Source organism: Streptomyces sp. NPDC086554, assembly GCF_040686095.1.
Classification (GTDB): Bacteria; Actinomycetota; Actinomycetes; order Streptomycetales; family Streptomycetaceae; genus Streptomyces.
Window position 1 is genome coordinate 1 of record NZ_JBFBJK010000027.1, and the last position, 115,343, is coordinate 115,343.

General features: G+C 68.9%; 88 protein-coding genes and 5 pseudogenes (1 of these 93 running past the window's edge). 22 read left to right on the plus strand and 71 right to left on the minus strand.

Annotation, left to right across the window (positions count from 1 at the left end; translation table 11 throughout):
- Nucleotides 1-1,091, minus strand: a 1,091-nt coding sequence (locus AB0O76_RS34690) for a type I polyketide synthase (protein WP_365499730.1), incomplete at its 3' end; no start/stop codon positions are given.
- 49 nt (nt 1,092-1,140) lie between these two features.
- Nucleotides 1,141-1,977, minus strand: coding sequence for an alpha/beta hydrolase (locus AB0O76_RS34695; protein ID WP_365499733.1), 837 nt, complete (start codon nt 1,975-1,977; stop codon nt 1,141-1,143).
- Nucleotides 1,978-2,278: 301 nt separating this feature from the next.
- Between AB0O76_RS34695 and AB0O76_RS34700 the strand changes: the two genes are divergently transcribed.
- Genes AB0O76_RS34700 through AB0O76_RS34735 form a run of 8 tightly spaced genes read left to right on the plus strand, consistent with a single transcriptional unit; the run spans nt 2,279 to nt 9,377 of the window.
- Nucleotides 2,279-2,530: an acyl carrier protein gene (locus AB0O76_RS34700; protein WP_365499736.1), complete on the plus strand. Its 252-nt coding sequence runs from the start codon at nt 2,279-2,281 to the stop codon at nt 2,528-2,530.
- Nucleotides 2,527-3,390, plus strand: a complete 864-nt coding sequence (locus AB0O76_RS34705) for a cyclopropane-fatty-acyl-phospholipid synthase family protein (RefSeq protein WP_365499739.1) — start codon at nt 2,527-2,529, stop codon at nt 3,388-3,390. The genes AB0O76_RS34700 and AB0O76_RS34705 overlap by 4 nt, the downstream gene beginning before the upstream one ends.
- 43 nt (nt 3,391-3,433) lie before the next feature.
- The gene (locus AB0O76_RS34710) at nt 3,434-4,756 is read left to right on the plus strand and encodes an FAD-binding oxidoreductase (protein ID WP_365499741.1); all 1,323 of its coding nucleotides are present in this window, start codon (nt 3,434-3,436) and stop codon (nt 4,754-4,756) included.
- Entirely contained in the window at nt 4,753-5,760 is a 1,008-nt protein-coding gene (locus AB0O76_RS34715; RefSeq protein ID WP_365499744.1) for an SDR family oxidoreductase, read from the plus strand. The genes AB0O76_RS34710 and AB0O76_RS34715 overlap by 4 nt, the downstream gene beginning before the upstream one ends.
- A gap of 50 nt (nt 5,761-5,810) precedes the next feature.
- The gene (locus AB0O76_RS34720; RefSeq protein ID WP_365499747.1) at nt 5,811-6,725 is read left to right on the plus strand and encodes an SDR family NAD(P)-dependent oxidoreductase; all 915 of its coding nucleotides are present in this window, start codon (nt 5,811-5,813) and stop codon (nt 6,723-6,725) included.
- Nucleotides 6,726-6,751: 26 nt separating this feature from the next.
- Nucleotides 6,752-7,543, plus strand: coding sequence for a 4'-phosphopantetheinyl transferase superfamily protein (locus tag AB0O76_RS34725; protein ID WP_365499750.1), 792 nt, complete (start codon nt 6,752-6,754; stop codon nt 7,541-7,543).
- Nucleotides 7,543-8,376, plus strand: coding sequence for an alpha/beta fold hydrolase (locus AB0O76_RS34730; protein WP_365499753.1), 834 nt, complete (start codon nt 7,543-7,545; stop codon nt 8,374-8,376). Before AB0O76_RS34725 ends, AB0O76_RS34730 begins: the two co-directional genes overlap by 1 nt.
- A gap of 44 nt (nt 8,377-8,420) precedes the next feature.
- Entirely contained in the window at nt 8,421-9,377 is a 957-nt protein-coding gene (locus AB0O76_RS34735; RefSeq protein WP_365499988.1) for a beta-ketoacyl-ACP synthase 3, read from the plus strand.
- Between the two features lie 27 nt (nt 9,378-9,404).
- Here the strand turns inward: AB0O76_RS34735 and AB0O76_RS34740 are convergent, their stop codons facing one another.
- Nucleotides 9,405-10,253, minus strand: a complete 849-nt coding sequence (locus AB0O76_RS34740; RefSeq protein WP_365499756.1) for a response regulator transcription factor — start codon at nt 10,251-10,253, stop codon at nt 9,405-9,407.
- Between the two features lie 624 nt (nt 10,254-10,877).
- Nucleotides 10,878-11,040, minus strand: a pseudogene (locus AB0O76_RS34745) (IS630 family transposase); the annotation flags it as partial.
- Between the two features lie 435 nt (nt 11,041-11,475).
- Between AB0O76_RS34745 and AB0O76_RS34750 the strand changes: the two are divergent.
- A complete protein-coding gene (locus AB0O76_RS34750) occupies nt 11,476-13,059 on the plus strand; it encodes a DUF6851 domain-containing protein (RefSeq protein WP_365499759.1) in 1,584 nt (527 codons plus the stop codon).
- Nucleotides 13,060-13,158: 99 nt separating this feature from the next.
- Here AB0O76_RS34750 and AB0O76_RS34755 read toward each other — a convergent pair whose 3' ends face one another.
- The 3 genes from AB0O76_RS34755 to AB0O76_RS34765 form a co-directional block, all read right to left on the minus strand.
- Nucleotides 13,159-14,760, minus strand: coding sequence for an FAD-dependent monooxygenase (locus AB0O76_RS34755; RefSeq protein ID WP_365499762.1), 1,602 nt, complete (start codon nt 14,758-14,760; stop codon nt 13,159-13,161).
- A 63-nt stretch (nt 14,761-14,823) separates the two neighbouring features.
- Nucleotides 14,824-16,512 carry a Na+:solute symporter gene (locus AB0O76_RS34760; protein ID WP_365499765.1) on the minus strand — a complete coding sequence of 563 codons (1,689 nt, stop codon included), beginning with the start codon at nt 16,510-16,512 and terminating at the stop codon, nt 14,824-14,826.
- Entirely contained in the window at nt 16,509-16,844 is a 336-nt protein-coding gene (locus AB0O76_RS34765) for a DUF485 domain-containing protein (RefSeq protein ID WP_365499768.1), read from the minus strand. The genes AB0O76_RS34760 and AB0O76_RS34765 overlap by 4 nt, the downstream gene beginning before the upstream one ends.
- A gap of 201 nt (nt 16,845-17,045) precedes the next feature.
- Between AB0O76_RS34765 and AB0O76_RS34770 the strand changes: the two genes are divergently transcribed.
- The gene (locus AB0O76_RS34770; protein ID WP_365499771.1) at nt 17,046-17,786 is read left to right on the plus strand and encodes a DUF6081 family protein; all 741 of its coding nucleotides are present in this window, start codon (nt 17,046-17,048) and stop codon (nt 17,784-17,786) included.
- 2 nt (nt 17,787-17,788) lie between these two features.
- Here the strand turns inward: AB0O76_RS34770 and AB0O76_RS34775 are convergent, their stop codons facing one another.
- The 9 genes from AB0O76_RS34775 to AB0O76_RS34815 form a co-directional block, all read right to left on the minus strand.
- The gene (locus AB0O76_RS34775; protein ID WP_365499774.1) at nt 17,789-18,490 is read right to left on the minus strand and encodes an SDR family oxidoreductase; all 702 of its coding nucleotides are present in this window, start codon (nt 18,488-18,490) and stop codon (nt 17,789-17,791) included.
- Nucleotides 18,491-18,543: 53 nt separating this feature from the next.
- The gene (locus AB0O76_RS34780; protein WP_365499777.1) at nt 18,544-19,182 is read right to left on the minus strand and encodes an isochorismatase family protein; all 639 of its coding nucleotides are present in this window, start codon (nt 19,180-19,182) and stop codon (nt 18,544-18,546) included.
- A gap of 48 nt (nt 19,183-19,230) precedes the next feature.
- A complete protein-coding gene (locus AB0O76_RS34785; protein WP_365499780.1) occupies nt 19,231-20,016 on the minus strand; it encodes a 2,3-dihydro-2,3-dihydroxybenzoate dehydrogenase in 786 nt (261 codons plus the stop codon).
- Nucleotides 20,016-21,206 (minus strand): FAD-dependent monooxygenase, encoded by a 1,191-nt coding sequence (locus AB0O76_RS34790; protein WP_365499782.1) that lies wholly within the window; start codon nt 21,204-21,206, stop codon nt 20,016-20,018. The genes AB0O76_RS34785 and AB0O76_RS34790 overlap by 1 nt, the downstream gene beginning before the upstream one ends.
- Nucleotides 21,207-21,221: 15 nt before the next feature.
- Nucleotides 21,222-22,538, minus strand: coding sequence for an AMP-binding protein (locus tag AB0O76_RS34795; protein ID WP_365499785.1), 1,317 nt, complete (start codon nt 22,536-22,538; stop codon nt 21,222-21,224).
- A complete protein-coding gene (locus AB0O76_RS34800; RefSeq protein ID WP_365499787.1) occupies nt 22,535-23,296 on the minus strand; it encodes an amidohydrolase family protein in 762 nt (253 codons plus the stop codon). Before AB0O76_RS34800 ends, AB0O76_RS34795 begins: the two co-directional genes overlap by 4 nt.
- Nucleotides 23,297-23,346: 50 nt before the next feature.
- Complete coding sequence (locus tag AB0O76_RS34805) at nt 23,347-24,450, minus strand: 3-dehydroquinate synthase II (RefSeq protein ID WP_365499790.1); 1,104 nt, start codon at nt 24,448-24,450, stop codon at nt 23,347-23,349.
- A gap of 73 nt (nt 24,451-24,523) precedes the next feature.
- Entirely contained in the window at nt 24,524-25,351 is an 828-nt protein-coding gene (locus AB0O76_RS34810) for a 2-amino-3,7-dideoxy-D-threo-hept-6-ulosonate synthase (protein WP_365499793.1), read from the minus strand.
- Between the two features lie 22 nt (nt 25,352-25,373).
- On the minus strand, nt 25,374-26,657 hold the full coding sequence (locus tag AB0O76_RS34815; RefSeq protein ID WP_365499796.1) for an aspartate kinase: 1,284 nt from the start codon (nt 26,655-26,657) through the stop codon (nt 25,374-25,376).
- A gap of 209 nt (nt 26,658-26,866) precedes the next feature.
- Between AB0O76_RS34815 and AB0O76_RS34820 the strand changes: the two genes are divergently transcribed.
- The 4 genes from AB0O76_RS34820 to AB0O76_RS34835 all read left to right on the plus strand — a co-directional run bounded on the left by AB0O76_RS34820 (nt 26,867) and on the right by AB0O76_RS34835 (nt 31,168).
- The gene (locus AB0O76_RS34820) at nt 26,867-28,837 is read left to right on the plus strand and encodes an anthranilate synthase family protein (protein ID WP_365499799.1); all 1,971 of its coding nucleotides are present in this window, start codon (nt 26,867-26,869) and stop codon (nt 28,835-28,837) included.
- A 115-nt stretch (nt 28,838-28,952) separates the two neighbouring features.
- Nucleotides 28,953-29,291 (plus strand): DoxX family protein, encoded by a 339-nt coding sequence (locus tag AB0O76_RS34825; RefSeq protein WP_365499802.1) that lies wholly within the window; start codon nt 28,953-28,955, stop codon nt 29,289-29,291.
- Between the two features lie 87 nt (nt 29,292-29,378).
- Nucleotides 29,379-30,512, plus strand: a complete 1,134-nt coding sequence (locus tag AB0O76_RS34830; RefSeq protein ID WP_365499805.1) for a histidine kinase — start codon at nt 29,379-29,381, stop codon at nt 30,510-30,512.
- Entirely contained in the window at nt 30,509-31,168 is a 660-nt protein-coding gene (locus tag AB0O76_RS34835) for a response regulator transcription factor (RefSeq protein ID WP_365499808.1), read from the plus strand. The genes AB0O76_RS34830 and AB0O76_RS34835 overlap by 4 nt, the downstream gene beginning before the upstream one ends.
- 3 nt (nt 31,169-31,171) lie before the next feature.
- Here AB0O76_RS34835 and AB0O76_RS34840 read toward each other — a convergent pair whose 3' ends face one another.
- The 8 genes from AB0O76_RS34840 to AB0O76_RS34875 all read right to left on the minus strand — a co-directional run bounded on the left by AB0O76_RS34840 (nt 31,172) and on the right by AB0O76_RS34875 (nt 39,786).
- The gene (locus AB0O76_RS34840) at nt 31,172-32,044 is read right to left on the minus strand and encodes an aromatic prenyltransferase (protein WP_365499811.1); all 873 of its coding nucleotides are present in this window, start codon (nt 32,042-32,044) and stop codon (nt 31,172-31,174) included.
- Nucleotides 32,045-32,128: 84 nt separating this feature from the next.
- Nucleotides 32,129-33,304: a hydroxymethylglutaryl-CoA synthase gene (locus AB0O76_RS34845; protein WP_365499814.1), complete on the minus strand. Its 1,176-nt coding sequence runs from the start codon at nt 33,302-33,304 to the stop codon at nt 32,129-32,131.
- Nucleotides 33,304-34,368 (minus strand): hydroxymethylglutaryl-CoA reductase, encoded by a 1,065-nt coding sequence (locus tag AB0O76_RS34850; RefSeq protein ID WP_365499817.1) that lies wholly within the window; start codon nt 34,366-34,368, stop codon nt 33,304-33,306. The genes AB0O76_RS34845 and AB0O76_RS34850 overlap by 1 nt, the downstream gene beginning before the upstream one ends.
- Entirely contained in the window at nt 34,365-35,456 is a 1,092-nt protein-coding gene (gene fni / locus AB0O76_RS34855; protein WP_365499820.1) for a type 2 isopentenyl-diphosphate Delta-isomerase, read from the minus strand. Before fni ends, AB0O76_RS34850 begins: the two co-directional genes overlap by 4 nt.
- Nucleotides 35,453-36,619, minus strand: a complete 1,167-nt coding sequence (locus AB0O76_RS34860) for a phosphomevalonate kinase (protein WP_365499823.1) — start codon at nt 36,617-36,619, stop codon at nt 35,453-35,455. Before AB0O76_RS34860 ends, fni begins: the two co-directional genes overlap by 4 nt.
- Before the next feature lie 11 nt (nt 36,620-36,630).
- Nucleotides 36,631-37,680: a diphosphomevalonate decarboxylase gene (mvaD, locus tag AB0O76_RS34865; protein ID WP_365499826.1), complete on the minus strand. Its 1,050-nt coding sequence runs from the start codon at nt 37,678-37,680 to the stop codon at nt 36,631-36,633.
- Entirely contained in the window at nt 37,670-38,698 is a 1,029-nt protein-coding gene (gene mvk, locus AB0O76_RS34870) for a mevalonate kinase (RefSeq protein ID WP_365499829.1), read from the minus strand. Before mvk ends, mvaD begins: the two co-directional genes overlap by 11 nt.
- A complete protein-coding gene (locus AB0O76_RS34875) occupies nt 38,698-39,786 on the minus strand; it encodes a polyprenyl synthetase family protein (RefSeq protein WP_365499832.1) in 1,089 nt (362 codons plus the stop codon). Before AB0O76_RS34875 ends, mvk begins: the two co-directional genes overlap by 1 nt.
- A 391-nt stretch (nt 39,787-40,177) precedes the next feature.
- On the opposite strand from AB0O76_RS34875, the gene AB0O76_RS34880 reads away from it, so the two are divergent.
- On the plus strand, nt 40,178-42,595 hold the full coding sequence (locus AB0O76_RS34880; RefSeq protein ID WP_365499835.1) for a BREX system ATP-binding domain-containing protein: 2,418 nt from the start codon (nt 40,178-40,180) through the stop codon (nt 42,593-42,595).
- A 78-nt stretch (nt 42,596-42,673) separates the two neighbouring features.
- On the opposite strand, the gene AB0O76_RS34885 is transcribed toward AB0O76_RS34880, so the two are convergent.
- Complete coding sequence (locus AB0O76_RS34885) at nt 42,674-44,737, minus strand: LuxR C-terminal-related transcriptional regulator (protein ID WP_365499838.1); 2,064 nt, start codon at nt 44,735-44,737, stop codon at nt 42,674-42,676.
- 422 nt (nt 44,738-45,159) lie between these two features.
- Nucleotides 45,160-47,337 (minus strand): MMPL family transporter, encoded by a 2,178-nt coding sequence (locus tag AB0O76_RS34890; protein WP_365499841.1) that lies wholly within the window; start codon nt 47,335-47,337, stop codon nt 45,160-45,162.
- A gap of 177 nt (nt 47,338-47,514) precedes the next feature.
- On the opposite strand from AB0O76_RS34890, the pseudogene AB0O76_RS34895 reads away from it, so the two are divergent.
- Together AB0O76_RS34895 and AB0O76_RS34900 are read left to right on the plus strand one after the other, a co-directional pair.
- Nucleotides 47,515-48,637, plus strand: a pseudogene (locus AB0O76_RS34895) (APC family permease); the annotation flags it as partial.
- Between the two features lie 1,254 nt (nt 48,638-49,891).
- Nucleotides 49,892-53,065, plus strand: a complete 3,174-nt coding sequence (locus AB0O76_RS34900) for a DEAD/DEAH box helicase family protein (protein WP_365499844.1) — start codon at nt 49,892-49,894, stop codon at nt 53,063-53,065.
- A gap of 408 nt (nt 53,066-53,473) precedes the next feature.
- On the opposite strand, the gene AB0O76_RS34905 is transcribed toward AB0O76_RS34900, so the two are convergent.
- Both AB0O76_RS34905 and AB0O76_RS34910 read right to left on the minus strand, forming a co-directional pair.
- Nucleotides 53,474-54,787, minus strand: a complete 1,314-nt coding sequence (locus AB0O76_RS34905) for a cytochrome P450 (protein ID WP_365499847.1) — start codon at nt 54,785-54,787, stop codon at nt 53,474-53,476.
- Between the two features lie 227 nt (nt 54,788-55,014).
- Nucleotides 55,015-55,947 carry an endo-beta-N-acetylglucosaminidase H gene (locus AB0O76_RS34910; protein ID WP_365499850.1) on the minus strand — a complete coding sequence of 311 codons (933 nt, stop codon included), beginning with the start codon at nt 55,945-55,947 and terminating at the stop codon, nt 55,015-55,017.
- Between the two features lie 220 nt (nt 55,948-56,167).
- Here AB0O76_RS34910 and AB0O76_RS34915 point away from each other — a divergent pair, with 220 nt between their 5' ends.
- Nucleotides 56,168-56,923 (plus strand): flavodoxin family protein, encoded by a 756-nt coding sequence (locus AB0O76_RS34915; protein ID WP_365499853.1) that lies wholly within the window; start codon nt 56,168-56,170, stop codon nt 56,921-56,923.
- Here the strand turns inward: AB0O76_RS34915 and AB0O76_RS34920 are convergent.
- The 12 genes and pseudogenes from AB0O76_RS34920 to AB0O76_RS34975 all read right to left on the minus strand — a co-directional run bounded on the left by AB0O76_RS34920 (nt 56,914) and on the right by AB0O76_RS34975 (nt 71,061).
- Nucleotides 56,914-58,119 carry an MFS transporter gene (locus tag AB0O76_RS34920; RefSeq protein WP_365499856.1) on the minus strand — a complete coding sequence of 402 codons (1,206 nt, stop codon included), beginning with the start codon at nt 58,117-58,119 and terminating at the stop codon, nt 56,914-56,916. The two genes, AB0O76_RS34915 and AB0O76_RS34920, sit on opposite strands and share 10 nt — an antisense overlap.
- Before the next feature lie 66 nt (nt 58,120-58,185).
- Entirely contained in the window at nt 58,186-58,602 is a 417-nt protein-coding gene (locus AB0O76_RS34925; protein ID WP_365499991.1) for a MerR family transcriptional regulator, read from the minus strand.
- A 9-nt stretch (nt 58,603-58,611) separates the two neighbouring features.
- Nucleotides 58,612-59,583 carry a glycoside hydrolase family 6 protein gene (locus tag AB0O76_RS34930; protein ID WP_365499860.1) on the minus strand — a complete coding sequence of 324 codons (972 nt, stop codon included), beginning with the start codon at nt 59,581-59,583 and terminating at the stop codon, nt 58,612-58,614.
- A gap of 179 nt (nt 59,584-59,762) precedes the next feature.
- Nucleotides 59,763-60,871 (minus strand): annotated as a pseudogene (locus tag AB0O76_RS34935) (endo-1,4-beta-xylanase); the annotation flags it as partial.
- A gap of 141 nt (nt 60,872-61,012) precedes the next feature.
- On the minus strand, nt 61,013-61,915 hold the full coding sequence (locus AB0O76_RS34940) for an alpha/beta hydrolase (RefSeq protein ID WP_365499863.1): 903 nt from the start codon (nt 61,913-61,915) through the stop codon (nt 61,013-61,015).
- Between the two features lie 33 nt (nt 61,916-61,948).
- A complete protein-coding gene (locus tag AB0O76_RS34945; RefSeq protein WP_365499866.1) occupies nt 61,949-63,043 on the minus strand; it encodes a non-reducing end alpha-L-arabinofuranosidase family hydrolase in 1,095 nt (364 codons plus the stop codon).
- 205 nt (nt 63,044-63,248) lie between these two features.
- Entirely contained in the window at nt 63,249-64,310 is a 1,062-nt protein-coding gene (locus tag AB0O76_RS34950) for an endo-1,4-beta-xylanase (RefSeq protein WP_365499869.1), read from the minus strand.
- Between the two features lie 121 nt (nt 64,311-64,431).
- Nucleotides 64,432-66,663 carry a glycoside hydrolase family 3 N-terminal domain-containing protein gene (locus tag AB0O76_RS34955; RefSeq protein ID WP_365499872.1) on the minus strand — a complete coding sequence of 744 codons (2,232 nt, stop codon included), beginning with the start codon at nt 66,661-66,663 and terminating at the stop codon, nt 64,432-64,434.
- A gap of 48 nt (nt 66,664-66,711) precedes the next feature.
- The gene (locus tag AB0O76_RS34960) at nt 66,712-67,548 is read right to left on the minus strand and encodes a carbohydrate ABC transporter permease (protein ID WP_365499875.1); all 837 of its coding nucleotides are present in this window, start codon (nt 67,546-67,548) and stop codon (nt 66,712-66,714) included.
- Nucleotides 67,545-68,534: a sugar ABC transporter permease gene (locus tag AB0O76_RS34965; RefSeq protein WP_365499994.1), complete on the minus strand. Its 990-nt coding sequence runs from the start codon at nt 68,532-68,534 to the stop codon at nt 67,545-67,547. Before AB0O76_RS34965 ends, AB0O76_RS34960 begins: the two co-directional genes overlap by 4 nt.
- A 5-nt stretch (nt 68,535-68,539) precedes the next feature.
- Nucleotides 68,540-69,874 (minus strand): extracellular solute-binding protein, encoded by a 1,335-nt coding sequence (locus AB0O76_RS34970; protein WP_365499878.1) that lies wholly within the window; start codon nt 69,872-69,874, stop codon nt 68,540-68,542.
- 125 nt (nt 69,875-69,999) lie between these two features.
- Entirely contained in the window at nt 70,000-71,061 is a 1,062-nt protein-coding gene (locus tag AB0O76_RS34975; protein ID WP_365499881.1) for a LacI family DNA-binding transcriptional regulator, read from the minus strand.
- Nucleotides 71,062-71,409: 348 nt separating this feature from the next.
- On the opposite strand from AB0O76_RS34975, the gene AB0O76_RS34980 reads away from it, so the two are divergent.
- Nucleotides 71,410-72,069, plus strand: coding sequence for a phosphatase PAP2 family protein (locus AB0O76_RS34980; protein WP_365499996.1), 660 nt, complete (start codon nt 71,410-71,412; stop codon nt 72,067-72,069).
- Nucleotides 72,070-72,096: 27 nt separating this feature from the next.
- Here the strand turns inward: AB0O76_RS34980 and AB0O76_RS34985 are convergent, their stop codons facing one another.
- From AB0O76_RS34985 to AB0O76_RS35085, 21 genes are all read right to left on the minus strand, one after another.
- Nucleotides 72,097-73,425 carry a glutamate-1-semialdehyde 2,1-aminomutase gene (locus AB0O76_RS34985; protein WP_365499884.1) on the minus strand — a complete coding sequence of 443 codons (1,329 nt, stop codon included), beginning with the start codon at nt 73,423-73,425 and terminating at the stop codon, nt 72,097-72,099.
- Nucleotides 73,426-73,448: 23 nt separating this feature from the next.
- Nucleotides 73,449-73,994: a dTDP-4-dehydrorhamnose 3,5-epimerase gene (gene rfbC / locus AB0O76_RS34990; RefSeq protein ID WP_365499887.1), complete on the minus strand. Its 546-nt coding sequence runs from the start codon at nt 73,992-73,994 to the stop codon at nt 73,449-73,451.
- Nucleotides 73,991-75,202 (minus strand): polysaccharide pyruvyl transferase family protein, encoded by a 1,212-nt coding sequence (locus AB0O76_RS34995; protein ID WP_365499890.1) that lies wholly within the window; start codon nt 75,200-75,202, stop codon nt 73,991-73,993. The genes rfbC and AB0O76_RS34995 overlap by 4 nt, the downstream gene beginning before the upstream one ends.
- Nucleotides 75,199-76,152 (minus strand): glycosyltransferase family 2 protein, encoded by a 954-nt coding sequence (locus AB0O76_RS35000; protein ID WP_365499893.1) that lies wholly within the window; start codon nt 76,150-76,152, stop codon nt 75,199-75,201. The genes AB0O76_RS34995 and AB0O76_RS35000 overlap by 4 nt, the downstream gene beginning before the upstream one ends.
- The gene (locus tag AB0O76_RS35005; protein ID WP_365499896.1) at nt 76,149-77,456 is read right to left on the minus strand and encodes a hypothetical protein; all 1,308 of its coding nucleotides are present in this window, start codon (nt 77,454-77,456) and stop codon (nt 76,149-76,151) included. The genes AB0O76_RS35000 and AB0O76_RS35005 overlap by 4 nt, the downstream gene beginning before the upstream one ends.
- Before the next feature lie 5 nt (nt 77,457-77,461).
- The gene (locus AB0O76_RS35010; protein WP_365499899.1) at nt 77,462-78,736 is read right to left on the minus strand and encodes a DUF4910 domain-containing protein; all 1,275 of its coding nucleotides are present in this window, start codon (nt 78,734-78,736) and stop codon (nt 77,462-77,464) included.
- On the minus strand, nt 78,733-79,758 hold the full coding sequence (locus tag AB0O76_RS35015; protein WP_365499902.1) for an SDR family oxidoreductase: 1,026 nt from the start codon (nt 79,756-79,758) through the stop codon (nt 78,733-78,735). Before AB0O76_RS35015 ends, AB0O76_RS35010 begins: the two co-directional genes overlap by 4 nt.
- 3 nt (nt 79,759-79,761) lie before the next feature.
- A complete protein-coding gene (locus AB0O76_RS35020; protein WP_365499905.1) occupies nt 79,762-80,439 on the minus strand; it encodes a PIG-L deacetylase family protein in 678 nt (225 codons plus the stop codon).
- Nucleotides 80,436-81,230 (minus strand): glucose-1-phosphate cytidylyltransferase, encoded by a 795-nt coding sequence (locus AB0O76_RS35025; RefSeq protein ID WP_365499908.1) that lies wholly within the window; start codon nt 81,228-81,230, stop codon nt 80,436-80,438. Before AB0O76_RS35025 ends, AB0O76_RS35020 begins: the two co-directional genes overlap by 4 nt.
- An 11-nt stretch (nt 81,231-81,241) precedes the next feature.
- The gene (locus AB0O76_RS35030) at nt 81,242-82,486 is read right to left on the minus strand and encodes a class I SAM-dependent methyltransferase (protein WP_365499911.1); all 1,245 of its coding nucleotides are present in this window, start codon (nt 82,484-82,486) and stop codon (nt 81,242-81,244) included.
- Nucleotides 82,487-83,728, minus strand: a complete 1,242-nt coding sequence (locus AB0O76_RS35035) for a glycosyltransferase (protein ID WP_365499999.1) — start codon at nt 83,726-83,728, stop codon at nt 82,487-82,489.
- Between the two features lie 8 nt (nt 83,729-83,736).
- Entirely contained in the window at nt 83,737-85,047 is a 1,311-nt protein-coding gene (locus tag AB0O76_RS35040) for an O-antigen ligase domain-containing protein (RefSeq protein WP_365499914.1), read from the minus strand.
- Between the two features lies 1 nt (nt 85,048).
- On the minus strand, nt 85,049-86,587 hold the full coding sequence (locus AB0O76_RS35045; RefSeq protein ID WP_365499917.1) for a right-handed parallel beta-helix repeat-containing protein: 1,539 nt from the start codon (nt 86,585-86,587) through the stop codon (nt 85,049-85,051).
- Nucleotides 86,588-86,596: 9 nt separating this feature from the next.
- A complete protein-coding gene (locus tag AB0O76_RS35050; protein WP_365499920.1) occupies nt 86,597-88,591 on the minus strand; it encodes an alginate lyase family protein in 1,995 nt (664 codons plus the stop codon).
- Nucleotides 88,588-90,774, minus strand: a complete 2,187-nt coding sequence (locus tag AB0O76_RS35055) for a bi-domain-containing oxidoreductase (RefSeq protein ID WP_365499923.1) — start codon at nt 90,772-90,774, stop codon at nt 88,588-88,590. Before AB0O76_RS35055 ends, AB0O76_RS35050 begins: the two co-directional genes overlap by 4 nt.
- Before the next feature lie 17 nt (nt 90,775-90,791).
- Nucleotides 90,792-92,726: an asparagine synthase (glutamine-hydrolyzing) gene (gene asnB / locus AB0O76_RS35060; RefSeq protein WP_365499926.1), complete on the minus strand. Its 1,935-nt coding sequence runs from the start codon at nt 92,724-92,726 to the stop codon at nt 90,792-90,794.
- Between the two features lie 3 nt (nt 92,727-92,729).
- Complete coding sequence (locus AB0O76_RS35065; protein WP_365499929.1) at nt 92,730-94,262, minus strand: Wzz/FepE/Etk N-terminal domain-containing protein; 1,533 nt, start codon at nt 94,260-94,262, stop codon at nt 92,730-92,732.
- Nucleotides 94,259-95,629, minus strand: a complete 1,371-nt coding sequence (locus AB0O76_RS35070) for a Wzz/FepE/Etk N-terminal domain-containing protein (protein WP_365499932.1) — start codon at nt 95,627-95,629, stop codon at nt 94,259-94,261. Before AB0O76_RS35070 ends, AB0O76_RS35065 begins: the two co-directional genes overlap by 4 nt.
- Nucleotides 95,626-96,933 (minus strand): glycosyltransferase family 4 protein, encoded by a 1,308-nt coding sequence (locus AB0O76_RS35075; protein WP_365499935.1) that lies wholly within the window; start codon nt 96,931-96,933, stop codon nt 95,626-95,628. The genes AB0O76_RS35070 and AB0O76_RS35075 overlap by 4 nt, the downstream gene beginning before the upstream one ends.
- The gene (locus AB0O76_RS35080; RefSeq protein WP_365499938.1) at nt 96,923-98,248 is read right to left on the minus strand and encodes a nucleotide sugar dehydrogenase; all 1,326 of its coding nucleotides are present in this window, start codon (nt 98,246-98,248) and stop codon (nt 96,923-96,925) included. Before AB0O76_RS35080 ends, AB0O76_RS35075 begins: the two co-directional genes overlap by 11 nt.
- Before the next feature lie 82 nt (nt 98,249-98,330).
- Complete coding sequence (locus AB0O76_RS35085) at nt 98,331-99,809, minus strand: sugar transferase (RefSeq protein ID WP_365499941.1); 1,479 nt, start codon at nt 99,807-99,809, stop codon at nt 98,331-98,333.
- Nucleotides 99,810-100,382: 573 nt separating this feature from the next.
- On the opposite strand from AB0O76_RS35085, the gene AB0O76_RS35090 reads away from it, so the two are divergent.
- The gene (locus AB0O76_RS35090) at nt 100,383-100,892 is read left to right on the plus strand and encodes an AAA family ATPase (protein ID WP_365500002.1); all 510 of its coding nucleotides are present in this window, start codon (nt 100,383-100,385) and stop codon (nt 100,890-100,892) included.
- On the opposite strand, the pseudogene AB0O76_RS35095 reads toward AB0O76_RS35090, so the two are convergent.
- Together AB0O76_RS35095 and AB0O76_RS35100 are read right to left on the minus strand one after the other, a co-directional pair.
- Nucleotides 100,873-101,208, minus strand: a pseudogene (locus AB0O76_RS35095) (dihydrofolate reductase family protein); the annotation flags it as partial. The gene AB0O76_RS35090 and the pseudogene AB0O76_RS35095 overlap by 20 nt on opposite strands.
- A gap of 7 nt (nt 101,209-101,215) precedes the next feature.
- Nucleotides 101,216-101,776 (minus strand): hypothetical protein, encoded by a 561-nt coding sequence (locus tag AB0O76_RS35100; RefSeq protein WP_365499944.1) that lies wholly within the window; start codon nt 101,774-101,776, stop codon nt 101,216-101,218.
- A gap of 253 nt (nt 101,777-102,029) precedes the next feature.
- Between AB0O76_RS35100 and AB0O76_RS35105 the strand changes: the two genes are divergently transcribed.
- Nucleotides 102,030-102,614 (plus strand): DUF6461 domain-containing protein, encoded by a 585-nt coding sequence (locus AB0O76_RS35105; protein WP_365499947.1) that lies wholly within the window; start codon nt 102,030-102,032, stop codon nt 102,612-102,614.
- Nucleotides 102,615-102,686: 72 nt separating this feature from the next.
- Here AB0O76_RS35105 and AB0O76_RS35110 read toward each other — a convergent pair whose 3' ends face one another.
- From AB0O76_RS35110 to AB0O76_RS35145, 8 genes are all read right to left on the minus strand, one after another.
- The gene (locus AB0O76_RS35110) at nt 102,687-104,099 is read right to left on the minus strand and encodes a hypothetical protein (RefSeq protein WP_365499950.1); all 1,413 of its coding nucleotides are present in this window, start codon (nt 104,097-104,099) and stop codon (nt 102,687-102,689) included.
- A gap of 66 nt (nt 104,100-104,165) precedes the next feature.
- Nucleotides 104,166-104,975 (minus strand): xanthine dehydrogenase accessory protein XdhC, encoded by an 810-nt coding sequence (gene xdhC / locus AB0O76_RS35115; protein WP_365499953.1) that lies wholly within the window; start codon nt 104,973-104,975, stop codon nt 104,166-104,168.
- 1 nt (nt 104,976) lies between these two features.
- On the minus strand, nt 104,977-107,403 hold the full coding sequence (gene xdhB, locus AB0O76_RS35120) for a xanthine dehydrogenase molybdopterin binding subunit (protein ID WP_365499956.1): 2,427 nt from the start codon (nt 107,401-107,403) through the stop codon (nt 104,977-104,979).
- Nucleotides 107,400-108,881 carry an FAD binding domain-containing protein gene (locus AB0O76_RS35125; protein ID WP_365499959.1) on the minus strand — a complete coding sequence of 494 codons (1,482 nt, stop codon included), beginning with the start codon at nt 108,879-108,881 and terminating at the stop codon, nt 107,400-107,402. Before AB0O76_RS35125 ends, xdhB begins: the two co-directional genes overlap by 4 nt.
- 351 nt (nt 108,882-109,232) lie before the next feature.
- Nucleotides 109,233-110,210: a helix-turn-helix domain-containing protein gene (locus AB0O76_RS35130; protein ID WP_365499961.1), complete on the minus strand. Its 978-nt coding sequence runs from the start codon at nt 110,208-110,210 to the stop codon at nt 109,233-109,235.
- Nucleotides 110,211-110,231: 21 nt separating this feature from the next.
- Entirely contained in the window at nt 110,232-110,876 is a 645-nt protein-coding gene (locus AB0O76_RS35135; RefSeq protein ID WP_365499964.1) for a M15 family metallopeptidase, read from the minus strand.
- 140 nt (nt 110,877-111,016) lie between these two features.
- Nucleotides 111,017-111,685 carry a CHAP domain-containing protein gene (locus tag AB0O76_RS35140; protein ID WP_365499967.1) on the minus strand — a complete coding sequence of 223 codons (669 nt, stop codon included), beginning with the start codon at nt 111,683-111,685 and terminating at the stop codon, nt 111,017-111,019.
- A gap of 122 nt (nt 111,686-111,807) precedes the next feature.
- Complete coding sequence (locus AB0O76_RS35145; protein WP_365499970.1) at nt 111,808-114,912, minus strand: BTAD domain-containing putative transcriptional regulator; 3,105 nt, start codon at nt 114,910-114,912, stop codon at nt 111,808-111,810.
- A gap of 389 nt (nt 114,913-115,301) precedes the next feature.
- On the opposite strand from AB0O76_RS35145, the pseudogene AB0O76_RS35150 reads away from it, so the two are divergent.
- A pseudogene (locus AB0O76_RS35150) lies at nt 115,302-115,343 on the plus strand (amidohydrolase family protein) (its annotated part continues 237 nt past the right edge of the window); the annotation flags it as partial.

Sequence of the window (115,343 nt, forward strand, 5' to 3'; positions counted from 1 at the left end):
ACCCCCTCGGCCCACCCCGTGCCATCAGCCGCCGCCGCATACGCCCGGCAACGACCATCCGACGACAACGCCCGCTGCCGGGCGAACTCGGTGAAGATGCGCGGTGTGGCCATGACCGTCACGCCGCCGGCCAGCGCCAGCGTGCACTCCCCCGACCGCAGCGCCCGCACCGCCAGGTCCACCGCCACCAACGACGACGAACACGCCGTGTCCACCGTCAGGGCAGGGCCCGACATGTCGAAGGCGTAGGCCACGCGTCCCGACAGGACGCTGCCCGCCGAGCCGATGGCGCAGTAGCCCTCCAGGTCCGTGGGCCCAGAGCTTGCCAGCTGCTCGTAGTCCTGGCCGGCCGCCCCGATGAACACGCCGGTCTGCGAGCCCCGCAGTCGGGCCGGGTCGAGGCCCGCGTGCTCCAGGGTCTCCCACACCGTCTGCAACAGCAGCCGCTGCTGCGGATCCATCGCCAGCGCCTCGATACGACCGATCCCGAAGAACTCCGCGTCGAACTGATCGACACCGTCCAGGAAACCACCCTCACGGGCATACGCCGTTCCCGGCCGGTCGGGGTCCGGATCGTACAGACCCTCCAGATCCCAGCCCCGGTCCGACGGGAAGCCCGACACCACATCCCGCCCCGAAGCCACCACGTCCCACAGATCCGAGGCGCAGGACACACCGCCCGGATACCGGCAGCCCATGCCCACGACCGCGATCGGATCGTGGTCGTCGGTGGCGGACGCGGTCGGAGCATCGTCCGCCACCGGTTCGGCCGCGGTCGGCCGGGGGAAGCCGAGTCGGTCCAACAGTTGGTCCGCGACGGCCGCGGGCGTCGGATGATCGAAGAGCAGGGTGAGGGGGAGTTGCAGGCCGGTCGCTTTGCCCAGGCGGCCGGTGAGTTCCACGGCGGCCATCGAGTTGTATCCGTAGTCGCTGTAGGCGACGTTGGGGTCGATGTCCTGGGCGCTGGTGCCGAGCAGGTCCGCCGTCTGCTCACGGACCAGGTCGAGCACGGCAGCGTACCGGTCGGAATCGGGGGTGCCCGCCAGTCGCGAGACCAGGGGGTGTTCGTTCCGCGCTGCCGGACCGGCCATGTCTGACTCCACTTTCTCTCCTCACCGCTGCGGCTTCAGGGCCTGTTCGCTAGTTCTTCAGGACGAACGACCTGATGTGCTCGCTGAGTTGGTCGGGCTGGTCCTCGGGGATGAGGGTGTAGCTGTCCGCGATCTCCACGTGCTCGCTGCGGGGCAGCAGCTCTGCGAGCTTGCGCCCGTGCTCGGGCGGCATGACCTTGTCCTCGGCGGCCCACACCACCAGCGCCGGGCGGTCGAACTCCCGCAGTTTCTCGGCCCAGTTCATCAAGTCCTCGCGCGGCGGCACGCCCAGGATGTACTTGCGCAGGTCGCGACGGATCTCCGGGGACTTCCACAGCTGCGAGAGCCAGCCGTCCATCACGTCGTGGGGCACCGGCCGCTTGCTCATCCAGCCCCAGGTCATCGGCGCGCGCCGCATGGGCTTCAACTTCAGTGTCTGAAAGGCGAAGTTGAGGCCGCCGGGCATCTTGGCCGACATGACCAGGTTCTTTCCCGGCACGCCGGGCGGGAAGTTGTCGAACGCCTCGCAGGAGGTGATGACAAGGCGCCCGATCCGCTGGTCCCGGCCCTGGGCGACCAGTGACAGCGGGCCGCCCCAGTCGTTGATGGCAAGCGTGACGTCCCGCAGGTCGAGCTGCTCGAGGAATTCGGCCACAAGCCCCGCCACGCCCGCGACCGACAGGTCGGCGCCCTCCTTCATCGGTCGGCGGTGCCCGCCGAGCGGAAGGGTCGGAACGATACAGCGGAAGTCTTCGCGCAGCTTCGCCACGACATGACGCCACAACGTGCCGTCCATGGCGACGCCATGGATGAGCACAAGGATCGGCTTGTCGCCGCCAGTGTCCTCGTACGAGACGGTTCCTGCCGAAAGCTGAATCTCAGCCATGCTTGAAACTCCCGGGAGTTGTCGCTTCTCTAGCAGCGGCCGCACTTCCCTCGTGCGGGGGTACATGCTTCACGGCCGCTGCCGCTTCCCGAGCAATCTATCCGCGATTTACCAAAGACGTGACGTTCTCCTGACATTGTCAGGACGTCTCGTCGGCATGGCTCGTGAAGTTGACAGTTCATGACCTCGACTTGATGCCTCCCCTGTTGCACAAGTCCGTATGGCAGAAAGAGACTCGCCGGACGTCAGTCATACGCAGACGTCAGCCATATGCGGACGTCAGCCAGAGAGAGGCGACCCCGTGATCACAGTCGAAGAAGTATGCAGCCGCATCTCGAAGAAGCTCGGCAGCCGGGCTGATTCCTACAAGCTCGATGCCGACACTTCCTTTGACGCGGTCGGCCTTTCGAGCCTTCAGATAGCCGACATCGTCTACTCCATCGAGGACGACCTCGACGTCGAATTCGACGAGAGCAAGGCCGCGAACGTGAAGACGGTCGGCGATCTGGTGAAGCTCGCCGAAGAGGCGAAGGAACAGAGCGTTCAGGCGTGACCGCCGGATATCAGGGTGCCACCGCGGAATCCATCCGGCACCACTATGACGTCTCCAACGACTTCTTCGCCCTCTGGCTCGACCGGAACCGCACCTACACGTGCGCGCTCTGGGGCGAGGGCGACACTCTCGAGTCCGCACAGCAGCGCAAGCTCGACTTCCTGGCCGAGGGCGCCAAAGCCACCGGCGCCAAGCGCGTACTGGATGTCGGCTGCGGCTGGGGCAGCCTCCTCAAGAACCTCGTCGAGCGGCACGAGGTGGGGCACGCGGTCGGCCTGACGCTCAGCGACAGCCAGGCCGAACGGGTCCGTGAGCTGGATCTTCCGCGCTCCGAGGTGCGGGTCGAGAACTGGCGCGACCACAAGCCCGAGGAGCCCTACGACGCCATCATCTCCATCGGCGCCTTCGAGCACTTCGCCCGCATGGGTCTTTCGCGGGACGAACGTGTCGCGGCGTACCGGGAGTTCTTCGAGCACTGCAGGCGGTGGCTCCCCACGGGCGGCAGGCTCGCCCTGCAGACCATCACCAAGGGGAACAACAACCGTATGAACAAGGAGACCGTGCGCGATCTCATGTTCATCATCGACCACATCTTCCCCGAGTCCGAGATCCCGGCGCTTTCCGAGGCGATCGAGGGCAGCGAGAAGCGGTTCGAAGTGGTCAGTCTGCGCAATGACCCGGACCATTACAGCCGGACCTGCCAGGAATGGCTGGACCGTCTTCGGAAGAACCGTGCGGCCGCCGTGGAATCCGCGGGAGAGGCCAACACGGCGAACTACGAAAGGTACCTGAACGCCTCCGTGGGGCACTTCCGGAACCGCCATCTGGGTCTTTCGAGGATCATCTTCGAGGCCGTGTGATGGGCCGGCCCACACAGCGAGGAACATGCCAAGGAGCGCCCCTTTGAACGGGTTCAAGCATGTCGTCTACTGGCACGACACCGAAGAGGTCGATGCCGGGCCCCCGCTACGGGAATCAATCGAATGCGACGTGTGCATCGTCGGCGGCGGCTTCACCGGCCTGTGGACGGCACACTTCCTCAAGCTGGCCGAGCCGGCGCTCGACATCCGCATCGTCGAGGCCAGGCATTCCGGGTTCGGGGCCTCCGGCCGCGCCGACGGTTTCGTCACGCCGACCATCGGCAAGGACATCCAGGCGCTGGTCCAGCAGTTCGGCGCGCAGCGGGCGCTCAAGGCATCGCAGGCGGTGGGCCGTTCGATCCTGGAGATCGGCCGGTTCGCCCGTAAGAACAAGGTCGATGCCCAGTACGAGGCCACCGACTACCTGATGGTCGCCACCGATCAGGCGCAGCTCAAGCGACTGCGGCACGACCGGGAACTGGCCGAGCGGATGGGGGCAGCGCAGCCCGAGATCCTGTCCGCCGCGCCGTCCCGGGAGATCGTGGGCTCGCCCGCGATCGTCGGCAGCATGCGTACGGGTGGGGCGCTGGTCAACCCGTTCCGCCTTGCGCGCGGCATCACGCGCGTGGTCAGGGACCAGGGCGTGACGATCTACGACAACTCCCCCTGCCTGCAGGTGGAACCGGGAGCGCGGCCCACCGTCGTCACCGCCGGCGGGCGCATCAAGGCGGACAAGGTGGTCCTTGCCACCAACGTCCACATGGATGCCTTCAAGGAGTTCCGCCGGAAGGTCATCCCGGTCTGGACGTACGCGATGGTGAGCGAGCCGCTCACCGACCGGCAGCTGTCCCGGGTGAACTGGGAGGGCCGGGAGGGTCTTGTCGAGGCCAAGTCCCTGTTGACGTGCGCGCGTTTCACGCACGACAACCGCATCATGTTCGCGGGCGGCCCGGTGCCCTACTACTTCGGCCGGGACAAGCGGCAGCGGAACATGAACCGGCGCGAGGTGTATCGCGAGATCCACCAGGAGTTCCTGCGGTTCTTCCCCATGTGGCGGGACGTCGAGTTCAGCTATGCCTATGGCGGTGCCATCGACGTCGTACGCGACTTCGCACCGCACTTCGGCAGCATCGACGGCAACATCCTGTACGGCTACGGCTATTGCGGGAACGGGATCGCCGCCACGCACACCGGCGGCAAGGTCCTCAGGGACCTGATCCTGGGCAAGGACTCGGATTACTCCCAGCTCCTGTTCGTCGACGACGAACGGCGCAAGCCGCCCGCCTCGTTCCCGCCGGAACCTTTCCTGTACGCCGGTGCCCGCGCGACGGCCCGGTTCATGGACTGGAAGGACAGCAGATCATGAACACCCGTCCTACGGTGCTGCTCACCGGTGCGTCCGGGGTGGTCGGCCGGTCGATTCTGCAGGAGGCCGGCGACGGCGTCCGCATAGTGGCCGCGTCCCACAGCTCTCCGGTGACCGAGGCCGCCGCCACCCAGGTCCAGTGCGATCTGACGGCGCATCACTTCGGGCTCGACGAGGACGCGTACGCGGCCCTCGCCGATGAGGTCGACGTCGTGATCCACTCGGCGGGGCTGACCGAGTGGGGGCTGCCCGAGGCCAGCTACCAGCCGGTCAACGTCGAGGGCACGCGCCGGGTGATCGAGTTCGCCCGGCAGGCAGGAGCGGTCGTCCACTTCATCAGCACGGCCTTCGTCGCCGCCCTGATGGACAACGCGCCCCGGCCGCTGGGCGAGGACAACGTGTGCCGGAACTACATCGCGTCCAAGCTGAAGGCCGAGCAGCTCCTGCGCGACAGCGGCCTTCCGCACGTGATGTACCGACCCACGAACCTGATCGGTGACTCCGTCACCGGCTGGACCACGCGTGGGCAGATCGTGCAGCTGATGTCCGACTGGATCGGCCGGGGCAAGGCACCGTTCCTGGCCGTGCACGACGGCATCCGGATGGACTTCGTACCGCACGACCTGCTGTCGAAGGCCGTCCTTGGTGCCATCGAACAGGGCGACGACGAGGGCGAGTTCTGGGTCACGCTCGGCTCCGAGGCCATGGGTCTCACGGCCTGCCTCGACGTCATGGTCAAGCACGCGGCCTCGCGGGGCCGCACGCTCGAGCATCCGCCCGTGGTGGACGCCGACACCCTCGACCCCGAGGCGATCGCCCGGACGTCGCCGATGTCGCGTTCCTACCTCTCCGTGCTGCGGGACACGAGCGAGGTCACCCGGTGCAGCGGCGGGGTACTGCCCACCTCCATGCCCGAGTTGCGCCGGCGCTACGGCATTGCCCAGATCGATGACTCGGCCGCCTATCTGACGAGCCTGGAGTACGCCGCGGCGCACTTGAGTTAGGGCCTGTCGGCATTGCTGTCACCGCGGTCTCTACCGACGTACGGAAGGAAATGATGGACGTGAATGGCTGGCTGCCCCCGGATCTCGGCGAGACGGTGGCCGTGGTCACCGGGGCCAGCCGAGGCGTGGGCCGTGGAATCGCGCTCGCGCTCGGCGAATCGGGGGCGACCGTCTATGTGACCGGGCGCAGCACCCGTGACGGCGAGCGCACCGAAGGGCTTCCCGGCACGGTGGAGGACACCGCGGACGAGGTCACGAAGCGTGGCGGCAAGGGCATCGCGGTGCACTGCGACCACCGGCTCCCCGCGGACAACCAGGCACTCGCCGAGCGCATCGAGGCGGACCACGGCGGCCTTGACCTGCTCGTCAACAACGCGTGGGCCGGGTACGAGCGGATGACCGAGGTCCGCTTCGACGCACCGTACTGGGAGCAGCCGACGTGGCGTTATGAGTTGTTCGAGGCGTCGCTGCGCGCCCAGTACGAGGTCACGCGCCGGCTGACCCCGCTCTTGCTGTCCCGGGGGCGCGGCCTGATCGTGGGCATCAGCTTCACGGACGGGGACATCTACCTCGGCCAGGTCGGCTACGACGTCTTCAAGTCGGCGGCCGACCGCATGTGCCGCGGCTTCGCGTCGGACCTGCGGAGGAAGGATGTCGCGGCCGTCTCGCTGCACCCGGGGTTCGTGCGCACGGAGCGGGTCGAGGCCGACTGGGACGCCATGGGCAGCGGCCCCGCCGCCGTGGTCCATTCACCGGAGTACGTCGGCCGTGCCGTCGCCTTCCTTTCGGCCGACCCCGACGTGAAGGCACGTTCCGGAACCGTTCTCAGCGCCGGTGATCTGGCGGAGGAGTTCGACTTCGACGACGTGGACGGCAAGCGCCCCCCGGCGTTCCGCCTGGAGGGCCGGATGTCCCTCGCGACCCGGATGTACCGCTTGAACCGAGCGACCGGCGCCGGGCGCTGACGATGGCGGGCCAGCGAGCGTCCTGCGTGGGCACGGAACCTCTCCCGCCCTCCCCCTTCGGCGCGGGAGAGGTTCATGTCCGGCTGTTGTGGATCCCCGGCTCCGAAGCCGCCGCCATGGCCATGGCGGCAGAGGTTCTCGACCCGGCGGAGCACCGCCGCGCCGCAGCCTTCCAGGACCCGCCGGCCCGCCGTCGCTACATCACCGCCCACGTGGGCCTGCGGGTTCTGCTGGGCAGCCTTGTGGGCCTCGCCCCGGAGCGCATCTCCTTCGTCCGTGAGCGCTGCGGTATGCCCAAGTGCACGGAAATCCATGGGCGTCCGGCCGTCGAAGGCCATGCGAAAGTGCACTTCTCGCACTCCCGTGCCGGAGACATGGCGCTGTACGCGGTGGCGGGGGCGCCCGTGGGGGTCGATGTGGAAACCCGGGAAGCGGCACCGTCGTTGACGGACGGCAGTGCCGCGACGAGCCGTTGGCTCGCGAAGCTGCACCAGGACGAGCGCCGGATCCTCACCGCACTCCCCTCCGCGCAGCGCACGGACGCGTTCATGAGCTGCTGGGTGCGCAAGGAGGCGTACTTCAAAGGGATCGGCACGGGACTGGCCGCGGGACTCGATTCCCGGTACGTCGGTTTCGCAGGGGATGCCGTCCGGCCCGTGGAGGCCGCCCCTCCCCCGCCCGAAGGGTGGCACCTCGTCGATGTGCCGGTGCCCGCCGGTTACCGGGCCTCCGTCGCCTTGCGCAGGACGGGCGGTACGGCGGAACGGGCAGAGGTCGGCTGCCGCCGGTTCAGCCTGCGGCAGGGGGAAGGAGGGTGATGCGTGGCGCGCGGATTCAAGAACCCGCACCGGGAAGCCCCCTGACGCTGCTCTGCCTGCCGTGTGCCGGCGGTGGCGCCTCCTCGTACGCACGCTGGCAGGACCGCCTCAGCGCCCATGGAGCACACGTCCGGGTACGCCCGGTGCAGTTGCCCGGCCGCGAGGAGCGGGCCCACGAGCCCCGGTTCACGGACCTCGACGCCCAGGTCATGGCGTTGGAGAGCGAACTCGGCGACGAACTCTCCCGTCCCCACATTCTTCTCGGCCACAGCATGGGAGCGTTCGTCGTGCACGCCCTTGCCCTGCGCCGACAGCAACAGGGCGCTTCCCTTCCCCGGGCGCTCGTCCTGCTCTCCCACCGGGCTCCGCACATCCCTCCCAACGGGATCCTCGTCCCGGACGCGGACGACGAGACGCTGGCCGAACGCCTCGCGGAACTGGGCGGGATTCCCTGGGAGCTGGCCCGCAGGAAACGGTTCAGGGCCCGGCTCATGCCGCTGGTCCGCGACGATCTGCGGCTGTGCTCCTCCACCACGCCCGAGGCCGCGATCGAGCCGCTCGACATGCCGCTGCATCTGTTCATAGGACGCCAGGACCATCTGGTGCCCGTCGGAGCGATGGCCGCGTGGTCACGCCACGGGGGCGCCGGAAGCGAGTTGCGCACCATGCCGGGCGGGCATTTCTTCGTCCGCACGCACGAGAGCGACCTGCTGAGTGAACTGGCGGCGGTGCTGCGCCGGTACACCGGCGAACGATCCGCGAGCGCCCATGAGTCCGCACGGGCCGACCTGAAACAACCGCTCGACGAAGCCGTTCTTGGAGGAGCAGAGTGAAACGGGAACTCGTCACGCCTCCGGGCGCACCCTTCTCGAGGATCATGGGCGTGGGCTCGTACCGCCCGCGCCGGATCGTCGACAACCACGAGGCCTGTCGTCTCATCGACTCCTCGGACACGTGGGTACGCTCCCGATCCGGGATCGTCACGCGCCGCTGGGCCGGTCCGGACGAGTCCCTGGGGGTCATGGCCGAGCAGGCCGCGCTCAAGGCCGTCGCGGCCGCGGGCCTCACCGCGGCCGACATCACCTGCGTCATCGCCGCCACCTTCACGCACCTCAAGCAGACGCCGGCCATCGCGACGGAGATCGCGCACCGGATCGACGCCCAGGACGCGGCGGCCTTCGACCTGTCCGCGGGCTGCGCCGGTTTCGTCCACGGCGTCGTGCTCGCCAACGACATCGTCCGCAGCCGGGGCGGGCACGTCCTGGTCGTGGGCGTGGAGCGGATGACCGACCTGCTGAACCTGCGTGACCGGTCCACTGCCTTCATCTTCGGAGACGGCGCGGGGGCCGTTGTGATCGGGCCGTCCACCACCCCCGGGTTCGGCCCGGTGGTCTGGGGCGCGGACGGCTCCCAGGCCGACGCGATCGAGCAGAGCATCCCGTGGGACGCCCTCAGGGACAGCGAGGGTGAGCACGAGTTCCCCTACCTGCGCCAGGAGGGCCAGCGGGTGTTCCGCTGGGCCGCCTACGAGATGGCCCGTGTCTCGAAGCGGGCACTCGAAGCGGCCGGAGTCCCGCCGGCCGACCTCGACGCGTTCATCCCTCATCAGGCGAACGTCCGCATCATCGACACGATCGCGCGGCAGATCGGCCTGCCGGACACCGTGACCGTCGCCAAGGACATCGTGACGGCCGGCAATACGTCGGGGGCCTCCATCCCGCTGGCCCTGGACGCGGTGCTCGCCTCGGGGGAGGCAGGGGCCGGAGGCCTCGCCCTGCTCGTCGGATACGGCGCGGGACTCTGCTACGCGGCAACCGTCGCCGTCCTTCCGTAGCGCGGTTGCCGCGTACACAGTGCGGAACTACATTTCGTCACCGGCGATGTCGCCGGAAGGAGCCGACCGTACCGCGGCTACGTATCCGCCCAGTTGGAATCCGACCCCGCGCACGGTCACTATCCAGCTGCGCGAGCCGAGTTTGCTGCGAATGCTGCTCACGTGAGTGTCGATGGTCCGACGGGACCAGACATCCCCCCACACCTCCTTCATGATCCGCTTCCGCGACATGACGACATCGGGATGCGATGCGAGGAGGTGCATCAGGTCGAACTCCTTGCGCGACAGGTCGATGGGACGGCCGTCGAGCCGGACCTGGCGTGCCGAAACATCGATCTCCAGAGGCCCGTGGGAGATGACCGAATCGGCACTCTGCGGAGGGTGGGCCTGGATGCGCCGCATAACGGCTTCGATACGAGCCATGAGTTCGCGAAACCCATAAGGCTTGACGAGATAGTCGTCGGCCCCGATTTGCAGACCGAGAACGCGGTCCAGTTCACTTCCACGGGCGGTCACGACGAGGATGGGAACATTACTGACCGCGCGGATTCTGCGACAGACCTCGAGGCCGTCGAGGTCGGGCAGATCAAGATCGATAAGAACTACGTCGGCGTTTTCGTAAGTGCTTAACGCGGCGACGGCCGTATCCACCGCTTGCGCCTCGTGCCCCTGCCGCAACAAGTCCTTCACCAAGGACTCGGCACACTCCGCGTCGCCGTCCACCACAAGCATGTTCCACTCGACGGCCGCCTGTACGTCACGGCCGACAAAGGTCATCAGGTGCTTTTCGGGGCGGTCCGTCGGATTCTGATCGTCTTGCTGGTTCTGAGTTACCGTCAGGTGCGGACGACGGCTGGTTCCTGCAGCGGCGTTCACATCTCCCCCTCGCTGAACGTGTAAGAGTGACCGTACCCGTTCAAGCAGGCCATTGGCTGAACTCTGCCTCTTGCCAAGGGACTTCGAAGCGTGATGGGCAGGTGCTGCCACCTGCCCATCACACCACCTACGAGACGGGCCGACCCGCCCATCGCCGGCGCGAGTAGCCCGCGCTACTCGATCGAGCAGTTGCTGAGCACCGCCGAACTGGAACTTGTTCAACAGGCAAACACCCCAAATTCAGGAACGCCGTTCCCCCTCATTCGCCCATGCCGCACCCAAGATCAAGTAAACCAAGAGGGCGAGCAGCATAGGGCTCCCTATCGCGATCCTGGCCCCCTGCCCCAGTCTTGCCATCCATGCCAACAAGGGCCAGAAGATGAGCCCGAGAAGCAGGAATCCACTGATGTAGACGCCTAGCCTTGTGATCCTGTTCATGTCATTTCGAGTCGTTATTGACGAGTTTCTTCACGTTGGTGGCGACGAGTGGGACCTTGGCGCGGCGGATGGGCTGCCGGGTCAGGATTCCGAACCAGATCCCGATCTGGTTGAGCCACGAGGGGCCGAATTCGTGGTGCCGTGCCGGACGTAGCCCGCGGAGCGCTTCTTGGCGACGGCGAACGCGACCGGCGACACCGGCTGAGTCCGTTCCAGTGCCCGGATCTGCGTCTTCTCGTCGATCGAGAGGTCCACAGCGCCGCCCGGCGGGGCGGAGTAGAGGCCGATCATGTCGGCCGGCCTTTTCCGCGAACGCCGGGTCCTTCGAAACCTTGAAGGTGCCCAGCCGGTCAGCTTCAGGCTCAGCCCGGCGAGGTCCTTGCACCGACGCCCCCTCAGCCGACCACAACACGATCCCGCCCCGCATGGCCATGTCCGCGGGCACGTGCCCGCTGTTCACCAACTCCCGCATCGTGGCCGCCTGTTCCGCGGAGAGCTCCATACGCAGAGACCCTGCCAGACAAGATCAAATAACTTTGACGGAAGCACGAGAAACTAGCTCTCTCCACATGCGAACACTCACCTACCAATTGCTAGGAGCCAGTGCACGTAAGGAAAAGCAACTCGCCTTCCCTCTGCATCATTTCTAAGGCGCATCGCCGCGAGCATCACTCCTTAGACTCCAGCGTGAGTAGTGTCTACTACTTGATCGAGCAGTAGCAGGAAACGCCCGAACTGGCAATACTCGGTGGCACGCGAGTGGCAGGGCCGACGGACTCGTTCCGTGCGCAGAGGTTACTCAGCCACGAAGGACCCTGATTTTCCGCTGGCGATCGCTTCAAGACGTGGAAGCTCGACCGAAAGGAAAATTCTCGTGACGAATTTGAGGCGGCTACGAAGTAAGCGCCTGGGGTACGCGGTGACCATTGCAACCGCGTTGACCCTGGTGGGGTCGCTGACCAGCGCGGCGCCTGCGCCCCAGCAGAAGGCGGCGGCAGGCATCGACCTCGACAACGGGAACGCGCTGATCGAAGTCGTCTACCCGAAGTTCCAACGAGTTTCGCGCGAACAGAGCTCCGGCCGTTCCGTGTCATTGACCGTCGATCATGCCATTCTGATTGAAATGCCATGGTTCGATGCCATAGCCCCCTACCACCCGACGGCGAAGGGTCTCTTCACCGACCTCGGCCGTCGGCCGAAGGACGAGCGCACTACGCGGAACAAGAACATCGCCGTCATCTATGCCGCCTTCACCTCGCTCAACGAGGTCCTCCCGCAATACAAGTCGCGATGGCTCGAGATGATGGCGTCGGCGGGTCTGGATCCCAACGACACCAAGGAGGACCCGACTACTCCGAGCGGCATCGGGATTCTCGCCGCCAAGGGCGCCATGAAGGCGAGAGTGAAGGACGGTTCCAACCGGGCAGGCGATGAAGGCGGCCGTAAGTACAATCAACTGCCCTATGCCGACTACACGGGCTACAAGCCGGTGAACAGTGCGCAGGAGCTCCGCGATCCGTCCCGCTGGCAGCCGAACGTGACCTCGACGAACAACGTCCTCCAGGCCCAGCAGTTCTCGACGCCCCAGTACGGCCGCGTCAAGCCCTTCTCGTACGACAGCCCCACCCGGTTCAAGGTCGCGCCCCCGGCCAAAAGCAACCACCACAATCGTAAGGCCTACAAGCGCCAGGCCGACGAGGTTCTCAAGGCATCGGCGAACCTGAACGACCGCCAGAAGATGACCGCTGAGCTCTTCAACGACAAGGTCATTACGTTCGGGCAGGTCGCTGGCACTCCTGTTGTCACCGGGGGCAAGTACGACACCGAGAAGATGGTGCAGTACATCACCACCTCCGACGTGGCCTTCGTCGATGCCACCATCGCCACCTGGCACTTCAAGCGCAAATACGACTCGGTGCGCCCGTTCAGCGCGATCCGTCACTTGTACGGGCACAAGGAGATGACGGCATGGGGCGGGCGCGGGAAGGGCACCGTCAACGACATCACCGGGAACGAGTGGCAGAGCTACCTGAACAGCAACGCCGCCGACTCCCCCGAGTACCCTTCGGTGACGTCCGCGCTGTGCCAGTCCTTCGCCCAGCAGGTACGGCGCTTCACCGGCACCGACAAGATCGGTATCTCCGTTCCCACCGCCAAGGGTTCCTCGCTGGTGGAACCGGGCGTCACGCCGGCCAGTGACATCACACTGGCCTGGAACAACTGGACCGACTTCGCCGAGGACTGCGGCAAGAGCAGGGTATGGGCCGGCGAGAACTTCCCGTCGGCGATCAAGGCCTCTCAGTCGTACGCGCCCGAGATCGGCGACCTCAGCTACGAGTTCGTCCAGCGCAAGCTGAAGGGCGACTGACCTTCAGCGCCACGCACACTGGCTGCCGACGAGGACTCCAGGTCCCCGTCGGCAGCCAGTTTTCGTCTGCGCCCGCTCGACCGAAGCCGCGGCGTCACCTCACCGAGCGCCTCGTACGTGTCGGATCACCGCAGCCGGGTTCGGGTCGGACCCGTCCCCGCGCCAGGCCACGTGATGGTCGGGCCTGAGAAGAACCAGGTCGCGTTCCCACATCTGCCGGGCGCCAGCGTCGCTCACCACGGCGTGGCTGACCGGCAGTCCTTGAGCGGCCGCCTCTTCGAGGAGCGCGTCGGCGCTGCCGTCTCCGGCGAAGTCGACGAGAGTGAAGGACGACGGGGCGAAGCGGTCGTAAATCGATGTCCCGTCCTCGATGAGAAGGCTGGGCGGGCGGGCTCCGGGCCAGGTCGTCGGCGTGTACTCCCGGGGGCTCCACGGGGGCTCGGGCGCGTCTTCGTGGCAGACGACGGGCGAGTCGTTGTAGCGGTAGCCCAGCTCGATGCCCGTGTACTCGTTCTCGCCCCGCTCATCCTCGAGGAAAGACGCGACGGCCTCTATCGAGCCTCCCTCGCGCAGGAGTTGCCCCGCCTGGAGGTGAATGCCCAGGTGCCGGTGTGACGTGTGCATGTTGCGCAGGCCCACGGGGTGGCGTTCGGTCTCGTAGCTGTCGAGCAGACCGGGGCCGCCGAAGCCCTTCACGAGGGCGGCGATCTTCCAGGCCGCGTCGATCGCATCGCCGATGCCCGTGTTCATTCCGTAGGCGCCAGTCGGGAACATGCGATGAGCGGAGTCGCCGGCAAGGAGGACCCGTCCGGCGCGGTAGCGGTCCGCAATCACGAAGCCGGGGCGCCAACGCGATGTCAGAAGCACCTTGTCGATCTTCAGGTCCACCTGCATCGTGTCGAGCAGGAAGGCCGCGGGATCGGCGGGAGGCGTGTCGAATTCGGCCGGATCCATGCCGTTGACGTGCACGGTCCAGGTGTCGACCTCATCCTGGGCGATGATGATGTACCTGAAGGCGAAGTAGTGCCAGAACGGTCCGTGCCGGTGCAGGGTCGTCAGGTCTCGGCTCTTGAAATGGACCATGAAGGCGCTGGGCAACCCGGTTACGCCGAAGCCCTCCTGGCCGATGCCCACCGCCTCGCGGACCTGACTCGACGCGCCGTCGCACCCGATCACGTACCGGGATCGAATCAGGACCGGAGCGTCGGTCATCACGTCTGCGAGGTGGCTCGTCACCACGTCGTCATCCTGGGTGAGGGAATCGAACCGAAGGCCGCAGCGCAGATCGATGAACTGGTTGCGCTGGCAGTGGGCCCGCAGGACCAGCTCAAGCTCGATCTGTGAGATCCGCTGGCCGGGCTCGGCGGGGCGGGTGCCGTCGTTGTGCTCGGCGATGCGTCGCCGCTCCTCGGCTACCGAGGGAAGCCCCCATGTGGTGATCGGCTCACCGGCGAGGCCGGTCGACCAGATCACGTCGGCCCGGTGCTCGGTTCCGACGCCGGCGGACCGCACGTCGTCAGCGAGGCCCAACTGCCGAAAGAATTCCATACTGCGGGAATTGACGTAGTCGAGCTTCGGATGAACTGACGTCTCGAAGTCCTGGTCGGCCAGAACGCAGTGAACACCCTGCCGGGCGAGCGCCAGAGCGGTGACCATGCCGACGGGGCCCGCGCCCACGATCAGTACGGGTGCCGGATCCACGATGTGTGCCTCCCCAAGGGTGTGGGGCGGTTCGACGACCGCCCCACACCATTCACGGTTTGTTCAGTGCGCTTCGCTGGGCGTCCGGCTCTCCGGATCGCGCTTCGCCTGACCGGGTATGCCCGCGCCTCCGATGGGCAGGGCGGTCTCCCGAGCGGGGATAGCGCCCGTCAGGGCACGTACCTGCACCTCGGCGAAGCCAGCGTCGTTGCGCTCCTTGCTGAGGAGCGTGCCGATGTAACCAAGGAGGAAGCCGACCGGCACTGAGATGAGTCCCGGTTCGATGTCGACGAAGTGGAAGTCGAGGTCGGCGAAGATGGCGTCGTCCTCGGCCGATACTCCATTGGAGAACACGACCATGAACAGGGTCACGGCGATTCCGCCGTAGACCGTCCACAGCAGCCCGGACGTGTTGAAGCGCCGCCAGAACAGCGCGTAGACGACCGCGGGCAGGACCGCGGCGCCCGCCACGTCGATCGACGTCGGAATGAAGATGTGGGTCCGCACCGGCAGCATCGCGACACCTCCGAGGACGGAGGCGATACCGATGACCGCCACGTTGCGCCGGATGGCCTTCAGTTCTGCGTCCGGGCCAAGTTGCCGTCCGCGCACCACGTTGATGTCCCTGGTGACGGATGTCACCGCGCTGATCAGCAGAGCCGCGAAGACTCCGACGATCGAAAGGACCGCGATCACAGCGAGCGTGCCGACCATCACCTGCCCTCCGAGGTCGTCCGCGAGCTTGGGCAGGCTGATGTCACGGTGGGGCTTGATGATGCCGATGTTGTCGCCGCCGAGCACCGCGACGGCGCCGAGACCGACGACGGACATGCACAGGAAGAATCCCACGACGATCATGGATGCCCAGCCGGCCGAGCGACGGGCGTCCTTCCCGCTGGTCACCGCGAAGTTGCGCATGAAGAGGAACGGGATCGCCGCGACTCCGACGACGATACAGAAGAGCTTCGACAGGTGGACCCACCGGTCGGAGCCCTCACCGAACAGGCGGCCGGGTCCCAGCAGGTCGTAACCGCCCTTGTGCGCAGCGGCGTTGGCCTCGGCCTGTTCGAGCAGGGTGATGGGGTTCATGTCGAACTTGGCGAGGACCATCGTGGTCAGCACGGCCACGACGGCGAAGGCCATGGCCGCCTTGAACAGCAGGATCCTGGTGACTCCGTGCATGCCTCCCACGTACACGTACAGCACGGTGGCCAGGCCGACGAGGACGACCATGAGGGCCAGGAGCACGAGGGCGTCGAGGCCGAACCACCGGTTGAAGATGAAGGCGATCGCGGCCATGTTGATGATCGTAAACATGGCGTATATCAGCAGGGTGACAACGGCCGACGCGATCCGCGCCGGCCGTTCGCGGGCCCGCATCGCGAACAGGTCACCCAGGGTGCGTATGCCCAAGTTGCGCATGGGCGAGGCGAAGATCAGCAACCCGAGCATCATGGACATCGTGAAGGCCGTAAGGAGGAGAACGGCGTCGTAGCCGCTCAGCGCGATGTGGCCGGTGATGATGAACATGGTCGAGTACATAAGCGGCGCGGAGGCCAGCGCGATCGCGTTCTGGCCGGCGCCGATCTTCCGGCCGGCGAGCAGGAAGTCGTCCGAGGAGTCCGTGCTGCCACGCGCCGCCTTCACCAGGAAGAACACCAGAACGGCGACGACGATGGTGAGGGGGATGGCCACCCCGGGCGCTGCCCAGGTGTTGTCGACCGGAGGTGGCGGGTCGGCGAGAACGATCATCGGGGATCTCCTTCCAGGTCAGCCCGGATCTGCTCACTGAGGGGATCAAGACGCATACGGGCGTATCGCAGGTAGACCGCGGAGATCACCACCACGAAGGCGAACGACAGCAGGACGAACAGCAGGCCCACGTTCATGGGGCCGCCGATCCCCTGCCGGAAGAAGTCCGGTGCGAAGGTGGCGAGCGCGCATCCGGTGAACCACCACCCGAAGAAGACGACACTCGCCCAGAGGATGAAGGCATTCGATTGTCGACGCAGGGCCTTGAACTGGGCGCTGTCATGTACGGCGACATAGCGGTCATCGTCCGCTAGCGAGTTCGTCGTGGCCATGACACCTCCTCCTGGTGAGGACGTCGCGATCACGACGTCGTGGCGTGACGATCAGTACGGCAGTCTCGGACAGCAACCCCCGCGCGGGCATGGCCCATTCACGGGGTTACAGCCCTGTAGTGGCGAAATGGCGTGGCGCTCCGGGCCGAACCGCGTGAACGTGTGATGGTCCGTGAAGGCCCGGCGGCCGATGGTGGCCGAATGACTTCGGCACCGGAGAAGAACGCGTGGACGTACGACGACTTCACGAGCGGCGGGCTGGACCCCGCCCGATGGTCGGTCATGGCGACAACGGGGGCTGACGGCAAGACGCGCCACTACCAGGACCGCAACGCTCAAGTGCGGACCGGCGACGGGCGGTTCGAGCTGACCGTCAACCCCTTCACCCGCTTCCACGACACGGACCCGAGGCAGAACAACGCCAAGCAGATGTACCGGTCGGTGCGGCGCTTCCTCGTGCCGCCGACGGGACAGCTCACGTTCGAGGTCGACATGGCGGTGCGGACCTTCGGCCAGGTCCCCCACGACCTCCTCGACGCCTTCGGCACGGTCAACCTCTTCGACCTGGACACCGGTGTCGTGCTCAATGCCGCCGCGACCAACGACTGCGTATACGCGCTGGTTGAACGCCTGGTAATGCCGGGCGTCACAGAGCCGCACGAGCACTACATCCACCGGGTGGTCTCGGAGGTGCCGACCGAGCCGGGGCGTGAGCACCGCTACTCGATCTCCTACCGGGCCGAGACGTCGGAGGCCGAATGGCGGGTCGACGGCCAGGTCGTCTACTGGGCACGGCTTCCGGCGCCGGTGACGGGCTTTAACGCCGGCATGGCCCTGTTCTCGGCCCGTGATCTCTCCCGCTACACACGAGCGGAGCGGGAGCACGGGCAGGGCGCGACCGGCCGTTGGGGGCCCTGGCGGGTGACGTCGAGCGTCAGATGAACTCAGATGAGCACGTCTCCGCCGCTCAGGTTCAGGTTCACCGCGTTGATCGCGCGATTCTCTAGGAGGAACGTGATCGCCTCGGTGCAGTCCTGCATCGTCACAGGGCGCCGGGTGAGCGCACGCGTCGCGGCGGCTTCGCGTGCCTCGGGCTTGTCGTCCCAGAACGACGAGTCGGAGACGATGGTCGGGTGCAGGGCATTGACCCGGATCGGGGAGAGTTCGACCGCCAGCGTTCTCACCAGCGCGGTGATGCCTCCGTTGGCGGTCGTCACGCTCGTCGAGCCGGGGTAGGGCCGGTGGCTTGCCAGGCCGCCGAGCAGTACGGCCGCGCTGTCGTCGGTCATCCGCGGGGCGAGCGCGTGCAGGACCGTGGTGTAGCCGACGAGCTTCACGGTCAGCAGGCGCGCTGCGTCCGCCGGACGGTAGTCGCGCACCGTGTTGTAGTCGCGGTCGAGCGCCCCGATCACCAGCTGATCGACGCGTTGCACATCGGCCAGCCCCTCCACGATCCGTTCCGGTTCGCTCAGGTCAAGGGCGAGTCCGCGGACCCGACCGCCGATCTCGGCGGCGATGGTCTTGGTCCGCTCCTCCGAGCGTCCGGTGATGACCACATCGCTTCCTCGCGCGGCGCACGCCTCGGCGAAATGCCGCCCGAGCCCCGACGTACCACCTATGACAACAACATGACTGCGCTCGGACATTGACTAACTCCTTCTCGATCAACAATCAACGGATCAGGTATCGCGGGGTCGGGTCAGGTATCGAGCTCGGCCATCACATCGGCCAGGGACAGCGGCACCGCGCAACGATCCGCCGCGTACCGAAGTGCCATGAGATGGTCGTCGAGCGTCAGGTCGGCCAGGGCATCCGCCACGAGGAACGGCTGGATGTCGCGGCTGAACGCGTCGCAGGCAGTGATCAGGCACCCCATGTGCGCGTAGACACCGCACACGATGAGCTGGTCACGTCCCGCTCTGCGCAGCCGTTCCTCCAGGTCGCTCCGGTAGAACGCGCTGTAGCGCCACTTGGTCAGAACCGTGTCACCCGGCTCGGGGGCCACGTCGTGGTCAATCCCGCGGTCCGCTTCCTCGGTGCCCATGCCGGGGCCCCACAGGTCGTGCAGCAGCCCGCGGTCCTCGCGGCTCATGCCGCCCGGCTGTGCCGTGTACATCACTGGTACGCCGGCGGCACGCGCGGAGGCGAGCAGCTTCGCGACGTTGGCGACCAGGTCGGTCAGCGGCGACTGCCCGGCCGGGAAAGCGCGCAGGAAGTACCGCTGCATGTCGTGCACAAGGACAACGGCCCGGTCCGCATGCGGGGACCACGGCGCCGCCGCACCCGGCAGATCGCCGTCTCCGGGCATGCGGTAGGGCTTGATCGGGGTCATGGCCATGGTTCTGCCTCCTGTTTGCGTGCGATCACGTCGGACGGTGCGATGCCGTCAGACGTGCAGGGCCGCGCCGCCATCGACGTACAGGTCGTGCATCGTGATGTGGCCTGCCTGGTCGGACACGAGGTACGCGACCGCCTCGGCCACGTCCCGTGGCTGGGCCAGCTTCCGCAGCGGAATGCCGACGCGGTACGCGGCCGGTGAGCCCTCGATGGCCTGCCGAGGATCGCCGTCCTCGCCGTGCATCGAGCGCAGCATGGGCGTGTCGGTCGAGCCGGGCGAGACGACGTTGCACCGGATGCCGAAGTCGGAAAGCTCAAGACCCAGGCACCGGGTGAACTGGGCGGACGCTGCCTTCGACGCGGCGTACGCCGCCATCTCCACGCGCGGCACCCCGGCGGCGTTGGACGCCACGGTCACGATCGTGCCGCGGCGGCGGTTGATCATCCACCGGGCCACCGCGCGGGACACGTTGAACACGCCGCCCGCATTGACCGAGAGGACCTCGTTCCAGTCCCGGTCCGACAACTCGACCACCCTGCCGGTGTGCAGGACACCGGCCGCGTTGACAAGGATGCCGATGGGCCCGAGCTCGTCCTCGACGCGCCGCACGAGCGCCTCCACCGCCCCGCTGTCGCACACGTCAGCCGAGTAGCCGCGCGCCGACAAGCCTTCGGCCTCGAGTTTGGTCACGACGGTGGCGAGCCCCTCGGCGTTGCGGTCCACGGCCGCTACTTGCGCTCCCGCGGCCGCCAAGGTGCCCGCCACGGCGGCTCCGATGCCCTGCGCCGCCCCGGTGACCAGGGCGACCGCCGAGTCGATTCCTGTCAGTTCCATCATGCGCTCCTGCCGGCCGTCGCGGCTTCCTCGGCGTCGTATCCGAACAGCCACTGGTGATGGTCGAGCCCCGATGAGGTCCGGGCTTCGGTGTCGCGGTTGTGCTGCTCGTCCCCGTCGGCCAGGTGGAACGTCTTGGCGTTGGCACGGGACTGGCGCTGAATCCGTGTGACGCGGGGAAGACGGATCCGTTCGTAGCGACGCAGGGCGGCGCTCAGGCCGCCACCGCCCGCGTAGGCCAGACAGGACGCCAGCACGACGGCGTCCTCGATCGCCTGGTTCGCTCCCTGCGCCTGGAACGGCAGCATGGGGTGCGCGGCGTCGCCGATGACGGTCACCCGTCCCGAGCTGAGCCGGTCGATGTCGTCGCGATCGTGCAGCGCCCATCTGCTGACCGTCTCCGCCACATCGATCAGCCGCACGACGTCCGGGTGCCAGCCCTTGTACGCGGCCGCGACCTCTGCGACGTCACCCCGCGCCGACCAGGACTCCTCACGCCAGTCCGATGAGGCGACGGTCGCGCCGAAGCTGACCTGGCGTCCGGCGGACACCGGGTAGGCGACGCAGTGCTTGTCCGGCCCGAACCACAACCGCACACAAGGCTCGTCGAGCAGATGGGGCACTCGTTCGGCCGGCACCAGGCCCCGGTAGATCGTCTGCCCGGAATAGCGCGGCCGGTCGGCCACGATCTGCTGCCGTACGAGCGAGTGGATGCCGTCGGCGCCCACGACCAGATCGGCCGCGACGACCGTGCCGTCCGACAGGTGCAGCTGGGCCCCCTCCCCGTCCTGCTTCACGTCGACGCAACGGGCCCCGAGGTGCACGCGGTCGGGGGGAAGGAGCGCGAGCAAGCCGCCGTGCAGGTCCGCGCGGTGCACGGTGTAGTACGGCGCCCCGAAGCGGCGGCGGCACATCTCACCCAGCTCGGTACGCTGCAGCAACGCGCCGTCGTCCCAGCGGCGCATCTCGATGGCCTCCGGTGCGACCGCGATGCTGCGCAGGCGGTCGCGCAGGCCGATGCGGCGCAGCAGCCGGCTGGCGTTGGGCGCCACCTGTACCCCGGCACCGACCTCGGTCAGGCGCCCCGCCTGCTCGTAGATATGGCAGTCAATTCCCGCCCGGCGCAGCGCGACGGCGAGGACAAGGCCGGCGATTCCGCCTCCGGCCACGGCGACCCTCATCTGCGGCATGTCTGTCGTCCCTCCTCAGTAGTAGAGGAGCGCTTTGCCCCAGTCCTCGTCGGGCCCGAACAGGCTGCGCGGCTTGACCACGTCGGGCATGGCGGTCAAGGCCTCGTGCGGTATCAGCGTCCCCGGGGCGAGGCCGACGACCTCGCTGTCGACACCGAGTACGGCGTGCACCGAGGCGGAAAGCTCCTCCAGCGCGGCCGTCCGGTGTTCGTCGGGCACCTCGATCTCGATACGCAGGACCGTCGACTCCGCCCTCGCCCGCCAGAACAGCACCTCGTAGGAGTCCGGCAAAGAGAAGACGAGCTCCTCCAGCTTGTGCTGGGTGATCGTCGCGCCGCCGACCTGATGGCCGAACGCCGCCCTGCCGAGCACCCGCACCGTGGGCAGGCCCCACCCGCATGGGCAGTCGTCGTAGGAAACGGACACGTTGTCCTCGAGGTTGTAGCGCAGCAGGGGCATGGCCTCGCGGAACAGCGGCGTGACGACGAGCTCGCCCTCGCCCTCCGTGCTGACGGTGCCGGTCTTCGGGTCGTACACCTCGAACAGGGCCCGGTCGGCCCACAGATGCATCCGGCCGTGCTCGCACTCCCCGGCGAGACTGCCGGTCTCCGTGGAGCCGTACTCCTCGATGACGGGCACTCCCCAGAGTCTGCTGATCCGGTTGCGGCGGGCGGTGGTGAGCGGCTCGCCGCCAACGAACAGCGCGCGCAGCCCGGGGAAGTCGGCGCCGGGCCGGTGCCCTGCCACCTTCGCCGCGGCGGCCCAGATGAGGCATTCGGTCGGCACCGACCAGGTCAGCGAGACCTCCAGGTCGTGCATGACCCGGACCACACGGGCGTACGGCATGGCGAGCGAGCGGTTGTCACCGGGCACCACGGTGGCTCCGTGCAACCGACCCGCGGCGTGCGCGAGATGCCCCGTGAGGAGCAGCGCGTACGGCGTGCGCACCAGCAAGGTGTCGTCGGCTGATATCCCGATCCACTTGCGGGCGAAGCGCTCGGCCAGATCGACCCAGTCCTCCTCCGTGTAGTACGAGGGCGTGGGATGGCCCGCTGTCCCGCTCGACTCGTGGTAGGTGGCCAGGCGTTCCTTGGGTACGGCGAGCATTCCGTAGGGGTAGTTGTCCCGCAGGTCCTGCTTGGTGGTCAGCGGCAGCGTGGCGAGGTCGGCGGCGGTCGTGGGCAGGGCCGCCGCGTCGAGGCGCTCGCGGTAGAACGGCGAACGGGCCGCCCAGGCGACGGTCTGCCGCAGCTGCTTCTCCTGGAGGAGCCGGAGGTCCTCCGGTCCCTTCCACTGGCCGAGTTGAGGCAGACCCGAGGTCGCGTCGTTCACGGCTTTTCCTCTCCTAGCAGTCGGTGCGCGTTGTCCCAGGCGATTTGCCGCCACTGCTCGGGCGGTACTTTCAACGCCTCGAACTTGGCCAGCTCCACGGTCGGGTGCTGCAGCGGATACTCCGAGCCGAACACCACCCGTTCGGCGCCGAGGCGGGTCAGCGCCGCGTCGGCCACGCATGTGTAGCCGCCGGACGTCTCAAGCAGGATGTTGGGCTCGTCCCGAATCAGCGTCAGGGCGTAGAAGTCGATGTTGCCGATGCCGCTGTGCCCGAGTACGAAGTTCACCTGCGGGAACCTGCGGGCCAGGGCGACCAGGTCGCCCACGCCCGCTCCACGGCGGGTCAGGCACACGACGTATACGGGATGTCCGAACTCGGCGGCCACACCGACGAGTTCCACGACCCGCGGATCGGTCAGGTCGACCCCGTGGACGGCGGGCGAGATCTCCAGGCCGCGGAACTCGGCGGCCCTGGCCCGGTACTCCCGCGACGGGCTGTGCGGATTGGCGAAGAAGAACGGCACCAGTCGCCCGTCGGTGCCCGAACACGCGTCGAGCACCGCGTCGTTGTCGGCATCGGTCTTGACGTGCCCGCCCTCGACGAGCTGGCGGGCCAGGCGGTCCAGGTCGATGGTGCCGCCCGCACACACCACCGCCCGCACCAGGCCGCAGTCGTCCAACGTCGACAAGAGCCGCTCGTCGGCTCCCGGCCGGGGAGCAAGGCGTACATGGAAGTCGAGGACGGGTTGTGCGGGCATCCCGCTCACCGCTCGTCCGGCCACCGCTCGTTTCCCCTCACGGCCGTCGCTCACTTCTCGATGCAGAACTCGTCGATCGGGTAGCCGACGTGCCGCTGCTCGGCCGGCAGATACCCGAGCACCTTCGTGCCCGCCGTCAGGTCCGTGACGTTCAGGACCGTGCCGCCCGGGCCGAGCACCCGTACGTGCCAGTCGTCCTGGACGATGAGGTTGACCTTCACGCCCGAGGTCGATACCAGGTCGATCGCAAGGAGCGGACGCGTCTCGATCTTGACCCGGCCCACAGTGACGACTCGCGACTTGCCCTGCGCGTCGACGGCGAGCACCCTGCCGCCGGAGACGAGTTCACTGAGGTAGTTGGTGCGTCCCTCGGCGGAGAGCGTGTACGAGTGCAGCGCACCGGCGTTGACCCGGAACGGCCGGGTCGGCATGTACGGAAGCGGGTGGGTCTCGCTGCAGCAAAGGATCATGCCGGTGGAGTGCGAGCCGACGAGTATGCCCTCGTCGAGCCGGAAGTTGGTGCACGTGTCGACGCACGCCCGCTCGCCCATCCCCACCCGCCGGATGCCGATGACCTCCAGCTCCACCAGATCCAGGTCCGCCGCCTTGCTGACGGCGGCTTCCCGCAGTTCGGTGGCCTCCCCCACGGTGCGGGGCGCGAGCATCACGCCGTCGGATCCGTGCTCGAGGACGCCGAAGACGATCTCTCCCTCCTCGACGTCGGCCACCTGCGTGATGATGCTTCCGTCCGCTCCGGCCGCGGCGGCAAGCACGATCTCCAGCGGGATCTTGGTGGGGTCCCGGAAGTACAGCAGGCTCCACTTGTCCAGGCGAGCCGCTCGGCAGGCGTCCTCCAGGCTGTCGGCATCCGAGATCTCCACGTACCTGCCGAACTCCACGCCGGGGTGCAGCGTCGCCAGTTCGGCGGGCTCGCCGTGGCGGGCCGGGTCGACTATGACCAGGTCGGCGGGTTCCAGCTTCTCCGGCAGCGCCTGATTCTGCGGGAACAGAACCTTCTTGACCGTCGGGGGAAGCGTCTCCAGGTCAGCCGGATCTGACGCCACGATGGCGTCCACCCGCTGGTGGACGGCTTCCTCGACGATGGCTTCCTTGGCGCCGTTGGCGTTACGGATGTCCAGCCAGCACAGCTTCACAGGTATCTCCTCGGCAGAAAGCAGAAAGCACAGAGCGGAAGGCAGAGCGCAGAAGGCAGAAGGTGGGAACGTCTCAGGACATGAGGGCAAGGCAGTTGTCGACGCCGTCCCTGTCCGGGACGTGCCGTGATTCGTGCACCAGGCGTGCGATGGAAGTCGCCATCCAGCCGGGCTTGTCGGACTCGAAGACGTTGCGGCCCATGGCCACACCGGCAGCGCCGCCGCGCAGCGCGCCCGACACATGGGCGAGGACCATGTCGGTCTCCGCCGAGCGGGGGCCGCCGGCCACGATGACGGGGATCGGGCAGGCGGCCACCACATCGGCCATCTGCTCGGGTGTGCCCGCGTAGTCGGTCTTGACGACATCGGCCCCGAGGTCGGCGGCCAGTGACGCGGCGTGCGCCACAAGCTCCGGCGCCCGCGAGTCGGGGATCTGCGGCCCGCGGGCGTACACCATGGCGAGCAGCGGGACGTTCCAGCGCTCGCACTCCCCCGCCACGGCCGCCAGATCCGCGATCTGCCGTGCCTCCTGGTGTGACCCCATGTTGACGTGCACGCTGACGGCGTCGGCGCCCAGGCGCAGCCCCTCCTCCACGTGGGCGACGAGATACTTCGCGTCCGGATCCGGAGCGTGCCGCGTGCTCGCGTTCAGATGCATGATCAGGGACATGTCCGCGAACCAGCCGTGGTCGACATGGCGCAGGCTGCCCTTGTGCAGCACCACAGCGTCGACACCCGTGCCTGCGAGCTCCCCGAGCAGTGAGTTGAGATCGCCGCGGGGCAGCGGTCCGTCGGTGACGGAGTGATCGAGCGGCACGACGAACAGGCGCCCGTCGCCGTGCCGGAACAGGCGTCGCAGGCGGAGATCGCGAGCGAACGAAGCATTGTGTACAGCAGCCACTGTGTCCTGCCTCTCTCAAACCTCAAACGGTGGCGCAGCGTCCGGAGTTCGCGGACGTGACGCCGGTCGGCTCATGCCGGTCCAACTGAAACTCGCGGTGCAGGGTCTCGACGGCGTCGACGGTGCGTTCACGCGGCACGATCACGGAAAGCCGCATCTGGGACGTGGACATCCAGCTCGTGGGAATCCCCGCCGCGGCAAGGGCCGCCATGAGCCTGGCCGTGTACTCGGGGCGGCTGAGCAGCCCCATCCCGGCCACCGAGACCTTGCCGACGTTCTCGTCGAGTTGCACGCCTCCACCGAAGCCCGCAGTCAGCTTGTGCAGCGCGGCCCGCACGGGGTCTGCCTGACTGCGGCGGATCGTGAACCCCATGCGGAACTCGCTTTCGTGAGGCCCTGACCTGGCGACCAGGTCGACGACCGTTCCCTCGGCGGCCAGCACCTCGAACACGTCGGGAGCCAGGTCCCGGTGAATGTCGTGACAGTGCACCAGGACGCGGGCGACGTCGGTGTCGTGCGTGACCGCCACGACGGCCCGCCGGGTCTCCAGCGGGCGGCCGTCCCGCGCTTCCGCGACGACCGTTCCCGGCGCCTGTGATGACGCGCTGCGGACACGCAATTCGACCCCTTCCATAGCGGCCAGTTCGATGCAACGGGAGTGCAGGATCCTTGCGCCCGCGAATGCCATCTCCGCCATGACGCCGGGATCGATCCACGGCAGGCAGCGGGCCGCGGGCAGGATGCGGGGATCGGCGCTGTAGACGCCGTCCACGTCGGTGTAGATCTCGCAGGTCGACGCCTCGAGTTCGGCCGCGAGTGCCACCGCGGTCGTGTCGGAGCCGCCGCGCCCGAGCGTGGCGATGTCACCCGCGTTGTCGACCCCCTGGAATCCGGCGACCACAGCGACCTTGCCGCCGTCGAGAGCCGCCTTCACCCGTGCCGCTCCGATCCTCGCGATGAGTGCGTCGCCATGCCGGTCGGTGGTCCTGATCCCGGCTTGGTGACCAGTGAGCGAGACCGCCGGCACCCCAAGTCCGTTCAGGGCGAGGCCCATCAACGCCGCCGACTCGCATTCGCCGACGGCCAGCAACTGATCCAGTTCCCGGGAGGGCGCCGAGGCTCCGACGTCCGCTGCAAGGCGCAGCAGATCATCTGTTCGGCCGCCTCGGGCCGAGACGACCACGGCCACGGACGATCCGCCGCGTCGCGCCTCCGCGATGCGCAGGGCGGCGCGGTGAACGCATTCAAGCGTCTGCAAAGAGGTACCGCCATATTTTTGGACCAGCACATCCACAGTCGTTTTCACCGCTCTCGTCGAACCGGTATGCCACGACAGTAATTGCGCCGCACCCGACCGCCCACTACCTGCGCGAGTAGTGCACCTGAATTCAGTTGTTCACGCCATACGGGCGCGGCCGTTACCGGAAACACGCGATGGCGTTCGCACGCCATTGTGCGACGCTTTCGCCGCGCAGTATCCAGGGGGTGTTCTGGTCTCACGCAAAGGGGAGCTAAATGAACGGGACGGATTCGAGCACGGCCGACCCCCCGAACGCGCTGGCCCACCTCGGCGCGGACGGGCGTCCCTTCGCCCTGATCTACCGGCCGGGCTCCGCGCAGAACGCGCTCGTAGAGGTCCTGACCGGCGAGGTCTGCGCCGTGGACACGCTCGCCGAACTGCCCCTGCCCGACCCCCCGTCAGGCGGCGCGCGACACGATCTGCTCGTGGCGGTGCCGTACCGGCAGATCACCGAGCGCGGCTTCGAGTGCCTCGACGACCGGGCGCCCCTGCTCGCCATGCACGTCCACGAGCAGACCGAACTCACCGTCGAGCAGGCACTGATGGGCCTGCCCGAGCAGAACGTGCGGGTGTCCGACTCCGGATTCGACATCAGCGACGAGGAGTACGCGGCAATCGTCGAGCGGGTCCTCGGCGACGAGATAGGGCAGGGCGCCGGATCCAACTTCGTCATCAGACGTTCGTTCACCGCGCGGCTCGACGACCACTCGGTCCCTACAGAACTCGCCGTCTTCCGGCGACTCCTCACCGGTGAACTCGGGTCGTACTGGACCTTCCTGTTCCACACCGGCGCGGCAACGTTCATCGGCGCATCGCCGGAACGGCATGTCAGCAGGTCCGCCGACGGGATCGTGTCGATGAATCCCATCAGCGGCACGTACCGGCACCCCGGGACGGGCCCGGAGGTATCCGGGCTCCTGGATTTCCTGAACGACCCTAAAGAGGCCAACGAGCTCTATATGGTCGTCGACGAGGAACTGAAAATGATGGCCCGCATGTGCTCCACCGGCGGCCGGGTGCACGGACCGTTCCTCAAGGAAATGGCGCGTCTGACCCACTCCGAATACGTCCTGACCGGCCACAGCGATCTCGACGTACGCGCCGTGTTGCGCGAAACCCTGCTCGCACCGACCGTCACCGGCAGCCCTCTCGAGAATGCCTTCCGGGTCATCCGCCGCCATGAGACGACGGGCCGCGGGTACTACGGCGGCGTCCTCGCATTGATCGGCCACGACGCGGCGGGCAGCCGCACACTCGACTCGGCGATCATGATCAGGACCGCCGAGGTCGACGGTGAAGGACGGCTGCGCCTGGGCGTCGGCGCCTCACTCGTCCGGGACTCCCACCCCGATTCCGAGGTGGCCGAGACCCGGGCCAAGGCCGCAGGCGTGCTCAAGGCACTCGGCCTTACGCAGGAAAACGGTCACGCCGACGGCGCGCCCACCCCGACGGGTGCGCACACGTCACCGGCCATGGGAGCGCACACGTCACCGGCCGCCCACCCCCGGGTGCGCCAGGCCCTGGCGTCCCGCAACACCACGCTCTCGCGCTTCTGGCTCGACGGGGCTCACGGAAGCGGGCCGGACCCGGCCCTTGCGGGACGGCGTGTGCTAGTCGTCGACAACGAAGACACGTTCACGGGAATGCTCGGGCATCAGCTGCGCGCCCTCGGGCTGCGGACCACGATCACGCGCCACGACGAGCCGATGCCCCGGCAGGGATACGACATCGTCATTGTCGGCCCCGGCCCCGGCGACCCCCGCGACACCGCGGACCCCCGTATGAACAGGCTCCGCGCACTCACCCGTGACCTGCTCGCGGGCAGCGTCCCCTTCCTCTCCATCTGCCTGGCCCACCAGATACTCGCCGATGAGCTCGGTCTCGACATCATCCGGCGCACAGTCCCCAACCAAGGCGTACAGAAACAGGTCGACCTGTTCGACCGTCCCGAACTCGTGGGTTTCTACAACACCTACGCCGCCCGCACCGAAAACGACTTCATTCCCGGCACCGGCCGGCGCAAGCCCATAGACATCAGCCGGGATCCCCGGACGGGTGAAGTGCACGCCCTGCGCGGCACGGGATTTCAGTCCGTGCAATTCCATCTCGAATCCGTACTCACCCAGCACGGCCCGCAGATACTCGGCGGTCTGCTCTCCTCGCTGCTAGTGGGGAGTCCGGTCTGAGCCCGACCCTGGGCCCGGGCGAAATCCATCAGGAACAGAACTGGAGGCTTTGATGACCGGGCAGTTGAGATCAGCGGCTGGCAGACGGGGGCGGGCCGGGGGCATCACGTTGTGGGTGTCCCACGCCCTCCTGGTCATCGTGTTCCTGGCGGCCGGCTCAGCGAAGCTCGCCGGCGCGGAAGCGATGGTCGAGGCCTTCGATCAGATCGGCGCCGGCCAGTGGCTCAGGTACTTCGTCGGCACCCTCGAGGTGCTCGGCGTGATCGGGCTCCTCGTGCCGCGCCTGGTCGGGCTCGCCGCGCTTGGCCTGGTCAGCCTGATGGTCGGTGCGGTGATCACCAACCTCGTCATCGACGCCTTCTCGCTCCTGGCCGTGATCCTGCTCGTGCTCAGCACCACGGTCGCGTGGGGGCGCCGCGAGCGCACCAAGGCCCTGTTGCCGCAGGGGCAGTAGACGCCGCGAAATTACTGCGCGTGCGGTAGTGGGCCCTTCGTCCCAGAGCACGACTCCTTCGCGGCAAGCTCCGGCTAAGGTGCGCTTATGACCACAGGACTGTCCAGAGTCTGGGCCCAGACCAAGGACTGGGTGATCGCGTTCGGCGTGGCGGCGACACTCCTTGTCACCGCCCTCGCCGAGGATCACTCAGCCAAGGATCTCAGCTCGCTCGGCTACGCGCTTGTGGCGGCGAGCGGCCTGGCGCTGATCGGCCGTCGCCGGATTCCCCTGCCCGTCCTGGTCGTCACCGGGCTGTGCGTGGTGGGGTACAACGCGGCCGGCTTCGAGGTGCCCGCCGTCGCCTACCTGTTCGCGGTGTACGCCGCCGTGCGCGAGGGGCACCGTCTGTTCACCGTGCTGACCTCCTTGGCCCTGCTGATCATTCTGCCGCTGGCCGTCCTTGCCTCCCCGGCGGACGGGGCGACGTCCGAAGCGCTGGCACAGGCGCGCGGCGTCCTGGAGATCGCCTGGCTGGTCGCCGCCGGAGCCGCGGGCGAAGCGCTGCGGCAGGCCGAGCGCCGGGCGGACGAAGCCGAACGCACCCGTGAGGAGACCGCACGGCTTCGCGCGACCGAGGAACGGCTGCACATCGCACGGGAGTTGCATGATTCGCTCACCCACCAGATTTCGATCGTGAAGGTGCAGTCCGAAGTCGCCGTCCACCTGGCCCGCAAGCGGGGCGAGCAAGTGCCGGAGGCGCTCCTGGCGATCCAGGAGGCGGGCCGTGAGGCGACCCGGGAACTGCGGGCGACGCTGGAGACGCTGCGCGACGACACCGCCCAACCGCCGTCACACGGCCTCGACCACCTCCCGGATCTGGTGCAGCGGGCCCACGGGATCGGCCTGAAGACGACGCTGACGATCGAGGGACAACGCCACGACGTGCCGGACGCCGTGGACCGGACCGCCTACCGGATCGTCCAGGAGTCACTCACCAACACCGCACGCCACGCGGCGGCCGCGACCGCGTCGATCCGGATCTACTACCTTCCAGGCGCCCTCTCCATCCAGGTCGACGACGACGGGACGGCCAAGCCGGGCTCCGCATCGGCGCCCGGCGTAGGGCTGTTGGGTATGCGTGAGCGCGTCACCGCCCTGGGCGGACAGCTGCGCGCGGAACCGCGAACCGAGGGCGGATTCACCGTCCAGGCCGAACTCCCCGTGGCGAGGATTTCATGATCCGTGTCCTGCTGGTCGACGACCAGCCGCTCCTGCGCAGCGGTTTCCGCGCGCTGCTCGACGCGGAGGACGACATCGAGGTGGTGGCCGAGGCCGCCAACGGCAAGGAGGGCCTGACCCTCGCCCGTGAGCATCTGCCCGACCTCGCCCTCGTCGACATCTCGATGCCCGTCATGGACGGCATCGAGACGACCCGGGAGGTCGCGGCGGATCCGGGCCTGACCCAGATGCGCGTCGTCATCCTGACCAACTACGGCCTGGACGAGAACGTCTTCAACGCGCTGCGCGCCGGCGCCGCGGGGTTTCTCGTCAAGGACATTGTGCCTGACGACCTGCTGCACGCGGTGCGCGTCGCCGCGCGCGGTGACGCGCTGCTCGCGCCCTCGATCACCAAGATGCTGATCAACCGGTATGTCGCGCAGCCGCTGAGCACTCAGGCCACCGGCCTTGCGGAATTGACCAACCGTGAACGCGAGGCAGTCACCCTGGTCGCGCAGGGCCTGTCCAACGAAGAGATCGCCGACAGCATGGTGATCAGCCCGTTGACCGCGAAGACCCACGTCAACCGGGCCATGAACAAGCTCCAGGCCCGCGACCGCGCCCAACTCGTGGTCCTCGCATACGAGTCGGGCCTGGTGTCACCACGCAATCGCTGATGCTCAGATGAAGTCCATCGCCCCCGGCTGCCACTTGTAGTGGGACTCGATCTTGTAGTACTCCCCTTCGGGGGACGATGCGACTCCGTAGACGAACTTCCGGTCGTCGCCGCCGTAAGGAACGCTGCGCACGAACCGCTCGATCTCCGGCTCGATCTGCACGGGGAGCGAGGTCAGATCCGTGGTGGTCACGGCGTAGCAGATCCGCTCGATCTGCGAGGAGTTCCAGTTCAGGGTGGCGTAGAGCCCGAACGCCTCCTGGCTCAGGCCGAGCATCTGCTCGCTCGGTTCCGCCATTCCCATCTCGCCGAGCATCGACGTGATGGTCTTCGCCTTGAAGCATTCCGAGGGTACGTCGTTGAAGTAGATGTTCACCGTTCGGTGGGGGTAGTCGATCCCGATCACGCCAACGCGATCGGCAAGGCCATGGCTGGCGAAGAAGTCGGCGTTGTCGGCCAGGCTGCGCGGCATGGACGGCAGGCCGGCCACCTTCGACAGGTCCTGCAGGTCGTCCGGCGTGAAGAACGCGTAGACCTTCTTGAAGCCGCCGACGACTCCGAAGTCGATGCCGTAACTGTCGATGGGGCACTGTCCCTGGATCTCCGAGAGCAGGGACCCGACCGGGTGCTCCGTCTGCGCGGTGAGACCCTTCGACAGGGCGAAGGCGTACGGGTCCCGGTCCTTGGGATGCGTCGTGAAGCGGCAGTCGAGCTCTCCCACGTGGCGCACACCGGTGGCGACCCTGAAGGCGACGACGGTCGCGTCGTGCGCGAGTGCGTCCTCGTACGCGGTAAGAACAGGCAGGACCGTGTCCCGCGCGCAGGGCACGCCCAGCTGGCGCGCGGATTCCCTAAGGACCGCATAGAGTTCTGCCACTTCAGCGGTTTCAGACATTGATCCTCCAAGTGTGGTGCTGTGCCTGGTCTTTGAAGAGCGAGCCGGGACAGATGCCGCAGAGGGCTAGCGCGGCTCATAGATCCGCTTGTGCCCGGAGAGTCCGGCAAGCCGGTATGGCCCCGCGGTCTCTCGCTCCACGGGATGGTCTGCACCGTCGGCCGGAAAGGATCGCTCGTGCAGTTCGCGGTACTTGGCGTAGTCGATGTCCTGGCGCCGTGCGATCGCGGCGCGATGCACTTCTGATCGCAGATGCGCGCGGTAACCCGGGACGACGGTGCCGGCGAAGAACTCCGCGACGCTGCCGGACCCGTAGCTGAGAAAGCCGACGGCCTGGCCGGTCAGATCGTCGGCGTTGTCCAGCAATGAGGCAAGACCCAGATACATCGAGGCGGTATAGCTGTTTCCGATTTCGGTGTTGTACGTCGTCGTGTGCCCGATGAAGCGCGCGATCTCACCCGCGCCGGTGTTGTGCCCGCAGTGCTGGAGCAGGTGCCGGTGCGCCTTGTACGCCATCTTCGTGAACGGCTGGTGGTAGCAGAAGGCGCCGAACTCGCCCAACGCGCGGCCGCCTTGCTCGGTGTAGTCCTTCCACGTGCCTTCCACCGCTTGCAGATACGCGGAAACGGACTCCCGCCCGTCGACGAGGGCGGTGGTGCGATAATTCGGCCGCCAGAAATCCATGATGTCGGCGGTGTACACGCCCGACGGGTCCTCGATCCGTACCAGGGCGGGATCCGCGCTGACGAGCATGGCCACCGCGGCCGCGCCCTGGGTCGCTTCACCGGGACTGCCCAGCTCGTACTTCGAGACGTCGCTGGCGATCACAAGCACCTGCTGCGCACGGTCGCGATGCACGAGGCCGATCGCGAACTGCAGAGCCGCCGTCGCGGCGTAGCAGGCCTGCTTGAGTTCCACGACCCGGGTGGCCGACGGCAGCCCCAGCAGCGAATGGACATGTATCCCGGCCGCCTTCGCCTGATCGACGGACGTCTCCGTCGCGAAGACGACCGTCCGGATCCGGTCGGCGCCGTGCCGCGCGACGACGGGCGCGGCAGCTGCGGCCGCCATGGTCACGATGTCCTCGTCGGCGGCGGGCACGCTCATCGATCTCTGACCGATGCCCGCGTGATATTTGGCGACGTCATAGCCATTCTCGGCGGCCAGCGTCGCGTGTGTCAGGACGAACTGCGCCGTCGCGAACGAGAGGTCGTGAATTCCGATGGCGGCGTCCTCGGACATCACCAGCCTCCGACCGTCGTGGACGTGCTCTTGCGCTCCAGGTGGACGTGGGCTCGCATCAGTTCACCGGGATTCGTCTGCGCCGCAAGGAGCGAGAGCTCGCCGCACAGCACCGTTGCGGCCGCGATGACCGCGAGCCTGCGCGCGTTCTCTCCGGGTTCACGCTCTGCCCGGCAGCCGAGGCGGGTCAGGTTCTCCTCGACGAAATCGAGCCCCTTGCCGTTGCCGACCGACCCCACGATCAGGTTCGGCAGGGTGCAGGAGAAGTAGAGGTCGCCGTCCCGATCCTCGGCCACGGTCACGCCTTGTGAGCCTTCGACGATGTTCGCCGCGTCCTGGCCGGTCGCGAGGTAGAAGGCGAGCAGCATGTTCGCGTAATGTGCGTTGGCCGAGCGGATTCCACCGGCGAGCAGGGTGCCGATCAGGTTCTTGTTCACGTTCAATTCGGCTATCGCGGCAGCCGACGTATGCAGGTAGCGATGAACGACGTCGCGTGGCAGGAGCAGTTCAGTGACCACGTTCTTGCCTCGGCCCAGAATGCCGTTGATCGCGGTGGCCTTCTTGTCCGTGCAGTAGTTTCCCGAGATCGAGCCGTACGTGATGCCCGGAACGCTCTGCAGGATGTGAGTCAGGAGCGCATCGGCGGCCAGCGTAGCCATGTTGTGCCCGGAGGCGTCGCCGGTGGTGAACTCGAACCGGAGGAATAGCAAGTTGGCCGTGATCTCGTGGCGGAGCGCGACGAGCTCGGTGAATCTGCTGCATTTGCGGACGATCGCCCGCAACTCTTCGAGCTGCGCGGCAACGTCCAGCGCCGCCAGATACGCGTTGTGCGCGTCGTCAGCCTTGACGAGCACCGAGCGCGTCATCCGGTCGTCGACCAGAGTGGCGGAGATACCGTTCTCGACCATCATGGACAGCTTCGCGCCCCGGCGGACGGAGGGCCACAGTGGCGACTCATAGGTGGCGAGCGGGACCTCCGTCTCGGTGCTCGCCACGTTTCCCGACATCCTCAGGGGGCCCACCCATCTCATGGGAACACCGGCGATTGCGTGCGTCTCGTTCATCGGAAGTTTCCAATCGTCGTGTGAGTGGTGCCGTGGGAGCGGGAGCGGGTGGCGAGCCGACGGGTTTCGATTCCCCGGTCGGCGCAGAATTCCCGCAGGTCGCCCCGGACGAGTACGTCGCATCGGGTCAGGTCGGCCGGGGTCCGCGCGCCGAGCACGGTCATCAGGGCTTCGAGCTGATCGAGCCACTCAGAGATCCGCGAGATCAGAGCCGGTACGCCGTCGTCGAGCACCGTCTTGAGGAACGGTCCTGACGCTCCGGCGGCGGATGCGCCGAGGGCGAGGCCGCGCGCCACATCGAGCGGATTGCGGACACCGCCGGAGGCAAGGACCGGGATTCCGGCATCCTGGGCGTCCAGCAGGCATGCGGGGGTGGATTGCCCCGAGCCGTTGAGATAGGAGTAGTCGGCGCGATCCCGGCGGTCGTTCTCTATGCGGGCGAAATCGGTGCCGCCACGGCCTGCGACATCGGCCACGCGCACCCCCATGTCCCGGAGCATCAAAACGGTTTCGCGGCTCAGCCCGAACCCGACCTCCTTCACGATCACCGGGACGTCGACGCCTGCGACGATCTTCTCGATCTGCGGCCCCCAGGCGGAGAACGACCGGTCGCCCTCTGCCATCACCGTTTCCTGAAGGGAATTGAGGTGAATCTGCAAGGCGTCTGCCTGCAACAGGTCGACAGCCCGACGCGCGTTCTCGACGGAGGCGTTCGCGTTGACGTTCGCCATGATGAACCCGGCCGGATTCTCCAGGCGCATCACGCTGAAGGTCTCCGCCACTGATGCGTCGGCGAAGTACGCGCTCATGGACCCCGTCGCAATGGGGACACCCGTCTCGCGGGCGGCGATCGCCAGATCCCGGTTGATGGCACCGGTCATCTCGCTTCCGCCGGTCATCGCGTTGATGTACAGCGGGACCTTCCACTCGATGCCGCCGAACCGCGTGGCCAGGGAGACATCGGGCCGGTCGATGCCGGCCAGGGCGTGATGGACGAAGGACACGTCGTCGAACTGGTGGTGGCCACCGAGGTGGCGTTGCTGCTCGGCAGCGAACCGGACATGGTCGTCCTTGCGATGCGCGATCATTCCGCGCTCCCGTCTGTCGGCGTCGTGGGCTTCCCGTGCATCGTCGGCTCTTGCGGCTTCATCGGCTGCGTGGGCTTCGTCGGCTGGACATGGATCGGCAGAGGAAGGACCCCTGCGGCGGCCCACTTCTCGCGCAGGCGCGAACGCTCCTTCTCCGCGGTGGCGTCAAGGAACGCGATGCCGCAGTCGCCGCCCCCGGCGCCTGAGGGTTTGGCCGCACCGCCGACTGCTTCGGCGGCGTCGCACAGTGCTGTCAGCTCGGTGGTGAAGATGCCGAGCCCGACTTCGTCGTCCAGGTCCGCGAGCACCTGGCGAGCTGCTCGGATCTGGCACAGCAATGCGTCGTCGTATCCCCGCTCCAGCGCATGGATCGCGGCACGCACGCATGCGTCGCTGCGCTCCACGAAGCGCCGTTGCGACGAGCTGCCCTGCCAGTCACGCGTACCGAGGCGTCCTGCAAGGGAAGCCGTGCTTGCCGGTTGTCCGGTCCAGCCCACCTCCAGTGCGAGACCGCGGGGCGGCGGCAGCCGTCGCACCCCGAAGCCCGGCCAAGGTGCGCGGAGCGTCTCCTCGATGCCCCGGCGGCGCGCCATCTCGAGCACGGCGGCCCGATCCGGTGCTCGGTACGCGATCCAGCCGCCCCAGACGCTCGCCGCGAGATCGCCGCCCGAGGAACGGCGGTCGCGCCGCACCGTCGCCAGCATGGCAAGGCGGAAGAGGGCGTCGGTCGACACTTCCATGCCGCAGTACGCGGTCACGGCGGCCACTGCGGCGACCGTCACCGCGCCGCTCGATCCCAGGCCGATCTTGGTTCCTTCGTGGTGCAGGCGGCTCATGATCGAGAGGTGCATCGGGGGCGCGCTCAGCCCGCGCTCGGCGAGCAGCGCGTCGACTACTTCGATCGCCGACACCACATGGGTGAGGCTGTGCCGTGCCTGTCGTTCGTCGTCCGCGCCGATGCCGACAAGCCCGCCGTCACTCCGCCGCATGCGTGTCTCGCCCGGGCCGAGGTCGGATTCGATCACGACGTCGACACCATCGGCTCCTGAGACGGTGACGCCGACCTGCCGGTCGACCGCCACCAGGATCGCCGGGTGTCCTGGCTCGATAACCGCGTACTCTCCGGCGATGAACAGCTTGCCCGGCGCATGCCGGCTGACCATGCGCGGTCCGGTCACTCCTCGGCCTCCGCCCGCAGACGGGCGCCCGGCCCACGCCGGGCGATGACCGTCGAGCATCCCGGCGCGGCGCCACTCACCGTTTCTGCCACCCTGTCGGCATGCGCGCGGTGGCAGAGCACCTTGACGTTCGGTCCCGCGTCCATGGTCGCGTAGGCGGGTATGCCGTCCGCCCGAAGCTGCAGGACGCTGTCGAGCACGGCCAGCGTGCCCGGCGAGAGGTAGCGCACGGCAGGCCTCGCGGCCAGCATCGTCGCGTGCATGCCGAGGGCGTTCCGCTCGGCTATCTCGCCGACCGCTTCGAGATCGCCCCGATGCAGCGCAGCCCGCATGTCGAGCAGGTCGCCCTTACTGGAGATCGTCCACGCCTGGTAGAGCGGCGAGGTCTCGACGGTTCGCCGCATGGCGGCACGGCTGGACACGGCCTTGGGGCCCGCGTCGACCAACGCGATCACCAGCGCGGGATCGAAGTCCGTGACGGGCACCGGCTCGGCGTAGGAACTAAGGTCGGCGGCGGCGCCGATGCCCCGGCCCGCGTGGCACAGCGCAAAGCCGCCGAAGACGGACCGGGATGCCGACGCGGACCCGCGCCGGGCCAGTCGCGACAGCGCGGTGGCATCGAGATCGACGCCGTACGCGGTCACGCCCGCGAGTGCCAGGGCGGCGAAGCCGCTCGCCGATGACGCAAGGCCCGCTCCGGTGGGGACGGCGTTGCGGGTGTCGACGGCGGCCGGTTCGATCCGCCCGGACAACTCCCGTATCAGCTCCAGAAAGTCGATGACGCGCCGAAGTGGCTCGCCCACCGCGGGGGCGCCGTCGAGGCTCACGGTGTCGGACGGCTCCCCAGGAGTGAGCCGGACAGTGGTGACGGTCGGGAAGACGTCCAAGGTCATCGACAGGCTGTCGACGTACGGTATGACGAGTCGCTCGTCGCTCTTGCCCCAGTACTTGATCAGGGCGATGTTCGGGTGGGCGACAGCGGTCGCGCCACGCTCCAGGGCCCTCTCCCGCGGCCCGGCAGGGCCCGCCTTGCGGTCAATCGCCATGACGCGCGAACCTCCCCATCGGCACGACCCACGTCTGTGCCGCTCCCGCTTCGTGCAGGCGGCGCACTATGTCCTGTGCCTGCCGAGGCTCCCCGGCCAGCGTGATCATGCAGCCTCCGAGCCCACCGCCGCTGATTTTGGCGCCCAGGCCGCCGGCCGCGAGCGCGGCATCGACCAGGGCGTCGATGCGGTCCGTGCTGAGCCCGAGGTCTCGGAGCAGCCTGTGGTTCTCGGTCAGCCGCGCGCCGAAGTCGCCGGAGCGGCCGTGCGCGAGGTCGTCCGCGGCTCCTCGGGCCAGGCTCGACACCCGGCGCACGAACTCGGCCTGTGCGTCCGCGTTGCGCTCGAACTTGCGCCGCACCATCTCCACCGCGTCCTTGGTGCTGCCGCCGACGCCGCTGTCCGCGATGACGCACACCCCGTCGAGGCTGGGCAGTTCACGGGCGGTGCCGGCACGGAAGAGGATGGGGTACGTCGCACCCGTGGCGAGCGCGTCGATGCCACTCGATCTGCCGTGGGCCAGCGTCTCCGAGGCCTGCACCAGATCGAACACCTCCTTAGCGTCGAGCCGACGGTCGAAGAGTTCCGCGAAGGCCAGAACGGCCGCCCGGGCGCACGCGGCACTGGAGCCGAGCCCGCGGCCCTGCGGGATCGCGCAGTCGACGAGCACACCCGCGCACACGCGGCCGACGGCCCCGGTCTTCTCTTTGAACTCCGCCACCAGGCGCCGCAGTCCGTCCGTGGCGAGCGGTGTCACCGGCGCGGCCCCTGATCCCGCCACCGCGAAGGAGAGCTGGTCCGCGCTGCCGTCCGGACATGAGCATCGCCTGACGGTCACTGTCGCCGTGAGCTGCGAAACCGGCATGGCCAGGGCCGGAGCGCCGTACACGACGGCGTGCTCCCCCAGCAGGATGACCTTGCCGTGGGCGCGTCCGACACCGAGCCTGCCACGCCCGGCATCCGGATCACCTTCGGGGCTTCCGTGGTCGGCGTATGTGCTCGGATTCGTGGATGCCATCAGTGCGCCCGCTGTGTCGCCTTGATCGCCATTGCGGCGAGCTGGTCCTTGGCGGGGGCGGTGGCTTCGCTCGCCTGAAGCACGGCCATGGCCCGGTCGGTGCGGAGCGCGATCTGCCGCTCGATGCGGTCGACGGCGCCGACGTCGACGAACAGGGACCGTACAGCGGCGAGCTCATCGCCCGAGAGGTCGGTGCCGATCGTCGCCCGGAGGAATTTCGCCCCGTCCGGGTCGCATTCATCCGCGCACTCGAGCGCCGTCGCGAGCAGAACCGTTCGCTTGCCCTCGCGCAGATCGTCACCCGACGGCTTGCCCGTCACCTTCGGGTCGCCGAACACACCGAGCAGGTCGTCACGGAGCTGGAAGGCGATCCCGATGTCAGCGCCGAACGCCCGGTAAGTCGCCATGAGTTCGGGTCCCGCGCCCGCGATCGCGGCACCGAACTGGAGCGGGCGCTCCACCGTGTAGGAGGCCGTCTTGTACTGATTGACGCGCAGGGCCGCCTCGATGCCTTCGTCGTCGCTCGCCTGGTTGACCAGGTCGAGCAGCTGGCCGTACAGGACCTCCGAGCGCACCGAGGACCACACCTGCTCGACCCTGAGCTGCGCGTCCACCGACAGCCCGGACGTGCGGACCATGACGTCGGCCCATACCTGAGCCAAGTCTCCGACCAGGATGGCGGTGGCCGTGCCGAAGGCGTCGGAGTCACCGGAGAAGCTTCGCAGCCGATGCCGCTCGGCGAAGGTCACATGCGCGGCGGAATGGCCGCGGCGCGTCCGGGACGCGTCAATGATGTCGTCGTGGATCAGGGCCGAAGCATGCAGCAGCTCAAGTCCCGCGCAGGCGCTCAGCACCGTCGCGGCTGCCGGATCTCGCTGATCACCGCCGGCGCCGATCCAGCCGAGCCAGGCGAAGGCCGGCCGGATACGTTTGCCGCCGCGCAGCACATAGCTCTCCAGCTCGGCGACCGTCGCCGCGAGATCCCGGTCGAGCGTGTCGAGCTCGGCCCGGCGCTCGGCCAAGAAGCCCCTGATCACGGCTTCGACAGCAGCCGTGTCCACGGCTGCCCCGAGATGGCTGACAGTCATGCTCTCTTCTCCCGATCAAAGCAGCGATCAATCTCGTGCTCATGCATCTCGGTCTCCCATGAATTCGCTGAGATAACAGCACGCCGAGCGCGGGGGGTTCCGGTGTTCATTGCACAGGACGGCGAGATGAACCCGGTTGAGCGGCGCCGGGGGACCGGCGTCAATACGGCACGACAGTATTCGCAATGCGGCGCCCTGCCCACTACCCGTGCGAGTAGTGCCCAGCCGTACAGAAATTCACGCCTCAGCGATTACGCTGCATCTTCCGGCACGCCGCAGTCGGACGGGAGAGCAGGCGTCTGCGGTGTGACTCCCCGGTGTTCAACTGACCCATCCGGACAGTTGAACACCGCGACGCAGCTCGACGATCCTTTATTGCCTTGCTCATGTCGTGGCTCATGTCGTGCGTCAGATAATTCTCCGCAAGACGGGGGTAATGATGAATCTATTGGTAGGGCGTGAAAACGCGCTGTCCGCGTTGGGCAGACATTTGGATTCCACCGCACAGGGCGGCGGCGGCTGCGTCGTCGTCGACGGCCCGCTCGGCACCGGAAAGACCCGCCTGCTGCAGGCCACGGCTCTGGAGGCCGCTGAACGCGGCCTGGCCGTGGCCGCCGGGCGGGCGAGCGGAACCCATCGAACGGCCCCCATTCACCTGCTCATCAACCTGCTGCAGCAAGTGATGCCCGGCGAGGCCGATTTCGATGATCTGGTACGGCCGGGCAGGAACCCCTTCTGGTTGATCGACCGAATGGGTCGGCTGGTCGAGACCGCGGCGCGCAGGCACCCCCTCGTGATCGTTCTCGACGATGCCCAGCAAGTGGACGATGTCAATGGCCTGGTCCTGCGCGAGCTCGTGCGGTCGCTCGCTTCGTCACCGGTGTTCTGGCTGCTCTCACGCCGACCGGATCCCACATCCTCCATGGCCCAGCACGCCATCGACTGGCTGGCCGATCACTCCGCGGTGCGGCTCTATCTGGGGGCGCTGGACAACGAGGCCGTGGCCGAGTTGTGCACCAGCGTGCTCGGCGCCAAACCTGACTCGTCCGCGCTCAGTTGGGCGGCTCGCTGCGGCGGAAACCCGTTGCTGGTGGAGAGCTTGTTCAGCGCGCTCGTCCAAGCCGGCGAGGTGATCATCGTCAACGGCACGGCGTCAGTGGCGGCCGAGCGCATGCCCAAGGGTGTCCTCACCGCGGTCGGCCGCCTGCTGGACGAGGTGCCGGCCGCGGTGCGGCGTCTGCTCGTGTGCGGCGGGAGGATCGGGCGCTCGTTCACGGTCGAAGAAGCGGCAGCCATGCTCGGCGAATCCGCCCTCGATCTGTCCCCTAGCGCCGACTTGGCGGTGCGGGAGGGCTTGATGCGAAAGGAGGGCAGAGAGCTGACGTTCGCCCATGAGGTCGTCGGGGAAGCGCTGCAGGAAGCCGCGTTTCAAGAGTCGGAGCGCTCAGGGGTCATGGCCTCTGCCGAGTCTTCCGCCATGCCCTCTGCCGCGTCTTCCGTCGTGCCTTCCACTGCGCCCCCCAGTTCACCGGCTCCACGCTCCCCCCTGTGCGGCTGTGACACTGTGGTGGCTCGGGCCGTCTCGGCTCTGCACGATCTGTTCGACGAAGCACCGCGAACGCTGGCTCGTGCGGTGCACCTGCTGGCAGGAGCGGGGCAGGGCACCGAAGCCGGCCGCCTCACGGACATCGCCCTGCGCCCCGCTGCGTATGCGACCGCTGCGGCCGACACGGCACAGCCGGCCCCGACCCCGACGTACTGCGGCACATGCGAACGCCCGCTGTGGACCTGGCTGGTCCGGGGGCTCGTCGCGGCCGATCAGTTCGAGGAGGCGGCAGCCGTCTGTGCTGTCATCAAGCAGGAGGCCGAGAAGCCGGGCGAGCCCTGGTCCGAAGCCTTGTGGTACGGGCACCGTGCCGAAGTCCTCGCTGCGGAAGGCCGACTTGAGGAAGCGCGTGTCGAAGCCGAGAAGGCGCTTCGCCCCGCGGACCGGTCCGCGCCGGAGGACTCCGTGCCCGCACGGCTCGTCGTCGCCCGGATCAGCCTGCACAACGGCGATCTCGCCACCGCCGGTGAACAGTTGCGAGCGACGGAACGGCTCGTGACAGGTGACGCATCAGCCGACAGGGCCCGCCTTGATTGGGTGCTCGCCCGATTCCACGCGGCGAGTGGGCGTCCGGCGATGACGGTCCGGAGCTTGATCAGCCCCGAGGGGCACGCCCCGCCCGACCCGCTGCTCTTTGCCGAGGTCCCGACGGCGGCGGCAACGCTCGTCCACCTGGCCGTGCAGGCGGGGCTCGGCGCGGAAGCTCGACGAGCGGCCGATCTCGCCCGTCGCACGGCCGAGCGTAATCCGGGGGTGTGGTCCCTGGCGGCCGGCGCCGAACACGCCGAGGGCGTCCTGCGCGACGACACGGCCGCCTTGCACCACGCCGCCGAGCTCTATCGGCTCGCCGGACGCCCGCTGGCGGCGGGCCTCGCACTCGAGGACGCGGCACGGGTCCAGAAGAAGCCACGTCACCTCGGCATGCAGCAGGTACGCGGCCCGGGTGCCGAACTGCCCAAGTCGGGCTGGGAAAGCCTCACGGGCGCGGAGCTCCGCGTCGTACAGGCGATCGTCGACGGCAAGACCAACAGAGAAGCGGCGAGCGTGTTGTTCCTGTCGCCCCACACCGTCGACAGCCATCTGCGGCGCGTGTTCTCCAAACTCGACATCAACAGTCGCGTCGAACTGACCAAGCACTTCATCGCACACGAGGCTTTCCCACCGGCCATGGCGACCTCGCATCGGTGTGGATCCGCAAGCTGACCAGAGCGGCGGCCGGGGGCGCAATGCGCCTTACCCGGCCGCCGTCCCAGGGCATCAACCCTCCGAGGGGCTCACCCGTCAGAGAGCCTCGCCGAGCTCTTCGCCTTCCATCGAATAGATGGCAGCTCTGCTCGAATAGCTGGCCGCTCCACGTGCAAGCTCGACTCGGGTATTGATGCCCAACTTCTTGTAAACCTTTCTGAGATGGTAGTTCACGGTGTGCGCAGAAAGGTGGACCCGTTTGGCGATCTGACGGTTGGTAAGACCTACGCTCACCAGATAGGAGATGCGTCGCTCCATGTCAGAGAGACCGGACCAGCAGACAGCGCTCAGCTGCGTGCCGCCTTCTTCTTGAGAATCAGCAAGCAGCGGATCCGGAGCAACTGGATTGCTCTTCCACTTCCTTGCAGGTCCTTTTGCGGCGGCATAGAGCTTGGCGAGCTCCTCCGTCGCCAAAGCGACCGAGATGGGATCCGGTGACTGCGCTATGACGCGCGCCAAGGCTCCCGGGTCGCCGTTCGCCAATGCATGGGCGTGCACAGCACCGAGACTGACGACAGAAATCCCAGGGTTGTCCTCCGCGAGGCTTCTCACGGTTTCGAGCACACTGCGCTGGAGGCCGGTGTCACCCACGTCGAGCGCCAGGCGGACCAGGAATGCGGCAGCCCCCGGATCCTCGACGTACAGGCTCCGCCGGGTGGCAAGGTGGCTGTACTTGCCGGACAGCAGATCGATGGCCGCCCGCGGCCCTTCTCTCTTGACGGCGATGCGCAATTCCGTCCAGGCGTACTGCGTGGAGTGCAGTACTGTTTGATCCAAGACCAACTCACTGTGCAGACGCCCCAATTGCTCAGCGGCCGTAGGCAGATCCCCCATGTAGAGGGCGACTGTGCTGAGGACGGAGTACGCGAGGGGCCGGAACACGGGTACGGCGTCCCGCTCCGCCGCGGCGGTCACGATCTCCGCTTCACGACGGGCATCCCCAAAACGTCCGGACTGCAGAAACAACCGGGACCGCATGGCGGCAGGCGCGGCAGTCCAGACCTGCGTGGGAAGTTCCCGAAGGCCGGCTTCCGCCTCGTTGATCAGCGATTCGGCCTGGTCGAATTCGCGAAGGTTTGCCAGCTTCCCGGCCAGAGCGAGCTTGAAATGCAGACCCCAAACCGGGTCGGATCCATCGCTGTAGCGCACCGCAGTACGCCCCAGGCTGATGCCTTCAGCCAACTCCCCGGCGCACCAGCGAGCATTGGAGAGCGTCGTCAGCGCCATCAAAGCAGCAATATCACCTTGCTCAGGTTCTCGCTCCCGAAGAATTCTCTCGGAATACCTATCGGCCTCCTCATTGCCGAGCAGGAAGTGGCCGAGGATCACAGATGCTTCGGCATCAAGTCGGGCCGCTGCCGAAACACTGGAGCTCGCGAGCTTGCGTTCCGCTGCGCGTATTCCGGCTGTCGCCTTTCCGCTCATTATCAGGCCGTGAGCTCTTGAATAGACCTCGCCGGATTCTTCTCTGGCCTCATACGACGGTTCAGCCGGGCGCTTGGCCATCCAGAGTTGCTGTTCGTAGGTCGGCGGACGTCTCCCGGAATGCCCCATGGCCTCGCGCTGCAATGCGCTGCGCACGGGGACTGGGATGGAGTGAATTACCCCTCGCAAGAGGAATTCGCTATGGAATTCCAATTGACGCTCGACCGCAACCACGAAGCCTGCCTCCATGGCTTCATCCAAGGGCGGCAGCAAGGTGGCCGACGACCGGTCCAACATCTTGGACACGTCCTCCAACATGAAGGACCTCCCAAAGACCGCTGCGACCTTCAGAAACTGCTGGCAGCTCGTACTCAGCCCGCTCAACCGGTGCTTGACAAACTCCAGAACGCGAAGCGGAATCCGTCGTACAGTCAACTCAACGGCACCATCACGCTCCTGAACGATCCCTTCTTCTTCCAGCCCGATCATGAGCTCCGCGAGCAAACGACGATCTCCGCCGGCGCCGGCCGCGAACTCGAGTACTTCTTGACCTACGTCAGCCCCGAGAATTTCCCGTAGGAACTGTTCGTCGGCGCCTTCACCCAAGGATGCGAGGACCAGCCGCTTCACCACATTTTCAGTTCTGGTTGCGACACCTATCTTTTGGTTCTCCATCGTCGGCCCCGTTGCCATAACCCCACCCCGTTATGTTCGTACGACTTGAAAGAGCGCTCGAAGTACCGTCCGAATCATTTTGGCCAGTATAGCGAAATCATGGCCTGAATTTCCGGGTGTTTCCATAGATGTTCTGTCACGCCAGCAGGATGTCTTTTCCATGGTTCTCCGCATTACTTTCGCTTGATGCGACACATGACAAATGTCACGGCCCGAGACTTCCGCTCCTGCACGCGAGGGTGGTAGACAAAGGCAACCAATCGGCGGCTTGTGGCGAACATGTGACGGGCAATCAGCGACGCGAAAGCCCCCGATCCCATTGGATCGGGGGCTTTCGCCGATTAACCCGATAGGCGCTTTGCGAAATTTTTTAGCGCCTGTGCGACAGTCCTTGTCTTTCAGATAAGCAGCACAGGGAAGAGTCAGACCCTGGCCTCTTCCTCGACCCCGGTCTTGGAAGCCGGCGTCACCTTCTGTGCCCGACTGCCCGGCATCCACCAGTTGGCCTTGCCACACAGCTCCATCACCGCGGGGACGAGGACCATCCGGATTACGGTGGCGTCGATGAACACGGCCACGGCCATGCCCAGACCGATTTGCTTGATCGAGACGTCCGGGCCGAGCAGCGAGGTCGTGAAGACGGCGATCATGATGGCGGCCGCAGCCGTGATGACCTTGGCGGTACGCGCCAGACCACGCGTCACGGCGATCCGGGTGTCGCCGGTGCGCTCGTACTCCTCGCGGACCCGCGAGATCAGGAAGACCTCGTAGTCCATCGACAGACCGAACAGGACCGGGAACATCATCATCGGCACCCAGGTCGTGATCGGCATTTCGGTGGGGAACCCGAGAGCCGAGCCGAGCCATCCCCACTGCACGACCGCTACCAGGACGCCGTACGCGGCACCGATCGACAGCAGGTTCATCACAGCGGCCTGCAGGGCGATCGTGACCGAGCGGACCAGCGCGATCAGCAGCAGCAAGGACATCACGATGACGATCGCGATCATGAAGGGCAGGCGTGAGCTCGTCTCCTCGGCGAAGTCGATCGCGCCGGCGTTCGGGCCGCCGACATAGACGTCTTCGCCCCCTGCCGCCTTGGTCAGCGTGGTGTCGCGCAGCTGGTGCACCAGGTCCGCGGTCGCCTCATCCTGGTACCCGGTCTTGGGGAAGGCCATGAAGATGGCGGCCTGCTGGTCCTTGCTGAGCCGCGGCTGCGTCGCATAGGCGATGCCTTCGGTCTTCCTGACCGCGTCGACAACGGGCGCCAGATCGGCGTCCTTCGAGCCGACCTCGGTGGCGAAGACCAAGGGTGCGCCGTAGCCGGGGCCGAAGCCCTCCGAGAGGATCTCGTACGAGGTGTAGCTGCTCCTGTCACGGGGCTGGACACTGGCATCGGGCAGGCTCAGCCGCATCGAAAGCGCGGGGGCCGCAAGCACCAGCAGGCCCGCGCCCGCCAGGAGCGCGGCGACCAGCGGCTTGCGCTGCACCACGCCGGCCCAGCGCTCGGCGGGGGTACGACGCTCCCGGGACGGGACATCGGTGTGCTTGCTCTGGCGGGCCGTACGGCGGGGCAGGCGCAGCGAGTTGATCTTGTGGCCGGTGAAGCCGAGGAACGCCGGCAGCAGGGTCACCGCGGCGATCATCGTCACCAGGACGGTCACCGACGCGCCGATGGCCACACCGGTCATCAGCCGCTGCCCCATGGTGACCAGGCCGAGCAGGGCGAGCACGACGGTCGTACCGGCGAAGAGCACCGCGTGACCCGCGGTGGTGATGGCCTTGACCGTCGCGGTCTCAGGCTCGTCCCCCTCCTGCAGGCTCTCCTTGTAGCGCGTCACGATGAAGAGTGCGTAGTCGATGCCGACACCTAGCCCGATCAACGCGGCTACGAGCACGGTGAAGTCCGGCGAAGGGACGATGTGTCCCACGAGCTTGATGAGGGCGATTCCGCCGAGGATCGCCATCAGGGCGGTCACGATCGGCAGACCCATCGCCACCAGCGATCCGAAGGCGATGAACAGGATCACCGCTGCCGCGAGGACGCCGACGCTCTCGGCCGGACCCTGCTTGGGCGTCTCGGCCTTCTCCGCCTTGTCCCCGCCGAGACCCAGCATCACACCGTCACCGGAGGCGTCCTTGACCGTGGTCACCAGTGGCTTGACATCGGCCTTGTCCACGTCTTGGTCGGTGAGCGGGATCGTCGTACGAGCGATACGACGGTCCTCCGTCACCAGGTCCTTGTCCTGATACGGTGAAGTCACCGGCCCGGTGATCTTCGACTTATCGAGATCGGCGACGACTTTCTCGATCTTCTCGCGGACGGCGGGATCGTCGATCCCCTTCTCCGCCTTGATCGCGAGAGTCAGCGTGTCTCCTTGCTGCTCGGGAAAGTGCTTCTCGACCAGAACCTGCGCCTTGGCGGAATCGGAGTCGCCACCGGTGAAGTCGTTGTCGGAGGCAGCGCCGAAGCCGAACCCGACAAACGCGAGGGCGATCACGCCGACGATCCAGGTCAGCAGGACCAAGCGGCGGCGCTGATAGCAGAACCGGGCTAGTCCCGCCAGAGCTCCATCCGTACGGGCAGTCTCGGATGCCATCGTCTTCTCCTCGAGTCGTTGAGCGTTCCGCTCCATACTCGAGATCACGCCCCAGTGCGTCGACGTGCAGACGCAGGCACTCTGCAGCTGTCGCTACCACGGATGCTGTACTCCTTCCGCAGTAGTCGCAGGAGTTCCGCGAGTTCGCACAACCTTTTCGCCGCCTAGGAGCCGTCGATGAGCACTCCGCCCGCCGCCACAGGCGCCCCCCCCCGACTGCAACGACGGCTGGGAGTGAGCGACGCCGTGGTCATCGGCCTCGGGTCGATGATCGGCGCAGGGATCTTCGCAGCGTTCGCCCCCGCCGCCCGTGCCGCCGGTTCGGGCCTGCTCGTCGGCCTCGCCGCGGAGACGGTGGTCGCGTACTGCAACGCCACATCATCGGCTCGGCTCGGCGACTTCTGGGGCTACCTCGCGGGCTGGGCCTTCATCATCGGCAAGACCGCATCCTGCGCGGCCATGGCCCTCACGGCGGGCGCCTACGCCTGGCCCGGACACGAGCGCGCGGTCGCGATCGCCGCCGTGGTGGCCCTGACCGCCGTCAACTACGTCGGCATCCAGAAGTCCGCCTGGCTGACCCGCACCATCGTCGCCCTGGTCATCGCGATCCTCGCCGCCGTCGTCATCGCCTCCTTCGCCAGTTGTCAAACAGACGTCTCCCGCCTTGAGTTGGGTGGCGACGCGAGCGTCGGCGGCGTGCTGCAGGCTGCTGTTCTTCGCCTTTGCCGGGTACGCGCGTATCGCCACGCTCGGCGAAGAGATCCGCGACCCGCGGCGCACCATCCCCCGCGCGATCCCCCTGGCCCTGGGCATCACGCTGGTGGTGGACGCGGCGGTCGCCACAGCAGTCCTCGCCGTGCTCGGCCCCGGCAGCCTGGCCGACGCCACCGCGCCTCTCGCGGACGCGGTGCGCGCGGCCGGGGTCCCCGCCCTGGTTCCGGTGGTGCGCGTCGGTGCCGCCTTCGCCGCGCTCGGCTCGCGGCTCGCTCTCGTCCTCGGCATCTCGCGCACCACTCTCGCGATGGCCCGCGACCGTCACCTGCCGCACGCGCTGGCTGCCGTCCACCCGCGCTACAACGTCCCCCACCGGGCCGAACTCGCCGTCGGTACCGCCGTGGTGATCCTCGTCGCGTTCGCCGACCTGCGCGGGGCGATCGGCTTCTCCTCCTTCGGCGTACTCGCCTATTGCGCCATCGCCAACGCCGCCGCCTGGACCCTGACCCCGGGCGAGGGACGGCCGCCACGCGCCGTCCCCGTCCTCGGCGTGGTCGGCTGCCTGCTGCTCGCCTTCAGCCTTCCCTCATCACCAGGAAAGAGCCCAGACGACAGGCCGATTTAGCCGCCTACCGACAGCGGATCCATGCGAGAAGGGCCAAGGAATATGGGACATCCTGGGACCACATCTGGGGCGGCGTTGTCTCGATCAGCCGGGACGGCACAGTGCTGGCCATGCGGCAGATCCCACTCTGAGACGAGTAATACCGGCATGCGTGTAACCAGCTACCGGCCCGTCGTAGGCCGGTAGCGGTGGTGTGGGCCCGCCAAGCGGAGAGGACCGGTTCGATCAACTGCCAGCGTTCGTCCGACAGGTCGCTGGGATACCCATCGTGCGGGGTCATGCTCCCGATGGAACGCGCGGCGGCCGGTGCGACGACCGGTCAAGCCGCCAAGGACTCACCGCGTGCAGTGCGTCCCAAACATCGCAGGGAGCTTGGGCCGTCTACGCTCCAAGCCCGACTCACCGAAGTCCGGGCGGGGACAGTCGAACCGCGTCGGCCCTTGAGGGGGCGGGACGCCACGTCGCCAAGTCGTGTCAGTGCGGCTCGGATTCTGTGATCTACCTGGACGTCGCCTGCCAGGTGACGTGTCCCCCCGCCAAGGTGCGTAGCGAAGCCTCAATGCCCCTCTGAGGCCCCCACTGATCCCAGTTGGCATCCCATTCGAGGGCCCCGTTACAGCAATCCTCGAGAAGGACCTACGTAGAGAACACCAGCTCATCCTAGTCTCCGCGGCCGCCCGCGCTCTCGGCCTACAGCGCGGGCGAAGCCATACGGGGTGATCGGAGATCCACCCAGAACTCCTCGTACTCCTCAACGTCCACGGCGACATTCTGTCATCGGGATAACCACTTGTAACTGCCGCCCCAGTGGTTATTGTCTCGCGCCATGCAGTCCGGGATGCTCTACAACCCTCAGCCACCGACAGCGGTCTGACGGTGCACACCGATCGACAACGCTGAAAGAACGCATCTGGCCATCGCCGCTCCCGCAGGCTCCCGGAACGCCGGGGGCGTCGCGCGTCCCTCCGGGCCCAGCCGGACCGCTGGAAGGACGGGTGCAACAGGCAGTTCCCCTCCGGCCTAGGCCTGGGCGCCCCGTGCTTCTCCTACACCGCTTCTGTGGCTGCGTGGATGACGTCGGCCGAGGAGCAGGGCGCTGCGGGCCAAATGACGGGCGCCGGACATGCCAGACAGCAGGCGGCCACCGCGTTCCGCAGTAACGACAACCGAACCACCGGGGGCTGTCGCCTCGGTCAGCACCAGAGAGCATCGCGAATGAACGTGAATACGCAGCCTGTGTGGGCTGAAGAGAGATTCGGGCGCAACAAGGTCCGCCAGCTGTTGGTTCCCGGCCGCACGTTGGAGGTCACCGGGCAGGAGGGGCTCCTGCGCGTCTCCAACGTCTACGGAGACTGGCCCGCCGTGTGCACCGCGGCCGAAATCTCCGGGGAACTAACAGCCGTGCTGCCCGGCCCCTCCGGCCGGGATGTGCGCTGGGTGGGCAGCCTCGACTGCACCCCGCAGACGGTGGTGGAGTCGTACCGGGAAGCCATCGGTTTTCGTCCGCACGGTGAGCCGCGCAGCCTGCGCCGCCCGCAGGTCGGTGCTCTGCATGCGGTGCTGGGGCACTGGGCCTCCGGTCTGAACGATCCGGGGATCGTCGTCATGCCCACCGGGACCGGCAAGACCGAGACCATGCTGGCCCTGCTGGTGGCCGCGCGGATGGAACGACTGCTGGTGTTGGTGCCCAGTGCGGCGTTGAGGGACCAGATCGCGGCGAAGTTCGAGAGCCTGGGCGTACTGCAGCAGGAGCAGATCGTGGCTCCCACTGCGCTGCGACCGCGGGTGGGCCGGCTCGAGCACGGGTTAAAGGACCCAGACGAGGCGGCCCGGTTCGTTGCGGCCTGCAATGTCGTCGTCGCCACCCCCCACATCCTCAACAAGAGCGTGGGCAACGTGCGGACGTCGCTGCTGTCGTCGTTCTCCCATCTGATCGTGGACGAGGCCCACCACTCCCCTGCTGATACCTGGGCGCGGGTGATCGACGACTTCGCCGACCGTGCGGTGCTGTTGTTCACCGCCACACCGTTTAGGGAGGACGGCCGCCGGCTCCCCGGCCGTACCGTGTTTCGGTTTCCGCTGCGCGAAGCCCAGCGCCTGGAGTACTTCAGACGCATCAACTACCGGGCGGTGTTCGGTGTCGAAGACGTCGACCGGGAGCTTGCCGAGCTGGCCGTGAACCAGCTGCGCGCCGATCGGGCCGACGGGTACGACCACTTGATGATGGCGCGGGCCGAGAGCATTCCGAAGGCCGAGGAACTGGGTGCGCTCTACCAGGAACTGGCCCCCGACCTCGGGCCTCTAGTGGTGCACCAGAACGTGGGCGTCAGGCTCCGCAAGGCTGCCCTGGAGGCGCTGCGAACGCGCGAGTGCCGCATCATCATCTGCGTCGACATGCTCGGGGAGGGCTTCGACGAACCCGCACTGAAGATCGCGGCAGTGCATGCGGCTCGCAAGAGCCTGAGTCCGATGATCCAGTTCATCGGCCGGTTCACACGGGCCGCGGAGGGGCTGGGCGAGGCCACCGTGTTCGTCGCGCAGGAGCCGGGCTCCGGCACCTCACCGCTGCGCCGACTGCTGCGCGAGGACGCCGACTGGAACCATCTGCTGCGCGACCTGACCGACCGGGCCACTCTGGCTGCGGAGGAGACCAGCGCCTTCGACACCACGTTCAACGGCGCACCGGGTGATGTGGCGGTCAGCGTGCTGGAGCCCAAGATGAGCGCGGTCGCCTACCGCGCGGCCACCCCGCAGTGGAGCCCCGAGGCCGCTCTCCTGCTCTGCAAGGGCAACGAGCGTGTCCTGGACGACGCCATGGCTCTGGGCGGCGAGGTCTCTCCCGTTGCCTGGTACGTCATTGAGCGGCGCACCCCCGTGCGCTGGGGCGCTCCGCAGGAGTTGGAACAGGTCGTCTACGAACTGATCGTGCTGTACTTCGACACCACCCGGCGGCTGCTGTACATCCATGGCTCGGAGAAGTCGGGTACGTACCGCGAGCTGGCCGAGGCGGTGCTAGGCGAGGACTCCGAGCTGATCGGTGGCAAGCAGACTTTCCGAGTGCTGGCCCGCCTGGACCGGCTGGTGCCGACCAACGTGGGCCTGAAAGATGCCCGGGACTATTTCACGCGCTTCTCCCTGCACGTCGGAAGTGACGTCTCGCAGGGCTTCACCACCTCCCAGGAACACAAAAGCCAGACCCACATCGCCGCGTCCGGTTTCGACGACGGTGACAGTGTCTCGATCAGCGCCGCGCACTCGGGGCGGTTCTGGTCTCCCGCCACCGCCCCGAGTCTGAAGGCCTGGACCGACTGGTGCGACAGGCAGGGCACTAAGCTGCTGGACAGCACCATCAACCTGGAGCAGGTCTTCGACGGGTTCATCATCCCCGAGGACATCACCGAGCGACCGCCGTACGTGCTGCTCGGCGTGGAGTGGCCCTGGGAGCAGGTCTACCTGGGCTCCCGCGACCGCTATACCCTCACCTACGACGATCGCAGCTACCCGCTCACCGACGTGGACTTCGAGGTCGACGACTACTCCACCACCGGTCCGTTCCTGTTCTCTCTCACGTCTCCGGCCTGGCGCGTCGGCTACGAGGCCGACTACGGCGCCAAAGGCCTGGTCTACCGCCCGCGCCAGCAGGACGCCGTCGTTGTCGGCAGCGGCCGGACAGCACAGCCGCAACAGCTGGAGGAATGGCTCAACGCACACAGGCCTGACCTGTTCCTGGAGGGTGACCGTCTCATCGACGAAGAGGGCAGGCTTTTCGCCCCGCGCTATACGCGTCGCCCCTACGACCCGGCGCTGCTCACGCCGCTGGAGTGGGAGGGCGTGGACCTCAGCAAGGAGTCACAGCGCCCTGAGCGTCGAACCGACTCGATCCAGTACTACACGTCAGCCCATTTGCGTGCCTGCGGCTCCTTCGACGTCCTGCTCGACGACGACGGCTCGGGTGAAGCGGCAGATCTCGTGGGGCTGAAGGTCGACGGCCGCTACCTGGATGTGACGCTCGTGCACTGCAAGTACTCCTCCAAGTCCACCCCCGGGACACGCCTGGACGATCTGTACGAGGTGTGCGGCCAGGCCATGCGTGGTGCCAAGTGGCGGCGTCAGAACGGGTTGCGCCTTCTGAACCATCTGGCCGACCGGGCCACCAAGTACCTCCGGCGCAACCCCGGCGTCTCCCCCTTCGAAATCGGCGGCCGCAAGGAAATGTTTGCCATCCGCGACCAGGCCCACCTGCTGCGGCCCCGCTTTCACACCGTCATCGCCCAGCCTGGCCTTCAGGCCGGCCAAGCCACCGACGAGCAGCTCCTGCTGCTCGCAGGCGCGGAGAAGTTCGTCCGGGACGTCAGTTCGGGCGACTTCACCGTCTACTGCAGCCGGTAGATCCACAGCGGAGCCTGCTGGCTTCCTCCGGCCGAGGTGAACTCTCCCCGTTTCGCGGTAGCCTGCGCCGCCCGCGGGGTCTTGGGGGGGGGGACAGATAGCCGCTCCGCCGACGACAACGGGCAACCAGCAACTCCTGCACAAACGGATGTAGCGAGCAGCGCCAACGTGATGGTCGCCACGGATAGCCGGTAGCCGAGAACACAAGATCCGGACCATTTCCGGACCAGTCTCCGACCGAAGGCTGCGCCAAGTATCGTTTTGCCTGGTCAACATGGGTGCAGCTGCTGTACCACCAGCAGACGAAGAACCTCCTTGTGTCGTACTCGCCGCAGAAGCTCGGCTTCTTCTAAGGGTACGAGGAAAGGCGCCTGACCTGGGCCTTTGCCCGTCAGGCGCCTTTGCGCCCTAGAGGTCCCGTGGTCGCACCCTCATCCGGATCCCGTCCCGTGCCCACAGCACGAACCGTTCCACCGGCGTCACTTCGTGCCCCGGCGCGGGCCGAAAGCGCAGGCGCTTGAGGAGGACGGTCAGGACAAGCTGGGCCTCGACCGTGGCCAAAGCGGCGCCCTCGCAGCTGCGTGGTCCGATCCCGAAGGGGACGTACGCGAGCCGCGGCCGCTTGGCCACCTCCTGCGGCGTGAAGCGCTCGGGGTCGAACCGCTCCGGCTCGGGCCAGTACTCAGGGTTCAGGTGCACAGCCCAGAACGGATAGAACACCGTCGTCCCGGCCGGGATCTCGTACGGGCCCAGAACCAGGTCCTCGGTCGTCTCGCGTGCGCCGTACGGACCGGGCGGGAACAGCCGCATCGACTCCTTGAGCACCATGTCCAGATACGTGAGCCGCCGCAGATCACCGTAGTCGGGCGTAGCGCGCTCGCCCAACACCTGGTCCAGTTCGGCGGCGACGCGATCGGCCACCTCGGGATGGCGACCCAGCAGGTGCAGCGTCCACGAGACGGCGACGCCCGTGGTGTGGTGGGCGGCGAGCAGCGTCACCATCACGGTGTCCCGGATCCGCGCCGGGCTCTGACCGGCCTCGACGAGCGCCCCGATGAGGTCGCTGCGATCGGTGCGGACGCCCGAGCGGTGGGCCGCCACCACGCGGTCCACCGTCGCGCGCAGATATGCGAGGGCCTCCTCGGCCCGCTCCGCTGAGCGTGGGTCGGCCCGCGGTACCTGGTAGAGCCGCCCGAGGTGTTCGGTGAGCACCTCCTCGAACGCGGCGACGACACGGTCCGTGTCGGTTTCCGCGCCGCCGAGCGCGAACCCGCTGATCATACGGAGCGACAGCGCGGTCAACTCCTTTTGCAGTTCGACGGGTTCGCCGTCGGCCTGCCCGGCCCAGCGATCCGCGAGCTCCCGCGCCAGCTCGGTGAAGCGCGTGAAGTGCCGCTCGTGAGCAGGCCGTCCGGCGAGCACCGAGAGCAGTAGTCGGCGCCAGGGTGTGTGCTCGTCGGCGGGCAGCACTTGCAGATTGCCCGCCTCGCACAGCGGTTCCAGGAACGCGAAGAGCTTCTCGGGCCGCTTGTTGATATGCGCCGTGGCTTCCAGAAGCACGGGGTCGGCGACCGACACTGCCGTGCCCGCGCCCGGCAGTTGGAAGCGCACGACTGGTCCGTACGCCTCGTGCAGGCGTAACTGGTGCCGGTGCAGCCCGCCCGCAGCCGCAATGGCGCTCAGCCCGCCGTCCTCCTGATGCTCGGGGCCGGGGATGCGCAAGACGTGCCTCCTGTCGCAGGTCCTCCCCTCGGGTGGTCTGCCCCGAGGGGCCCTCAACTCGCCCTCGTATCAACCAGTTTCCCCCGGCCCCGCTTCCCTCCCCTCCGGCCAGGTCAACCCGCACCGCGCCCCCGACATCGTTGTCGAAGGCGCGGCCTGCACGGATCGGGCCCTACGGGATGCGGCAAGTTCCGAGGGAGCACCGCGCGCCGGGGCGTGCGGTCGCCTTACGGCGCGTAGACGGCGTCACTGCCGTACAACTCCCTGGTGAACGCGGAGACATCGGCGCTGCGGTCGGCGCCGTCGAGGTTGTACGTCAGATAGACGCCGTACCCCTCGCTGACGGTGCGGCGGGCGAGGTCGGCGGCCGTGCTCTGCGAGGTCCCACCGATCTCGACGGCCGCCGGCGACAGTTTCGACTTGGGCAGTGCGATGCCGGGGACCTGCCAGGTGCCGTAGTACGGGTTCCAGGCGTAGTCGAACTTGGACGAGACGTCGACGCCGCCGTAGGAGAGGCGCGACGCGGCCGGGCCGATGTTGTAGAGGCTGATGATCTTGTCCGGCATGTTCGCGCGCAGCGCCGTCACCAGGTGCACGAACGAGCTGTCGTTGGGCTGGCCGGTGCCGTTGTTGCCGTACTCGGCGTACTCGTCGTCGAAGTCGATGCCATCGAGGCCGTACTTGGTCACGGTGTCCGACAGTTGTTTCGCGAACGCCGAAGCCGCTTGCTTGGACGGGAAGTTGGCGAAGCCCGCGCCCTGGTGGTTACCGAGCACCGAGAGGACGACCTTGATGCCCTTCTGTTGCAACGGCCTTATCTCCGTGGCGGCGTTGTCGAGGACGCGCTGCACATTCTCGTTGAAGTGCAGATACGCCTTCTTCTTGCCCGTGTCGTAGTTGATGTTCGCCGCGAAGATCACGGCGACGTCGAAGACGTTGTCGCCGCCGTTGGCGAGGGTGTACTTGCCGACGTTCAGCATGCTGTTGTTGTTCACCTCGACGTACGCCACCGAGGTCGGTCCCTGTTTCTTCGCGGGAGCAGGAGCGGGAGCAGGGGCCGCTGCCGCGCCAGTCGTGGCGGTCGTGCCGAAGGTGAGGGCGGCGACGGCCGAAAGCGCGAGCGCGGCCGTCCGCGCTCTGCTCCGTAACAGAGTGAACATCGTTGATCGGTCTCCCATCGCATGGGTCGGCGCCCGACCTGTTCGAAAGCGCCGAGTGAGCCCTCCGAGTTTTCCTCTCCCGGGACCGAATCCCAAGAATCATGCGCAAACTCTTTACGACTCCTGGCTCAACCAGCACGCCCCGCGCTCACCAAGCTTCAGGCCGGGCACACGCTGACCAACCCCGGCGTCCGCCAAGTCCTCGGCCTCGTACGGCAGCATGGCCCCGCAACTACTGCCGGGCCCGCCAGGAGCTTCTGTGTCCCATTCCGAACGGCATTACGACGACCTGCACGCCCTGTTCATCAACGCGACGCTCAAGCCGTCGCCCGAACAGAGCCACACCCAGGGCCTGATCGACCTGTCCCGGAAGATCATGGAGCAGCAGGGGGTGCGGGTCGACGAGATCCGCGCCGTCGATCACGACCTCGCTCCCGGCGTCTACCCGGACATGACCGAACACGGGGCGGCGAGCGATGAGTGGCCGGTCCTGTACTCGCAGGTGATGGACGCCGACATCCTGGTCCTGGCCGGGCCGATCTGGCTCGGGGACAACAGCTCGGTGATGAAGCAAGTCATCGAGCGCCTCTACGCCTGCTCCAGCATCCTCAACGACCAGGGCCAGTACGCCTATTACGGCCGGGTCGGCGGCTGCCTGATCACCGGTAACGAGGACGGTGCGAAGCACTGCGCCATGAACGTCCTCTACAGCCTGCAGCACCTCGGCTACGCCATCCCGCCCCAGGCCGATGCCGCCTGGGTCGGCGAGGCCGGCCCCGGCCCCTCGTATCTCGACCCTGGCTCGGGCGGTCCGGAGAACGACTTCACCAACCGCAATACGACGTTCATGACCTGGAACCTGCTGCACCTGGCCCGACTGTTGAAGGACGCGGGCGGCTTCCCCGCATACGGCAATCAGCGGTCGTCTTGGGACGCCGGCTGCCGCATCGACTTCCCCAACCCCGACTACCGCTGAGCGGCACCCTGAGCCGTCTTCAAGATCACGTTGCGTGGGCGGGGTGCGGCCGGGGCCAGCAGGAAGGCGAGCGTCATCAGCACGGCGGCGGTCAGCGGAACGTACGGAACACCGAGCGTACCGACGACCGCGCCACCCACCGCGGCGGCGATGCCCGTGCCCAGGTAGAGACCGGAGATGTTCAGGGACAGGGCGGTCATCCCGGCGGCAGGGCCCGCGGCGGCCAGGATGCTGCCCTGCACCGGTGGCGTGAGCGCCCAGGCGAAGACGGCCCAGCAGGCGATGACCGCGGTCAGCACGTACCGGTTGCCGATGCCGCTGAAGATGAGCCCGGCGGCAAGGGCGAGCGCGATCGCGTGCCCGGCGAGGACACGGCGCAGGCTGCGCTGCGGGCCCCAGGAATCCGCCGCCCGCCCCGAAAGGAGTGCGCCTGCCAGGCCGGCCGCGCCGACCAGGAACAGCACGAACGACAGCAGGCCGTATGAGCCTCCCGCTACCTCGGCCGTGTACGGACCGAGGTAGGTGTAGAACATCAGCCCACCGCTCGCCGCAAGGAACGTCACGGCCACCAGACGCAGTACGGAGCGATCACGCAGCGGCTTGAGGCGCTCGCGCAGTGGTGCCGGTGCGCCACCGAGCACGGCCGGGGCCGCGGCCACCACGCCCGCCGCCGCGACCGCCCCGACGGCGGCGATCGACCAGAAGGTCGCACGCCAGCCGAAGACCCCGCCCAGCCACGAGCCCAGCGGAACTCCGCTGAACAGTGCGGCGGTCATCCCGGCCGTCACCACGCCCAGGTACCGTCCCTGCGCACCCTCGGGTGCCCCGGCCGCCGCCGTGGCGAAGACCGCCGAGGCCACCACCGCCGCGCACAGAGAAGCGACAACGCGAGCGGCCATCAGTGACCAGTAACCGGGTGAGATTGCCGCCGCCACGTTGGCCAGGACGAACAGCAGAAGGCCGACGACCAAGACCGTCCGCTTCGGGAATCGTTCGCAGACGACGGACAGTGCGGGCGCGCCGACCGCGTAGACCACGGCGAACACCGTCACCAACTGCCCCGCGGCGGCAACGCTCACGCCCAGGTCGTCCGCGACAGCGGGCAGCACACCCGCGATGACGAACTCATCGGTGGCCGTGGCCAGCATGGTCAGGAACAGGATGTACAGCCAGCCCGGCAGGGCAGCACTTCTCATCGGTCGACTACCTCCGCGGAACGCGATGCGTCCGTCGCACGTTAGGTAGTGACACCGGGGTCAAGGTCAAGCGCCGGAGCGCAGCAGCTCCGCGAAGCCGTCCGTATCTGCCGCGTCAGCACGCAGGCGGGCGATGCGTTCCACCAGTTCGGCCCGGTGCCGCTGCAACTCCGCCGCCTTGGCCTCCACAACGGAAAGCCGCTGCTCGTACATGGCGAGCACCCCGTCCGGGCTGCTGTCACACGCCAGGAACTCCTCGGTTTTCATGTCCAGGCACGGCGCCACCACCCGGATGTCCTCCGCCGTGAGCCCCGCCCCGAGCAACTCCCGGACGTTCAAGACCCGGTGCACGGCGCGCTCGTCGTACTCCCGCCAGCCCTTGCTGGTCCGCTCCGCTTCCAGCAACCCCTGTTGCTCGTAGTAGCGAATCGAACGGCGACTCGCAAGGCTCGTCCCCGACCCTGTACCGGAACTGCGCCCGATCGGGCCCGATCAGTAGCCGTGGATCATCTTGTAGGCGACCTCGGGGAGGAACTGTCCGGCCGAGGAGCCGGTTCCGGCGCCGCAGTCGCCGTCGGACTCACCCGGGACCTTGATCCACAGGAGCATCTCGGCGCCTCCGCCCAGCTGGGTGGGCGTGCCGATGCGGCGGCCTGAGGGATTGCACCACTGGCCGTCGGAGCCGTTGCCGTTGCGGCTGGTGTCCACGACGAACGGCTTGGTGTAGCCGTACCGGGCGGCCAGTTCACTGTTGACGGCCTTGCCGTACGCGGTGTTCTCGGCCGTGGTCAAGTAGTTGGAGACGTTGAGCGAGAAGCCGTGCGCCTGTCGGACACCGGCTTCGTGGAGGCGCCGGGCCATGGTCGCCGCGCTCGCCCAGGCCGGGTTGCCGGCGTCGAGATAGACCCAGGTGTTGGGAGCCTGGCGGTTGAACTCGGCGAGCGCGCCGGTGAGCATGCCCTCGCGTTCGTCGATCTGGGCCTGGGTCATGCAGTCGTAGTCCCCCAGGGAGTCCGGTTCGAGGACGACGACGGCCGGGCGGTCGGCGACCCCGCCCGCGAACTGGGCGATCCAGTTCGCGTAGGCGGACGGCGAGGAGGCTCCGCCCCCGGAGTGCCCGCCGCAGTAGTCGCGGTTGTAGATGTTGTAGGCGACGAGGATGGGCAGCTTGTCCCGGGCGTCCGCGGCGCCCACGTACGCGCCGGTGGCGGTGCCGATGGTGCCGCTCCAGGAGCCGAACCAGCGGGCCGTCGGGGTGTTGGCGATGGAGGCGTTGATCGCGGGTGCCCGGCCGTCACCGGGGTTGGCAGCGACCCACTGCTTCGCGCTGGAGTCGGGGTCCACGTAGAACCCGTTGGTCATGGTCGTCGGGTCGGCCGCGTGGGCGGACGGTGCGGCGGCGAGCGCCAGCGGCAGCGGCAGCGAGGAGAGCGCTGCCACCAGGGCGAGCAGTCTGCGGCGCATGACGGTACCTCGGATTTCAGACAGGGATGCGTCGGATGGTGGGCGGTGAGCATGGGGAGCGCTCCCATCGGAAGCGCTCCCCACGGCACGGTCGGTCAGGAGGTGCGATGACGGTGTTCGGGAACCGGTCGACGGTCGCCTGCGAGCGGCACACGTGTCCGTTGTCGTCGCAGGACAAGAGGTTTCGGCGAAATCAGCAGGCCGTTGGAGCTCACGGCTGACTGCTGGGCCGGGCGGCGGCATCGGGGGCGCCGCGGGTGGTGGCGGGCGTGCCGCCCAGCGCCGTCAGCACCGCGTTGTACGCCGGCTTCTTGTTGCCGTTGCGGTCGAACAGCAGCGGGTTCTCCGAAGCCCGCCAGGAGTCGCTGTCGCGGATGCCCCAGACGGTGATTCCGGTGCAGCGTGCGACGTTCATGCAGGCCCTGACCGTGTTCGCGTACGCCGTCGGTGACGCCTGCGCGATGTCCAGTTCCGTGATCTGTACGTCGACGCCGAGGGCGGCGAAGTTCGCCAGTGTCGTACCGAAGTTCGCGGGCGGGCCGCCGGTGCCGAAGTGGGCCTGGAGGCCCACGCAGTCGATGGGTACGCCCCGCGCCTTGAAGTCGCGGATCATGCGGTAGACGTCCTGGGTCTTGGCGTCGTTCCAGTTCTCGATGTTGTAGTCGTTGTAGCAGAGCTTGGCCGCCGGGTCGGTGGACCGGGCGGTCCGGAATGCCTGTTCGATGAAGCCGTCGCCGAGCACGTCCCGGAAGACCGAGCTGCGGAGCTGGCCGCTGGGTCCGTCGGCGAAGGCCTCGTTGACCACGTCCCAGGAGTGGATCTTGCCCTTGTAGTGGTTCATCACGGTGGTGATGTGGTTGTTCATCACGCCGCGCAGGGTGTTCGCGTCCCTGATGGAGCTGACCCAGCCGGGCAGTTGGGAGTGCCAGACCAAGGTGTGACCGCGCACGCTCTGACCGCGGGACCTCGCGCCGTTGACGATCTGGTCGGCGGGGCCGAAGTTGAACGAGCCGCGGGACGGCTCGGTCGCGTCCCACTTCATCTCGTTCTCGGGCGTGACCGAGTTGAACTCTCGGCCCAGGATGCCGGTGTACGTGCCGTCGCCGAGCCGGCCTGCGGCCACGGCGGTTCCGAAGTAGCGCCCGGACTGGGCCGCTTGGGCGCCCAGGGTGGAGGCCTGGACGGCGTCGGGCGCGCCGGTCGCGGTCCCGGGTGTCACCAGGAGGGTCGCGGCCAGCAGGCCCAGGACCGAGGCTCGGCGACAGCCGAGCCGTTTCAGCGGGTTCATGGTTCTCCTCGGGGGGTGGGTGGGGAGTTGCGTGGTGCGATCGGTGGACCTCTTCAGGGCGTGATCAGCTTGAGGCGCATGCTGGGCGCGTTCATGACAGATGTGGCAGTGCCGGGCCTGGACTCTTACGGCCGTGGGCCGTCAGGCCAGGGCGGCTTCCCAGCGGGTGCCGTCGCCGGTGGCGTCGGCGGGGAGGCGGTCGCGGGCGGCGGTGTCGTCGTACAGACGCCAGCGGAACCAGTCCACGAGGGTGTTCTGGGTCCGGCCGAAGGTGGGGAACCCCGGATTCAGGTACGCGGCGTGGTCCGCGCCGACGTGGGTGAGGAACGCCTTGGGCGCGGGCAGTTCGTCGTACGCCCGCCGGGCCAGGGCGTAGTCGCAGGTCGGGTCCTTGTCGCCGTGGATGAACAGCACGCCCGCACCGACCGAGGCGGCGGGGGTGCCCATGTCCACGCAGGCGACCGGGACCGCGGCGGCGATACGGTCGTCGGGCCAGGCGGTCACCAGACCGTGGGTGGTCATGCCGCCCATCGAGTGCCCGGAGACGCCGACGCCGGCCGCGGTGTCGATATGCCCGGCGAAGGGGCCGCTCCCGTTCAGGGCCAGGGTCCGGGTGATGACCTCGGAGACGTCCCTCGACCACTCGCCTCCGTAGACGGAGCCGATGTTGGTGTTGTCGGAGAACGAGGGGGCGGGGCAGATGAAGCCGGCGGAGGCTATCGCGTGGGTCTGCGAGGCGTAGGAATCGGAGTTGCCGCCCATGCCGTGGCTCCACTCGGCGACGGGGAACACGCCCTCGGCGAGAGGGGCGTTGGGGACGGGGGCACCGCCGGGTGCGCCGGGGGTGGGGTAGAAGACCTTGGTGAACAGCGAGCGGGCACCGCGGCTCCAGTTGAACTGGCGCACTCCGATGGCGAACTCCGCGCGGGGCGCCGACAGTTCGGAGGCGGAGGCAGGGTGCAGTGCGGAGCCGAGCAGGGGGGTGCTCAGACCCGCTGTCGCGGCCGCGGTCAGGCCGAGGAAGGTACGTCGACTGAACGACATGTGTGACTCCTTGCGTGGGGGGACAGGGAGGCCTCAGCAGGTGGAGTTGGTCTGGGTGGCCAGGCCAAGCCGGTAGGGCAACTGCGAGTACTCGCCGCCGGAGTTGGGGTCCCGGCCCTGGTAGACGAGCTGGAGCCGGCAGGGGTCGATGGTCATGGTCTGGTCGTTGGTGGCGCGGAGCAGCTCGCCGTGGCTGATGTCCTTCGTCCAGGCGCCGCCGGGGAAGGTGACGTTGGTGGAGCGGGCGAAGGGGTTGGCTTCGGTGTCGGCGAGCGGCTGCCACTTGCCGGTCAGGCCCTTGGAGGTGAAGGAGCGGTAGTACCGGTTGCCGTCGCTGCCGATGGCCTCCCAGATCAGCAGGTAGGTGTCGGTGCCCTTGACGCGATAGACCGCGCCTCCCTCGAAGAGTGCGAAGCGGGAGTCCTGGAGCACGATCTGGGTGTTGCCGAAGCCGTTCGGGAAGTTGGCGACGGTGGTCTCGGACCGGTACACGTGGCCGTTGTCGTCCGCGGAGAACAGGTAGCACTTCGCGTCGTCGCAAATCACGTAGAAGTCGAGCCAGCTGCCGTTGCCGATGTTCTCCCGGACGATGTCGGGCATGCTGTCCATGAGGTTCTTCGGCGCGGACCAGCTGGTCGGGTCGTTGATGTCCTTGGTGGTGGAGTACGACGGCAGACCGGTCTGGTAGACGAGGTACCACTCGTCCTTGGGGGCGAAGTAGAAGGCGTGCGGGGCGGCACGGTAGCCGGGGCCGATCTTGGAAGCGGTCTCCAGATGGGTCTGCTTCGCACCGGCGGCCTGGGACCAGTCGGAGAAGCTGGTCTGGGCCAGGCTCCAGTCGCCGGAGGTTCTCGCGGCGGTGGTCATGAAGACGTGCCACTTACCGTTCTTGTCCTGGACCACCGAGGGGTCCTTGACGGCGACGGAGTTGCTGCCGTCCTGCTGCGGTGAGATCGCCGGTCCTGTGGACGACCAGCGGAAACTGCCCGGCAGGTCCTGCCGGTGGGTGCCCGCCGGTGTCGCTCCTTCGGCGGGCACGGCCAAGAACGCTGCCAGCAGGGCGATGAGCAGGGCCACATAGGCGTGGCGGCGATGGGGGCGGGGGCGGAGACGATGCGTCAAGAGCATGGGTAACTCCGAGGCTTGGTCGATATACCGAACAGTGGCCGGATCTACGGACGTAGGAATAGTGGGGCGCTTGACGGAGCCCGGTCAATGCTGTGCGCGCGATATTTTCGGCCTTTACTTGAAAGTTTCGCGCGAAGATTTCAACACCTGGGGTGAGCAGGTGACTTAGAGGGCTCCGGCGGGCCGGGCGAATCGGCCCTGACGTCTACGACCTGGCCGCCGTGAGCGCGTTGCGGATCGCGTCGTAGGCGGGCTTGTGGCCGAGGTTCTCGTCCCAGGGCAGGGCGGCGCCCTCGCCGGGGAAGGTGGAGGGGATCCATGAGTGGCCGTCGGAGTAGCCCCACAGGGTGATGCCGACGCAGCGGCGCACGGCGAGGCAGGCGCTGGTCATCTTCCCGTACCAGTCGGCCTGTTGGGCCAGCTCGGTCTCGTCGGCGGGCAGGATCATGCGGATGTCGAGTTCGGTGACGGCGACGTCGACGCCTAGGTCGGCGAAGCGACGTATGTTGCCCCGCACATCGTTCGGGAAGCCGTGCTGCAGCGCGAGGTGGGCCTGCATGCCGAAGCCGTCGACGGGCACCCCCTCGGCCTTGAGCTGCTTGATGAGGGCGTAGTACGCGTCGGACTTCGCGCCGAGGCCCTCGACGTTGTAGTCGTTGAGGTAGAGCTTGACGTTCGGGTCGGCGGCGCGGGCCCAGCGCAGGGCGTCGGCGACGTAGCCGGGACCGAGGGTCTTGTAGAAGATGCTCTGCCGGTACGTGCCGTCCTCGTTCATGATCTCGTTGGCGACGTCCCAGGCGAAGACCTTGCCGCGGTTGTGCTTGACCACCTGCGTGATGTGGCTCTTGAGGATCGCGCGCAGCTCGTCCGCGGTCCAGGTTCCGGAGGTGAGCCAGTTCGGCAGCTGGCTGTGCCACAGCAGGGTGTGGCCGCGCACCTTCAGACCCTTGGCGTGTGCGTAGTTGACGATCTCGTCGCCCGCGGTGAAGTCGAAGACGCCGCGCCGCGGTTCGGTCGCGTCCCACTTCATGCCGTTGCCGGGGGTGGTCTGGCCGAACTCGCTGCCCAGCAGATCGCTGTACGCGGTGTCGGCCAGCTCCGGATTGTCGACGGCCGAGCCGAAGTAGCGGCCGTGCTGCCGGGCCAGGTCGTCGAGGGTGGCGGCCCGGTGCCGGTGGGGGCTCGCCGCGTGGGTGGCGGGGGCGGCGGCCAGGCAGAGCAGCAGAGCTGCGAGCGCGGCGGCGGTGCGGCGTGCGGGGGTGCGCATGGGTGTCTCTCCTCGGGTCGGGACGTCTCAACTACGGGGCAGGGACCTTCGGTTGACCTTGCGACGGGCCCGGGTGCGGGCACGACGGGCCCGGGTGCGGCACGACGGGCCCGGGTGCGAGCTACTTGACGCGCATCTCGCACCACATCCGGCGCTCGTGCCCGACATCGCGCACCGGTCCGGTCAGGGTGAGCGGCACAGTGTGGTGGACATGGGCGCTGGAGGCGGCGATGTGCAGTTCGAGGGCGCCCGGTTCGACGACGCGGCAGCCGTCGGCGCCGGTGTAGGCGGCGAGATCGGCGGGCAACGTGGCGTGCACCTCGGCCGAGGCACCGGCCTCCAGCGGCACCCGGGCGTAGCCGACGAGCCGGACCTCGGGGCGGGCGACGGTACCGACCGGGTCGTGGAGGTAGAGCTGGACGACTTCGGTTCCGGGGCGGTCACCCGTGTTGCGGACGGTCAGCCGCAGCGTTGTCTCGCCGTCGGTGGCGAACTCCGTGGCGTCGCACAGTGGTTGGCCCCAGCTGAACGTGGTGTAGGAGAGGCCGTGCCCGAACGGGTACAGGGGTGTCGGGTCCACGGTGCTGGGGAAACCGTGCCGGCCGAGCGGCGGAGCGAGGTACGGCGCGGGCTGGCCACCGGGGGCGCGCGGCACCCCGATGGGCAGGCGCCCGGAGGGATCGACCCGGCCGGAGAGGACACCCGCGACGGCACCGCCGCCCTCCTGCCCGGGGAAGAACGTCTGGACGACGGCGGCGGCCCGGTCGGCCCAGCGGCCGAGCGCGTAGGGCCTTCCGCTGAGCACGACGATGACGACCGGCGCACCGGAGGCCATCGCATCGTCGAGCACCTCGCCCTGCCCGTACGGCAGTTGCAGGTCCTCGACGTCGCAGCCCTCGCCCGACGAGCCGCGCCCGAACAGGCCCGACCGGTCGCCGACCACGGCCAGGCAGACGTCGGCCGCCGCCGGATCGTCGACGAACACGGCGCGCGGGAATTCCACGCGCAACGCCTCGGCAAGCGTCAACACCTCGACACCTGTGGGCAGTTCGGGATGGTGCACGCCCACGTGCCGGGGGAACGTGTAGCAGCCGAGCATGGCGGCCTGTTCGTCGGCCAGCGGCCCGACGACGGCGATGCGCGGCCCGTCGCTCAGCGGCAGCACCCCGGAGTCGTTGGCGAGCAGGACGACCGACTCCTCGGCGACCTTCCGCGCAAGATCCCGCATGTGCGGGGGGTTCAGGTCGACGGCCGCCCCGCCCGCGACGGGCTCCCAGTCCGGGTCGAGCAGCCCCAGTTCGCACTTCTGCATGAGGACACGCAGCGCGGCCCGGTCGAGCAGGTCCTCGGGGAGCGGATCAGCGGGGTTGAAGCAACGGGCCGCCGGCAGCTCCACGTCGACACCGGCCGCGAGGGCGAGCCGTGCGGCGCCGCCCTCCCCGTCGGCGATCCGGTGCGCCTCCTCAAGCAGCGAGACGCCGTAGTAGTCCGAGACCACGGTGCCGCTGAACTGCCAGTGCGCGCGAAGGAGTTGAGTGAGCAGTTCGGCGTGGGCGTGGGCGGGCAGGCCGTCCACGTCGTTGTAGGCGGGCATCACGGAGCGGGCGCCGCCGTCGCGCAGTGCCATCTCGAACGGCGGCAGGATCACGTCCGCGAGCTCCCGGGGTCCGAGCGAGGCGGGCGCGTGGTTGCGGGCGGCGCGCGAGGCCGAGTACCCGGCGAAGTGCTTGAGCGTGGCGACGATCCCGGCCGACTCCAGGCCCCGCACATAGGCGGTGCCGATGGTGCCGACGAGGTACGGGTCCTCGCCGATCGCCTCCTCGGTACGGCCCCAGCGCGGATCCCGTACGACGTCCAGGACCGGGGCGAGCCCCTGGTGGACGCCGACGACGCGCATCGACGTACCGATGGCCTGCGCCATCTCGGTGATCAGCGCCGGGTCGTAGGTGGCACCCCAGGCCAACGGGGTCGGAAAGACGGTGGCCTGCCAGGCGGTGAACCCGGTCAGGCACTCCTCGTGGGCGATCGCGGGCAGGGCGAAACGGTTGCCGGCGCGGATGGTGCGCTGCAGTTCCGCGAGGCGGGCGACGCCCTCGGCGGGGTCGACGGGCACGGTGCCGAAGGGACGGGTGAGGTGGCCGAGGCCATGGGGCAGCAGGGCGTCGAGCGCTGCACTGCGGGCCGCGTAGGTGTGCTGGCCGGGAGCGACGTCGGAGGCCCCGCTGTCATCGGGCTCGGCGCCGATCCATACGCTGGACAGCTGGGCGGTCTTCTCCTCGGCGGTCATCCGGGCAAGCAGGTCCGCCGCCCGGACGTGGGCGGGCAGGGTGGTGTCCTGCCATGGCTCGACCATGGAACTCCTCAAGTGCGGTGCGAAACGGGGGTGTTGGCGCCTGAGGGCTCAGCCCTTGGTGGCGCCCACGGTGATGCCGCCGATCAACTGCCGTTCGGCGACGGCGTAGAAGGCGAGGGCGGGCACCATGGCGAGGATGAGATAGGCGAAGACGCGGGCGATGTCGGTGGCGTACTGGCCCTGGAATTGCTGGACCCCGATGGGGATCGTCCACCAGGTCTGCTCACTGAACACAAGCAGCGGGAGCAGGAAGTTGTTCCAGCTGCTGACGATGGCGAGGATGGACACGGTGCCGAGCGCGGGCCGCGCCATGGGCAGCAGGATCCGCCAGAAGAAGCCGAACGCCGAGCAGCCGTCGAGAGTGGCGGCCTCCTCGAGCTCGCCGGGGATCTCCCGGAAGAAGCCGCGCAGGATGACGATGGTGATGGGCAGTCCGAACGCGGCCTGCGGCAGGATCACGCCCCAGGGGTTGTCGAGCAGACCGAAGGTGCGCAGCAGGACGAACAGCGGCAGAATCGCGACGGCGAACGGGAACATCAGCCCCACGGCGAAGAGGGTGAAGAGCACCTCCCGGCCCCGGAAGGCGAAACGGGCGAGCGCGAAGGCGGCGAGGGCGGCGGCGCCCACCGTAAGGACGGTCGTGCCGACGGCGATCAGCGTGGAGGCACCCAGCATGCGCCAGAACGAGCCGGAGGCGAGTACGTCGGTGTAGTTGGACGTCACCCACGGCGAGGGCAGTCCGAACGTGTTGTCGGAGAGCTGGTCGGTGGACTTGAACCCGGACACCAGCGCGTACAACAGCGGCGTGACCATGGCGATGCCGACCAGCCACACGATCACGTACAACGGCACGGAGCGCAGCCTTCTGCGCACGCCCGCGTTCATCGGGAGGCTCGCATGGTGGTGAGGGCTCCTTGGGTGTCGCGGCGCAGCACGGAGCGCTGGTAGATGAGGGCGAAGACGAGGCTGATGAGGAACATGCCGATGCTGATCGCGCTGGCGTATCCGATCTGGTAGCGCTTGAAGCCGAACTGGAACATGGTCACGGCCATGGTCTCGGAGTGGTGGTCGGGCCCGCCCTGCGTCACCACCCACACCAGGTCGAAGAGTTGGATGGCGCCGATCACCGAGAGGAAGACGCTGATGCGGACCGTCGGCCCGAGCAGCGGCAGGGTGATGTGACGGAAGCGCTGCCAGGGGCCCGCGCCGTCGATGCGGGCCGCCTCGTGCAGTTCGGCGGGGATGCCCTGCAGCCCGGCCAGGTACAGCATCATGTGGAAGCCGAAGTACTTCCACGTCATGACGAGAAACAGGGTCGGCAGCACATGGTCCTGGTCGGCGAACCACAGTCCGCCGAGGCCGTCGAGGCCGACCGAGCCGAGCGCCTTGTCGGCGAGCCCGTCGTCCGGCGCGAACATCATGGCGAACAGGACGCCGGTGATGACCTCGGACAGCACGTAGGGGGCGAAGAACAGCATCCGGTACAGGGCCCGCCCGCGCAGTTTCTGGTTGAGCAGCACGGCCATGCCCAGCGCGAACGGCAGCTGCACGCACACCGAGAACAGCACGAGCAGCAGGCCGCGCCACAGGTCGCCGAGGAAGACCGGATCGCGCAGGAGCCGACCGTAGTTGTCGAGGCCCACGTAGTCCGAAGGGGCCCCGAATCCGCCCCAGTTGAAGAGGCTGACGTAGAGGGCGTACAGGATCGGGGCGAGCACCAGCGCGCCGAACAGGAGCAGGGCGGGCAGGGTGAAGCAGAAGGGGGTCAGCCAGTCGACGATCCGCCGGGCCGGCGGTCGCCTTGCCCTGGTGTCCGGCTGCCGCGGTGGGACGGTGGCGGGCGTGGGGTCTTTCACGTACGTGGAGGCCATCTCGGTCACTGGCTCTTCGCGACCTGCGTGACGGAACGGGACACCTGCTCGGGCGACTTGGACCCGGCGATCAGGGCGGCCACCGAGTCGTTGATCTCCTGGCCGACGGCCGGCGGGTACGCCTGGTCGAGGTAGAGCTGGAAGCCGGTCGCCTCGTCGACGGCGTCGGAGACGAGCTTGAGATTGCGGTCGGTCAGGGCGCTCCTGGCGTCCTTGACGACGGGCATGATCGAGGCCTTCGTGACGAGGATGCGGTCGGACTCGGCCGTCATGAAGAACTTCAGGAAATCGACGGCCGCCTTGGGCGCACCCTTGCGCACCGCATAGCCACCTCCTCCGCCGAAGATGTCGGTGAGGGCGCCCTTGCCACCCGCGACCGCGGGGAACGCGAAGAACCCGAGGTCCTTGCCGATGCCCTTGCCCGCGTCGGCCTGCACGACGGGCGCCCACTGGCCCATCAGCTCCATCGCCGCCTTGCCGTTGCCCATGGCGGCCGCCTCCCCGGTGGGCGTGGAGTACGCGGCACCGAGGTGGCCCTTCTGGAACGGCCGGAGCGAGACGAGTTCCTTGAGGTGCTCGCCCGCCTTGACGAAGTCGTCGCCGGTGAAGTCCTTGGCATCAGCGGCTTTCCGCATGCCGTCGACCCCGGCGATCCGCATGGACAGGTAGGCCCAGTAGTACATGCCGGGCCACTTCTCCTTGCCCGCGAGGGCGATGGGGGTGATGCCGGCGCTCTTCAGCTTCTTGACCGTGTCGAGGTAATCGGCCCAGGTGGCGGGCGGCGCCTTGACGCCGGCCTTGGCGAACAGCGCCTTGTTGTACCAGAAGCCCACCGCCCCGATCTCGAAAGGCACGGCGTACGTCTTCCCGTCGATCTGGTACGGCTTCAACGAAGCCGGCATGAGAGTGTCCGCCCAGGGCTGCATCGAGGGGGTGAGGTCCTCGACAAGACCGGCGTCGATCTGCTGCTCGAGCACACCGCCGCCCCACGTGTGGTAGATGTCCGGCAGCTTTCCGGAACTGGTCAGCGCCGTCATCTTCGACTTGTAGGCGTCGTTCTCCAACGAGACGAGCTTGATGCGCACATCGGGGTGCTCGGCCTCGAACGCCTTGGCCCGTTCGGGCCAGACGGACTGCGACGGCTCCGTGGTCTGGATGTGCCACCACTCCACGACGGTCCGGCCCTGGCTGTCGGTGGTGGTGGACCCGGAGTCCGAGCAGGCGGAGAGACCGGCCGCGCCAAGGCCCACCGCCGACGCGGTCGCCAGGAGCCGGCGGCGGGAGAGAGCTGAGGACACGGCGCCGGACGCGGACGCGACGGCTCGGTCGAAGGCTGGCATGGCGCACCTTCCGGAAGGTTTCCGAGAACTATCGGGAGACGGCCATGGAAATTACGGGCATGCGTCGGGGGTGTCAACGCCCCTGACAGAAAAGGGCGTTGACACCCCCGGAGTGGGCCGTTCCGCTATGGGTGACGCGGCGATGCGGTGCTCGCGCGGACCACAAGCCCGGTCGCCAGTTCCACCCGCGGTGAGGCCAGATCGACGTTCCGCGCGAGGTCGAGCAGCATCCGCGCCGCCAACTTGCCCATGTCGGACAGGGGTTGACGGACTGTCGTGAGCGGAGGCGAGGACCAGCGCACCTCCGGCAGGTCGTCGAAGCCGACGACGCTCATGTCCTCCGGCACCCGGAGGCCGCGACGGCGCAGCGCCTCGATCGCGCCGAGCGCCATCTGGTCGCTCGCGGCGAAGATCGCGGTCGGCGGTTCGTCGAGGTCCAACAGCCGCCCCGCGCCGGTGAATCCGGACTCGTGGTAGAAGTCACCGGGCACCACGAGCGCGTCGTCGACGGCGACCCCGGCCACGTCGAGCGCGGCTCGATAGCCGTCGAGCCGGGCCCGTGAGCACAGCAGCCTCGGCGGGCCCTCGATGAACCCGATGCGCCGGTGCCCGATCTTGAGCAGATGCTCGGTCGCCGCCATCCCGCCCGCCCAGTTCGTGGCGCCCACGGTCGGCGCCTCGGTGGCGGGGGATCCGGCCGGGTCGATCACCACCAACGGCACGCCCAGGCGCCGCAGTTCGTCGTGGAGCCCGGGTGCGAGCACCGACGTCACGAGGATCACCCCGTCGGAGGCGCGGGCCCGCAGATTGGTCATCCACTGCCGCGCGGCGCCCGCCCGGTCGTGGATCGCGGAGACCACCGTGCCCACGCCCGCCTCGTGCGCGACCTCCTCCACACCCCGGATGATCTCGACGGCCCACGGACTGTCCAGGTCGTTGAAGACCAGGTCGAGCAGGGCCGCTCGGGCCCCGGGCGCGGTCGGCCGACGCCGGTAGCCGTGCCGGTGCAGGAGGTCCTCGACGCGGGCGCGGGTCGCGGGCGAGACGTCCGAGCGCCCGTTGACGACCCGCGAGACGGTCGGCACGGACACCCCGGCCTCCTGCGCGATCTCGGCGATCGTCACCTTCGCCGTACCATCCGGGCTCTGCGTTCCTGCCTTGCGCTGAGCGCCTTCCCCGGCCACCATCCCCACCTCCGTAGCTGTACGCCCGGAAACCCTCCGGCCGCCTTCCGGAAACCGTAGGCCATGCCGTCGGCCACACGCGGGCAGCCCCGCCCTTCCGTCCGGCCCGTCGAACGTACTGCGCGTTTCGTCGCGCTTCCCAGGAGGCGACGCCGACGATCCGCGTCTGGTGGCCTCGATCCGGCCACGCGCCGAGGACGAGGGCGGCCGCCGGCGCGTCTTCACCTCCGTCATCTTCTTGCCGAGTTGTTGTTTCGGCACTGCTCGTATGTGTCCGTACGCCAGAATGATGGATCTGGCTTCAGGGACGCCACGAAGCAGGGCACACGACGGGGGCTCGCGTTGGATCGCCTGGCAGGAGTCGTCCGGAAACAACAACGCCCGTCGCTGCGCGCGTGGCTAGGGCTGACAGCGGCCCTGGCCGCGCTGGTGGTCGTCGTACTCGGGGTCCTGTACGCCGGGCACAGCGAGCCCGGCCGGGTGGACAGGTGGATCATCCAGCCGACGGCGGACAGTGTGCGGCCGCCGTGGCGGCGCGTCGCTCTGGCCATTGACTTCTTGGGTGAGCCCGCCGGAGCGGCGACGCTGGTCGTCGCCGCCGTGGCGGGCTGCCTGCTGCTCCGGCGTCCTCGCGCGGCGGTGCTCGTCGTTGCCGGTGCCGGTCTGACCGTGGGGACGGCGAAGCTGCTCAAGCATCTGGTGGGACGCACCATCCACGGTGAAGGCAACCTGTGCTATCCGAGCGGGCACACCGCCTTCCTCACGGCGCTCGCCCTCGTGGTGGCGCTGCTCGCGGCCGACCGGTTCGGCCTCGGCAGGACGGCCGGTACGTTGCTCGTACTCACCGCGGCCCTGACTGCCGGAGCCGCCATGGGATGGGCGCAGGTCGCCCTGAGCGCGCACTACCCGACCGACGTCCTGGGCGGCTGGTGCACCGCCCTTGCGGTGGTACCGGCGACCGCGTGGCTGGTCGACCGGATCGCCGACAACGGTCGGTGGCAGCGCCTCTGACGTCATGTCATGTCATGTCATGTCACTTCAGGCCAAGCGGCGGAATACGGGCTTTACCGGTCGCCCGGCCAGCCAGGGCGTGGGGTCGGCGGCGTCAAGTGCCTTTCGGTACACCGCACATGCCTGCGCCACGACGTCGACGGTGTGGTCGATGTCGGCGTCGTCGAGCGCGCTGCTCACCACGAACGACGGGGCAAGGACCCCGCCCGCGAGGAGTTGGCGCAGGAACAGGGTGCGGTACTGCTGCGACGGCTGCCGGTTCTCGTCGAGGGTGGCGAAGACCAGGTTGCTGGCCCGGCCCCGGACGAGGATGTGGTCGCCGACGCCCATGATCGCCGCGGCATCGCGTACACCGGCGGCCAACCGCTCCCCGAGGGCGTGGAGTTGCGCGGTGATGCCCTCCTCGGCGTAGGTGGTCTGCACGGCCATCGCGGCTGCCAGGGAGTGCGTTTCCGCACCGTGCGTGGTGGAGAGAAGGAACACCCGGTCGCCGGAGTGGCGAAGGCCGCCCCGCTCCATCAGGTCGCGGCGCCCGGCAAGCGCGGAGACGGCGAACCCGTTGCCCAGCGCCTTGCCGAACGTGGAGAGGTCGGGCACGACGCCGTACAGGCCCTGGGCGCCCGCCTCGGACCAGCGGAGGCCGGTGATCATCTCGTCGAAGATCAGTACGCAGCCGTGCCGGTCGGCCAGTTCGCGCAGGCCGGTGAGGTAGCCGGGCGGCGGCTCGGTGTGGGTGGTGGCAGGTTCGAGGATCAGGCAGGCGACCTCGTCCTGGTACCGGGTCAGCAGCTCCTCCGTGGCGGCCAAGTCCCCGTACGGGAAAGCCACGGTGAGCTCGGTGGTTGCCGCCGGAATGCCGGCGGACATCGGCGTCGTACCGATGAACCAGTCGTCGACGGAGAAGAACGGATGGTCGCCGCAGATGGCCACCCGCGGGCGCCCGGTGACGGCGCGGGCGAGGCGCACCGCGGCGGTGGTGACGTCGGAGCCGTTCTTCGCGAACTTCACCATCTCGGCGGTCGGCACCGTGGCCAGGAAGCGTTCCGCGGCCTCGACCTCCAGGATGGACGGGCGGACGAAGTTGCTGCCGCGGTCGACTTCGCGGCGCACCGCCTCGGTCACGCGTGGGTGGGCGTGGCCGAGGCTCACCGACCGCAGGCCTGAGCCGTACTCGATGTAGCGGTTGCCGTCGATGTCCCACACATGGGCACCGCGGCCGTGGCTGATGACCGGGGCGAGGTTCTCGGGGTACTGGTCGTCGCCCTTGGCGTAGGTGTGCGCGCCCCCGGGGATCAGGGCGTGCAGCCGCTCGTTCGCCGCCCGCGACCGGGGCAGCCGGAACTCTTCGGTGTCCACGCTGACTTCAGCTCTCTTTCTGCTCAAGGCCGCTTGAGGATCTCGGCGAGGCTCGGCGCCTCCCGGTCCCGCTGGGACATCGATGTGACCGGCAGCGGCCAGTCGATGGCGAGCTCCGGGTCGTCGAAGGCGATCGTCACGTCCTCGGCCGGATCGTGCGGGCGGTCGATCCGGTACGAGGTGTCGGCGGTCTCGGTCAGCGCCTGGAAGCCATGCGCGCAGCCCGCCGGGATGTACAGGGTCTTCTGCGTCTCGTCGGACAGCTCGAAGAAGGCCCGGTTGCGGTACGTCGGCGAATCCGGCCGCAGGTCCACGACGACGTCGAAGATCCTCCCGTACGAGCACCGCACCAGCTTGGCCTCGCCGGCGCCGGAGCGCAGGTGCAGGCCGCGCAGCACGCCCCGTGCGGAGCGGGACACGCTGTCCTGGATGAAGGCGTGCGGGTCGAGGCCGACCGAGCGGACCACGTCGGCGTCGAAGGTGCGGCAGAAGAAGCCGCGTTCGTCGGCGTACGGTGTCGGCTCGAAGAGGTACGCGCCGTCGATCGCCGGGACCTGGGTTGCTTTCATGGGGCCTCCCCTAGGGCGTGGGCCGGGAACAGGACCGCGGTCAACTCGGCGAACTGGTCCTTGAGTTGCCGGGACGCGACCGCGTTGCGTTCGGCAAGGGTCTGCCGCAGCTCAGCCGACCGCTTCTCCAGCGCCCGGAACTGTTCAAGGAGTCGCTCGGCGTCGACCTCGCGGGCCGGGTGGCAGTACGCCTCCAGCCCCATCCGGGCCATGAGCGCGTCGCTCTTCGCCGCATAGCTGAGGGCGAGCGTCGGTGTGCCGGCCTTCAGCGCGCAGATCAGGTTGTGGTAGCGGGTCGCCACCACGGTGTCGGCAGCCGCCGTCTCCTTCATCAGGTCGGCGAGCGAGGCCGCCTCGGCGGCGGTGACCAGCGGCGAGTCCACCGCGTCGAGGATCGCGGCGACCACCGGCGCATCGCACGCGTCGCCGGTGAGCAGCCGGACCGGCCTGCCGCCCTCAACCAGCGTGCGGACGAACCGAGTTGTCCCGTCGAGGTAGCGCCGGTGGATCTCCTCGGCCCGGGCGCGGTCGTCGTTGCCGCCGTGGTAGTCCATGACGCCGACGCAGACCGGGCCGCCCGGCGGACCCGAGGGCGTACGCGACGGCGGCGTCGGCAGGGCGAAGGCGAGGTCCGGGTAGACCTCGTCGCGTGCGGTGTTCACGCCCATCGCCCGCATCGCGTCGCGGGACAGGGCGTCCCGGTACGAGCGGTAGGAGGCAAGCCGCGCCGACCAACGCACCAACGCCCGGGTCGGCCGGTCGCCGATCGCGTCCGCGCCGACGCCGACCAGCGCGACCCGGGTGCGCATCAGCCGGCCACTCGCGCAGAGCAGGAACAGCGAGTACGGGAAGCCCCACGGCCGTAGCGGCAGCGTGGCCTCCAGGACTCCCATGCCCGGCACGATCACCACGTCGTGCCGGCGCACCCAGGCGGCGGTGCGGACGGCGTCGAAGAGTTTGCCCAGGCCCTTGCCCGCGATCGCGCCCGCACGGGACGCGGTCCGGTACTCCCCGCGGTACCAGTGCAGCCGCGTCGCGGGGATCCCGTACCGGGTCTCGACGGCCTCGGGCCCGCCGCACAGCGCGTCCACGACCGCCTCCGGGTGCTTGGCGCGGAGGTAGCCGAGCACGGCTTCGAGCGACCCGTCGTTGCCGAGGTTCCCGGAGCCGAGCAGGCCGAACACCCCCACCCGTGTCCGCGCCCTCATGCCCGCCCCGCACGGCCCGCACGCCCCGCGACGAGCTCGTCGACCGAGACGGTGAGCTTGGCCGGGTCGACCGGGGCCCGGTCCTCCACCCGCTCGCCCGCACCCGGCCGGGCCCGGCTGGTCGCCCACGCCGCCAAGTGGCGGTAGCACGCGCGCCGGTCGGCCGCGGACAACGGCGTCCGCCGGATCGCCGCGACGAAGCCCCAGACGTACTCGGCGAGCAGCCGCGGCGTCGGGTGCAGCAGGCCTGCCCGGCGCGGGTCGAGGTTGACGCACCGGGAGCGCTTCGAAGGGTTCGCGCGCTCGGCGCGGGTGGGGTGGTCGCGGCGGAAGTACAGCAGCTCCGGCACCTGGTGGAAGGGACCGTGCAGGCCGATCTCGGCGACGAACGTGCGGTCCGCGTGGTGGTAGCTGTCGTGCGGCTTCACCCGGCGCAGCACGTCGGCCCGCATCACCCCGTAGAAGTCGTCGCCGCCGGGCTCGAACAGCATGCTGCGGAAGCGCTCCGGCGCGCGCGGCGAGCCAGTGGCGAGCGTGTACTCGTACGGGACCTTCACCTTCCCGTCTTCGTCGATGACCGCCTGGTCGGCGTGCGCGAGGATCACGTCGGGCCGCTCGTCCAGGGCCTCGACGCAGCGCCGCAGCAGGTCGCGAGCGTAAAGGTCGTCGTGCGAGGCCCACTTGAACAACTCACCCCGACACTCGGTGAATACGTAGTTGTGGTTCGGCGCGGCGCCGATGTTCCGGGTCAGCCGGATGTAGCGGATACGTGAGTCCCGCGCGGCGTACTTGCGGCAGATGTCCTGGGTTCCGTCGGTGGAGGCGTTGTCGGAGATGACCAGCTCGAAGTCCTCGTAGGTCTGGCCGAGCAGGGCGTCGAGCGACTCGGCGAGGTACTCCTCGCCGTTGTAGACGGGCAGGCCGATGCTCAGCCTGAGGTGCGCGGTCATGAGGTCCTCACTTCGGGGATGGGGTTCTGGTGACCGCCCCCGCGCTCGCGCAGGGCGGTCCCTAGCTGCAGCCACCACACGGCCGAGCCGCAGAGGGTCGCGGCGGCGACGCCCCAGGCCGAGCCGACCGTGCCGGCCACGGCCGCGCCGCCGAGCCCGCCGGTGACGTAGAAGGCGGAGGCGATCAGTTGGCTGCGCAGGCTCCGCCGGGCCGTGCCGAGTGCGCGAAGCCCGGCTGCCGCGCCGGTGCCGAGTCCCGCGCCCGCGACGCCGAGCGTGACCGGCACGATGAGCTCCGATGCGGAGCTCCAGACGCCGCCGAGCACGAACTCGCCGCCCGCGTCCGGCACAAGGAGCAGCGCCCCGCCCCAGAGCAGCGCGGCCGCGGCCTGCCCGCCGCCGAGCAGGAGGCAGAACGCGCCGAGGCGGTGCGGGGCCCGCCGCAGTACCCGTGCCGCCTCCGCGACGGTGACCAGGGAAAGCCCCATCAGCACAGCCATGAACGGGCCGAGCAGGAGCTCGGCGCCCCGGATCACACCCACCGCGCCGACTCCGACGATCGCGCCGAGCCCGTACGCCCGCAGCTGGCTCGCGCCGCTGTTGCTGACGTTCTCGACCAGGTACCGGCAGCCGAGGTCCCGGTGCTCGCGAAGCCACTCGCGCGCGCCGGTCAACTGGGGCCGGATGCCGGACTGGAAGCAGCCGTACACCGCGGCCACCGCGGCGGAGGCGCCCCAGGCGAGCACGAAGGCCTCCACGCTGCCCACGCGGGCCGCCACCACCAGGGCAGGGACGAGCGCGACGCCCCACACGAGGTCGTTGACGAACGCCTTCCGCCCGGTGCCTGCGGCGAAGAACGCGAACCGCCAGGAGTCCTGAAGGAGCAGCCCCGGCAGTACGACGCCGAGGCAGGCGAACGCGGGCCCGACGCTGCCGCCGAGAGGAAGCCCGACCATCAGGGTCGCCGCGCCGAGGGTGGCACCGACGCCGAGCGCGGTACCCGACGACCGGGCCACCGCCGCGTGCCAGGACGCGTCCGGCACACCGCTGAAGCGCACCACGAGCGGGTCGGTGGCAAGGCCGCGGGAGACGTTGAGCACCACGCCGTAGGTCACCCAGGCGAGGCTGAACACGCCGAACGCGGTCACCCCCAGCGAGCGGGCCACGTAGATGCCCACCACGAAGTTGCTCATGCTGGAGGCCGCCTGGTCGGCGAGGCCCCAGGACAGCCGGCCGACCAGCGCCCGCTTGGCGGATCCGGGCGGTGTCGCCGTTGTCGTCGGATTCTCCCTCTCGGTGGCCATCTGCGTCAGGCCTTGATCAGCCCGGCGGCGCCCAGGGCTCCGGCCGCGTCGGCGACGGTGTCGAACGGCAGCCCTGACCGCTCGGCGACGTCAAGGAGACTGTGCTCGCCGTCGGAGAGGTTGAGCACCCAGAGCATGGCCATCTGGGCCTGCTTGGTATCGCTGCGACCACCGAGCGCGTCGTACAACCCCCGTCGGCCCAACTGCGGTTCGCCGTAAGGGCTGAGGTTGACGTAGCGGCGGTTGCGGTCGAGGACGGCGAACGCCTCGCGGCAGACGGAGAGGGTGTCGGCCATCGCCTCCGGGGAGACGAAGTCCAGGTCGTCCGCCGAGGTGTGGTACTCGGGGTAGCCCGCGTACGGGGTCCGGGTGAGCGAGCCCACGCCCAGGTTGAACCCGGGCGAGCAGAACTGGCGCTCGTCGTAGCCGTACGGAGTGAACTCGGCGACGTGGTGCGGGCGTTCGGATGCGGCAAGCACGTGCCGCATCACCCGGTCGATCTCCGCGTCGCCGCGCCTGCTCTGCTTGTACGTGAGTTGGCCCGGGTCGCCCGCGCAGGCAAGGACGAGCCCGTGCTTGATCTGTTCCACCCGCTCCGCGTTGCGGGCCAGCCAGGTGATCGCCCCGATGGTGCCGGGCGCGTAGATGAACCGGTAGGTGTAGTACGGGGTTTGCTCCGCCAGCGCCCGGGCGAGGTGGGTCGCCACCGCGATTCCCGCCAGGTTGTCGTTGGCCAGCGACGGGTGGCAGACGTGGCAGGAGACGATCACCTCGTCGGGGACCTGCCCGGGGATCACGTGCTCGGCGTACGTGAGGTGGCCGTCCGCGATGGTGGAGTCGATCCGCACCTCGTACTCGCCGTCCGGCATCGCGTCCAAGGTTTCCTGGGCCAGGCAGAATCCCCATTCCCGCTTGTAGTAACTGGTGCGATACGGCACCCAGTTGGGGTGCTCCGGCAGAGTGTGCAGATGTCCGCGCAGCTCGGACAGCGGCATGGTCCGCGACACCGGCACGCTGTAGCCGAGCACGTGCAGGCTGGACGCGGCGAAGTCGACGACCCGGTGGCCGGTGCTGTCGGCGATGTACGCGTCCCGGATGTTCCACTCCTGCGGCACCGTCCAGTCGAGCACCTGCGTCCCGGTCGGCACCTCGTGCACCTGGAGCGGGATGTATTCGCCGACGATGTCCAGGGTGGCGCGCACACCGTCGCCCGTGATGCTCCGGCAGAGCGGGTACAACCGCTCCACCAGCGTGTACATCTCCTCGCCCGGTCTGTTCATCGGCGCCACCGCAGGGTGTCGTCGACGGCACCGGCCTCGGACGCCGCGCGCAGCACGGCGAGACGGGTGAAGCGCTGCTCGAAGTTCTCCCGGGTCAGTCCGAACTTCCGGTAGGCGTCGGCGAGTTCGAGCGCGCCACGCTTCACGGACCACTCGCAGTCGAAGCCGGGTATCGCGGCGCGGAACCGGGAGAAGTCCACCCGGTACGAGCGCGGATCGGCACCGGTCTCCCCGGTGATCACGACCTTCGATCCTGACACCGCCTCGGCGACCTGCTCGGCGATCTCCGCGACCGTGACGTTGTTGATCTCGCTGCCGATGTTGAACGCCCGGTCGTGCACCGCTTCGCGCGGCGCGGTCAGCGCGGCCGCGAAGGCCCGTGCGATGTCGGCGGCGTGCACCAGCGGGCGCCAGGGAGTGCCGTCGGAAAGCACCAACACCTCGCCGGACAGGAGCGCGTGGCCCACCAGGTTGTTGAGCACGATGTCGGCGCGCAGCCGGGGCGAGTAGCCGAACGCGGTGGCGTTGCGCATGTACACCGGGCTGAAGTCGCCGTCGGCCAGGGCGTGCAGGTCGTCCTCCACCCGCACCTTGGACTCCGCGTACGGCGTCACCGGGCGCAGCGGGGCGTCCTCGCTCACCAGGTCGGCACCACCGGCGGCGCCATAGACCGAGCAAGTCGACGCGTACAGGAAGCGCCGCGCTCCTGCGTCGCGGGCCAGTTGGGCGAGGCGTACGGACGCGTGGTGGTTGATGTCGTACGTGAGTTCCGGGGCGAGGGATCCCAGCGGGTCGTTGGAGAGCGCGGCCAGGTGGATCACGGCGTCCACCCCTGCCACGTGGTCGGCCGTGACGTCGCGCAGGTCCACCCGGTGCCCCGTCAGTTCGACGGGCGGCGGGCCGAGGATGCAGTCGGCGAACAGGCCGGCGTCGAGGCCGACGACTTCGTGTCCGGCGGCCGTGAGGACCGGGGCCATCACGGTGCCCAGGTATCCCTGGTGTCCGGTGAGCAGTACGCGCAAGGTTCATTCCCCCTGATGGAAGGTGCCCAGATTGGAAGGGCCCAGGTCGAGCGTGAGTTTGGTGACGGCGAACGCCTCGGCGTAGCGCGCGTGGCATTCGATGCCGCGGATCCGTGCGAGACCGAGGAAGGCCTCGCGGTCGTACCAGGGGCGGTGCCGCTGCGAGGGGTAGTGCTCCTGCAGCAGCCGCACCTTCTGTTCGGCGATCTGCGGCGACAGCGGCTGGTACGCCGAAGGACGGCCGAGATCTCCGTCCCACTTGACGATCTCGTAGCCGAGAACGAGGTGGTCACGGAATGCGGTGGGTATCAGCTGCGCCAGGCCGCGGTGATCCTGGTGCGCGTCGTCGGTGCGCGGGGCCAGGATCAGATCCGGCTCGGTCTGCGCGCGCAGTTCCTCGACCGCCGCCTTGGCCTCGTCCCAGTGCACGGGCATCCGGCCGTCCGGCAGCTTGAGCACGGTGAGGCGCAGATCGGCGCCCGGGCAGAAGGCGGCGAGCGCGGCCCGCTCCTCCTGCTCGCGCTCGCTGCCACCGCCGGAGAGCACCAGGGCGTCGACGCGGATTCCCGGCCGCGCGAGGCACAGCGCAAGGAGCGTGCCGCCGGCGCCGATGGCGATGTCGTCGCAGTGCGCACCCACCGCGACGATCCGGTCCAGGCGCCCGGCATCGAGCCGGATCACGCGCTCACCCCGGCGTCGTCCCGTTCCCACACGGCCCACGGGCGGTCGCCCCGGGCGTAGGCGGCGTCGAGCGCGGCCCGCTCCTTCACGGTGTCGGTCGGCTTCCAGAAGCCACGGTGCTGGTGTGCCACCAACCGTCCCTGCTTGGCCAGTTGGGCGCATCCGTCGGCGACCAGGTCCCCGTTCTCCGGTATGTGGTCGAAGACCTCCTGGCGGAGCACGAAGTAGCCGCCGTTCTCCCACAGCGGCAGTTCGCTCACCGCGGTGATGCCGCCCACCAGGCCGTCCTCGCCCAAGTCGACGCAGTGGAACGAGGACTGGGGCGGCACCACCATCATCGACGCACCGGCGTCACGCAGGGCGAAGCGGTCGATCATCTCGTCCAGCGGGGCGTCGGTGAGCACGTCGGCGTAGTTGGCGAGGAACATCTCCTCGCCGTCCAGATGGTGCCGCACCCGGCGAAGGCGTTCCCCGATCGGTGACTCGATGCCGGTCTGCGCGAACGTAATGGTCCAGTCGGCGATGTCGGTGGAAAGCAGCTCGGTCTGGCCGCCCCGCAGCACGAAGTCGTTGGACACCGTCTCCTCGTAGTTGAGGAAGAAGTTCTTGATGTGGTGTGCCCCGTATCCGAGGCACAGGATGAACTCCTTGTGCCCGAAGTACGCGTAGTAGCGCATGACATGCCAGATCAGCGGTCGCGGGCCGACCATCGCCATCGGCTTGGGCATGTCGTCGGCGGCACCGTCGCGCATCCGCATCCCGTAACCGCCGCAGAACAGAACGACCTTCATGCTGTGCCCTTTCAAGACGGGACCTCGACAATGCTCAGTTCCGGGATGGGAAAGACGAGCCGGCCGCCCCAGTCGTGCACGAACGACAGCTGCTCGACCAACTCGGCCCGCAGGTTCCACGGGAGGACAAGGACGTAGTCCGGTCGGTCGGCGGCTATCTGCTCGGGCGACAGGATCGGGATGCGGGTGCCCGGGGTGAACCTGCCGTGCTTGTAGGGGTTGCGGTCGACCGTGTACGGGAGCAGGTCGGGCCGGATGCCGCAGTGGTTGAGCAGGGTGTTGCCCTTGCCCGGGGCGCCGTAGCCGACGACCGTCTCGCCGCGCTCGGCCGCCTCGATGAGGAACTTGAGGAGGTCCCGGCGCACCTTGGCCACCCGGGCGGAGAACTCGGTGTACCCGGACAGCTCCTGAAGACCGGCGGCCTTCTCGCGGGCCAGCACGTCGGCGACCTGTGGGGACTGCTCCCCGGCCACCTCGACCGGGCGGGCCCAGAGCCGGATGGAGCCGCCGTGCGTGGGCAGCAACTCGACGTCCACGAGCGCGAGTCCGCCGCTGGCGAGCGCCCGGATCGCGGACGCGACCGTGTAGTACTGGAAGTGCTCGTGGTAGATCGTGTCGTACTGGTTCTCCTCGATCAGGGTCAGCAGGTGCTGCACCTCGATGGAGACCCAGCCGTCGTCGGCGACCAGGGCGCGCAGCCCCTGGGTGAACCCGACGACGTCGGGGATGTGCGCGTACACGTTGTTGGCCACGACCAGGTCCGCCGGGCCGTGCTCGGCGCGGACGGCCGAGCCGATGTCCGGGGACAGGAACTCCGTGAGCGTGGGCACACCCGCGTCCCGTGCGGCCGCGCCGACGTTCACGGACGGCTCGATGCCGAGGCAGCGGATCCCCCGGTCCACCACGTGCTTGAGCAAGTACCCGTCGTTGCTCGCCACTTCGACCACGAAGGCGTCGGAGCCTTCGGTGTCGATTCCCACCCGCTGTACGGCGTCGGCGACGAACGTGCGCGCGTGCTCCACCCAGGAGGTCGAGTACGAGGAGAAGTACGCGTACTCCTCGAACGTCTCCTCCGGCGTGATCAGCGGCGGGATCTGCGCGAGCCAGCAGCCGGTGCAGACCCGCAGGTGCAGCGGGTACGCGGGCTCCGGCAGGTCCAGTTGGTCCGCGGCGAGAAAGCTCTCGCACGGTGGCGTCGCCCCGAGATCGACGACGCTCGCCAGCGTCGCCGAGCCGCAGAGTCGGCATCGTGTCATTTACTGCCCCCCATTGATTCCGTCCCCCATTGGTTCCGTCCGACCCGTTGATTCCAGCCGACCCGCGATCGCGGTGCGGTACTCCGCCACCAGGCGCTCGAGCCCGACGGCCGGGCTGAAGCGCTGCTCGTAACGGCGCCGGGCCGCCTCGCCCATCTCCCGGTTGCGGTCCTGCTCGGCCGTGATCCGGCGCAGGCAGGACGCGAGCGAGGCGGGCTCGCCCGGCCGGTGAAGAAGACCGGTCACCCCGTCCTCGACGAGTTCGACGAAGGCGCCGTGACCGGCGGCGACGGCCGGCACCCCCGCCGCCATCGCCTCCGCGACCACCAGGCCGAACGTCTCCAGGGCCGTCGAAGGAGCCACCACGGCGACCGAACGTGCCACGGCCTTCCGGCACTCATCCGGGTCGAGCAGACCGACGTAGCGCACGTCGTCCCGGTCCGCCGCCCAGGCGGTCACCTCCCGCTCCAGTGGCCCCGCGCCGGCGAGCACGAGCGGCACGCCCACACCGCCGGCCGCGGCGATCTCGTCCCACGCGGCCATCAGCAGCCGCACGCCTTTGGCCTCCGCGAGCCGACCGAGGAAGAGCACATGCTCGCCGGCACCCGTTCGGCAGGCGCCGGGGTCGGGCACGAAGTTGTGCTTCACCGCGAGGAGTTCGGCCGGCATGCCGGACCGCACCAGGACGTCGCGCTGCGCCGCGGAGATGCAGAAGAACCGCTCCACGCCGGACCACCACCGCCGCCGGTTGACCGACAGGCTGACGGCGAGCGGCACCGTCGCGAGGCGGGAGTTCCGGTAGCAGCCGTGCCGGACGGCGGGCAGCGACGTCTTCGACCCGACGCACTCGGTGCACGCCTTGCCATCCCTGTGCAGGGTGCCGGGCGCGCAGACCTGGGTGTAGTTGTGCAGCGTGGCCACGGCGGGTACGCCGACGTCGGCGCAGGCGGCGAGGACCGCGGGCGACAGGAGCGGGAAGACGTTGTGGATGTGCACCACGTCCGGCCGCTCGGCGCGCAGTTGAGCGGCGAGCTCCTTGCGGACCGCCGGGTTCCACGGCACGAGGAGCGGCACCGCGACCTTGCCGGGGATGGACCGGCCCGCGATGTCGTCGCTGCGCCGCTCGAACACCTCGACCCGGTGGCCTGCCGCGCGCAGCAGCCCCACTTCCTGGTCGACGACGACGTTCTCCCCGCTCGGCTGAGACGAGGAGTAGCGGTTGTGCACCACGAGAACATGCATGCTCAAGGTCACCTCCTGGCCCATCGCGGGATACGCCGTTGCGGGACTGCGGGCGCCGTAAAGGGCGTGGCCGTCGTGAGGGGCGTGGCCGCGGCAGGTGTCGCGAGGAGCGAGGCGGCCAAGGCCAGATGCAGCAGATACGGCGAGGCGTCGCCGAGTCCTGCCTCGGTGTACGACGAGATCGCGACGTAGCTGATCAGGAAGATCGCGCAGGCCCTCGGCAGCGACGGCGGTCGCAGCAGCGCGACGCCGGCAACGACGACGATGATCGCCGCGACAAGGGTGACGCCGAGCAGACCCTGCTCGCTGTAGACGGCCAGCCAGCTGTTGTCGATCGGAAGCCCGCCGAACGACTTGTCGCCGAGGCCCATGCCGAACACCTGCTCCGCGGTGCTCCGGGGCTCTGTGAGCAGGGCGTCCCAGACCTTGGCCCGGCCGGTGAGGCTGGTGAAGTACTCCTTGCTCTGCCCGCGCAGGAACCACGCCTCCAGCGCGGAGGCGAACCCCACGGCGGCCACCGCGGACACCACCACCGCCCAGGCGAAGAACCGGCGGGCGGCGGCGCTGGTCAGGACGAGCGAGCCGATCGCAAGCACAAGCCCGACGAGCAGGCCGACCGTGGCCGTCCGGGTATGCGTCAACGCGAGCAGGGCGAGTGACGGCACGATGACCAGGGCCGCGCTGCCCCTGGTGGTCCGGCGGCCCAGTACGAGCAGCACGGTGAGCCCGATGATCACTGCTGCGTACTGTCCGATCTGCGGCGGGGTGAGCGGCCACAACGCGCCGACGAGCCGACCGCCGTAGAGCTCGGGCATGGCCGCGCCGGGTGAGATGACCAGGCCGGCGGCCGCCGTCCCGAGCGCCACGAAGTACATCCGGATGTGGTGCCGTACGAACGTCAGGCTGCCGTCCCACCATCGGCTCAGCAGCCACAGCGTGCCGACGAAGAGAGCCAGGCGGGCGCAGCGGAACAGCGCGCCCAACCCGACCTCCAGGTTCGCGCTGGAGATCACGCTCGGCACGAGGAGCAGGGTGAGCAGGAACAGGAAGGCGCTCGCCCGGATGCGCAGCCAGAGATTGAGCGCGAGCGCCAGCGCGAACGCGGCGGCCAGCGCGCCCATGGTGACCATCTGGATGAGGGAGCGCGGCAGCGGAAGGATGGTCTTCGCCCCGGCGGAGCCGAGGGTGTTGAGGGCGAGCAGCGCCCAGACGATCCCGACGGCCTTCGGCGTGCCGGCGGGGCGCGGTTCGGCGCCGGGCTGCGTCCCTGCCGTATCCGGTCCGGCCTGCAGGACGCCGCGCTTCAGGTTCCCGTCCATCTCAACCACCGGCTCGTGGCGCGTAGGTGCTGCCGGAGTCCTGCCGGTACGGCGTGTCCTGCCACTGCCCGGAGTCGAGCTTCTGGTCCGTGTTCTCCGCGACGAAGCTCCACGGTCCGCGGTAGGTGTTGTCGTGCCAGCGGTTGTGCTGCTTGTGGGTGATTGCGTCGGACACCCGTTTGCCCTTGTACGGCGACCACTTCGGATAGGTGCCGTAGTTGGAGAGCACCGCCATGCGGCCGCACTCGGTCTTGCACTTGACGACCTGCGGGTCGAGGAGGAAGCGGTTGTCGTGGATGTCCACCCGCTGGGTCTTCCACCGGCAGTCGGCGTAGAGCGGCCCCTTGGTGATCGCCGGTTTCGCACAGCGCTTGGTGTCCTTCACCAGCAACGTGCAGTAACCGGTGGAGGTGTTGGCCGGGCTGTTGCAGAACCGGTCGGCGTTCTCCCACAGGGTGATGCCGTTCCAGTTGTTCTCCAGTACGTTCCGGTAGATCTCGATCTTGTCCGTGCGGGCTTTGATCCGTGGTTCGCCGCCGGACTCGGACACGTAGACGGTCGCGTACGGGAAGGGGTCGTCGCGTTCGGCGGACCTGCGGCCCTCGACCCAGTTGTTCCGCCGGATCGTGTTGTTGCGGATGACCGCGTTGTAGCTGGTCTCGTACATCAGCGCGGCACCGTCGTTGGCCTCAAGGAGGTTGCCCTCGATGCGGAAGTCGTTGTTGTTGTTGTCCGCCCACAGCCCGGCGCCGCGGTTGTCGTGCACCCAATTGCCGCGTATCTCGGCGCCGTTGACGGCCCAGAACTTGATGCCTCCGGTGCAGCCGCAGCCCGGCCGCTTCCGCTCCCAGTCGCCGGTGTTGTTGCCCACGATCTCGTTGCCCTCGACCACCAGGCCGCGGATCGAGTCGCCGGTCTTGTAGGCGTTCATTCCGTACTGCCCGTTGTCGCGCAGACAGCTGGCGCGGACCTTCTGGCGGGCACCGGCCATCAGCCCGGCGCCGGAGTTGTACTGGATCTTCGCGTGCTCGATCACCCACCCGTCGGCCATGTCGTGGTTGACCACGCCCTCGTCGGGCGGCGCGACGAAGCGCTGCACGGTCAGGTGGCGGATGGTGACGTCGCGGGCGGTGCCGCTGAACGCGTAGTTGTTCTTCTTCCCGCCGTCGAGCACCGCGCCCGGCGCGCCGATGTAGCGGTTCCCCTTCTTGGTCATGACCTGGGCGTAGCGGTCCGGCTCGAGCCGGTGCTTGCCCGGTCGAAGCCAGAATGTGGTGCCCGCGGGACTGCTCTTGGTCTTCTCGGCCAGGTCGCCGACCACCTTGGGGTCGACCGTCACCGCACCCGCCGGCGCCTTCGCGGGACCGGCCGCGGGCTTGGCGCACACCCTGGCCACGGGCTTGGCGGGCGCCTTGGACGCGGAGGGCGGATCGGTCGGCTTCGCCCCGGCGTCCGACGTGCTCGTACAGCCGGTCGCCGCCAGCACGACCAGCGCAAGCGGTGCCGACGAGCTCGCCAGGTTCCGCCACTTCATCCCCACACGTCCTTCCTAGCCACGGAACCTGAGCACGGTGGTGAACTCCCCCGACAACGCAGCGCCGTCGGCGCATCCGGTACCGACCAGCGTGGTGGCGGGTTCCTTGCGCCCGAATCCTGCGGAGTACCAGCCGAGCGGCGGGTCGGTCTCGCCGCGATGCGCGCGCCAGCTCAGCTGTCCGGGCAGGTCGAGCACCGCGGAGCGGCCCTCGCCGTCCCGGATCCAGGTGAGCAGGGCCCGGTTCCCCACCAGGTCCGCGGCGATCGCCGGGCCGAGGTGGAACGCCAGACGTACGTCCCGGAGTGGCCCGCGCACCTCGTCGACCACCCGCAACTCCTGTGTCGCGGCGGTCAGTTCCACCCGGCGGCGGTGCGCGGAGGGCTGGTAGCCGTCGTGCTCGGCACACCAGCGGGCCGTCCCCCCGTCGGAGGCGTCGGAGGCGTCGGATGTGTCCGCGGCCAGGACGCGGGTGCGGGCATGCCGGGTCCACAGGAACGGGCCGCCTGAGACGGACTGGTCACGGCCGTCCAGCTGCAGGGTGTTGTGGCCGATGGTCGACCGGAAGTACTGCCGCCACAGGGGCTGCCCGTGGTAGCAGTACGTTCCCGGGTCGGCGAGCACGTCGACGCCGTCGTGCCGCACCTCCACGGACAGCGCGTCCGCGTGGGCGTGCGCGGCGATGGACAGGAAGCCGTGCGGGCCGGCGTCGCAGCGGCACCAGATCTCCGCAGGACCGCGCAGGATCGTGAGCCCCGCGTCGGCGAAGTGGTCCGGTCGGCTTGCCGGGCGGGGCACGGCCGGTGACGTGCCATTCTTCGAGTACGGCTTGATGAGCGCGGCGAGGAGCGGCGTACGAGCATCGGTGCCCGTCACTCCCGGCCACCAGGCGAGCCGCCCGAACACGGCGTCCCCGGTGGCGAGGAGCGAGGCCCAGCGGTCGGTGCCCCTGCCGTCCACGACCAGACCGTGCCCGTCGTCCGCGTCCCCCTGGCGCGGCGGCCGTAACCGGTTGTCCACGACGGCCGCGAGCGCGTCGGTCATCCGCAGCAGCACAAGCCGGATCGACGCGGGGACCGGCACACCGGCGGCATCCGCCTCGGCCACCGCGGCCAGGCCGAGCTCGAGGACGAGGCCGTGATACTCGGTGGCCAACTCGCGGTTGAGGCCGGAGTCGAAGGTGTTGCCGCGCAGATGCCGCTCAAGGGACCGCAGCGCGCCGGTTCGCCAGCGTGCCGATGAGGGGAACCACGCGAACGCGCAGGCCGCTGCGAACTGCCCGGCGGCTTCGGCGATGACGTGGTTGTTCGCCGAAGAGCCCCGGCTGGGGAAGGCGGCAAGCCAGCGCTGGTGGTGCCAGATCTGGTTCAGCGCCACCGGGTTGCCCTCGAAGAGGCCGACGGCGCCCGGCCAGCCGTCGAGCAGCCGGCGGATCCACACCCAGGAAAGGAGTCGGATGCCCAGCTCGATGCCGCTGATCCAGTGCACTCCGCGCAGTGGCGCGTTGGCCGCCCACCACGACCGCAGGTGCTCGGCCACGCGCTCGGCGTACCGCTCGTTGCCGGTGATCGCGTAGGCGGCGGCGAGCACGGTGAGGTACTGATGCCGGGACAGCTCCCAGATCTGCTTGATGTCCCCGACCGCGTCCTCGTTCCGGTACGGCACGTCGAAGGCGTAGCCCCACGGAGCCCGGCGCCCGGTCTTCGGGTCGGACCACCAGTCCGGGTGGACCAGGTCGTCGCGGACCACCCCGAAGTACTCGACGTGCCCGTACATCAGCCGGTCCGCCTCGGCCAAGAGACGTTTCGCGGCGTCCGGAGCTATGGCGGCGATCGTCCCGGCGGGCAGGACCGCAGTGAACCGGGCGTCGGTCACCCTCGGGCAGTCCGGCCGCGCCGATCGCCACCGCCGTCTGCGCACCGCGTCGCCCACCCGGCCGACGACCTCCCGCGGTCCCATCCGGGAAAGGCGTCGCAGGTACCAGTCCGGACTCCCCGAGTTCACAGTCATCGCGCCCTCGCCAACGTCACCGGCGCGCCGCCCGCCAGGCCGGCCTGCACGGCGAGGGTGGCCGCCGTGGTGGCGACGAGCGACTCCAGCGGCACCGGCATCGGTCCGCCGCTCCGCACGGCCTTGACGAACGCGGCCAGCTCTGCGTTCTGGCCCTTGTCCCGGGCCTTCGGCAGCCGCGAACTGACCCACTTCTTACGGCCGACCGTGCCTTCGAAATACAGCGATGCGCGTACGAAGTCGTCGAGCCGCAGCACCTTGCCGTCCGCGACGAGGTCAAGCGTCTCCTTGGGGAAGCCCGGCGCGCCGGTGGTGACGTAGCTGATGGTGGCGGTGGACCCGTCCGGGTAGCCAAGGACGACCTGCAGGTCCTCGTTGCCGGACGCGGCAACCGCGTACACCGAGACCGGATCGGCGTCGAGCAGCCAGCTCGCCGTGTCGATGAAGTGCCCGCCCTCACCGGCGAACCGCGAGCCCTCGGTGCCCTGTTGGAGGTACCAGCTGCCCTGCTGCAGCCTGCCCGCGTTGACCAGGTAGCGCAGGCTCGCAGGACCGGTCCGGGCGCCGAACCGCTGCCGGGCCTCCTGAAGCAGCGGCGCGAACCGGCGGTTGAAGCCCACCTGCAGCCGGTCGTTGCCGGACTCCTCCACCGCCGCGAGCACACCGGTCAGCTCGTCCTCGGTGAGGGCCAGGGGCTTCTCCACGAACACCGCCTTGCCGGCGAGGAGTGCCTGCCGGGTCAGTTCGGCGTGCGAGCTGTGCCGGGTGACCACGAACACCGCGTCGATGGACTTGTCGCCGAGCACGGCGTCGAGGTCGGTGGTCGCCTCGGCGAAGCCGAACTTCCGCTTGGCGTTGGCCGCGGACAGCGCCGTCGTGGTGACGACGGTCGACAACTCGACACCCTCGCGCTGTGTCAGGTGCGGCAGCAGCATCGACGTCGCGTAGTTTCCCGCGCCGACGAACGCGAGGCGCACCGGCGACTTCGCGGCCCGTACCGGATTCGGCTTCACCGTCACCGCGGGCACGTCCACCGCCGGAGCCTCGGCCTCCACGGCCTGTTCGGGGTACCGGAACAGCACGGCCACGGCCTTCAACTCGCCGTCCTTCAGGCTCTGGTACGTCTCGACGGCGTCCTCGAAGTCGGCGACGTGGGAGATCAGGGGCTCGACGTCGACGCCGCCGCGGGCGAGGAGGTCGAGGAAGCACGCCAGGTTGCGGCGCTCGGTCCAGCGCACGTAGCCGATCGGGTAGTCGCGCCCCTCCAGCTCGTACTCCGGGTCGTAGCGCCCGGGGCCGTACGAGCGGGAGAACCGCACGTCCAGTTCCTTCTCGTAGTACGCGTTCCAGGGCAGGTCCAGGCGGCACTTGCCGATGTCGACGACCCGGCCGCGGTCCCGGCTCAGCCGGGCGGCCAGCTCGACGGGCTGGTTGGTCCCGCCGCCCGCGGCCAGGTACACCTGGTCCACGCCGTGACCACCGGTGAGGTCGGAGACGGCGGCTTCCACACCCGCGGACGCGGGATCGCCGCAGGCCGCGGCGCCCAGGCGCTCGGCCAGCTCGCAGCGCACCGGGTCGGGGTCGGCCCCGACGACGCGGACTCCCGAGGCGGTGAGAAGCTGCACCACCAGCTGGCCGATCAGTCCGAGGCCGATGACGAGCGCCACCTCGCCGAGCTGTGACTCGCCCTGGCGGACGCCCTGCAGCGCGATCGACCCGACGGTGCCGAAGGCGGCGTGCCGCGGCGCGAGGCCGTCCGGCACCGGGGTGTAGAGGTTCTTCGGCACCCAGTTCAGCTCGGCGTGCAGCGCGTGCTCATTGCCGGCGCAGGCCACGAGGTCGCCGACCTTGACGTCGTCGATCCCGGCGCCGACCTGCTCGACCATCCCGCACAGCGAGTAGCCGAGCGGCGTGTAGGAGTCCAGCTTGCCCATCACCTTGCGATAGGTGGCGGGAACCCCGTTGGTGGCGACGCTCTGCACGACCTTGGCGACCTGGTCAGGACGGGAGCGGGCCTTGCCGAGCATCGACATGCCGGCCTCGGACACCTTCATGAGCTCGGTCCCGGTGGAGATCAGCGAGAAGGCGCTGCGGACAAGGACACCGCCCGGCTTGCACCCCGGCACCGGCACGTCAAGCACCGCCAGCTCGCCGCTCTTGTAGTTCTGTACAACCTGCTTCACCCGAACTCCTCTGATTCCTAAGCCGTTAACCGAGTGCTCTGGCCGGACCCAGAGGTCGCGTCGCGATACCAGTACTCGAGGGTCAGCACATGCCACAGATGCTTGGAGAAGTCCCGCTGTCCTGCGGCGTCCTCGGCGACCATCCGCGCCAGCGCGTCGCGGCGCAGGATCCCGGAGTTGACGAGCACGCCGTCGTTGACCACCTCGCGTACCAGCGGTGCCAGATCCCGGCTCATCCAGGCGCGCAGCGGGGCGCTGAACAGGCCCTTGGGCCGGTACACGATCTCCCTCGGAAGGACCGAGGAGGCCGCCTCCTTGAGGACGGCCTTGCCCTGCCGTCCGACGATCTTGCGATCGCCGGGCACGGCGAACGCCGCCTTGACCACCTCGACGTCCACGTACGGCACCCGCACCTCGGTCGACGCGGCCATGCTCGACCGATCCGTGTACGCGAGGTTCAGGCCCGGCAGGAACATCCGGGCGTCGGTCAGGCACATGCGGTTGACGAAGTCGTCGAGGTCGTTGTCCTGGTAGACGTCCGCATGCTCGGTCAGTACGTCGTCGACCGCCCCGGCCAAGTCCGGGTTGACCAGGGCGAGCAGCTCCTCCTGGTCGTACATGGTGTAGCTGCGCCGGAACGCGGTCTCCTCCGGCAGATCGGCGAAGGAGAGGAACCGCTTCGCGAACCGCACCGACCGGTAGCCGCGGCGGCTCGTCGCGACCGGCAGCCGGTCCACGGCCGCGGAAAGGCCGCGCCGCAGGGGCCGCGGAACTCGTTGGTAGCGCAGTGCGAGCAGGTTGGCCAGGTGCTTGCGGTACCCGGCGAACAGCTCGTCGGCGCCCATCCCCGAGAGCATCACCTTGACCCCGGCCTCCCGGGCGGCCGCACAGATCAGGAAGGTGTTGATCGCGGCGGGGTCGCCGATCGGCTCGTCCAGGCTGTACGTCATCTGCGGCAGCAGGTCGAGCACGTTCGGGGCGATCTCGATCTCGTGCAGGTCGACGCCGAACCGCTCGGCCACCTGCCGGGCATGGCGCAGGTCGTCCGGCATCGCCTCGAACCTGGCGTCCTCGGCGCGGAATCCGATCGTGTACGCGGAGATCCCGGGACGGTCGCGGGCCGCAAGGGCGGTCAGGTAGCTGGAGTCCAAGCCGCCGGAGAGGAAGGTCGCCACGGGTACGTCGGAGAGCAGGTGCTGCCGGGTCGACTCCTCGACGATGGCGGCCAGGTCCGGCCGCTCGCCGCTGCGGGCCCGCTCCCGGCCCTCGGCCGCAATGTCGCGGAGGTTCCAGAACCGGCCGCGCTCCACCCGGCCGTCGGGCCGCAACTTCATCCAGGTCCCCGGCGGCAGCTTCTCCGCCTCGCGGAACGCGCACCGTGAGTCCGGCACCCAGTAGTAGAGCAGTGACGCCACAAGGGCCGCATGGTCCACCTCCAGCGTTCCGCCGGTCGCGGTGGCGAGCGCCTTGAGTTCCGAGGCGAACACCAGGCCCTCGCCGCGCCGGAGCAGGAACAGCGGCTTGATGCCCAACTGGTCACGGACAAGGACCAGTTCACCGGTGCGTTCGTCGAAGATCCCGAACGCGAACATGCCGCGCAGCCGGGTCAGGCAGTCCGTGCCCCAGCGCCGCCATGCCTCCAGGAGCACCTCGGTGTCGGAGGTGCCACGGAAGCGCACCCCGGCGGCCGTCAGTTCGGCACGCAGCTCGGGCGCGTTGTACAGCTCGCCGTTGTACGTCAGGGCGAGGCCGTCCGAGACCATCGGCTGGGCGCCGGTCCCGGACAGGTCGATGATCGCCAACCGGCGGTGCCCGAGCTGCACTTCGCCGTCACCGACGGGGTGGCCGTACCGGCCCGCCCCGTCCGGGCCGCGGTGGGCGAGGGTGTCGGTGAGCCGGTCGGCCACGGCCTTCCCGTCCGGCCATCGGTAAGTACCTGCGATGCCACACATGTCCTACCGCGCTTCCTGGTCGTTGTCCGGGCCCCGTGCGGCCGATACCGGCAGCCGCTCCGTCCGCCATTGGCCCGTCCCGTTCTGCCGGGCCGGTATCTCGATCCGGCCGCGCAGCGCGGTGTGCGGCCCGTCCCACAGCGTGCCGTCGGTCCTGTCCCTCGGATCGGGGTCGACAAGCACCACACCGATCACCGGAATGCGCTGGTCCGCGAGTTGCCGCGCCACGGTGTGCAGCCATGCGGCGCTGCCCTGCCCGGCGCGCACGACGAGCACGGTCCGGGTGCCGAGGTACTGCAGGTCGGTCCACGCCGTACCGGGCGCAACGGAGCCGACGCCGATCCTGCGCTCCTGATGCGCCACGGACCCGGCTCGCTCGCCGCCGACCACGGTCGGGCCTCCCGGCCGCCGGCGGTTGGCGAGTTGGGGGCCCGGCAGACCGTCGATGACGGTCACAGGACCGCCGTCCGCCGTCAGCACCGCCGCGACGTCCAGAGCGAGCACGCTCGTACTGCGCGCGCAGCCCAGTTCAAGCAGCGAGAGTGGTTCCGCTTCCGCGGAGCCACGCACGGTACGGACGAGGGTCCCGGTGAGCCGTTCGCGTGCCACGCGGGTCCGTCGGCGCTGCCACAACTTGCCCGACCGGTGGGGCAGTTCCGCGATGACCGAGGCGCCCAGGTTCGCCGCGATGTCCCGGCGCAGCACGGGGCGGTCCGCCACCACCGTGCGGATCGCGGCAAGCGCGAGCCCGAGGACCAGCCCGAGGACGAGGCCGATCGCGGCGTTGGTGGCAGCGGCCTTGGGCAGGGAGTGCTGCACCGGGCGCGCGGCGTCCACGATCTGCGTGCCTGCGATGACCTTGGGTGTGCCGGTGCGCGCCTCCGCGGCGCGCTGGTCGAAGTCGGCGATCCGCGAGTTGAGTTCCGCCCGGCGGGCGAAGAGCGTCTCGACGCTCGCCGACTCCTTCGGGTCGCTCTCCGTCTCCGGCGACCGGTCTCCGATCTCCTTGTTGACCTCGGCGAGTTCGCCCCGCATGCGGTCACGCTGGTCGAGGAGGGCCTTGGCCTCGGCCTTCGCGGTTTCCCGCATCCGCCGCACGTGGTCCGCGACGAACGCGTCGGCCAGCGCCTCGGCCCGGGCCACCGCATCCGCGTCACTGTCACCTGTCACATCGATCTGCAGCAGATTGTTGGTCAGGCCGGTGCCCCGGTACTCCTGCATGAAGTCCTCAGGGGCTTGTGAGGACTTGAGCGACCGCAGGGCCTCGTCAGCGATCCGCGTGGTCCCCAGTACGGCGACGTCGGTGCGGATCAGCGTTCCCATGTCGTTCGGCTGATCCTCCGCGTGCGCGACAAGCACCTTGGTCCGCGCGCTCGGCGGCGGCGGCAGCAGGACCGCAACCGCCACGCCGACCAGCAGTCCCAGGAGTGCCAGGGAGCACCAGAGGCGGCGGCGCCTGCGCACCGAAACCACCAGCGCCTGCAGGTCGAAGAGCGGAGTGGCCGCCGACGACTCAGAAGTCGTGTTCGTCGTCACGCCGGACCTCCCGTCGCGTTGCCGCGCGCCGCGAGCGCCTCAGTGGCGTGGTCCGCAGGATGGTCGGCGGACCGCGTCGGACGCGCCCGTACCGGTCCTGCGACGACGACACCGACGACCTCATGCCTGCCGTCCGCACACGCCTCGGCAATGCCTGCGACCTCTTCCGTGGTCCAGCGTCCCGCGCTGAGCACGACCAGGGCACCGGACTCCGCGCCGCGGTCCGGTACGGTCGGCCGGTCGACCGAGACCTCCACCACCCGGAGCAGCAGATCGCTCGCGGCCTCGGCGGCGAGCTGCCCAGCGGCCCGGTGGGCGATCTCGTCGCCGTCCGGTACGACGACGAGGAGTCGCCGGGGGGCGGGCAGGTGGGTCCGGAGGCGGGCACACACCCGCCGGTAGCGGATCCTTCTGCCCGCCTCGTCGCCGGAGCGCTGCGGGGTCGGCAGGTCCCACCGGGTGTCGATGCCGAGGAACCGGCGGATCCGGGCCCTCGGGCCGCGGTCTTCCGGCCAGTGCGCGGACGGTTCGTCGAGTACGTCGACGGTGCCGAGGAGCGTGGAGCCGAGCGCCGCGGCGATCTCCGGTTCGGTGCGCAGTCGGCGATTCGTCCGTGCGGCGGTGAGATGGGCGATGACCGCGGCCAGGAAGAACAGCAGTGCCCCGCCCACGATGAGCTGCATTCGCGTCGGCGGCGCCTCGCCGGACGGCCGGGCCGCGGGGCCCATGACGACCATGCCGGCCTTGTCGTTCGCCGGGTCGGCCTGTTCCAGTTTCGTCATGGCCTCTTCCAGCGAGGTGCGCAGCTTCTCGAGCGCGGTGCGGGCCTGCACGCTCTCCACGGTCTGTCCCGGATCGGCCGCGTTGGCCAGGTCGGTGATGCGGCGGTTGGTCTCCTGGACCTTCTTCCGCAGCGCCTCGGGGCCCGTGGCGGCTTCGGAGTCGGTGGCGCCGCCTGTGAGCCGCGCGGCGAACGTGACGAATTCCTTGGCCACTTGGTCGGAGAGCTGCTGCGCTCGCTCCGGGCTTTCGGCCGTACCCGAGATCTTGATGATGTTCCCGTCGGCGGCCTTGGCGGTCACCTTGTCCCGCAGCTCGCCGCCGCTGACGCCGCTCCAATCGAGCTCGGCGGCCGCGCGGTCGGCCACCGACGAACTGATCGCGATGTCCACCTGGGTCAGCAGCTCGCGCTCTTCCCACTGCCCCGGCAGCAGTACCGATGCCGACGCCGTGTACCGCGGCGGAAACAGCAGCGCCGAGGCGCCGTAGCCGACGAGCGCGCCGACCACGGTGAGGACGGCGAGAAGCCGCCGGCGCCGGCGGAGAATCCGCCCGATGGTGACCAGGCGGATCGTGTCATCGTTCAACGCCGCGGCCTCTTCCCTGTTCGGGCCGTTCGGGCCGTTCGGACCGTTCGGGCCGTCCTGCCCGTCGGCCCCGGAGTGTGGTCACCGCAGGCGGCGGCGTAGGCGGCGAGCAGCGACGCCTGCGAGTTCCGCCAGGAGAGCGGCCCGCCGATCCGCTCCTGGCCGATCTTGCCCATCCGGGCCCGCTGCTCCGGATCGTCGAGGAGCAGCGCGATGACCTCGGCGAATGCGGCCTCGTCGTTGGCGGGCGCGTAGAGGGCGGCGTCACCGGCGGAGACGCGCGCCTCCCGGAGGTCGAACGAGACGATCGGCCGACCCATCGCCATGTACTCGAGGACCTTGTTCATGGTCGATACGTCGTTGAGCGGATTGCGCGGGTCGGGTGACAGGCACACGTCCGCGGTGGAGAGGTAGCGCACGAGGTCGGCGTCCGGGATGCGCCCGGTGAACTGCACCTGCTCGGTGAGCCCGAGCCGCCGGGACAGTTCCAGCATCGCGTCGAAGGCGTCGCCGGAGCCGACGAACACCGCGTGCCAGTCGGTCCGCCCGAGCTCGTCGCGCAGCTTCGCGAGGGCTCGCAAGGCGTAGTCGACGCCGTCCTGAGGTCCCATGACGCCGAGGTAGCACAGCAGATGAGGCTTGCCGCGCTTCAACTCCGGTTCGGGCGGCACCGGTTGGAACCGCTCGACCGCGGGCGCACTGCGCACCACGAAGACGTCCTGCGGCCGCTGACCGCCACGGCGTATCGCGACGTCGCGGTAGCTCTCGTTCGTGGCGAGGACGACGTCGGCGGCCCGGTAGGTCCGCCGTTCAAGGGCGCACACGGCGCGGTAGAGCAGATCCTCGCCGCGGTCGAACCGGGAGAGGTACAGCTCGGGCACCAGGTCGTGCTGGTCGAAGACGAACCGCGCGCCGCGCCGCTTCAGCCACAGCGCCGGAAGGAACAGCAGGTCGGGCGGGTTGCAGGCGTGGACCACATCGACCGGGCCGACCTTGCGGGCAAGCCGGGCCGTGTGCCACAGCGCCGATCCGTACTCCCGCAGATAGCCGGCCGGTCCCCCGGTGGCCGCGCGCAACGGGTAGCGGTGGATCCGCACCCCGTCGATCACCGCCTCCGGCTCCGTGTCCCGCTTCTCCCCCCGGGGGCAGATGACGTGCACTTCCCACCCCGCGTCGCGCAGCGTCGTGCACTCCTGCCACACCCGCCGGTCGAACGGCACCGACAGGTTCTCCACCAGGATCAGCGCGCGCCGGTCCGTCCGGTCGCCGCCGGCTGTGTCATCGAACGATGTGTCACCAAGCAAGGCCCACGTACCCCGGTTCGGCCCGACGCGCCTCGGCGTCGGGAAGGTGGATGAGGTCGACGATCACCGGGCGGTCCCCATGGGGCAGCGCCGAAAGCACGGCCGGATCCCTCGTCCCGACCAGGCACACCTCGGCGTGCTCGAGCACTTCGCCGACGGAGTCCGCGAGCAGCTGTCCGAGGTGCGGAAGGCGGGTCTCGATGTACTCGCGGTTCGCGCCGATCAGCCGGGAGAGGCTCACGTTGGCGTCGTAGATCTTCAGGTCGTACCCCTTGCCGAAGAGTCTCTCCGCCAGCTCGACGAGCGGGCTCTCGCGGAGGTCGTCGGTGCCGGGTTTGAAGGAAAGCCCGAACAGGCCCACCCGGCGCTTGCCGGTGCGCTCGACCAGCTCCACCGCGCGTTGCAGATGCGCTGAGTTGGAGGGCAGCACATGGGCGAGGATGGGCACCGATACGTCGGCCCGCTGCGCCGCGTGGACGAGGCTGCGCAGGTCCTTGGGCAGGCAGGAGCCACCGAAGGCGAAGCCGGGCCGCAGATAGGCGGGGCTGACGTTCAGCTTGCGGTCGGCCAGGAACACGTCCATCACCTGGTGTGAGTCGACGCCGAGCGCCTGGCACACCGCGCCCAGCTCGTTCGCGAAGCCGATCTTGAGGCCGTGGAACGCGTTGTCCGCGTACTTGATCGCCTCGGCCGTCGGGACCGGCACCCGGAACACCTCGCCGGGCAAACCGTCGTACAGCGCCGTCACCGCGTCGCCGCTCGCCGGGTCGAGCTCACCGATGACGGTCTTGGGCGGGTCGAAGAAGTCCCGCACGCTCGTGCCCTCGCGCAGGAACTCCGGGTTGACCGCGACCCCCACGTCAGCCCAGCCCACACCGGCCGTGCCGCCGACGTACTTCTCCAGGATCGGTAGAAGGAGGTTCAGGCAGGTGCCCGGGAGCATGGTGCTGCGGAACACGACGGTGTGCCGCCCGCCCCGCTCGGCAAGGGCGGAGCCGATCTCCTCGGTGACCCGCTCCAAGTACGTGGTGCACAAGCTGCCGTTGGGCTCCGACGGCGTACCCACGCAGATCAGCGACACCTCGCTGCCCATGATCGCCTCGCGGACGTCACGGGTGGCGCGTAACGCTCCGGTCCGCACGACTTCCGCGGTGAGTTCGCCGATCCGCTCCTCGACCACCGGGGCCTTGCCGTCGTTGACCAGGTCGACTTTCGCCTGGTTGACGTCCACCCCGATGACCTCGTGCCCCATGCTGGCCAGGCACGCGGCCGACACACAGCCCACGTAGCCGAGCCCGAAAACGCTGACTCTCATGACGCGTTCCTCCCCCAAGGCAGGCCCTTTCGGCCTGCGGTCCGCGCGGCGGCGGGACCGTTGAGTCGCAGCCCCCCGCGCATCAGTACGCCCCCTGGCCATGGATCACCGCGCGCAGCGTCTTCCACAAGATCACTGTGTCCAGGGCGAGCGACCAGTCCTCCACGTACCGCAGGTCGAGGCGGACCGCCTCCTCCCACGGCAGGTCGCTGCGTCCACTGATCTGCCACAGACCGGTGAGCCCGGGCTTGACGAGCAGCCGCCGCCGGATGTCCGGGCCGTATGCGGCGGACTCCTCCGGCAGTGGTGGCCGCGGGCCGACGAGCGACATCGATCCGGTGAGTACGTTGAACAACTGCGGGAGCTCGTCGATCGAGTACCGGCGCAGCACTGCTCCAAGCCGGGTCACCCGCGGATCCCGGCGGAGCTTGAACAGCAGCCCCGCACCCTCGTTGTGGCCCGCCAGCTCGGCGCGTGCCCCGTGAGCCCCTGCGACCATGGTGCGGAACTTGAGAATGGTGAACTCGCGGCCGTCCTTGCCGACCCTGCGCTGGCGGTAGAACACCCCGCCGCGGCTGTCCACGAGGACGAGCAGCCCGACGAGCACCATCAGCGGCGCGAACAGCATCAACAGGAGCGCCGCGCCCATCCGGTCGACGACCCCTTTGATCGCCCGGCGCCCCCCGGTGAAGGTCGGCATGCTGACCCGCAGCAGCGGGATCCCGAGGACGGCGTCGACGTGCAGCCGCGGTCCTGCCACCTCCATGAGCACGGGGGCCACGACCATCTCGGCATCGCTGCCTTCGAGGTTCCAGGCAAGGCGCTGCAGCCGGTCCGGTGACCAGTGCGGGTCCGGCGTGACCGCGACGACGCGGTAGCCGTCGCGGCGGACGTGATTGGCCACGTCCGCAAGACGGCCGACGACCGGCACTCCGTCCAGTTGGTCACCGTCGGCCTCGAGGCCGTCCGTCGTGCACACCCCGTCCACCCGCCAGCCGAGGTGCGGCAACTTACGGGTTCGGTTGATCAGGTCGCGCACGGTGGCCGGGCTCCCGGCGGCGAGCACCGGTCTGAGGCACCGCCCTTCCTTCCGCTGCTTGTGCAGCCGGAGGCGGAGCAGATACCGCGCGGTCATGGTGACGAGCGCGATCGCGGGGATCGCGACGAAGATCCAGAGCTTGATGTTGCGTGAGGTGAGGGCGATTCCGCCGAGCGCCAGGACGACGGTCGCCGTGAACAGCGAGCGTCCGAGACGGCGGAATTCCTCGGCTCCCTGGCCGAGTACGGCCGGAGTCCACGACCGGCTCACCGCCAGCGCTCCCAGCACAAGCAGTTCGGTGCCGAATGCGAGAATTCCCCACTTCTCGTGCCAGTTGGCCGCGTCCCGGACCCCGAAGAAGTTGCCGATCGCCGCCACCACCAAGGCGGTGGCCACGGTGTCGCTGGTGATCACGGTACGGCGGTACCGCTGCTCCCAGTCGATCGCGGGCCTGCTGATCGCCCCATTCGCCAGGCTCCCGCCCGCCGGCGATAAAGGGCCGACTAATCCCCCCTGCCGCACAAAAGCCCCCCGGTCCCCAGTAATTCGACGTGGTCATCGCCCAACACCGTTCCTCCCCCTGGGAGGCCCCCCGGCCCCCACACATGCATCCCGGCTACGTCGGCGCTACTTGAGCAACCCGCCCTGGCGGCAGCGGTCTTGCATGTCCCTTCCAGACTCGAGGTGACCCATAGATCATTATTTGTCGCCTCGTGTCCCCATGTGAAGCAGGGTCAATCTAGACCATCGGAGCCCATCTGAAGAGAGGGATGTGTGGAATTTGTGCCCATGATTTGAAGATGGGTCACAGATCGATCACTGCTTACCCATACCTCGGCGACGAAGACACGCCTTGCGACCTGCGACGACGGGAGTTCCCCGGCCTGCCGCACCGGCAACCCCGAGACGCCCCGGCACTGCCAACTGGGTTGCGCCCAGGACTTGTTCGGCCGGAACTTGTCGGTGGGCATGGGGCGGTGGTTGCGGGTGTGGGCGATGGGCGGCGGGCGCAGGGGCGGGCGTTGGTCTGATCACCGCAAGGTGATCAACGGGATCTTGCGCTCCGCGCAGGACGCCGCGGTTGCCGAAGAGAAGATCAACGCCTTGGCAACACGCTCCGACGACTGGACGCTTCCCCTGTTCGGCGAAGCGGAGCCGGACGGGAAGCGCGACGTGCTGGAGGGGCGCATGCTCTGGCTCGCTCTGGAGGCGGTCAAACTGGGCACCAACGTCGTGGTGGACTACGGCTGTTGGTCCCGGGACGAACGGTCCGCGATCCGCTGGCTGGTGGAGGCCGAGGACGCGTACTTCCGCATGGTCTACCTGCCCGTGGACGATGAGACCCAGCGCGCCCGGATCGCCCATCGCCGGGCGACCGCCGCCGAGGAGACGTTCCCGATGGCCGAGGCCGACATCCTGTATGGGCGTGCGCACTTCGAGGAGCCCGACGCAGCGGAGCTGGGAGGCCGCGCGTCCGCCGGCCCGCCCCCCGGGTGGGCGGGCTGGCGGGAGTGGGCCGCCGACCGGTGGCCGTCATTCGGGCACCCTGGAACTTCGGCAACGCAAAGGATCCGCAGGACAGGCCCTAGCCGCGGGTGTAGGTGAGGAAGGCCGCCCCGCTGTCCAGGATGGTGTGGTCCGTGAGGTTCCAGACGCGCGGGTCGAAAGCGGCGCTGCGGCCGAAGAGGGGAATGCCGGTGCCGGTCGTCAACGGGCCCAGCTTGACGATCAGTTGGTCGATCTCGGCGTAAAGGGCGCCCGCCAGTTCGCCGCCGCCGATCAGCCAGATGTCCTTGCCGTCCTCCTGCTTCAACTCCCGCACCTTTGCCACCGGGTCGCCGCTGACCAGCTCCACGGCCGGGTCGGGGCTCTCGGTGAGCGTCGTGGAGAACACCAGGTGCCGCAGGTGCGGGAAGGCGTCGGCGAGGTCAGTCGGTGATGTACCAATCGTTCTTGAGGTACTCCAGGGTGTAGCTGCCGAGGTCGCTCTCGGAGAAGGTTGCGTCGGCCCTGACCGCCTCGACCGGCATCTCGATCTTGTCGGGCGTGCGCACAGCGATGCGCTGTGGGTCGACCGTCGCGGTCTTCAGGGCCTTCTTCTGCGCGGGCGAGATCATCTGGAACACGGCCGTGTACGTCGACTTGCACGGGCCGAACCCCTGGTCCTGTGCCTTCTTCGCGGCGGGCCCGGCCACCTCGCAGACCGTGTCGATGTCCTCACGGCCCAGCGCGTGGAGGTACTGCTCGTACCGCAGGATCGCGCCCTCCTTCGTCCTGGGCCCCGGCTGGTCGCCGGTCGGCTCGGCCGAGGGCTTCTCGGCCGGAGCAGACGCGGACGGCGTGGCCGACGGCTCTTCGGACCGCGCGGATGCGGACGGCCGCGAAGGCTTCGCGTCCGCGTTCTCCTCCGCTTTGTCCGCACCGCACCCGCACGCCACCAGCACCACACAGGCGGATACCGCCACGCTCGCCATCGCCCGCGCTCTCATTCGATCCCCTCACCACCAGCCGACAACACCGTCAAAGGGTCACGCAGGATCCGGCGAAACGGTTCCCGAGCGTCGCTGATCGTGCCGACTGATCACTGACACCCCGAGGTGCGGCTGCTCGCTGAGCGCTATGGGATCATGCGTGCGGCGCCCAACACGCCACGCACATCCATGGAACTGATCGAAGGGAAGCTGGGGAAGCGATGAACTCCGCTGAGGCACTCGCCCGGTTCAAGTCGACCTCCAGCGCACGATGACCAATCCGCTGGCCTGGATCGCCGAGATCCACACGGCGCACAGCCTGACCCTGGTCCAGGGCCTGACCGGCCGCGAAGTGCTCGTACGCATCGGTGGTGAGCCGGAGAGCATCCGGCAGCCGGACGACGCGGACGAGGTCGGCGCGTTGCGCGACGAGGCGCTGGAGGACTACTGGGACTTCGGCGCGGTGCACGGCGGCGTCGCCGAGGGCTGGGCCTTCGCCTTCGAGCCGGCGAGCACCTGGGCCTTCGACGACGAGCGTCTCGCCGCCGCATCGCGCGGCACCCGGCTGATCGGCTGCTACAACGGCGACTCGCTGGGCTTCGTCGAGCACTGGGTGGACGGGACGCTGATCACCAAGTTCGACACGCGACAGCCCGAACTCCGGCACGAGCAGCGGGGCGAGGACCCGGATCGGCTCGTGGCGGAGATGGGCCGTGCGGGCTTCTTCGACCCGGAGAGCGGCGCTTCGCCGAACTTGCGTGCCCTGGCGCTGTTGCACGACTACACAGGGGTCACCCTGGGCCCGCACCAGGTCACCTTCGGCCTGATGGCCAGGCTTCCGGCGTACGACGAGTGAGGCGGGGCGGGTCGGTAGCCGAACCGCACGCCCCGCCCCGCACCGCCCCGCCCGCCCCGCCCCGCCCCGCGGTCAGCCGACGCTGAGCCAGAACTTCTCGCCGTCGATGACCCGTTGCTTCTGGTAGAAGCCGCTCAGTGAGCCACCGACCGAGCCGTTCTGCTTGTTGGGCACGTGCCCGATGGTGCACTCACTGCTCGGGGTCACGTTGCTGACGTAGTAGATGGTCCACTGGCCCTTGCGGCTGCCGCTGGTCTCCTTGTGGGGGCGGATCTCCGCGCAGTCCTTGCCCGCCAGCTTCCGCTGCCCGCCGCTCTGCCGCGTCTTGGCGAACGGAAACTCGTCGCAACTGTCGTCGGGGACCTGCGGGTCGGCCTTGAAGGTGCCGTCGTGGCAGATCTTGTTGCGGTTGGCGTCCGACTTGTCCTCGTCGGCGAGGCGGGTCAGCGGCTTGCCCCGGCCCTGCCAGCCCCAGTGACCCTTGAGGTTCCGCATCGACCAGGCGACGTTGGCCTGTCCGGCGTTCCGCAGCGGCAGCTTCATCGTCGGCACCGCCTGGGGGAACACACAGCCGACGTTCTTGCCGCTCGGGTACCGGGAGTCACCGAAGGTCCGGTCGCACCTGAGCTTCATGGGCGGCGCGAACCAGGCCGGGGAGATGAGGACTTGGCCCGCACCGAGGATGGTCACGGTGTTCTTCGCGCGGAAGCTCTGGACCGGGACGGCCCCCTTCCACACATGGCTGGTGGCGCCGTCGAGGATCCGGCCCTTGCTGATCGGTACCGACCCCGACCACGCGTTGTCGGCCGCGCACGCGCCGCCCGAGCAAGCGGTCTTCCACGACGCCCGCAGCCCCCTGGCGGAGCCCGATGCGGCGTCGAGCCGCAGCGTGTTCTCGGTGTGCCACAGCCCCTCCTTGATGGAGGTCTTGCCGTTGTGCTCCTTGGGGTCGAGCTGGATCTCCTGCGTCGCGGTGAACACGGCCCTGCCGGTCGTCCGCTTCGTCTTGAGGTCGATCACTGTGTACGTGAGGGACACGCGGCCGCAGGCGTCCGTGCGCGTGTAGAACCAGCGGCCCGGCTGGGCCCGGCACTGGCGGCCCGCCAGCGACGTGATCTCGGAGGCCGTCTTCACCTCGGGCTCGGGCAGCTTCGCGCTCTCCCAGCAGCCGATGCTGTCGAGCCCCTTCTTCAGGAACCCTTCGAGCGCCGCCTTGACCTGCTTGCAGCCCTGCTCGAACTCGAACTTGACCGCGCCGCCCTCCTGGGCCTTCGGCGCGGCACCGGCGGCCTGGACGACCTGCCCGCTGCCGGCCTGCGCCCCGGCGTCCTGCGCGCCCTTGTCGTCCTTGTCGCCCTTCCCGTCATCCTCGGACCCGCAGGCCACGGCACCGGCCAGCACAGCGACGGACAGCACCGTCGCAAGCAACGGCCGGATGGCCTTCCCGGCCAACATCCCCGAGGACTTCCTGACAGCCGATCTCACGGCTCCTCCTCATCATGATCACGCCAAAGAGGTGATCATGATGCCACGCGCACCGCGGCCGCAGAGTCAGTCCCCCTCGACTTCGAACGTGCGCAGGAGGTCGGCGGCGACGCTCACGGCAATGGTCGCGGGTTCCTTACCCGTGATGTCCGCCAGGCCGATCGGGGTCTTGATCCGATCGATGGTGGTCTCGTCGTGACCGCCCTCGGTGGCGAGGCGCTTGCGGAAGCGTGTCCACTTGGCCGCCGACCCGATCAGCCCGATGGAGCCGAGATGAGTGGTGCGCAGGGCGGCGTCGCACAGAGCGGCGTCCTCGGCGTGATCGTGGGTCATGATCAGGATGTGGGTGCCGCGCGGCAGTTCCTCCAGCACCTCCTCGGGCAGCAGCGGTGTGTGGTGCACGTGTACCTGGCCGACCGCGTCCGCCAGTACGCCGAGACGCCCCTCGGTGAGGATGTCGGAGCGGGTGTCGACCAGGTGGAGGTCGAGGTCCTGGCGTGCCAGGATGCGCGCCAGTTCAAGGCCGACGTGCCCGACGCCGAAGATCGCCACCGCCCGTACCACCGCCAGCGGTTCGAGCAACACGGAGACCGTGCCGCCGCAGCACTGCACGCCGTGCTGGTTGGTCACCTTGTCGTTCAGGGCGAAGTCGATCAGCTCCGGTTCCGGCTTGGACGCGGCGATCATCTCCCGGGCCCGGTCGATCGCGACGGCCTCGACATTGCCTCCGCCGATCGAGCCCCACGTCTCGCTCTCCCCCACGACGAGTTTCGCACCGGCGTCGCGCGGGGCGTGGCCGCGCACGGTCGCGACGGTCACGAGCACCCCGGGCTCCCGGCGTGCGCGCAACCGCGCGACCGCGGCGACCCACGTCATGTCAGGCACCGCTCAGCGTTTTGGCGGCGGTTCGGTTGTCGTCGTTGCCGGCGAACCCGTTGGCTCCAGACCCCTTGCCGACGTGACCGTTCCAGGAAGCATCGCCCTGGCGCGCCGCCTCAATCGCCCAGTACACCGCCTCCGGCGTAGCGGGCGAGGCCAACTCGACGCTGACCCCGCTCGGCCCGAACGCCGCGGCGGCCTGCCGCAAGGCTTCTCGTACGGAGAACGCCAGCATCAGCGGAGGCTCGCCCACCGCCTTGGACCCGTAGACCGCGCCCTCTTCGGTGGCGTTCTCCAGGAGCGTGACGTTGAACTCCTCCGGCATCTCCGAGAAGCTCGGCAGCTTGTACGTGCTCGCGGCCTGGGTCAGCAGCCTGCCGCGGTTCGGCCCGTCCGTGGCGTCCCAGCGCATGTCCTCCAGGGTGAGCCAGCCCGCGCCCTGTACGAAACCGCCCTCGACCTGACCGATGTCGATCATCGGGGACAGGCTGTCGCCGACATCGTGCACGATGTCCACCCGCCGGATGCGGTACGCCCCGGTGAAGCCGTCCACCTCCACCTCGGCCGCGGCGGCGCCATGGGAGAAGTACTTGAACGGCGAGCCCCTGAACGTCTTCGCGTCCCAGTGCAGACCCTCGGTCCGGTAGTAACCGGCCGCCGACAACTGAACGCGCTGGAAGTACGCGGTGCGCACCAGGTCGTCCCAGGCCAGCTCCTTGTCGCTGCCCAGGGTGCGCGCGACGCCCTCGACGATGCGTACGTCCGATGCGCTCGAACCGAGTTGGGTGGCGGCCACCTGCAGCAGCCGCTCCCGCAGCTGCTCGCAGGCGTTCTTCACCGCCCCTCCGTTGAGATCCGTCCCGGCACTGGCCGCGGTGGCAGAGGTGTTGGGCACCTTGTCGGTTCGCGTCGGGGCCAGCCGCACCTTGTGCAGCGGGATACCCAGTGTGGTCGCGGCCACCTGCAGCATCTTGGTGTGCAGGCCCTGGCCCATCTCGGTCCCGCCGTGGTTGATCAGGACGGAGCCGTCCTTGTAGATCAGCACCAGCGCGCCGCCCTGGTTGAAGGCGGTGAGGTTGAACGAGATGCCGAACTTGATGCCGGTGATCGCGAGGGCCCGCTTGGTGTGCGGGTGCGCGGCGTTGAAGGCGGCGATCTCGCGCCGGCGATCGGCGATGCCGCCGTTCTCCTGGACCTTCTGCCAGACGGCGGAGATCCGTTCGTGTTGAAGGACCGGCTGTCCGTACGGCGTCGACTGGCCCTGCCCGTAGAAGTTGCGCTCCCGCAACTGCGTCGGATCCAGGCCGAGCAGCGGCGCGCACCGGCCCATGATGTCCTCGATGACCAGCATGCCCTGCGGTCCGCCGAAGCCGCGGAACGCGGTGTTGGAGACCTTGTTGGTCTTGGCGATGCGACCGGCGATGCGGGCGTTGGGGATCCAGTACGTGTTGTCGATGTGGCACAACGCACGGGCGAGGACCGGCTCGGAGAGGTCCAGGCTCCAGCCGCCGTCCGCGGTCAGGGTGGCGTCCAGGGCCCGAATGCGGCCGTCGGCGTCGAAGCCGATCTTCCACGTGGCGTTGAATCCGTGCCGCTTGCCGGACATGGTCAGGTCCTGCGTCCGGTTGAGCCGCAGCCGAACGGGGCGGCCGGTCAGCTTGGCGCCGAGCGCGGCGACGGCCGCGAACCCGTGCGGCTGCATCTCCTTGCCGCCGAAGCCGCCGCCCATCCGCAGACACTGCACGGTCACCTCGTGACTGTGCAGACCGAGCACGTGTGCGACGATTTCCTGGGTCTCCGAAGGATGCTGGGTGCTGCTCTGGATGAACACCTGCTCGGCCTCGTCGATGTAGGCGAGAGCCGCGTGCGTCTCCAGGTAGAAGTGCTCCTGGTCGGAGAACTGGAACTTGCCGGTGAACACGTGCGCGGAGTCCGCGAAGCCGGCGTCGACGTCGCCGGTCACCATCATCGGCCGAGCGCCGTGGAAGCTCTCGGCCGCGATCGCGTCCCGCAGCGTGATCAGGGAGGGCTTCTCGTCGAGTTCCACCTCGACGGCAGCCGCACCGAGCCGGGCCGCCTCCAGGGTCTCGCCGAGCACCCAGGCGACAGCGTGGCCGTGGAACATGACCTCGTCGGGGAACAGCGGCTCGTCGTGCTTCATGCCGGCGTCGTTGACGCCGGGCACGTCGGCACCGGTCAGCACGCGGACCACGCCGGGCACGGCGAGCGCGGGCTCGGTGCGCAGCGCGGTGAGCCTGCCGCAGGCCTTCATGACCTGGACCGGGTACGCGTGCAGCACGTCCTTGGTGCGATGGACCAGGTCATCGGTGTAGAGGGCGGTCCCGGTGACGTGCTGGACGGCACTCTCGTGCGGCATCGAGATGCCGACGACCGGCTTTTCGGGGCGCTCGGACAAATGGCTCATGAGGAAACCGCCTCAGTGGTCTGCGCGTACAGCTTCAGCAGGCTCTGGCCGAGCATCGCGGAACGGTAGAGGGAGCTGGCGCGGTGATCGCTCATCGGTGTGCCCTCGCCCCGCAGCACCCGAGCCGCGGCCTCGACGGTCCCAGCCGCCCACGGCTTGCCCTCCAGGGCCGCCTCGGTGGCCAGGGAGCGGATCGGGGTCGCCGCCACGCCGCCCAGGCCGATGCGTGCCTTGCGTACGATCCCGTCCTCGATGTCGAGCGCGAAAGCGACCGCCACGCTGGAGATGTCGTCGAAGCGCCGCTTGGCGATCTTGTGGAAGGCCACGACCGGTGACAGCGGCAGCGGGATGCGCACCGCGCGGATCAGCTCGCCGGGACGGCGCACGCTCTGCCGGTAGCCGGTGAAGTAGTCGGACAGCGGGACCGCACGCTCGCCGTCGGCGTCGGTGAGCACCACCGACGCCTCAAGGGCGAGCAGCACCGGCGGGCTGTCGCCGATGGGCGAGCCGGTACCCAGGTTGCCGCCGAGGGTCGCGCTGTTGCGGATGAGCCGGGATGCGAACTGCGGGAACAGCTCTGCGAGGAGCGCGACTTCGCCGTCGAGGCGGCGTTCGATCTCGGTGAGCATGAGCGCCGCCCCGATCTCGATGTGATCGGATGCGACGCGCAGCTCCCGCATTTCGGCAAGACGGTCGATGGCGACGACACAATCCGCCCTGCGGGAACGGATGTTCACCTCCACGCCCCAGTCGGTGGAGCCGGCGACCACCACGGCGTCGGACCGCTCGCGCAGCAGCCGCAGCACTTCTGCCAAGGTGCCCGGCCGCAGGAACTCCCTGCCGTCCTGGGCGTATTCGGTGGCCACCGGTGCGGGCGGGGACTGCTCGCGACGCCGGGCGAGGGGGTCCTCATCGGAGGGCGCACCGACAGCGAACGCGGCATCGCGAATCGGGCGATATCCGGTGCAGCGGCACAGGTTTCCGCTCAGCGCGTGCAGATCGAACCCGTTCGGACCGTGCTCGGCGTCAGTGCTTACCGTCGCATCAGCGCTGTCCGTCGGGTCCGCGTGCGCACAGCGGTCGGGCCGGTAGTACTCCGAGGCCATGCTGCAGATGAATCCCGGTGTGCAGTACCCGCATTGGGAACCGCCGCGGACCGCCATCTCCTTCTGCACCGGATGCAGGGCGGGCGGCGTACCGGGTTCACCGGCGGTGGCAAGACCTTCGGAGGTGATGATCTCCTGGCCGTCGAGGGCCGCGGCCGGGACCAGGCAGGCGTTGACCGCCACCCAGTCGGTGGGCTTGTTCACCCCGGGACGGGCCACCAGGACCGAGCAGGCGCCGCATTCACCCTCGGCGCAGCCCTCCTTGGTACCGGTGAGGCCACGCTCACGCAGAAAATCCAGCGTTGTGGCGTGGGGCGCAGCCGGTGAAATCGGGGCTTCTGTCCCATTGACTATGATCCGCGCCTCTACCATGCCAGGCCTTCGATTCGGTGCGCGATCGGTCGATTCATCATGTTCGCCAATTTTCAGGCAGCTTTCTGTGTTCAGAGGCGCCACGTGCGAGAAGCGGGCGCGAAACGGCACACAACAGTGGCGCGCCAAGAAGTGGGGAGGGGAAACCCGGAATGCGCCGCAGACGGGCGCATCAGAACGGCGTGTTCAGCAGCCGTGCGCGATCCGACCCGGAACCCAGACCGTGCACTGGGCGAGGCGACCGAGATCAGAGCTGGTGTTCATCCGCTGGTCGCCCCCTTTCGGCAGTTCAGGTCGATGGCCACCGCAAACTAGTGGCTGGGGACCCAGGGGTCAAGGCCCCCCGTGTGCTCACACGTGCCGGTAGAGCAGGCTGGCACCGAGCGGGGTGACCTCGTGGAGCACGCTGCTGCCCTCGCGGGAGCTGACGATCAGCCCGGCGCGCCGCAGCACAGTGAGGTGCTCGCTGGCCGATGAAAGCCGCAGGCCCGCGCGGCGGGCGAGTTGGCTCGTGTTGCTCTGGCTGCATGCGCCGGCCGCCTCAAGGACCGCGGCGCGGCTGCACCCCACCAGGTCGGCGAGGGTGTCGCTCACGTCGTCGTCCGCCGCCTCGGAGTCCCACGGTTCGTGGCCGAGGGGGTACAGCAGGACCGGCACTCCTTCCCCCTGTCGCACCAGTGTCACCGGGTGGCAGCGGCAGAAGTAGGAGGGCACGAGGAGCAGGCCGCGCCCCTCCAGGTGCAGGTCACGGTCCACCGGATAGTCGATGCCGAGGACAGGGGCGCGCCACCGCGCGGACGGGGAAAGGTCACGGAGCAGCGCCTCCACCCCGCCGGAGGCGAGGAGTCGGCCGGCCCGTGCTCGTTCGTGTGCGGTGTGCGTCAAGATGCTGCCGAGGAACGGTGTGATCGCGACCCGCTGGTAGTCCCGGAAGGACCGGTCGAGGTGGTCGAGCGCCGGGGCAAGGCCTCGATGGAGGTCGCGGGCCCACGGCGACAACGGCCTGCCGGTGGCGAGGAGTTCGAGGTCGTTGCGCACCTCGTTCCTCGGGGTGAGGAGGACGGGCCCCACCGCCTCGGCGAGGCACAGGGTGGTGGTGTGCGGTGTCAGGAAATCCGGGAAGTAGCCCTGCTTCGGGATCAGTTCGGCCAGTGCCCGGGCCCGTTGCGGCAGGTTCGGCCGCACCCGCCCGCGCCACCACATTCCGAGGAGGCCGGCGCAGCCGTCCCGGAGCCAGTGGGTGCTCAGTACGGTTTCCCACATCAGAGCCGGCGCGCTCGCCACTCGTGTCCGGGCGAGGTCCGGTGCGGTGAAGTGAATGCGCAGCATGTGTCCCCCGATCACAGCTGTTCACATGGGCCCGTACCGTGCGGCAGGGGCTCCCGTCAGCAGCGCCCAGTAGCGGTCGCCGTAGGACCAGTGCCACCATTCCGTCGGGTAGTTGATCAGTCCCGCGGTGGTGAGCGCCGCGCACAGGGCGAGCCGGTTGCGGCGTACTTGGCCGGAGATGTTCGGGGCGTCGGTGTAGCAGGCTCCACCGCTCGCCTCCGGGCTGGCGTCGACCGGTGTGCCGAGGTCGAGTTCGTCGCCGTCCGTGGTGCACAGGGTGAGGTCCACGGCGGCACCGGCGACGTGCGGCCCTATCTCGGGCGGCGCCAGCGAACGGCTTGTCTGGGTGCGCAGGTGGTCGTCCGGCCAGCCGGGGTTGGCCCGGCGCAGCTCGGCCGCGTACTCGTCGAAGTACCGCCTCTGCAGGGCGAGCGGCCGGTACCCCTCGGTGACCAGCAGCCGCACTCCGTCCGGCAACAGGCGTGCCGCCCTCTCCAGGCGCATGGCGACCCCCTCGCGGACCATGGCGTACGCCCCGTCCGGATCCGCCTGTCGCGGGTCCACTGCGAGAAGGGTCAACTCCCGTAGGTCGACGAGGGGTTCACCGCACTCGACGACGGAGATGTGGGCCACTTCGGGCGCGTTCATGAGGATGATCGGGGCCATGCCATGTCCTTCGTCGTCGTGCGTAGTCCTGCGTGCGGAGAGTGCCGGCGGCGCACGCGCCCGCCCCGGGGAGAGGCCGGTGCGGCACTCTCCCCAGGGCGCCCCCGTCGGGCGGTGGCCTTGCAGGCAGGTGGTGGGCGTTATCGCCGTTCGGGCGAGACGTAGCCGACGACGTCGCCGCGCTCGGTGTTGTACCGGGTGCGCTTGAAGACGCCTTCCTTGCCGCTGCCGCTCGACGTCTTCGTGGTGTTGCCCTCGATGGTCGTCAACTTCTTGTCGCTCTTGCGGTACTGGATGACGACACCGACGTGGTCGACGTCCCAGCCGTTGGTGCCGAGGCTCGGCTTGCCGGGGCCCCATTCGTAGAGCACCGCGTCACCGGGCTTGGGGACGTAGGAGCCGCGCTTGTGCCACTTGCCGGTGCCGGCCTTGGCCGCCCGGTAGAAGGAACCCGCCCACGGGTCGGTGTGCTTGGTCTTGGCGCCGGACTCCTTCCACACGTAGCGGACGAAGTCGGCGCACCAGTTGTTGGAGCGCCACTTCACGCCACCGGTCGAGGTCCTGCAGCCGTCGTCGCCGCTGTACTTCCAGTACCCGCTGTAGAAGTTGCAGTTGTTCCCCTCCTCACGGTTGTGCGTCGGGTTGTCCTTCTCGATGGTGGCCGTCTTGACGATGTTCATGCGCAGGGGGCTCGGTACGGCCGACGCGGTCGTGGTCAGCGACCCCGCGGCGACGACGCCCGCGACAGCGGTGGCCAGAAGCACGACCGCCGGGCGGCGGTAGGTGGTGCTGCTCGTCGTGCTGGACATCAGTGGTCCTTTCCCCGTTGATTCCCCGTGGTGCCGGAGGCTGTTTCCCTCCGACATCACCAAGGTTCGCCGGGGCTTCTGCAGCTTGCCTGTAAGCCCTCAGCAACACGACTCACAGCGGCTTACAGTTCGTCGCGCTCCCGCGTGCCGCACTCCATGAACACGGACTTCGCCTCCGTACGCAGTGCCGCCGCACCCTGCCCGTCGCCCAACGCCTCTCGCGCCGACGCGAGATCGCGCAGCGTGCGGGCCCGGGGCAGCCGCAACTCCAGTACGTCCCACAGGCGCACGGCGGCGGTGAGCCGCTTCTCCGCCTCGTGGTGCCGCCCGTCGGCCAGGGCGCACTCGCCGAGCGTGCGCAGGGTCAACGCCTCGCCGAACCGGTCCCGGTACGCCCGGCAGACGTCGAGCGCGCCGAGCAGCTCCGCCTCCGCCTCGCGCGTACGTCCCAGCCTCAACCGGGCCTTGGCGCGGGCCCGTTCGGCGTACGCGGCCATCAGCGGATCACCGAGGCCCGCGAGGATCTCAAGGGCTCGCCCCGCGTACTCCTCGGCCTCCTCGTACGCCCCGAGCGACCGGTGCACCAGGCTCAGCGTGCGCAGCGTGAGTGCCTCACCTCGCCGGCTGCCCAGGCTCCGGTAGGCGCCCAGTGATACGTCCAGGAGCGCCGACGCCTCGTCCTGGTCGCCGAGTTCCATGCGTACGGAGCCACGCAGCCGGCAGGCGAGACCGACGCCCGCGTCATCGCCCAGGCGCCGGAAGACGTCGACGGCGCGCCCTAACGCCTCGTCGGCGGCGTCCAGTTGACCCAGTTCCCGCAGGTTGCCGCCGAGACCCGCGAGGGCGGCGGCCTGGCCGTGCAGATCGCCTATGGCGGCACACAGGGGCTCGGCCTGCCGGAAGTAGTCCTGCGCCTCGGCGTACCGGTCCTGCTCGAACCGCAGTTGCCCCAGGCCGATGAGCAGCAGCGCCTCGCCGGCGCGGTCCTCGGCACGCCGGGCGGCGGCGAGAGCGGCGTCATGGCTGCGCCACCAGGCGTCGAAACGGTTGCCGACGGCGAACGACGAGGAGCACAGCACCGTCGCCGCCGCACAGGCGAGGGTGTGCAGGCCGAAGGCCGCCGCGCGCTCGACGGCCGTGGCGAGCGTGTCGGCCTCGGCCTCGAACCAGGCGAACGGATCGGCGAGCGCCCGCCGCGTGGTCGCCGCCCCCACATCGGCGGCCGGTCCGGGGCCTCGCGTGCTCGCCTCGCCCCACTCCGCCTTGGCCCCGCCGGCGGACCGGTTGACGCTCGCCGAACCTCCGAGATAGGGCCGCAGCACGACCACCCCCGAAGGCGCCTCCTCCGCGACCCGCTCCACCAGGCGCAGTCCTGCGGCCAGCGCCCGCCCCACCGCCGCCGTGCGCACCTCGAGCGAGTCCTCGGCCTCGGCACGCTCCGCGGCGTACACCCGCACCAGATCGTGGGCCCGATAGCGCGACTGACCCGCGGAGTCGGTGCCTGTCCAGTCCAGCAACTGCGCGTCGACGAGCCGCTCGAGCACCTCCTCCACATCGTCCTCGGCCCCGTCGACGAGCAGCGCCACCATCCAGGGGGCCGTGTCGCACGGGCCGAGGACGGCCAGGCGGCGCAGCACCGTGCGGGCGTCGTCATCGAGCGACTCGTAGCTCAGACCCAGGCTGGCCCGCACCTCCAGATCCCCCACGGCCAGCTCGTCGAGGCGCCGTCGCTCGTCCTCGAGGCGGTCGGCGAGGACGCGGGGAGTCCAGTGCCTGCGGGTGGTCAGCCGGGCCCCCGCGATCCGCAGGGCCAGCGGCAGACCACCGCACAGGGTGACGATGCGCCGGGCCGCTGCGTCCTCGGCGGGATCATCCGTCGTGCCCTGAGGTCCTGTGACCCGGGCCAACAGCTCAAGGCTGCGAACCTCGTCCAGGACGGCGAGATCGGTACGCCGGGCCCCGTCGAGGCCGCCGAGCCGGGCCCGCGAAGTGACGAGCACGCCGCAGCCCGCGCTGCCCGGCAGCAGGGGCCGCACCTGAGCCTCCCTGCCGGCGTCGTCCAGGACCAGCAGGAGGCGGCGCCCCGCGACGAGGCTGCGGAAGAGGTCGGCACGCTCATCGGCCTGCTCGGGCGGCGCCGCACCCAGCGCGCGCAGCAGCCGCCCCAGGACGTCGCCGGGCGGCAAGGGGCCGCCGGTGCCCTGCAGTTCGGCGTACAGCTGCCCGTCGGGGAAGGCGTCCATGGCCAGGTGGGCGGCCTTCACCGCGAGGGCGGACTTGCCGACGCCGGCCGGCCCCGACACCACCACGACGGACGTCGCGTCCCGGGGTGCGGTGAGCCCGTCGACGACCTCGGCGATCTCCGTCCTGCGCCCGGTGAAGTCCCGGATGGCGGGAGGCAGCAGGCACACGGTCCGGGGCGTGGCGGGCGCCTGCGGCGCCGAGACGTCGGCGGCCGCCGCACCGCCCTCGGCGGGCAGCAGCACAGGGTCGGCCCGCAGGATCGATCCATGCCGCCGGCTGAGTTCCGGGCCGGGATCGATGCCGAGTTCCTCGGCGAGTACGGCGCGTCCGTCCTCGTACACCGCGAGCGCGTCGGCCTGCCGCCCCACCCGGTAGAGGGCGAGCATGAGCTGTCCTCGCAGCCGCTCGTTGGTGGGGTGGGCGCCGACGAGTCCCTTGAGCTCGGTGATCAGCTCGCTCTCCCGCCCCCCGCATTCGAGTTCGGCGGCGATGCGCTCCTCGAGCACGGCCCGCCGGGCCTCCTCGAGCCGTACCGCCTCGCTCCGCAGCACCTCGCCGACCCCGCCGAGCGCGGGACCGCGCCACACCATGAGGGCGTCACGCAGCAACCGGGCGGCGGCGGTGTGGTCCCCCTGCGCGGCGGCCCGCCGCCCGGCCGCGGCCAGCTCCTCGAACCGCCCGAGGTCCACGGCACCGGCGTCTGGCCGGATCACATACCCCGGCGCCCGCGTCTCGATCGCTCCCCGGCGCGCCTCCGGCAGGGCCCGCCGTAACGCCGAGACATAGGTCTGGATCAGTGCCCGGGCCGTCTCCGGCGGCTCCTCGCCCCATACGACGTCCACCAGAGCGTCGGCAGGCACCACATGCCCGGCGCGCAGCAGCAGCGCGGCCAGCAGGGCACGGGGCTTGGGCCCGCCCACCCGCAGGGGACGGCCTTCCCACAGCGCTTCGACCGGCCCGAGCAAGTGGAATTCCAATGCCATCGTCTGTCCCCCGAGGCGTCACCGACACTGACTCACACCTCATGGTCCCCTAACCTCCCTTCCGGAGCGACGAGTTGAGAGGACCAGCGCGTCATGACGTCCAGTTCCGGCCCGTGGCCTCGCGCATTCCCGCGTACGGCGTGCTGCCCACGGAGGAACTGGGCGGTGACATCAGGCGGGTGATCGAGCAGACCCTGCGGTCCTTCATCGAGGTGCTGCGCACGAAGGAGCTTCCGGCGCGGGACGAGCTGGACTTTCTGCGGGAGTCCGCCGCGCGCCGCGCCGAGGAGGGCATTCCGGTATCTGGAGCGGGTCGCGCCCACGGTCGGTACGGGCCATCTCGACGAGCGCCAGACGCTGGTGAGCACGCTCGCCTACTTCGAGGTCATCTGCTGGCCGGCACCGACGCCAATCCCTTCGCTCCCCGCAAC

Excerpts from the sequence above, each read along its gene's own strand:
- AB0O76_RS35105 (WP_365499947.1), top strand. The coding sequence starts at position 102,030 with ATGACCAATCCGCTGGCCTGGATCGCCGAGATCCACACGGCGCACAGC.
- asnB (WP_365499926.1), bottom strand. The coding sequence starts at position 92,726 with ATGTGTGGCATCGCAGGTACTTACCGATGGCCGGACGGGAAGGCCGTG.
- AB0O76_RS35010 (WP_365499899.1), bottom strand. The coding sequence starts at position 78,736 with ATGAACAGACCGGGCGAGGAGATGTACACGCTGGTGGAGCGGTTGTAC.
- AB0O76_RS34785 (WP_365499780.1), bottom strand. The coding sequence starts at position 20,016 with ATGGAACTGACAGGAATCGACTCGGCGGTCGCCCTGGTCACCGGGGCG.
- AB0O76_RS34915 (WP_365499853.1), top strand. The coding sequence starts at position 56,168 with ATGGCCCCGCAACTACTGCCGGGCCCGCCAGGAGCTTCTGTGTCCCAT.
- AB0O76_RS35005 (WP_365499896.1), bottom strand. The coding sequence starts at position 77,456 with ATGGCCACCGAGAGGGAGAATCCGACGACAACGGCGACACCGCCCGGA.
- rfbC (WP_365499887.1), bottom strand. The coding sequence starts at position 73,994 with ATGAAAGCAACCCAGGTCCCGGCGATCGACGGCGCGTACCTCTTCGAG.
- AB0O76_RS34860 (WP_365499823.1), bottom strand. The coding sequence starts at position 36,619 with ATGGTCAGCCGGCATGCGCCGGGCAAGCTGTTCATCGCCGGAGAGTAC.
- AB0O76_RS35025 (WP_365499908.1), bottom strand. The coding sequence starts at position 81,230 with ATGAAGGTCGTTCTGTTCTGCGGCGGTTACGGGATGCGGATGCGCGAC.
- AB0O76_RS34720 (WP_365499747.1), top strand. The coding sequence starts at position 5,811 with ATGATGGACGTGAATGGCTGGCTGCCCCCGGATCTCGGCGAGACGGTG.
- AB0O76_RS34760 (WP_365499765.1), bottom strand. The coding sequence starts at position 16,512 with ATGATCGTTCTCGCCGACCCGCCACCTCCGGTCGACAACACCTGGGCA.
- AB0O76_RS34950 (WP_365499869.1), bottom strand. The coding sequence starts at position 64,310 with ATGCGCACCCCCGCACGCCGCACCGCCGCCGCGCTCGCAGCTCTGCTG.
- AB0O76_RS35035 (WP_365499999.1), bottom strand. The coding sequence starts at position 83,728 with ATGCATGTTCTCGTGGTGCACAACCGCTACTCCTCGTCTCAGCCGAGC.
- xdhB (WP_365499956.1), bottom strand. The coding sequence starts at position 107,403 with ATGAGCCATTTGTCCGAGCGCCCCGAAAAGCCGGTCGTCGGCATCTCG.
- AB0O76_RS34735 (WP_365499988.1), top strand. The coding sequence starts at position 8,421 with ATGGGCGTGGGCTCGTACCGCCCGCGCCGGATCGTCGACAACCACGAG.
- AB0O76_RS34835 (WP_365499808.1), top strand. The coding sequence starts at position 30,509 with ATGATCCGTGTCCTGCTGGTCGACGACCAGCCGCTCCTGCGCAGCGGT.
- AB0O76_RS34955 (WP_365499872.1), bottom strand. The coding sequence starts at position 66,663 with ATGGTCGAGCCATGGCAGGACACCACCCTGCCCGCCCACGTCCGGGCG.
- AB0O76_RS34875 (WP_365499832.1), bottom strand. The coding sequence starts at position 39,786 with ATGACTGTCAGCCATCTCGGGGCAGCCGTGGACACGGCTGCTGTCGAA.
- AB0O76_RS34995 (WP_365499890.1), bottom strand. The coding sequence starts at position 75,202 with ATGAGGGCGCGGACACGGGTGGGGGTGTTCGGCCTGCTCGGCTCCGGG.
- AB0O76_RS34845 (WP_365499814.1), bottom strand. The coding sequence starts at position 33,304 with ATGTCCGAGGACGCCGCCATCGGAATTCACGACCTCTCGTTCGCGACG.
- AB0O76_RS34930 (WP_365499860.1), bottom strand. The coding sequence starts at position 59,583 with ATGCGCCGCAGACTGCTCGCCCTGGTGGCAGCGCTCTCCTCGCTGCCG.
- AB0O76_RS34775 (WP_365499774.1), bottom strand. The coding sequence starts at position 18,490 with ATGTCCGAGCGCAGTCATGTTGTTGTCATAGGTGGTACGTCGGGGCTC.
- mvk (WP_365499829.1), bottom strand. The coding sequence starts at position 38,698 with ATGGCATCCACGAATCCGAGCACATACGCCGACCACGGAAGCCCCGAA.
- AB0O76_RS35140 (WP_365499967.1), bottom strand. The coding sequence starts at position 111,685 with ATGTCCAGCACGACGAGCAGCACCACCTACCGCCGCCCGGCGGTCGTG.
- AB0O76_RS35125 (WP_365499959.1), bottom strand. The coding sequence starts at position 108,881 with ATGGTAGAGGCGCGGATCATAGTCAATGGGACAGAAGCCCCGATTTCA.
- AB0O76_RS34965 (WP_365499994.1), bottom strand. The coding sequence starts at position 68,534 with ATGGCCTCCACGTACGTGAAAGACCCCACGCCCGCCACCGTCCCACCG.
- AB0O76_RS34765 (WP_365499768.1), bottom strand. The coding sequence starts at position 16,844 with ATGGCCACGACGAACTCGCTAGCGGACGATGACCGCTATGTCGCCGTA.
- AB0O76_RS34820 (WP_365499799.1), top strand. The coding sequence starts at position 26,867 with ATGAACGGGACGGATTCGAGCACGGCCGACCCCCCGAACGCGCTGGCC.
- AB0O76_RS34830 (WP_365499805.1), top strand. The coding sequence starts at position 29,379 with ATGACCACAGGACTGTCCAGAGTCTGGGCCCAGACCAAGGACTGGGTG.
- fni (WP_365499820.1), bottom strand. The coding sequence starts at position 35,456 with ATGATCGCGCATCGCAAGGACGACCATGTCCGGTTCGCTGCCGAGCAG.
- AB0O76_RS34975 (WP_365499881.1), bottom strand. The coding sequence starts at position 71,061 with ATGGTGGCCGGGGAAGGCGCTCAGCGCAAGGCAGGAACGCAGAGCCCG.
- AB0O76_RS35030 (WP_365499911.1), bottom strand. The coding sequence starts at position 82,486 with ATGACACGATGCCGACTCTGCGGCTCGGCGACGCTGGCGAGCGTCGTC.
- AB0O76_RS34890 (WP_365499841.1), bottom strand. The coding sequence starts at position 47,337 with ATGGCATCCGAGACTGCCCGTACGGATGGAGCTCTGGCGGGACTAGCC.
- AB0O76_RS34910 (WP_365499850.1), bottom strand. The coding sequence starts at position 55,947 with ATGTTCACTCTGTTACGGAGCAGAGCGCGGACGGCCGCGCTCGCGCTT.
- AB0O76_RS35100 (WP_365499944.1), bottom strand. The coding sequence starts at position 101,776 with ATGAGAGCGCGGGCGATGGCGAGCGTGGCGGTATCCGCCTGTGTGGTG.
- AB0O76_RS34715 (WP_365499744.1), top strand. The coding sequence starts at position 4,753 with ATGAACACCCGTCCTACGGTGCTGCTCACCGGTGCGTCCGGGGTGGTC.
- AB0O76_RS34800 (WP_365499787.1), bottom strand. The coding sequence starts at position 23,296 with ATGCCCGCACAACCCGTCCTCGACTTCCATGTACGCCTTGCTCCCCGG.
- AB0O76_RS34695 (WP_365499733.1), bottom strand. The coding sequence starts at position 1,977 with ATGGCTGAGATTCAGCTTTCGGCAGGAACCGTCTCGTACGAGGACACT.
- AB0O76_RS35145 (WP_365499970.1), bottom strand. The coding sequence starts at position 114,912 with ATGGCATTGGAATTCCACTTGCTCGGGCCGGTCGAAGCGCTGTGGGAA.
- mvaD (WP_365499826.1), bottom strand. The coding sequence starts at position 37,680 with ATGGCGATTGACCGCAAGGCGGGCCCTGCCGGGCCGCGGGAGAGGGCC.
- AB0O76_RS35040 (WP_365499914.1), bottom strand. The coding sequence starts at position 85,047 with ATGGACGGGAACCTGAAGCGCGGCGTCCTGCAGGCCGGACCGGATACG.
- AB0O76_RS34960 (WP_365499875.1), bottom strand. The coding sequence starts at position 67,548 with ATGAACGCGGGCGTGCGCAGAAGGCTGCGCTCCGTGCCGTTGTACGTG.
- AB0O76_RS34770 (WP_365499771.1), top strand. The coding sequence starts at position 17,046 with ATGACTTCGGCACCGGAGAAGAACGCGTGGACGTACGACGACTTCACG.
- xdhC (WP_365499953.1), bottom strand. The coding sequence starts at position 104,975 with ATGACGTGGGTCGCCGCGGTCGCGCGGTTGCGCGCACGCCGGGAGCCC.
- AB0O76_RS34970 (WP_365499878.1), bottom strand. The coding sequence starts at position 69,874 with ATGCCAGCCTTCGACCGAGCCGTCGCGTCCGCGTCCGGCGCCGTGTCC.
- AB0O76_RS34850 (WP_365499817.1), bottom strand. The coding sequence starts at position 34,368 with ATGAACGAGACGCACGCAATCGCCGGTGTTCCCATGAGATGGGTGGGC.
- AB0O76_RS34920 (WP_365499856.1), bottom strand. The coding sequence starts at position 58,119 with ATGAGAAGTGCTGCCCTGCCGGGCTGGCTGTACATCCTGTTCCTGACC.
- AB0O76_RS35135 (WP_365499964.1), bottom strand. The coding sequence starts at position 110,876 with ATGGCCCCGATCATCCTCATGAACGCGCCCGAAGTGGCCCACATCTCC.
- AB0O76_RS35130 (WP_365499961.1), bottom strand. The coding sequence starts at position 110,210 with ATGCTGCGCATTCACTTCACCGCACCGGACCTCGCCCGGACACGAGTG.
- AB0O76_RS34780 (WP_365499777.1), bottom strand. The coding sequence starts at position 19,182 with ATGGCCATGACCCCGATCAAGCCCTACCGCATGCCCGGAGACGGCGAT.
- AB0O76_RS35080 (WP_365499938.1), bottom strand. The coding sequence starts at position 98,248 with ATGAGAGTCAGCGTTTTCGGGCTCGGCTACGTGGGCTGTGTGTCGGCC.
- AB0O76_RS34940 (WP_365499863.1), bottom strand. The coding sequence starts at position 61,915 with ATGTCGTTCAGTCGACGTACCTTCCTCGGCCTGACCGCGGCCGCGACA.
- AB0O76_RS34900 (WP_365499844.1), top strand. The coding sequence starts at position 49,892 with ATGAACGTGAATACGCAGCCTGTGTGGGCTGAAGAGAGATTCGGGCGC.
- AB0O76_RS35050 (WP_365499920.1), bottom strand. The coding sequence starts at position 88,591 with ATGACTGTGAACTCGGGGAGTCCGGACTGGTACCTGCGACGCCTTTCC.
- AB0O76_RS34945 (WP_365499866.1), bottom strand. The coding sequence starts at position 63,043 with ATGCTCTTGACGCATCGTCTCCGCCCCCGCCCCCATCGCCGCCACGCC.
- AB0O76_RS35000 (WP_365499893.1), bottom strand. The coding sequence starts at position 76,152 with ATGACCGCGCACCTCAGGCTGAGCATCGGCCTGCCCGTCTACAACGGC.
- AB0O76_RS34730 (WP_365499753.1), top strand. The coding sequence starts at position 7,543 with ATGCGTGGCGCGCGGATTCAAGAACCCGCACCGGGAAGCCCCCTGACG.
- AB0O76_RS34885 (WP_365499838.1), bottom strand. The coding sequence starts at position 44,737 with ATGGAGAACCAAAAGATAGGTGTCGCAACCAGAACTGAAAATGTGGTG.
- AB0O76_RS34790 (WP_365499782.1), bottom strand. The coding sequence starts at position 21,206 with ATGCCGCAGATGAGGGTCGCCGTGGCCGGAGGCGGAATCGCCGGCCTT.